The sequence below is a fragment of the Clostridioides sp. ZZV14-6150 genome (assembly GCF_020657875.1).
In the GTDB taxonomy this organism is placed as follows: Bacteria; Bacillota; Clostridia; order Peptostreptococcales; family Peptostreptococcaceae; genus Clostridioides.
In genome coordinates this window covers 403,701-519,043 of the sequence record NZ_JAGWDA010000002.1, presented here as the reverse complement: position 1 = coordinate 519,043, position 115,343 = coordinate 403,701, and the positions used below count along the sequence as shown (strand labels likewise).

General features: G+C 28.6%; 95 protein-coding genes and 1 pseudogene (2 of these 96 cut by a window edge). 74 read left to right on the top strand and 22 right to left on the bottom strand.

Going from position 1 to position 115,343, the window contains the following annotated elements:
* The 19 genes from KGF41_RS04815 to KGF41_RS04725 all read left to right on the top strand — a co-directional run.
* A protein-coding gene (locus tag KGF41_RS04815) for a zinc ribbon domain-containing protein (RefSeq protein WP_227828858.1) crosses the window boundary here: on the top strand, positions 1–27 show its end. It extends 465 nt beyond the left edge of the window; 27 of the gene's 492 nt are visible here — the last part of the coding sequence; the start codon falls outside the window, past its left edge; the stop codon is at positions 25–27.
* Between the two features lie 256 nt (positions 28–283).
* The gene (locus KGF41_RS04810) at positions 284–955 is read left to right on the top strand and encodes an N-acetylmannosamine-6-phosphate 2-epimerase (RefSeq protein ID WP_227828857.1); all 672 of its coding nucleotides are present in this window, start codon (positions 284–286) and stop codon (positions 953–955) included.
* A 69-nt stretch (positions 956–1,024) separates the two neighbouring features.
* Positions 1,025–1,906: an N-acetylneuraminate lyase gene (locus KGF41_RS04805; RefSeq protein ID WP_413840264.1), complete on the top strand. Its 882-nt coding sequence runs from the start codon at positions 1,025–1,027 to the stop codon at positions 1,904–1,906.
* Between the two features lie 33 nt (positions 1,907–1,939).
* The gene (locus KGF41_RS04800) at positions 1,940–3,442 is read left to right on the top strand and encodes a sodium:solute symporter (RefSeq protein WP_227828856.1); all 1,503 of its coding nucleotides are present in this window, start codon (positions 1,940–1,942) and stop codon (positions 3,440–3,442) included.
* A gap of 157 nt (positions 3,443–3,599) precedes the next feature.
* Positions 3,600–4,052 (top strand): YhcH/YjgK/YiaL family protein, encoded by a 453-nt coding sequence (locus KGF41_RS04795; protein WP_227828855.1) that lies wholly within the window; start codon positions 3,600–3,602, stop codon positions 4,050–4,052.
* A gap of 162 nt (positions 4,053–4,214) precedes the next feature.
* Positions 4,215–5,018 (top strand): sialate O-acetylesterase, encoded by an 804-nt coding sequence (locus KGF41_RS04790; RefSeq protein WP_227828854.1) that lies wholly within the window; start codon positions 4,215–4,217, stop codon positions 5,016–5,018.
* A gap of 56 nt (positions 5,019–5,074) precedes the next feature.
* On the top strand, positions 5,075–5,962 hold the full coding sequence (locus KGF41_RS04785; RefSeq protein ID WP_227828853.1) for an ROK family protein: 888 nt from the start codon (positions 5,075–5,077) through the stop codon (positions 5,960–5,962).
* An 18-nt stretch (positions 5,963–5,980) separates the two neighbouring features.
* Positions 5,981–6,829 (top strand): MurR/RpiR family transcriptional regulator, encoded by an 849-nt coding sequence (locus tag KGF41_RS04780; RefSeq protein WP_227482491.1) that lies wholly within the window; start codon positions 5,981–5,983, stop codon positions 6,827–6,829.
* A 62-nt stretch (positions 6,830–6,891) separates the two neighbouring features.
* Positions 6,892–7,581 carry a Crp/Fnr family transcriptional regulator gene (locus KGF41_RS04775; RefSeq protein WP_227842322.1) on the top strand — a complete coding sequence of 230 codons (690 nt, stop codon included), beginning with the start codon at positions 6,892–6,894 and terminating at the stop codon, positions 7,579–7,581.
* Between the two features lie 125 nt (positions 7,582–7,706).
* The gene (locus KGF41_RS04770; protein WP_227850078.1) at positions 7,707–10,406 is read left to right on the top strand and encodes a diguanylate cyclase; all 2,700 of its coding nucleotides are present in this window, start codon (positions 7,707–7,709) and stop codon (positions 10,404–10,406) included.
* Between the two features lie 108 nt (positions 10,407–10,514).
* On the top strand, positions 10,515–13,391 hold the full coding sequence (locus KGF41_RS04765) for an EAL domain-containing protein (protein ID WP_227856409.1): 2,877 nt from the start codon (positions 10,515–10,517) through the stop codon (positions 13,389–13,391).
* Positions 13,392–13,563: 172 nt separating this feature from the next.
* The gene (asrA, locus tag KGF41_RS04760; protein WP_227828849.1) at positions 13,564–14,571 is read left to right on the top strand and encodes an anaerobic sulfite reductase subunit AsrA; all 1,008 of its coding nucleotides are present in this window, start codon (positions 13,564–13,566) and stop codon (positions 14,569–14,571) included.
* A complete protein-coding gene (gene asrB, locus KGF41_RS04755) occupies positions 14,572–15,363 on the top strand; it encodes an anaerobic sulfite reductase subunit AsrB (protein ID WP_227828848.1) in 792 nt (263 codons plus the stop codon).
* Positions 15,364–15,375: 12 nt separating this feature from the next.
* Positions 15,376–16,347, top strand: a complete 972-nt coding sequence (asrC, locus tag KGF41_RS04750; RefSeq protein WP_227842326.1) for a sulfite reductase subunit C — start codon at positions 15,376–15,378, stop codon at positions 16,345–16,347.
* A gap of 56 nt (positions 16,348–16,403) precedes the next feature.
* Positions 16,404–17,189 carry a formate/nitrite transporter family protein gene (locus KGF41_RS04745; RefSeq protein WP_227842328.1) on the top strand — a complete coding sequence of 262 codons (786 nt, stop codon included), beginning with the start codon at positions 16,404–16,406 and terminating at the stop codon, positions 17,187–17,189.
* Positions 17,190–17,453: 264 nt separating this feature from the next.
* Positions 17,454–19,472: an FUSC family protein gene (locus KGF41_RS04740; protein ID WP_227856408.1), complete on the top strand. Its 2,019-nt coding sequence runs from the start codon at positions 17,454–17,456 to the stop codon at positions 19,470–19,472.
* A 225-nt stretch (positions 19,473–19,697) separates the two neighbouring features.
* Complete coding sequence (locus KGF41_RS04735; RefSeq protein ID WP_227828844.1) at positions 19,698–20,555, top strand: alpha/beta hydrolase; 858 nt, start codon at positions 19,698–19,700, stop codon at positions 20,553–20,555.
* Positions 20,556–20,652: 97 nt separating this feature from the next.
* Positions 20,653–21,522: a radical SAM protein gene (locus KGF41_RS04730; protein ID WP_227850073.1), complete on the top strand. Its 870-nt coding sequence runs from the start codon at positions 20,653–20,655 to the stop codon at positions 21,520–21,522.
* Positions 21,523–21,856: 334 nt separating this feature from the next.
* On the top strand, positions 21,857–23,857 hold the full coding sequence (locus tag KGF41_RS04725) for an FAD-dependent oxidoreductase (protein ID WP_227850072.1): 2,001 nt from the start codon (positions 21,857–21,859) through the stop codon (positions 23,855–23,857).
* Positions 23,858–24,082: 225 nt separating this feature from the next.
* Here KGF41_RS04725 and KGF41_RS04720 read toward each other — a convergent pair whose 3' ends face one another.
* Entirely contained in the window at positions 24,083–24,715 is a 633-nt protein-coding gene (locus tag KGF41_RS04720) for a CatB-related O-acetyltransferase (RefSeq protein WP_227850071.1), read from the bottom strand.
* A 412-nt stretch (positions 24,716–25,127) separates the two neighbouring features.
* On the opposite strand from KGF41_RS04720, the gene eis reads away from it, so the two are divergent.
* Complete coding sequence (eis, locus tag KGF41_RS04715) at positions 25,128–26,339, top strand: enhanced intracellular survival protein Eis (protein ID WP_227828840.1); 1,212 nt, start codon at positions 25,128–25,130, stop codon at positions 26,337–26,339.
* A 78-nt stretch (positions 26,340–26,417) separates the two neighbouring features.
* Here the strand turns inward: eis and KGF41_RS04710 are convergent, their stop codons facing one another.
* Positions 26,418–27,326, bottom strand: coding sequence for a LysR family transcriptional regulator (locus KGF41_RS04710; protein WP_227828839.1), 909 nt, complete (start codon positions 27,324–27,326; stop codon positions 26,418–26,420).
* Positions 27,327–27,822: 496 nt separating this feature from the next.
* On the opposite strand from KGF41_RS04710, the gene aroD reads away from it, so the two are divergent.
* From aroD to KGF41_RS04660, 10 genes are all read left to right on the top strand, one after another.
* Positions 27,823–28,590 (top strand): type I 3-dehydroquinate dehydratase, encoded by a 768-nt coding sequence (aroD, locus tag KGF41_RS04705; protein WP_227856407.1) that lies wholly within the window; start codon positions 27,823–27,825, stop codon positions 28,588–28,590.
* Positions 28,591–28,815: 225 nt separating this feature from the next.
* On the top strand, positions 28,816–29,382 hold the full coding sequence (locus KGF41_RS04700; RefSeq protein WP_227828837.1) for a beta-class carbonic anhydrase: 567 nt from the start codon (positions 28,816–28,818) through the stop codon (positions 29,380–29,382).
* Positions 29,383–29,691: 309 nt separating this feature from the next.
* Complete coding sequence (locus KGF41_RS04695) at positions 29,692–30,153, top strand: MarR family transcriptional regulator (protein WP_227828836.1); 462 nt, start codon at positions 29,692–29,694, stop codon at positions 30,151–30,153.
* A gap of 67 nt (positions 30,154–30,220) precedes the next feature.
* Positions 30,221–32,467, top strand: a complete 2,247-nt coding sequence (locus KGF41_RS04690; protein ID WP_227856406.1) for an ABC transporter ATP-binding protein — start codon at positions 30,221–30,223, stop codon at positions 32,465–32,467.
* The gene (locus tag KGF41_RS04685; RefSeq protein ID WP_227434881.1) at positions 32,460–34,292 is read left to right on the top strand and encodes an ABC transporter ATP-binding protein; all 1,833 of its coding nucleotides are present in this window, start codon (positions 32,460–32,462) and stop codon (positions 34,290–34,292) included. Before KGF41_RS04690 ends, KGF41_RS04685 begins: the two co-directional genes overlap by 8 nt.
* A 652-nt stretch (positions 34,293–34,944) precedes the next feature.
* On the top strand, positions 34,945–36,216 hold the full coding sequence (hflX, locus tag KGF41_RS04680; protein WP_413840276.1) for a GTPase HflX: 1,272 nt from the start codon (positions 34,945–34,947) through the stop codon (positions 36,214–36,216).
* A gap of 232 nt (positions 36,217–36,448) precedes the next feature.
* Positions 36,449–36,988: a flavodoxin domain-containing protein gene (locus KGF41_RS04675; protein ID WP_227842339.1), complete on the top strand. Its 540-nt coding sequence runs from the start codon at positions 36,449–36,451 to the stop codon at positions 36,986–36,988.
* Between the two features lie 209 nt (positions 36,989–37,197).
* Entirely contained in the window at positions 37,198–38,562 is a 1,365-nt protein-coding gene (locus tag KGF41_RS04670) for an aldehyde dehydrogenase (protein ID WP_227828832.1), read from the top strand.
* A 146-nt stretch (positions 38,563–38,708) separates the two neighbouring features.
* Positions 38,709–39,875, top strand: a complete 1,167-nt coding sequence (locus KGF41_RS04665; protein WP_227828831.1) for an AI-2E family transporter — start codon at positions 38,709–38,711, stop codon at positions 39,873–39,875.
* A 98-nt stretch (positions 39,876–39,973) separates the two neighbouring features.
* Positions 39,974–40,756: an alpha/beta hydrolase gene (locus tag KGF41_RS04660; RefSeq protein WP_227856405.1), complete on the top strand. Its 783-nt coding sequence runs from the start codon at positions 39,974–39,976 to the stop codon at positions 40,754–40,756.
* A 121-nt stretch (positions 40,757–40,877) separates the two neighbouring features.
* Here the strand turns inward: KGF41_RS04660 and KGF41_RS04655 are convergent, their stop codons facing one another.
* Together KGF41_RS04655 and KGF41_RS04650 are read right to left on the bottom strand one after the other, a co-directional pair.
* A complete protein-coding gene (locus KGF41_RS04655; RefSeq protein WP_227828829.1) occupies positions 40,878–41,531 on the bottom strand; it encodes a TetR/AcrR family transcriptional regulator in 654 nt (217 codons plus the stop codon).
* 23 nt (positions 41,532–41,554) lie between these two features.
* Entirely contained in the window at positions 41,555–42,919 is a 1,365-nt protein-coding gene (locus tag KGF41_RS04650; RefSeq protein WP_227828828.1) for a sodium:solute symporter family protein, read from the bottom strand.
* Between the two features lie 685 nt (positions 42,920–43,604).
* On the opposite strand from KGF41_RS04650, the gene KGF41_RS04645 reads away from it, so the two are divergent.
* The 7 genes from KGF41_RS04645 to KGF41_RS04615 all read left to right on the top strand — a co-directional run bounded on the left by KGF41_RS04645 (position 43,605) and on the right by KGF41_RS04615 (position 51,064).
* Positions 43,605–45,035 (top strand): MFS transporter, encoded by a 1,431-nt coding sequence (locus tag KGF41_RS04645; protein WP_227828827.1) that lies wholly within the window; start codon positions 43,605–43,607, stop codon positions 45,033–45,035.
* A 99-nt stretch (positions 45,036–45,134) separates the two neighbouring features.
* Positions 45,135–46,238 (top strand): histidinol-phosphate transaminase, encoded by a 1,104-nt coding sequence (hisC, locus tag KGF41_RS04640; RefSeq protein ID WP_227842343.1) that lies wholly within the window; start codon positions 45,135–45,137, stop codon positions 46,236–46,238.
* Between the two features lie 32 nt (positions 46,239–46,270).
* Positions 46,271–46,489, top strand: coding sequence for an indolepyruvate ferredoxin oxidoreductase subunit alpha (locus tag KGF41_RS04635; RefSeq protein WP_227828825.1), 219 nt, complete (start codon positions 46,271–46,273; stop codon positions 46,487–46,489).
* Between the two features lie 16 nt (positions 46,490–46,505).
* On the top strand, positions 46,506–47,555 hold the full coding sequence (gene vorB / locus KGF41_RS04630) for a 3-methyl-2-oxobutanoate dehydrogenase subunit VorB (RefSeq protein WP_227434866.1): 1,050 nt from the start codon (positions 46,506–46,508) through the stop codon (positions 47,553–47,555).
* Position 47,556: 1 nt separating this feature from the next.
* Positions 47,557–48,297, top strand: coding sequence for a thiamine pyrophosphate-dependent enzyme (locus KGF41_RS04625; protein ID WP_227842348.1), 741 nt, complete (start codon positions 47,557–47,559; stop codon positions 48,295–48,297).
* Between the two features lie 2 nt (positions 48,298–48,299).
* A complete protein-coding gene (locus KGF41_RS04620; protein ID WP_227828823.1) occupies positions 48,300–48,839 on the top strand; it encodes a 2-oxoacid:acceptor oxidoreductase family protein in 540 nt (179 codons plus the stop codon).
* Positions 48,840–48,964: 125 nt separating this feature from the next.
* The gene (locus KGF41_RS04615) at positions 48,965–51,064 is read left to right on the top strand and encodes an acetate--CoA ligase family protein (RefSeq protein ID WP_227856404.1); all 2,100 of its coding nucleotides are present in this window, start codon (positions 48,965–48,967) and stop codon (positions 51,062–51,064) included.
* 269 nt (positions 51,065–51,333) lie between these two features.
* Here KGF41_RS04615 and KGF41_RS04610 read toward each other — a convergent pair whose 3' ends face one another.
* Both KGF41_RS04610 and KGF41_RS04605 read right to left on the bottom strand, forming a co-directional pair.
* A complete protein-coding gene (locus tag KGF41_RS04610) occupies positions 51,334–51,849 on the bottom strand; it encodes a ferritin (protein WP_227840927.1) in 516 nt (171 codons plus the stop codon).
* A 99-nt stretch (positions 51,850–51,948) separates the two neighbouring features.
* On the bottom strand, positions 51,949–53,160 hold the full coding sequence (locus KGF41_RS04605; RefSeq protein ID WP_227840928.1) for an ROK family transcriptional regulator: 1,212 nt from the start codon (positions 53,158–53,160) through the stop codon (positions 51,949–51,951).
* Between the two features lie 965 nt (positions 53,161–54,125).
* On the opposite strand from KGF41_RS04605, the gene KGF41_RS04595 reads away from it, so the two are divergent.
* A complete protein-coding gene (locus tag KGF41_RS04595; RefSeq protein ID WP_227828819.1) occupies positions 54,126–55,568 on the top strand; it encodes a cell wall-binding repeat-containing protein in 1,443 nt (480 codons plus the stop codon).
* Between the two features lie 81 nt (positions 55,569–55,649).
* Entirely contained in the window at positions 55,650–56,003 is a 354-nt protein-coding gene (locus KGF41_RS04590) for a hypothetical protein (RefSeq protein WP_227854528.1), read from the top strand.
* Between the two features lie 314 nt (positions 56,004–56,317).
* On the opposite strand, the gene KGF41_RS04585 is transcribed toward KGF41_RS04590, so the two are convergent.
* The 4 genes from KGF41_RS04585 to KGF41_RS04570 form a co-directional block, all read right to left on the bottom strand.
* On the bottom strand, positions 56,318–58,981 hold the full coding sequence (locus KGF41_RS04585) for a DEAD/DEAH box helicase family protein (RefSeq protein WP_227854529.1): 2,664 nt from the start codon (positions 58,979–58,981) through the stop codon (positions 56,318–56,320).
* The gene (locus KGF41_RS04580; protein ID WP_227854530.1) at positions 58,974–60,740 is read right to left on the bottom strand and encodes a site-specific DNA-methyltransferase; all 1,767 of its coding nucleotides are present in this window, start codon (positions 60,738–60,740) and stop codon (positions 58,974–58,976) included. Before KGF41_RS04580 ends, KGF41_RS04585 begins: the two co-directional genes overlap by 8 nt.
* 326 nt (positions 60,741–61,066) lie before the next feature.
* The gene (locus KGF41_RS04575; RefSeq protein WP_227854531.1) at positions 61,067–62,260 is read right to left on the bottom strand and encodes a tyrosine-type recombinase/integrase; all 1,194 of its coding nucleotides are present in this window, start codon (positions 62,258–62,260) and stop codon (positions 61,067–61,069) included.
* Positions 62,261–62,331: 71 nt separating this feature from the next.
* A complete protein-coding gene (locus KGF41_RS04570; RefSeq protein ID WP_227854532.1) occupies positions 62,332–62,532 on the bottom strand; it encodes an excisionase in 201 nt (66 codons plus the stop codon).
* A 176-nt stretch (positions 62,533–62,708) separates the two neighbouring features.
* On the opposite strand from KGF41_RS04570, the gene KGF41_RS04565 reads away from it, so the two are divergent.
* The 6 genes from KGF41_RS04565 (at position 62,709) to KGF41_RS04540 (ending at position 68,865) form a co-directional block, all read left to right on the top strand.
* Positions 62,709–63,179 carry a hypothetical protein gene (locus KGF41_RS04565; protein ID WP_227856403.1) on the top strand — a complete coding sequence of 157 codons (471 nt, stop codon included), beginning with the start codon at positions 62,709–62,711 and terminating at the stop codon, positions 63,177–63,179.
* Positions 63,170–63,493, top strand: coding sequence for a hypothetical protein (locus KGF41_RS04560; protein ID WP_227856402.1), 324 nt, complete (start codon positions 63,170–63,172; stop codon positions 63,491–63,493). The genes KGF41_RS04565 and KGF41_RS04560 overlap by 10 nt, the downstream gene beginning before the upstream one ends.
* A gap of 868 nt (positions 63,494–64,361) precedes the next feature.
* Positions 64,362–64,619 (top strand): helix-turn-helix domain-containing protein, encoded by a 258-nt coding sequence (locus KGF41_RS04555; protein ID WP_227854534.1) that lies wholly within the window; start codon positions 64,362–64,364, stop codon positions 64,617–64,619.
* A gap of 158 nt (positions 64,620–64,777) precedes the next feature.
* Positions 64,778–66,481 (top strand): phage/plasmid primase, P4 family, encoded by a 1,704-nt coding sequence (locus KGF41_RS04550; protein WP_227854535.1) that lies wholly within the window; start codon positions 64,778–64,780, stop codon positions 66,479–66,481.
* Positions 66,482–66,830: 349 nt separating this feature from the next.
* Positions 66,831–67,370 (top strand): hypothetical protein, encoded by a 540-nt coding sequence (locus tag KGF41_RS04545; RefSeq protein ID WP_227854536.1) that lies wholly within the window; start codon positions 66,831–66,833, stop codon positions 67,368–67,370.
* A complete protein-coding gene (locus KGF41_RS04540; RefSeq protein WP_227856401.1) occupies positions 67,357–68,865 on the top strand; it encodes a relaxase/mobilization nuclease domain-containing protein in 1,509 nt (502 codons plus the stop codon). The genes KGF41_RS04545 and KGF41_RS04540 overlap by 14 nt, the downstream gene beginning before the upstream one ends.
* A gap of 41 nt (positions 68,866–68,906) precedes the next feature.
* On the opposite strand, the gene KGF41_RS04535 is transcribed toward KGF41_RS04540, so the two are convergent.
* The 5 genes from KGF41_RS04535 to KGF41_RS04515 form a co-directional block, all read right to left on the bottom strand.
* Positions 68,907–69,104, bottom strand: a complete 198-nt coding sequence (locus tag KGF41_RS04535) for a hypothetical protein (protein ID WP_227854538.1) — start codon at positions 69,102–69,104, stop codon at positions 68,907–68,909.
* Positions 69,105–69,194: 90 nt separating this feature from the next.
* Positions 69,195–69,476, bottom strand: coding sequence for a hypothetical protein (locus KGF41_RS04530; RefSeq protein ID WP_227856400.1), 282 nt, complete (start codon positions 69,474–69,476; stop codon positions 69,195–69,197).
* Positions 69,466–69,942 carry a JAB domain-containing protein gene (locus KGF41_RS04525; protein WP_227854540.1) on the bottom strand — a complete coding sequence of 159 codons (477 nt, stop codon included), beginning with the start codon at positions 69,940–69,942 and terminating at the stop codon, positions 69,466–69,468. Before KGF41_RS04525 ends, KGF41_RS04530 begins: the two co-directional genes overlap by 11 nt.
* Before the next feature lie 112 nt (positions 69,943–70,054).
* On the bottom strand, positions 70,055–71,245 hold the full coding sequence (locus KGF41_RS04520; protein ID WP_227854541.1) for a hypothetical protein: 1,191 nt from the start codon (positions 71,243–71,245) through the stop codon (positions 70,055–70,057).
* A complete protein-coding gene (locus tag KGF41_RS04515; protein WP_227856399.1) occupies positions 71,246–71,935 on the bottom strand; it encodes a hypothetical protein in 690 nt (229 codons plus the stop codon).
* Positions 71,936–72,305: 370 nt separating this feature from the next.
* On the opposite strand from KGF41_RS04515, the gene KGF41_RS04510 reads away from it, so the two are divergent.
* From KGF41_RS04510 to KGF41_RS04465, 10 genes are all read left to right on the top strand, one after another.
* On the top strand, positions 72,306–72,641 hold the full coding sequence (locus KGF41_RS04510; RefSeq protein WP_227854543.1) for a helix-turn-helix domain-containing protein: 336 nt from the start codon (positions 72,306–72,308) through the stop codon (positions 72,639–72,641).
* A gap of 371 nt (positions 72,642–73,012) precedes the next feature.
* Positions 73,013–73,834, top strand: a complete 822-nt coding sequence (locus tag KGF41_RS04505) for a histidinol-phosphatase HisJ family protein (RefSeq protein WP_227829562.1) — start codon at positions 73,013–73,015, stop codon at positions 73,832–73,834.
* Positions 73,835–74,106: 272 nt separating this feature from the next.
* Entirely contained in the window at positions 74,107–75,990 is a 1,884-nt protein-coding gene (locus KGF41_RS04500) for a glycoside hydrolase family 13 protein (protein WP_227841558.1), read from the top strand.
* A gap of 226 nt (positions 75,991–76,216) precedes the next feature.
* The gene (locus tag KGF41_RS04495) at positions 76,217–77,101 is read left to right on the top strand and encodes a hypothetical protein (protein ID WP_227841559.1); all 885 of its coding nucleotides are present in this window, start codon (positions 76,217–76,219) and stop codon (positions 77,099–77,101) included.
* A gap of 113 nt (positions 77,102–77,214) precedes the next feature.
* Entirely contained in the window at positions 77,215–77,895 is a 681-nt protein-coding gene (pgmB, locus tag KGF41_RS04490) for a beta-phosphoglucomutase (protein WP_227841560.1), read from the top strand.
* Positions 77,892–80,189 (top strand): glycoside hydrolase family 65 protein, encoded by a 2,298-nt coding sequence (locus KGF41_RS04485; RefSeq protein WP_227856398.1) that lies wholly within the window; start codon positions 77,892–77,894, stop codon positions 80,187–80,189. Before pgmB ends, KGF41_RS04485 begins: the two co-directional genes overlap by 4 nt.
* A 217-nt stretch (positions 80,190–80,406) precedes the next feature.
* The gene (locus KGF41_RS04480; protein ID WP_227856397.1) at positions 80,407–81,300 is read left to right on the top strand and encodes a glycoside hydrolase family 73 protein; all 894 of its coding nucleotides are present in this window, start codon (positions 80,407–80,409) and stop codon (positions 81,298–81,300) included.
* Between the two features lie 47 nt (positions 81,301–81,347).
* Positions 81,348–83,651 carry a glycoside hydrolase gene (locus tag KGF41_RS04475; protein WP_227829556.1) on the top strand — a complete coding sequence of 768 codons (2,304 nt, stop codon included), beginning with the start codon at positions 81,348–81,350 and terminating at the stop codon, positions 83,649–83,651.
* 381 nt (positions 83,652–84,032) lie between these two features.
* On the top strand, positions 84,033–84,761 hold the full coding sequence (locus tag KGF41_RS04470; protein ID WP_227856396.1) for an ATP-binding cassette domain-containing protein: 729 nt from the start codon (positions 84,033–84,035) through the stop codon (positions 84,759–84,761).
* Positions 84,754–85,458: an ABC transporter permease gene (locus tag KGF41_RS04465; protein WP_227829554.1), complete on the top strand. Its 705-nt coding sequence runs from the start codon at positions 84,754–84,756 to the stop codon at positions 85,456–85,458. The genes KGF41_RS04470 and KGF41_RS04465 overlap by 8 nt, the downstream gene beginning before the upstream one ends.
* Before the next feature lie 289 nt (positions 85,459–85,747).
* Here KGF41_RS04465 and KGF41_RS04460 read toward each other — a convergent pair whose 3' ends face one another.
* Positions 85,748–87,004 carry an MFS transporter gene (locus KGF41_RS04460; RefSeq protein ID WP_227829553.1) on the bottom strand — a complete coding sequence of 419 codons (1,257 nt, stop codon included), beginning with the start codon at positions 87,002–87,004 and terminating at the stop codon, positions 85,748–85,750.
* 258 nt (positions 87,005–87,262) lie between these two features.
* On the opposite strand from KGF41_RS04460, the gene KGF41_RS04455 reads away from it, so the two are divergent.
* From KGF41_RS04455 to KGF41_RS04430, 6 genes are all read left to right on the top strand, one after another.
* Positions 87,263–87,760: an SPOCS domain-containing protein gene (locus tag KGF41_RS04455; RefSeq protein ID WP_227829552.1), complete on the top strand. Its 498-nt coding sequence runs from the start codon at positions 87,263–87,265 to the stop codon at positions 87,758–87,760.
* A 27-nt stretch (positions 87,761–87,787) separates the two neighbouring features.
* Positions 87,788–88,801, top strand: a complete 1,014-nt coding sequence (locus tag KGF41_RS04450) for a DUF11 domain-containing protein (protein WP_227841564.1) — start codon at positions 87,788–87,790, stop codon at positions 88,799–88,801.
* 472 nt (positions 88,802–89,273) lie between these two features.
* Positions 89,274–89,816: an N-acetylmuramoyl-L-alanine amidase gene (locus KGF41_RS04445; protein ID WP_227829550.1), complete on the top strand. Its 543-nt coding sequence runs from the start codon at positions 89,274–89,276 to the stop codon at positions 89,814–89,816.
* A 350-nt stretch (positions 89,817–90,166) separates the two neighbouring features.
* Positions 90,167–91,660, top strand: coding sequence for a DEAD/DEAH box helicase (locus KGF41_RS04440; protein ID WP_227829549.1), 1,494 nt, complete (start codon positions 90,167–90,169; stop codon positions 91,658–91,660).
* A 42-nt stretch (positions 91,661–91,702) separates the two neighbouring features.
* Positions 91,703–92,398 carry a DinB family protein gene (locus KGF41_RS04435; protein ID WP_227850060.1) on the top strand — a complete coding sequence of 232 codons (696 nt, stop codon included), beginning with the start codon at positions 91,703–91,705 and terminating at the stop codon, positions 92,396–92,398.
* Positions 92,399–92,551: 153 nt separating this feature from the next.
* Complete coding sequence (locus KGF41_RS04430) at positions 92,552–93,316, top strand: alpha/beta fold hydrolase (RefSeq protein ID WP_227856395.1); 765 nt, start codon at positions 92,552–92,554, stop codon at positions 93,314–93,316.
* 130 nt (positions 93,317–93,446) lie between these two features.
* Here the strand turns inward: KGF41_RS04430 and KGF41_RS04425 are convergent, their stop codons facing one another.
* The gene (locus KGF41_RS04425; RefSeq protein WP_227850058.1) at positions 93,447–94,304 is read right to left on the bottom strand and encodes a LysR family transcriptional regulator; all 858 of its coding nucleotides are present in this window, start codon (positions 94,302–94,304) and stop codon (positions 93,447–93,449) included.
* A 113-nt stretch (positions 94,305–94,417) separates the two neighbouring features.
* Here KGF41_RS04425 and KGF41_RS04420 point away from each other — a divergent pair, with 113 nt between their 5' ends.
* Positions 94,418–94,990: a chromate transporter gene (locus tag KGF41_RS04420; protein WP_227829545.1), complete on the top strand. Its 573-nt coding sequence runs from the start codon at positions 94,418–94,420 to the stop codon at positions 94,988–94,990.
* On the top strand, positions 94,987–95,547 hold the full coding sequence (locus KGF41_RS04415; RefSeq protein WP_227829544.1) for a chromate transporter: 561 nt from the start codon (positions 94,987–94,989) through the stop codon (positions 95,545–95,547). Before KGF41_RS04420 ends, KGF41_RS04415 begins: the two co-directional genes overlap by 4 nt.
* Positions 95,548–95,690: 143 nt before the next feature.
* On the opposite strand, the gene KGF41_RS04410 is transcribed toward KGF41_RS04415, so the two are convergent.
* The gene (locus KGF41_RS04410) at positions 95,691–98,879 is read right to left on the bottom strand and encodes a DEAD/DEAH box helicase (protein WP_227856394.1); all 3,189 of its coding nucleotides are present in this window, start codon (positions 98,877–98,879) and stop codon (positions 95,691–95,693) included.
* Between the two features lie 281 nt (positions 98,880–99,160).
* Between KGF41_RS04410 and KGF41_RS04405 the strand changes: the two are divergent.
* Both KGF41_RS04405 and KGF41_RS04400 read left to right on the top strand, forming a co-directional pair.
* Positions 99,161–101,334: pseudogene (locus tag KGF41_RS04405) on the top strand (molybdopterin-containing oxidoreductase family protein).
* Positions 101,335–101,347: 13 nt separating this feature from the next.
* Positions 101,348–101,776, top strand: a complete 429-nt coding sequence (locus tag KGF41_RS04400; protein ID WP_227829542.1) for a 4Fe-4S dicluster domain-containing protein — start codon at positions 101,348–101,350, stop codon at positions 101,774–101,776.
* A 176-nt stretch (positions 101,777–101,952) separates the two neighbouring features.
* Here KGF41_RS04400 and KGF41_RS04395 read toward each other — a convergent pair whose 3' ends face one another.
* A complete protein-coding gene (locus KGF41_RS04395) occupies positions 101,953–102,705 on the bottom strand; it encodes an AAA family ATPase (protein WP_227829541.1) in 753 nt (250 codons plus the stop codon).
* A gap of 197 nt (positions 102,706–102,902) precedes the next feature.
* On the opposite strand from KGF41_RS04395, the gene KGF41_RS04390 reads away from it, so the two are divergent.
* The 4 genes from KGF41_RS04390 to KGF41_RS04375 all read left to right on the top strand — a co-directional run bounded on the left by KGF41_RS04390 (position 102,903) and on the right by KGF41_RS04375 (position 106,620).
* Positions 102,903–103,565, top strand: coding sequence for an amino acid ABC transporter permease (locus KGF41_RS04390; RefSeq protein ID WP_227856393.1), 663 nt, complete (start codon positions 102,903–102,905; stop codon positions 103,563–103,565).
* Between the two features lie 60 nt (positions 103,566–103,625).
* A complete protein-coding gene (locus tag KGF41_RS04385) occupies positions 103,626–104,423 on the top strand; it encodes an amino acid ABC transporter substrate-binding protein (RefSeq protein ID WP_227856392.1) in 798 nt (265 codons plus the stop codon).
* Positions 104,424–104,562: 139 nt separating this feature from the next.
* Positions 104,563–105,738 (top strand): M20 family metallopeptidase, encoded by a 1,176-nt coding sequence (locus KGF41_RS04380; RefSeq protein WP_227856391.1) that lies wholly within the window; start codon positions 104,563–104,565, stop codon positions 105,736–105,738.
* A 132-nt stretch (positions 105,739–105,870) separates the two neighbouring features.
* Complete coding sequence (locus KGF41_RS04375) at positions 105,871–106,620, top strand: amino acid ABC transporter ATP-binding protein (RefSeq protein WP_227829537.1); 750 nt, start codon at positions 105,871–105,873, stop codon at positions 106,618–106,620.
* A gap of 201 nt (positions 106,621–106,821) precedes the next feature.
* Here the strand turns inward: KGF41_RS04375 and KGF41_RS04370 are convergent, their stop codons facing one another.
* Positions 106,822–107,538: a Crp/Fnr family transcriptional regulator gene (locus KGF41_RS04370; RefSeq protein ID WP_227829536.1), complete on the bottom strand. Its 717-nt coding sequence runs from the start codon at positions 107,536–107,538 to the stop codon at positions 106,822–106,824.
* Between the two features lie 163 nt (positions 107,539–107,701).
* Here KGF41_RS04370 and KGF41_RS04365 point away from each other — a divergent pair, with 163 nt between their 5' ends.
* From KGF41_RS04365 to KGF41_RS04345, 5 genes are all read left to right on the top strand, one after another.
* Complete coding sequence (locus KGF41_RS04365; protein ID WP_227856390.1) at positions 107,702–108,430, top strand: ATP-binding protein; 729 nt, start codon at positions 107,702–107,704, stop codon at positions 108,428–108,430.
* A 63-nt stretch (positions 108,431–108,493) separates the two neighbouring features.
* Entirely contained in the window at positions 108,494–110,086 is a 1,593-nt protein-coding gene (gene hcp / locus KGF41_RS04360; RefSeq protein ID WP_227856389.1) for a hydroxylamine reductase, read from the top strand.
* Between the two features lie 372 nt (positions 110,087–110,458).
* Positions 110,459–111,370: a patatin-like phospholipase family protein gene (locus KGF41_RS04355; protein WP_227829533.1), complete on the top strand. Its 912-nt coding sequence runs from the start codon at positions 110,459–110,461 to the stop codon at positions 111,368–111,370.
* Between the two features lie 191 nt (positions 111,371–111,561).
* Positions 111,562–112,515, top strand: a complete 954-nt coding sequence (msrA, locus tag KGF41_RS04350) for a peptide-methionine (S)-S-oxide reductase MsrA (protein WP_227829532.1) — start codon at positions 111,562–111,564, stop codon at positions 112,513–112,515.
* 161 nt (positions 112,516–112,676) lie between these two features.
* Complete coding sequence (locus KGF41_RS04345) at positions 112,677–113,807, top strand: XRE family transcriptional regulator (RefSeq protein ID WP_227856388.1); 1,131 nt, start codon at positions 112,677–112,679, stop codon at positions 113,805–113,807.
* 159 nt (positions 113,808–113,966) lie between these two features.
* Here KGF41_RS04345 and KGF41_RS04340 read toward each other — a convergent pair whose 3' ends face one another.
* Both KGF41_RS04340 and KGF41_RS04335 read right to left on the bottom strand, forming a co-directional pair.
* A complete protein-coding gene (locus tag KGF41_RS04340) occupies positions 113,967–114,929 on the bottom strand; it encodes an L-lactate dehydrogenase (protein WP_413906968.1) in 963 nt (320 codons plus the stop codon).
* A gap of 100 nt (positions 114,930–115,029) precedes the next feature.
* Positions 115,030–115,343: the final stretch of an L-lactate dehydrogenase gene (locus KGF41_RS04335; RefSeq protein WP_227856386.1), read on the bottom strand. Its footprint extends 655 nt past the window's final position; 314 of the gene's 969 nt are visible here — the last part of the coding sequence; its start codon lies beyond the right edge, outside the window; it ends in the stop codon at positions 115,030–115,032.

The following is a 115,343-nucleotide window of genomic DNA, read 5'->3' as shown; positions in this document are numbered from 1 at the left end:
AGAAAAATTATTATGGATTTAGAATAATATTGGGAAACCTATGTATTGTATACATGGGTTTTTTTATTGAAATCATTTGTATCTATATAGGAATGAAAATAAAAACCAAAAAAATGAAATAAATTTTCTTAAAACTATGAAATACAAGGAAATACTTGGAATAAACCTATAAAAAATAGAATTGATAAAAAAATATGAAAAAATATTGCAAAGAAAAAGTTTTCATGTTATTATTAATACATAAATTAAGAAAATAAATTTCAGAAACGAGGTAATCAAAAAAATGCTAGATAAGGTAAAGGGAAGACTAATAGTATCATGCCAAGCTTTAGAAAATGAACCTCTTCATAGTTCTTTTATAATGGGTAGAATGGCTAGAGCTGCTCAGGAAGGTGGAGCAGTTGGAATTAGAGCTCAAGGAGTTGATGATATTATTGAAATAAAAAAAGTTACTGGACTTCCTGTCATAGGTATTATAAAGAGAAATTACGAAGATTCAGATATATATATAACACCAACTAAAAAAGAAGTAGATGAGCTTTTAACAACAGGATGTGAAATGATAGCACTGGATGCTACTAATAGAGTTAGACCAAACAACGAAGATTTGAAAGAAATTATAAATTATATAAAAGAAAATAATGTTTTAGTAATGGCTGACATTTCAAATTATGATGAAGCTGTTAAGGCACAAGAATACGGTGTAGATTGCGTTTCAACTACATTATCTGGGTATACTCCATATACAGAAACTTTAGATGGTCCAGATTTTGTACTGATGGAAAGACTGGTTAAAGATTTAAAAATACCTGTAATAGCAGAAGGAAAAGTAAATACTCCACAAGATTTAAAAAAAGTATTTGAACTTGGAGTTCATTCATCAGTTGTAGGTTCGGCAATAACAAGACCACAATTGATAACAGAAAAATTTGTTAAAGCAATCGAAATTAATTAAAAATTAATTTATAAATTAAAAATTTATTATATTTAACTATATTTGAAAATTAAAATTGGAGGTAAAGATATGAGAACAACAGATATGAAAGGAATTTATTCAGCATTATTAGTTTCATTTGATAAGGAAGGAAATATAAACGAAAAAGGGTTAAGACAAATAATTAGACATAATATAGATGTTTGTAAAATAGATGGTCTTTATGTAGGTGGAAGTACAGGAGAAAACTTCATGCTTTCAACTGATGAAAAGAAAAAAATATTTGAAATAGCTAAAGATGAAGTGAAAGAAGAAATAAAGTTAATAGCTCAAGTTGGTTCAGTTAATTTAAAAGAAGCTGTAGAACTTGCTAAATTTACAACTGATTTAGGATATGATGCTATAAGTGCTGTTACACCTTTTTACTATAAATTCGATTTTGAAGAAATAAAACATTATTACAATACAATAATAAATTCTGTAGATAATAGATTAATAATATACTCTATACCATTTTTAACTGGTGTTGATATGAGTTTAGATCAATTTGGAGAATTATTTGAAAATGAAAAAATAATAGGTGTTAAGTTTACAGCAGCAGATTTCTACTTATTAGAAAGAATGAGAAAAACATTCCCAAATAAATTAATATTTGCAGGTTTCGATGAAATGATGTTACCAGCTACAGTTTTAGGTGTAGATGGAGCAATTGGTTCTACATTCAATGTAAACGGTGTCAGAGCTAGACAAATATTTGAACTAACTAAGAATGAAAAAATATCAGAAGCACTTGAAGTACAACATGTGACAAATGATTTAATAACAGATATATTAGGAAATGGTCTATATCAAACAATTAAATTACTACTTGAAGAACAAGGTGTTGAAGCTGGATATTGCAGACAACCTATGAAAGAAGCAACTGATGAAATGAAATCAAGAGCGAAAGAAATATACAGAAAGTATTTTTAATAAAAATACTTTTAGTATGGGAGGATTAGTAAAATGGTAGGATTTACTTGGATAGATTTTGCAATACTAGTAGTTTACTTATTAGCAGTTTTATTTGCAGGATTGTTATTTTCAAAGAAGGAAATGAAAGGAAAAGAGTTCTTCAAAGGTGATGGAACTATTCCATGGTGGGTTACATCAGTGTCAATATTTGCCACATTATTAAGCCCAATATCATTTTTATCACTAGCAGGTAATTCTTATGGTGGAACATGGATTTTATGGTTTGCACAATTAGGTATGTTTATAGCTATACCTTTAACAATAAAATTCTTCTTGCCACTATATAGTAGGTTAGAAATAGACACTGCATATGAGTACTTAGAAATGAGATATGAAAGTAAAGGTCTTAGAGTGCTTGGAGCTTTAATGTTTATAATATACCAAATAGGACGTATGTCTATAATAATGTATCTACCATCAGTAGTTTTAGCAGGTCTTACAGGAATACCTGTAAATGTGTTAATAATAGTTATGGGTGTAATAGCAATAATTTATTCATATACAGGTGGATTAAAAGCTGTTTTATGGACTGACTTTATACAAGGTATGGTACTAATAGTAGGTGTTACAGGTACGCTATTCTATCTAATATCAAGTATAAATGGTGGATTTGGAACAGTGATGGATACTCTTACAAGTGGTCATAAATTCTTAGCAACAAATGAAGTTATGTTTGATAAAAATATACTATCTACAAGTGCATTTATAATATTTGTTGGAGCTGGTCTTAATACTTTTTCATCATATGTATCAAGTCAAGATATAGTTCAAAGATTTACTACAACAACTGATATAAAACAACTTAACAAAATGACATATGGAAATGGTGTTTTATCAATGGGACTTGCAACAGTATTTTATCTAATTGGAACTTGTTTATTTATATACTATACTCAAAACCCAGATTTAGCTCAAACAGTTCAACAAGACCAAGTATTTGCATCATATATAGCTTATGAATTACCAGTAGGTATAACAGGAATACTACTTGCAGCAATATATGCAGCATCTCAATCAACTTTATCAACAGGACTTAATTCAGTTGCTACAAGTTGGACTTTAGATATACAAACTATTATAACAAAAGATATGAGTATGGAAAGACAAACTAAGGTAGCACAATATATATCATTGGGAGTAGGTATACTTTCTATAGTTGTTGCAATAATCTTAGCAAATGGAGAGATAAAGTCAGCATATGAATGGTTCAATAGTTTTATGGGTCTAGTTTTAGGAGTTTTAGCAGGAATATTTGTACTTGGTGCGTTTTGTAAAAGAGCAACTAAAATGGGAGCATATGTTGGATTTGCAGTATCAGCAATTTTAGTTGTTTATCTAAAATACAGAGTACCAGAAGTAACTTCTTGGGCTTATTCTCTAATAACAATAACTACTTCTGTAGTAGTAGGAACAGTATTTAGTGCAATAGAATCTAAAGTTAAAGCAAAAGTATATTTACCAAAAGCTGAAACTACAGTTTATTATGAAAAATAATATAGAATTTAAATAAGAAATTATCTTATAGAGTGACTAGATTAGAGTGATTAGATATATAAATAATCTAGTTACTCTATAAGAATGTATAAAGAACTTTATATGTAAAAAATTTGAAAGTAGAATGTATTTAAAATTATATAGGGAGATAGTGCTTATGATATTTGGAAGTATAAATCATAGTAAGACATATTCAACATTACATGAAGATTTGCTTAAGTGTTTTGAATATGCTAAAGAAAATTCATTGATAGATTACGAAAAAGGGACTCATACAATAGATGGTGATGACATCTTTGTAAATATCGTTGAGTATAAAACTTGTGAAAAAGAAGAAAGATTCTGGGAAGCTCATAAGAAATATATAGATGTACACTTGATGCTAGATGGATGTGAAAGAATAGATTTGAATTTTATAGAAAATCTAGAGCAAAAGACATATGAGGAAGATGGTGACTTTCTACCTCTTGATGGACAAAATAATGGATATGTTGAACTTAGAAAAGGTGATTTCCTAGTATGTTATCCAGAAGATGCACATATGACAGCAATAAAAGTTTCAGAAAAAGAAAATATCAAAAAAGCTATTTTTAAGGTTTTGGTTAGATAATGAAAATTTATATAACCGCTAAGGCTGAAAATAGTGATTTAACTTTCAGCGATTAGTGAGATTTCGTAAATTTTAGTTAGATTACTATTTTCAGCCTTAGTTTTTTATAGGAAAGTTTAAATAGACATTAAAAAGTTTAGAATTGTATAGAGGAGTTAATTTATGGATAATATAGATGTATTTTTATTAATAGGACAAAGTAATGCTAGAGGTTTGGGAAATCCAAAAGACAGTGTTATTCCAAATGAGAATTGTTTTGAATACTTAAGTACTGACGAGATTATAAACATGAGATGTGAGTTAGAGACTTCTGAAGGGGATGGGACTATAGCACCTGCATTTTCAAATGAGTGGAATAGACTTACTGGTAATAAAGTTTGTTTTATACACAATGCAAAGGATGGGTCAAGAATAAAAAATTGGAATCATGATAATAACTGGTTTTTAGATGATACTATAGAAAAGTTTAATGCAGGGTGTAATACTTTAAGCAAGGATTATAAAATATCAAATAAATATGCTATTTGGATTCAAGGTGAAAGTGATGCAAAATATGGTAGTGATGTTTTATACTATAAAGAGAGTCTAAAAAAAATTGCATATAGACTTAAGGAAGAATGTATGATTGATAAAATGTTTGTTAGTTTAACTGGTTATTGGCTTGGAGAAGATGAATATTTTGTTAGAACAAGACGAATTGCAGCAGCGCAAGAATTTGCTTGTAATGAGTGTGACATATTAAGTATAGGAAGTAAAATTGCTATGAAATTTCATGATCAAGGTCTAACTATTGATGATGTACATTATAGTCAAGAAGGTCTTAATATGTTAGGAGAAGATTTATGTAAGAATATTTATAAATATCATATAACTGAGGAAAAAATTATATTAAAGGATACCATAGATTTATCAGAAGCGAGAAAATATATCTATGAGTTAGAAAAAATAAATAAAAAATTCATGTAATATAAAGTTTTAATTAGTAATATTGGTTATAAAAATAATTTGTATGGAGATATGTTATGAAAAATTACGTTTGTATAGATATTGGAGGTACTTCAATAAAATATGGATTTATTAGAGAAGATGGGTTAATAATCGATAAATCAAGTTTAGATACTGAAGCAAAAGAAAAAGGTGGACCAGGAATATTATCTAAAATAAAGAAAATAGTTAAAAAATATATGAAAGAAAATAATATTGATGGGATATGTATATCAACTGCAGGTATGGTTGACCCAATTGAAGGTAAGATAGTATTTGCGTTAGAAGAATTAATTCCAAACTATAAAGGTATGGAATTAAAGAAAGAGATAGAAAAAGAATTTAATATAAAATGTGAAGTTGAAAATGATGTTAATTGTGCTGGTCTTGGTGAAATGTGGCTTGGAGCAGGTAAGGAAGCAACTTCTTCTATCTGTATGACAATAGGTACTGGTATTGGTGGTTGTGTTATAATAAATAATAAGCTTATAAATGGATTTAGTAATAGTGCTGGTGAAGTAGGATATATGAATATGAATGGAAGTACTTTTCAAGAGTTGGCATCAACTAGTAGCTTGGTAAAAAAATTAGCAAAAATAAAAAATATGGATGAAAATGACCTAAATGGGAAAATAATTTTTGATTTAGCAAAGAATAATGACGAAGATTGTTTAAAAGAATTGGATAATATGATAAAATCATTAGCAATTGGTATTGCAAATATATGTTATGTAATAAATCCAGAAGTTGTAATTTTAGGTGGCGGAATAATGGCACAAGAAGAATTTCTAAAACCTAAAATAGATAGAGCGTTAAAGGAGATTCTTATAGAAAGAGTTTATAAAAATACTAATGTAGAATTTGCAAAGAGACAAAATGATGCAGGTATGCTTGGGGCATTATATAATTTTTTAAACAAAATATAGAGAATAGAAGGTTTTTTAATGAGTATTTTAGAACAATTAGAATCACCAACTTTTAAAGTCACAAAGTCAGATAAATTACTGATAGCTTATATAAAAGAAAATATAGAGGATGTATTTTATAAACCAATATCACAAATTGCTAAAGAGAGTAATATTGGTGAAGCAACTATAACTAGATTTGTTAAAAAAATGAAGTTTAATGGGTTGCAAGACTTTAAAGTTACTTTAGCACAAGAAATATCAAGTAGTAATAAAAAAAATATTATAAATAAGAATATACAAAATGATGAGCCAGCTTTAGATACAGCCAAGAAACTTTTAAACTCAAATATAACTACTTTAGAGAATACTGTTGAGATAATCAATAGTGTAGATGTTCATGATTGTGCAAGACTTATAATAAATGCTAAAAAAGTTTACTTTATAGGTATTGGATATTCAGGAATAATAGCACAAGATTCAAACTATAAGTTTATGAGAATTGGACTTAATTGTGTAAGTTTTGATAGTAGTCATACTATGATAATGATGTCTTCTATAATGGAAGAAGGAGATTTAATAGTTGCAATTTCTCATTCTGGCGAAACTGAAGAAATTATAAAAACTGTAAAACTTGCGAGAGCTAATAATGCTAAAATTATATCTATTACTGAAAATAAAAATTCTGAATTGAAGGATATTTCAGATGTGCACTTATCTTATGTATCAGGGGAAACTGTATTGGAAACAGGTTCAATATCTTCTAAATTAGCACAATTTTTTATTATTGATTTAGTATATACACAGGTAGTAAAAGAGCTTTCAAATGAAGCTATTGAAAGAAAAATCAAGACTACAAATGCTATAAAACTGTTTAAAAATGAATAAAATCAGATATTTGTAATACTTTATGTGGTTTTCTTAAAAATTTAGTAATGGGGAGATTTTACATGTCTAAATTAAAAGACTATGATATTAACAAAGTAATGCTTTTTAATAATTTATGTAGTGAAACTAAGAATCAACTTAAAGAAAAAGCTAAACTAAAAAGATTACAAAGAAAAGAAATTTTATTTTATGAAAAAGAACAATTAGACAGGGTATATGTACTTTTAGATGGGAAAGTATCTATTTTTAAGATAAGCGAAAATGGCGAGAGAAAGGTGATTTTTATATTAAATAATGGAGAAATTATAAATGACATTACCTTTGATTTTACTAAGAATTCTGCTGTTGGATGTGAGGCATTTGAAAATTCAATTGTGTTTTATTATAGTATTGAAGAATTTACAGAAATTATGAAAAATGATTTTCAGCTTACAAAAGATATTATTTCTTATATGGAGAGAAGGACAAGACGTTTATATAGACAGTTAAAAAATTCAATATCTATAAAAGTAGACAAGAAATTAGCAGCAAAATTATATAGATTAAGTAAAGAATTTGGAGTTTGTTGTGGAGAATGGACATTATTAAATGTAAATCTTACAGTTACATACTTAGCAGATATGCTTGGTTGTAAAAGAGAGACAGTTTCTAGAATGATAAAAGTATTGCAAAAAGAAGAACTTATAAAGATTGATAATAAAGGTTTTTATGTAAAAGAGAGCGAGCTATCAAAATACTTTAAAAATAATTAATTATAATTAAATAAAGGTATTATTAAGAGAATCTATGTATAGATTCTTTTTTATTTATCTAAAGTGGTAATATTTACCTTAAGTTTATTGAAACAGCTGAGTTCTGATAGTATAATTAATTTAATATGAACAGTAAATATACAGATGTTGACACAGCTTCTATGCGCAGAAAGGGATGTATCAAAATGAAAAATAAAAAATTCATAGGTTATGCTTTAGGTTTGATTTTTATATGTGTATTTGTGATGTTTTCTCTTTGGGATTTTACCTATAATGTTAATTCACTAGTAGAAAAAAGCAAAAAGATGCATTTAGAAGAGTTATCATTGCAAAGTTCAAATACTATAAATGTTAAGCTTAATTCACTAACAAAGTTTATAAATAGTATTTCTAAAGTTATTTCAGAGTCAGAGGGTATGAAGAAAGAAGATATAATGAAATTATTAAATGATGTATCAAAGGAATCTGATTTTGAAAAAATCTACATTGCATATCCAGATGGTACAGCCTATACAGGTGATGGAAAGGTCTATAATATATCGCAACATAGCTATTTTAAGAAGGCAATGAAAGGGGAAAGCAATATTTCAGAAATCATAAAATCATCTGTTAACAATGAAAATAGTTTTATAGTAGCGTCTCCTATGTACAAAAATGGTGAAGTGATTGGAGTTCTGTATGGTTCTTATTATACAAGTAAATTAAGTGAATTTATAGATGTGACTAGTTTTAATGGAGAAGGGAGTACATATATATTTGAAAAGTCAGGAAATCTTGTCTTAAAATCTACTCCAGGAAAAACTGATGATGCCATAGATAATGTTAGTGGTTTTTTTGATTTTATTTATATTGGAGAAAATTACAGTTATAAAAACTTTATTGAAGATATATCAAATGAGAAAAGTGGATTTTTAGAATATAAATTTGAAGGAAAAGAGGAATATGCCACGTATACTCCAGTTGGTATAAATGATTGGTATGTATTGTCTTTTATTCCAAAGACTTTAATAGTGAAAGAGATTTCTAAGATAAATAAACTTGCAATTATATTAACAACTAAAAACTTCATAGCACTTTCAGTTTTGATTTTAATTGTATTTTATAAAGAGAAAAAATCCAAAGGAAAGCTTGTAAAAGCAAATTTAGAGATATCTTCACTAACTAACAATATACCAGGTGGTGTTTTTAAATGTAGTGTAGGTGAAAAATATGAATTTGTGTTTTTAAGTGATGGATTTATTGACCTGTTTGAATATACTAAAGAAGAGATAAAATCTATGTTTAATAATAATTTTTATGATGTAATTTATAAAGTTGATGTAGATAGAGTGAAAAGGGAATTTGCACTTCAAATATTAGAATCAAAAGTAGTTGAAATAGAGTATCGAATGATTACTAAGAGTGGTAATTTTGTGTGGGTTGTAAATAAGTGTGAGCTAATAAAAGATTCTGATGGAAAAGAGTATTTCTACTGTGTGTTGGTTGATGTAACAGATTTAAAAAGAGCAGAAGAAGAACTTAAGATTAATGAAGAAAGGCTTAGAATAGCCTTATCCAAGACATCTAACATAGTATTTGACTATTATGTGCATACAAAATCTATACATATCTCTAGTGATATCTCTTTAATATATGGAGTACAAAAAAATATTGAAAATGGTATAGAATATTTTATAGATTCTGGGATAATACATCCTGACTTTGTTGATGTGTTTAAAGAATCTTTTAACAAAATAGAAAAAGGTGAAGAAAGTGTAGTATCTGTAATAAAAACAAAACTAGTCAATGGGAAATATATATGGAATAGAATGACTCTAACTAATCTATTTAATGGAGCAGAAATTCCAATTAGAGCGATAGGTCTATTAGAAGATATAAATGAGCAAAAAAAAGCTGAAATGCAATATAATCAAGAAGAACAATATAGAAAAGCTATGTTGTCTGAAGCAATTGCTATATATGAAATTAATTTTTCTCAAGATAAATTTATATCAAGCAATATAAAGCCTAATAATAATTTAGGTTTAAGAACTACTGGAAAATATTCTGAAGTAATGGAGGATATTGTTGATGATATAGTTTTTATTTCAGATAGGGAAAACTTTAAAAAAGTATTTTATTATGAAAATATCTTAGATTCATATAATAAGGGAGTAAATGAGTTAAAGTTAGAGTATCGAAGATATGACAATGATGGTAAGATTTTGTGGGAACTTTGTACAATGCATTTACTTAAAGACCCACAAAGTAATAAACTTAAAGGATTTGCGTACATTAAAGATATAGATAAACAGAAAAAAGAAGAGATTGAGCTTAAATTTAAAGCTGAACGTGATATATTAACAGGAATTTATAATAAAGGTACAACTGAAACTCTAATAAAGAGGTTTTTAAGTTTAGACAAGGCTAAAGAAAGTAGTCATGCATTTTTTATTATTGATTTAGATGATTTCAAAGCCATTAATGATAATTTAGGACATGTCTTTGGTGATAAAGTTTTAGTTGAAGTCTCAAAAAAATTGACTTCTATTTTTAGAGAAGATGATATAATTGGACGTATTGGTGGAGATGAATTTGTAGTTTTCATAAAAAATATGAAGAATATGAAATTTATTGAAAACAAAGCGATTGAGTTATGTAATGCATTTAGAAATTATTATACTGGAGTAAATAAGTCATATAAAGTTTCTTGTAGTATTGGAATATCTATTATGCCAAATCATGGAACAACTTTTATTGAATTATATGAAAAAGCAGATAAAGCTCTTTATTATTCAAAAAAACAAGGAAAAGATAGATTTATTATATTTAATGACTCTATTTAAAGTTTAAATGCAAATGGAGGGTTTAAATATTTAAATAGAAAGAATATTAAGTTAAATAAGAATACTTTAACTATCTTGATATGATTTAGTTATAAATGGAGGAATACTATGAATGGAAAATATAGATTTACTATTACTATGGTTATTTTTTTACTTATATTAAATACATCATTTGTTTTAGCCGCTTCTGAGAAAGAAAAAGTGAGAGTTGGATATTGGCCTAGTTATGGAATTTCTATTACAAAAGATGGTCAGTTATATGGATATACATATGATTATATGAATGAAATAGCTAAAATAAATAATTGGAAATTAGAATATATACCTTGTGGATGGGGTCAAGGTATAGAAATGCTTAAAGAGGGACAAATTGATATATTTGGAGCATTGCAAAAGGATGAAGAACGTGAAAAATACTATGATTATACGAATTTAAATTTTGGATATGAATATGGAGCATTGTATGTGAACTCCAAAAACAATACAATATCTTATAATAATCTAAAAGAGATTGATGGAAAAGTAGTAGGTACAGTTTCAGATAATCATTTTAAAAGTGTATTTGATGAATACTGTAAAAAAAATAAAATATCTGTAAAATATAAGTACATAGAAGGTGCAGAAGAACTTCAAAGAGAACTTGAAAAAGGAACCATTGATATGATACTTACAGGAAGCATTAGAGATATACCAAATACAAAGGTAGTATTACGTTTTTCATCAGAGCCTGTCTATTATGCAACAACTAAGGGAAACAAAAAAATACTAGATGGTTTGAATTATGCATTAAATGAGATTAAGCGAGAAGATATATATTATGATGGTAATTTATTTAATAAACATTATAAAGATACTGTAATAGCCACAGAAGTATTTACTTTGGAGGAAAAAGAATATATAAAGAAACATCCTATAATAAAAGTTGTATCAGGCCCTGATACATCACCACTATCTTTTTATGATAAAAATACAAATTCCTACAAAGGTATATCAATAGATATATTAAAATCAATTTCAAATAACTCAGGTTTAAAGTTTGAGTATATAAAGGTAGATAATTTTTCTGAAGGTTTAAAAATGGTTGAAAATGGTGAGGTAGATATCTGTGCAAATATGTTTATGTCACGGAGTACTGAGTTAGAGCATAATATTGTATTTACTGATGGATACCTTGAAACTACTATGTTAGGTTTGGCAAAAAATGATATTAGAATGAATGAAAAAACTAAGGTAGCAATGATTAAATGGACAGGTATAGAATCATTCGTAAAAGAATATTATCCAAATCAAGAAGTAAGTTTTTATCCAAATGCTAGTAAATGTATTGAAGCTGTCAAGAAAGAAGAATGTGATGTATTTATAGGAAGCAACTATATACTAAATAATATAATTAATACTGAAGAATTTGATGAGCTTATGTTTATGCCAATAAAAAATCAAGTCGTGGATATTGGAATAGGGGTTTCTGGAAAAGCAAATCCTGCATTGTTGTCAATACTCAACAAATCTATTAATAGAGTTACAGAAGAAGAGGTTGCAATTGCAATTACAGGTAGTACAAAGTACTTAGAACATAAGGTCACTCTATTAGATTTTATACAGCATAATATTATGGCATTTGTTTTAATAATATCATTTCTTATATTTATAGTTTTTGGAATATTTATTGTAAATTATAAGATACAAATGAATAAATTAAAAAAGATAGCATATGTTGATGAAGTAACAGGCATAAGGAGTTTACTAAAATTTAAAATTGATGCTAACAAGCTTTTTGAGAAATATGGAACAGATAACTTTGTTATATATTATATCAATATAGATAAATTTAAATATATAAATGATATGTTTGGTTTTGAATTTGGAGATAATATTTTAAAATACATAGCAAAAAAAATAGGTGAAAATGTTTTTAAGGATGAAATATATGCAAGGTTATCAGACGATAGATTTATTGTAATGACTAAAAAAAGTAATATAGAAAATTTAAGAAAAAGAGCAAATGATTTTTTTGAGATTGTCAATAATGATAAAAAAAATACATTTAAAATAGATATAATACTTAAATGTGGAGCATATTTAATTGATAAAGAAGATGTAAATATTGATGTAATGATTGATAGAGCTAAGATAGCTTGCCAAACAATAGAAACCAATTATAAAAGTAAAGTTGCTTTTTATGATGATAAAATAAGGATTTCTATACTTCATGAAAAAGAAATTGAAAATAATATGGATAATGCACTTTTAAATAAAGAATTTGTAGTTTATTTGCAACCTAAAATTAACCTTATAACAGAGGAGGTTGTAGGTGCAGAGGCTCTTGTTCGTTGGATTCATCCAATTAAAGGAACTATACCACCTAATGATTTTATTCCACTATTTGAGAAAAATGGATTTATAGAAAAACTTGATTTGTATGTTTGGGATAATATATTTAGTACAATGTCAAAATGGATAAAAAATGGAATAAAGCCACAACCAATTTCTATAAATGTATCAAGAATTCATTTAAATAATAGAAATATAGTAACTAGTTTAAAATCTTTAATAAATAAGCATAATATACCAGCACATCTAATAGAACTTGAGTTAACAGAAAGTTTATTTTTGTCAAATATAAGTATGATTTTAGATATTTTAAATGATTTACATGATATTGGATTTATCGTATCTATGGACGATTTTGGAAGTGGATATTCTTCGCTCAGTCTTTTGAAAAAATTGCCAATTGATGTATTGAAGATTGATAGAGAATTCTTAAATGAGACAATTACATCTGTACGTGGAGAAAAGGTTATAAAGAATATAATTACATTAGGTAAGGATTTAGATATGCTAATTGTAGCTGAAGGAATAGAAACTGAAGGTCAATTAAATTTATTAAAAAATGCAGGTTGTGATATTGGACAAGGATTTTACTTTGCAAGACCTATGGATATAGAATCTTTTGAAAAGCTTGTATTTAAAAGAATAGATTTTTAATTTAAAGTTATAAATAATAAAAAAATATTACTAGAGCTGAATAAGCTATAGTAATATTTTTTTTATTATTTTTAAAACTGTGATAATTATCACAGAAGTATCTAAAAGAAAGTGTTAAGATTTAAACAAGATAATAAGCAAGCAAAACTAAAATATAAGAAAGGTGATAAAAATGAAATTAAAATTAGATTCATCCAAATTCAATGAAGGTCTGAATTCCCTAAAAAAAGACTACAAAATATTTGCACCAGTCATAATGCCATTTAAAGGTACTTTTTCAGATACTGACATGATAAGATACAAGGAAGTAAGCACTTTTGAAGAAATGGAATTTGCTCAAAAATCAAACTTTTCACCAAAAGAAGTAGTGCTTCCTATCAATCAAGTCTTATTTTACTTTACTGAAAAAGAATTTAAGGAAAGCGATTTAGACAATAAAAAGATTTTAATTTTTCTAAGAGCTTGTGACATAAATGGAATAAAGAGACTCGATGAAATATATTTAAATAATGGAGAAGAAAAAGATTATTTTTATAAACATATTAGAGAAAAAATAAAATTTGCACTTGTAGGATGTAAAGAGAGTTTTAGAAATTGTTTTTGTGTAAGTATGGATTCTAATAAAACTGATAACTATTCACTTGGATTGAATATAGAAGGAGAAAAATTGTACTTAGATATAAAAGACAATGAATTTGAAGTGTTTAATGGAGAGCCAGCAGAATTTGATGTCAGTCATGTAACGGAAAATTTAATTTCTGTAGATGTACCAGAAAATATTGATTCTAATGAGATGATAGGAAATCCAATATGGGATGAATATGACACAAGATGTATTGGATGTGGAAGATGTAATTTTGTATGTCCGACATGCTCATGCTTTACAATGCAGGATATTTTTTATAAGGAAAATGAAAATGTAGGAGAAAGAAGAAGAGTTTGGGCTTCATGTCAAGTAGATGGATATACAGATATAGCAGGTGGAAATTCTTTCAGAAAAAAACAAGGAGAAAGAATGAGATTTAAAACTATGCATAAAATAAATGATTTCAAAAAAAGATTTGGATATAACATGTGTGTTGGGTGTGGAAGATGTGATGATGCCTGTCCACAATATATATCATTTTCAAAATGTATAGAAAAAATAAATGATTTAGTAACTAGTAAGGAGGAGATATAAATGAACTCATATATACCAGTAAGTGCAAAAATACTAGATATAGTTAAACATACTGATAAAGAATGGACATTTAAAGTGAATTGCAATACAAAAGGGGTACTGCCTGGAAAATTCTATGAAATATCTATACCTAAATATGGTGAAAGTCCAATATCAGTATCAGGATATGGAGAAGATTATATTGACTTTACAATAAGAAATGTAGGTAAAGTTACTAGTGAACTATTCAATTATAAAGAAGGGGATTCGTTTTTTATAAGAGGACCTTATGGAAATGGATTTGATGTATCTTTATATGAAGGAAGAGAAATCGTAGTAGTAGCAGGAGGGAGTGCATTAGCTCCTGTAAGAGGAATAGTTGAATATTTTTATAACAACAAAGATAAGTGTGAAAAGTTTAAATTAATAGTAGGATTCAAATCACCAAAAGATGTCCTATTTGCAGACGACTTAAAAAGATGGAATGAAAAACTAGATGTTTTAGTTACTGTGGATGGAGCGGATGATGGCTATAGTGGAAATGTAGGGTTAGTAACAAAGTATATCCCAGATTTAGATATAAAAGATATAAATAATACTTCTGCAATTGTAGTTGGTCCTCCAATGATGATGAAATTTACAGTAGGAGAGTTTTTAAAAAGAGATTTAGACGAAAAAAATATTTGGGTTTCTTATGAAAGAAAAATGTGTTGTGGAATAGGAAAATGTGGACACTGTAAGATGGATGATACTTATATATGTTTAGATGGACCAGTATTTGATTATTCATATGCTAAAAATCTTATTGATTAGGGGGTGGAGTTTGTGATAAGAGATTTAAATACTAAAAAAGTAATGAAAAATGCTTACAGAATTACAAAAACAAAATATAAAACTTCTTTAAGAGTTAGAGTACCAGGAGGTCTTATTGACCCTGAAAGTTTAATCACAGTTTCTAAGATTGCAAATGAATATGGTAATGGTCAGATACACATAACTACAAGACAGGGATTTGAAATCTTAGGAATAGATATGGAAGACATGGAAGAAATAAACAATATCATACAACCTGTTATTGAAAAGATGAATATAAATCAAAATGAGAAAAATGCAGGTTATCCAGCAGCAGGTACGAGAAATATAGCTGCCTGTATAGGTAATAAAGTCTGTCCAAAAGCGCAGTATAATACAACTGAATTTGCAAAAAAAATAGAAAAAGCAATCTTTCCAAATGACTTACATTTTAAAGTAGCCTTAACTGGATGTCCAAATGACTGTATAAAAGCTAGAATGAATGATTTTGGAATTATAGGAATGACATTGCCACTATATGAAAAAGATAGATGTGTGAATTGTGGAGCGTGTGTAAAAAAATGTTCAAAATTATCTGTTGGGGCGTTAAAAACAGAAAATAATAAAGTAGTAAGAGATGGAGATAAGTGCATAGGTTGTGGAGAATGTGTACTGAATTGCCCAACAAATGCATGGACTAGAGATGAAAAAAAATACTATAGATTAGCTATAATGGGTAGAACAGGGAAGAAAAATCCAAGACTAGCAGAAGATTTTCTTTTATGGGCAGATGAAGACAACATAATAAAAATAATACTTAATACTTACAAATATGTAGAAAAGTATATAGATAAAGACGCACCAGGAGGGAAAGAGCATATAGGATATATAATTGACAGGACTGGATTCATGGAATTTAAAAAATGGGCACTTGAAGGTGTACAATTTGAAGAAATAACTAAAGTACATGAAAATATATACTGGAGTGGAGTTAAATATCTATAATTAATAAAAACATATATTTAAATAAATTATAAATTTAATAGAAGGAAGAGGGAATTATGCATAAAGAAACTTTGGATAAATTAACTAATGCAGCTATAAATAAAATAAATTTATTAAATACAAGTAAGATAAAATATTTAGTGTCTTCTGCTTTTGCAGGACTTTATGTAGGTATTGGTATACTTTTGATATTTACTATTGGAGGAATTTTGATAGATGCAGGTTCTCCTATGACAAAGATAATGATGGGATTATCGTTTGCAGTAGCACTTAGTTTAGTTGTAATGACAGGAACAGAACTGTTTACTGGAAATAATATGGTAATGTCTGCAGGCATGCTAAATAAAGGGGTAAGTATAAAAGATACTTCTAAAATATGGATATACAGTTGGGTAGGAAATTTAATAGGAGCTTTGATTTTAGGTATAATGTTTGTAGGAACTGGTTTAGTAGATAAAGGTCCTGTAGCAGAATTTTTTGCAACTACAGCAGCAGCCAAAGTATCTATGCCGTTTATGTCTCTTTTCTTTAGAGGAGTTTTGTGTAATATTTTAGTTTGTGTCTCAGTTTTATGTTCATTTAGAACTAATAACGATAGTGCAAAAATAATTATGATATTCCTATGTTTATTTGCTTTCATAACAACAGGGTTTGAACATAGTGTGGCAAATATGACAATCTATAGTGTTTCATTATTTTCTCCAACAATTCAAACAGTTAGTATTGGAGGAGCTATTTATAATTTAGTAGCTGTAACACTTGGAAACATTGTTGGAGGAGCTTTATTTATGGGGCTTGGTACTTATATACTAGGTAAAGAAAAAATTAAACAAGTTTGCTAAAGAAATCTTACAACGCTCTCAATAAGTACAAATATCGTATTATTGAGAGCGTTGTTTTTAATTTCTAAAAAAATATTTGAAAGAAAAAAAGTATGATGGCATATGAATATATATGATGTATATGATTATAAAATTCGTTAAAATATGAATTAAAATTATCATTATAAACAAAAAAGTTAGAATCCTCACGTAGAAAAGACGATTTTGAATACGATAATAAGTGTGATAAAATTGACTTTGTTGAAATTTTGAAGGAGGTATTTGATGACAAAAAAATTAATAATATCAAAAACTAAATTGTTTATTTTTATAATAGCATTTATATCTGCATTTATAGCTTTATTTGGAAGTAAAAATACACTTATAGGTGTGGCTATAGTAACAGCTATGCTAATGCTTTTGGAAAGGGATTTAACTATTTCTCCAATTAAAAATTTACTAAAGTACTTGATAATAAATGTAACGTTAGGAGTATTATCGTTTTTTGCAGTACAAAATATGTATTTAGGAATTTTATTAAATTTTATAGCATTATTTATAATAGGATATTTATTTAGTTATGACTTGAAAAGGGCTGTATATGTACCTTTTGGTCTTATGTATATATTTATGATAAGTATACCTGTAGGATTAAGTGAATTTCCTATAAGATTATCCGCTTTAGCTAGTGGTTCACTTGTCATAATGATTGCTCAATTTGTTATGAATAGAAATAGAATGAAAAAAATTGGTGACAAAGAATTAATATCTATATGTGATGAATTGTTGGAAAAAATAAATCTTTTAAAAAATATTATGAACAATGATAATTCTGTAAGTAAGTCTAATATGAGAAAAATAGATAGTTGTAATTACACAATAAATTCTATATCAAAAGGTCTTAAAATGGTTATATTTGACAATAGAAAAGATGACTTTTTTATTAGTATTAAAGGAATGGATATAATAAATATCTTATTTTCATTAGAAAGAATAAGTTTAATCTTAGATAGATATAAAGCAGATACTAAGGAATTTGAGGATGAAGACATAAAAAATATTCTAGAAGAAAGTAGTACAAATGGTAAAGAAGATGTTTTAGTTGTAGTATCTAAAGAAGTAAATTATATCAAGATGTGCTTAGAAAATAAAGATAATATAACTGATAAAGAAATACTTGGATTTAGAGATTATGTTATCGCTCAAGATACTAAAAATATAAATTTGAAAGAAATTTACAGTGTTTTAGAAAATCTATACGAATTTTTATTAGAGTACAAAAAGGTAAAATCAAAAGAAGAAAAAAGAGTTGAAAGAAAAATAAAGATACCACATGAATTTAAAAGAATATCAATATATAAGCAACATTTTAATTTAAAATCTATAAGATTTTCTTATGCAATAAAAATCGCTTTGGCTACAGCAATATCAGGTTTTATTATGGATTATTTTCACTTAAAAGATGGAAGATGGATAATGTTAACTGTATTTTCATTAACACAACCTTATGCAGAGAATTGTTTGCAGAAATCCAGAAAAAGAATAGAAGGTACACTAGTAGGAGCGATAATATTTATTGTTTCATTTTCAATAATAAAAGATAACACATTAAGGTCATTAATAGTACTTTTAGCAGGATACATAAACTCATATGTAGTTGATTATAGAAAATTGATAGTGTGTGTAACTGTTTCAGCTCTTGGTTCCGCAGCAGTTATGGGAGACCCTAATGTTTTAACTATGAGTAGAATTTCATATGTGGTATTAGGTGCAATTATTGCATTAATAATAAATAAATTTGTTTTACCATATGATGCAAAAATGGGGTATCAGCATGTTATAGATGTGTATAAAGGTATAGTTAAAAATATAATTAATGAAGTTAATAAATCTATTGAAAACTCAACCAATGTTCATTATATAAAGAATCTATTATTAGTGCCATCACTTATTGAAGATAGACTTATGTTGATAAATACTATATACAAAGATGAATGTCAAGATGATTTCTTAGAAAATCAACAATTACTAATAAGTAATATGTACAATTTATATATAAATGTCAAAAAGAATAATATTAGAGATGAAGATGTAGAAAGAATATTGAGAGATACTAGTTATATTTCAAATTATGATGCTGATAAATATGATGAAGGAAGAAGTGTAATTTTAGATAGTATTGAAAATACAGTAAGCTTGGGCGATAAAATAATTTGTCTCAATTTACTTCAAACTTTAAATGGTGTAAAAGAGATGTATAGAATAAGTAATATCAGTAAAATGTTAGTGCAAGAAGTTGCATAATTTTCTAATCTAATTAAATTATATAATAAGTCATAGCTTTAAAGCAAAGTATATGACTTTTTCTTTTATACAATGTTAAAAGAAAATAGTATATTAAAAACAAAAAACATATAGTTATGAATTTTGTGTGAAAAAGGTTAAAATATTGATTTTTTTCATTAGTTGAAAAAACAATTTACTTAGGATAAACTATAATAGTATTCAAATATTATGGGGGTTAGATTTATGAGTAAAGATGTAAAGGTAAAGCGCGATAAGAAATATGATACATTTAGTATAACTATGGAACTTGAAAGACCTTTACTTTATGATGAGGTTGAAAACGAAGATGATAAAAATGATAATAGAAAATTTAATATAAAAAAGAAAATATTCATGGGAATAGGTATACTGTTTGTATTGATTCTGCTTAGTTTTTTCATATGGATAAACAAAACATATGAACCTCAAAAACTAGCAAAAGAAGCATTAGTTAGTAATAGTAAAGTCGAGGTAACCATAAATGAAAATATTTCATTTACACCTAAGGGTAGAAAAGTTTCTAAAGGTCTAATTTTTTATCCAGGAGCTAAAGTAGAAATTGAATCATATGCACCACTTGCAAGAAAAATAGCAGAAAGTGGATATGAAGTGGTAATTGTAAAAATGCCACTTAATCTAGCTATACTTGGAACTAATAAAGCACAGAAAGTTATGGATTCTTACAGTAACATAGAACATTGGGTAATAGGAGGGCACTCATTAGGCGGAGTTGTTGCATCTAATTTTGCACGTGACAATAAATTAATTGATGGAGTTGTGTTTTTATCTTCTTATCCAATGGGCAATGAACTAAGACAGTTAGGCAAAAAGGTTATATCTATATGGGGAAGTAAAGATGGAGTAGTTAACTTTAAAAACCTTATAGAAGCAAAAGAAAAACTTCCTGATGATACAACTTATGTTGAAATTGAAGGGGGAAATCATGCACAATTTGGAGATTATGGAAAACAAAAGGGCGACAATGATGCTATTATAAGTCAAGAAAAACAGCTTAAGATTACTGCAAATAGTATTATTAAATTTTTAAATAATATATCTTAAACAAAAGCTTGAAGTTTATAATATATATAAAGTATTATTTTAAGTAGATATTATTAATATAATAAAACTAAGATTGGATTACAAGGGGGATTTTAATATGGAATATGATATGCCACTTTATAGACCACCAAGTGAGGCTTATAGTCTTATAATACAAGTCACACTAGGATGTTCTCATAATAAATGTACATTTTGTAGTATGTACAAATCAAAGAAATTTAAAATAAAACCATTAGAAGTAATAAAAAATGAAATTGATATATTTAGAAGACATTATAAAAATGTAGACAGAATATTTTTAGCAGATGGAGATGCATTGATAATACCAATGGAAAAATTAAGAGATATAATATTATATATAAAAGAAGTTTTTCCAGAGTGTGAAAGAATTACTCTATATGGCTCTCCTAAGTCTATAGATAAAAAGACTGATGATGAACTTAAAGAGTTAAAAGAACTTGGTGTTAAGATGATTTATCTAGGGCTTGAAAGTGGAAATGATGAGGTATTAGAAGATATTAAAAAGGGATTTAATAGTGAACAACTGATAAAAGTTGGTAGAAAAGTTAAGAAAAATGGTATTAAATTATCAGCTACTGTAATAGCAGGTCTTGGAGGAACTAAAAAAACACATCAACATGGAGTTGATACAGGAAAAATGCTAGGAGCAATTTCCCCAGATTATGTAGGTGTATTGAGTTTAATGGTAGAACCTAATACTGAACTTTACGATTTACTTCAATCTGGTGAATTTAAAGTATTGGAAGATAAGGCTGTACTACAAGAAATTAAAGAAATGATAAAAAATATAGATACCAATGAAAAAGTTGTATTTAGAAGTAATCATGCCTCAAATTATGTTAACTTAAAAGGAATATTACCTGAGGATAAACAACGTCTAATTGATGAGATAGATTATTATCTAAGTAACTTAAAATTAAAAAGAGAAGAATATAGAAGACTGTAAAATTTAAATATCATTAATATATATGTGTAGATGTAAAATATTTAAATTATCTAGATTTTAAGTGGGGTGTCTCAGAATGAACTTTTTAGTTCATGAGGCACTCTTTTTTGTATGAAATCAAATATATTTTCATCATTTCAACAATGAAAAGGAGGCTTATCTCTATTTTGAGACAGCTCCTTTTTTGTTAAGGAATATAATTATGAAATCATAGAAAAAATCTATCAATAATGATAAAAATATGCACTGGATTAATAGATTTCCACGCATTATAATAGAGACATAAATTTAAATTACAAAAACTATAAACATAAAAACGTGTGGAGGAATAGAAATGAAAATATATCAAAATATCTTTGAACCATTAACTATAAAAAGGATGAATGTAAAAAATAGAATAGTTATGCCACCGATGGGAACAAACTTTGGTGGAGAAAGTGGAGAATTTAAAGATGAGCACATTAAATATTATGAACAAAGAGCTAAAGGTGGAACTGGACTTATAATTGTAGAAAATGCTTGTGTAGATTTTCCTTTAGGTTCTAATGGAACTACACAAATAAGAATAGACCATGACAGATACATACCTGCCTTATATAAGTTAACTGAGAATTTACATAAACATGGTGCATGTGTAGCTATACAAATTAATCATTCAGGTGCTTCAGCTATGCCAGAGAGAATAAATGGATTAACTCCAGTATCTTCTTCTAATATACCTTCAAAAAATGGAGGAACAATACCCAGAGAATTAAAGAAAGAAGAAATACTAAATATAGCTAAAAAATATGGTAAGGCAGCAAAAAGAGCTCAAATAGCTGGTTTTGACGCCGTAGAGATACACGCTGGGCACTCATATCTAATAAGTCAATTTTTATCCCCAATTTACAATAAGCGTACAGATGAATTTGGTGGAAGTCTTGAAAACAGAGCGAGATTTGCAAAACTAGTAATTGATAAAGTTAGAGACGAAGTGGGAGCATTATTTCCTATATCTTTAAGGGTAAGTGCTGATGAATTTATAGAAGGAGGAAATACTTTAAATGATACCTTAAAGCTTCTTGAATATTTAAATGAAGAAGTAGATATATATAATGTATCAGCAGCATTAAATGATTCTATACAATTTCAAATCGATACAATGACATTAGAAGATGGTTGGCGTTCATATATGTCTAAAGCAGTTAAAAAAAGATTTGGAAAAGCAACAATAATAACTGGAAATATAAGAAACCCAGAAATAGCATCAAAAATACTTAAAAATAATGAAGCGGATTTTATAGGTATGGGAAGAGGGCTTATAGCTGACCCTAATTGGGTTGAAAAAGTGCAAAATGGAAAAGAAGATTCAATAAGAAAGTGTATTTCATGCAATATAGGATGTGCAGGTAATAGAATTGGAGCAAATAGACCTATAAGATGTACAGTAAATCCAGACTTAATAAATGGAGAAGAATATAAACAGAGAAAAGTAAATAAGACAACAAATGTAGTTGTTGTAGGTGGAGGAACGGCTGGTCTTGAAGCAGCAGCCACAGCAGCAGAGGTGGGATGTAATGTATTTTTATTAGAAGAAAAAGCAGATATAGGAGGGCTTGCTGAGACAATATCAACTTTTCCAGATAAAAGTAGAATAAATGATTTTCCAAAGTATTTAAAACAGAGAGTTAAAAAATTAAAAAATTTAATTGTTTTTAAAAATACAAAAGCTGATATTAAATTTATAGAAAATTTAAAACCCGATATAATTATAAATGCTACAGGTTCAAAACCATTACTTCCACCAATAACTGGTTTGTTGGATAGGATAGACCAAGAAAATGGAAAGGTGAGTTCAATATTTAGGCTATTTAATGATATAGAAGATTTTCAAACAAAAGACTTAGAAAATAAGAAAGTAGTAGTTGTGGGTGGTGGAGCTGTTGGATTAGATGTTGTAGAATTTTTCTCGGAAAATAAGGCTAGAACTTCTATAGTTGAGATGTTACCAGTGGTAGGAAAAGATTTAGACCCTATAACAAAGGTTACAATGATGAAGATGTTAAAAGATTACAATGTTGATGTTTATACAAATACAGCATTATTGGAAGTTGAGGATGATAATTTTAAAGTTAAGAAGGATAAAGAAGAGTTATTGCTAGATTTTGATTATGGATTTATATGTTTAGGAATGAAATCTAATAATCCAATTTTGAATGATTTAAAGAAACATTTTGAAGCTAAAAATGTGGAAGTTATAAATATAGGAGATAGTAAAATAGCTAGAAGAATAATAGATGGAGTTAGAGAAGGAAGAAATATAATAACAACTTTAGAAAAGTTAAATCTTCTATGATAATAGATAAAAAAGACAATTTTAGAAAAGTCAAATCTTTTGTAGAGAATAAATAATAAAAATAAAGTAATCTTAGAAAAGTTAATTCATCTTTGTTTTATAACTTTAGTACTATTTTTAATTTTAACTATATCAAAGAGTACTATTGGTAATATAGTAGATTTAAGGGAATTCCTAAAAAGATTTCCCTTAAATCTCGTTTTAAGATAAATTAGTCATAAAATATTAAACTAATTTATCAATAGCTCCTGATTGAATATGTTGAATATTTGATTGGATTTTTTCATATGACCAATCCCACCACTTAATTTTTAATAATTTTGAAATTATATCATCGTTAAATCTTTTCTTTATAATTTTTGCAGGTATTCCACCAACAATAGAATATGGAGGGACATCATTAGTAACTACAGCTCCTGTTCCAATAATTGCACCATCACCAATTTTTACACCTGACATAATTACAGCATCATAGCCTATCCATACATCATTTCCAATTACAATATCACCCTTATTGTACCAAGCATCTGTTATATGATTTATGTCTAAACCCCAGTCTTCATAAAAGATTGGAAATGTATAAGTAGAGAGTGATTTCATTGTGTGGTTTCCACTAGTCATTAGAAACTTTGCTTTACATGCAATTGAACAAAATTTTCCGATTATTAATTTGTCATTGTTTATAGGATACTGATATAGTACATTATTTTTTTCAAAATCTCTTGGGTCATTATAAAAGTCGTTATATATTGTATAATCTCCAACTTTTATATTGTCTCTTGTAATCACATTTTTAAGATATACAGTTTGATAATCGTTACTTCTTGGATATATTTTATCTGAATTTGGAATAGTCATGTTTAAATCTCTCCTTTATATTATGTTATTTTCCTGACTATCCCATTATTACAATACATCTCTTCATAGAATCACTCCTTACATATTACTTATTTATAGTTTATTATTTTATTTTCAATAAAATATTTTTAACTAAGTCGTATTTTATGATAATTGTCTATTTATTTGATTATATCAAAGTGATAAAAAATTACAAGTATTTAAGATATACTAAATAGAAAGTATTTTTTATTAAGTTAAATAACGTTATTATTGAATTAAACTTTAATTTTCAATAGTGATTTGACTAGAATATATTGGGTATGATAGAATTATGCTTATATAAATATTTATGTAGTATTTATGTAAATTTATTATCTATATTATATAAATAGATAGTATTTATATGTATTTATTTTTAGGAGGTTTTATTATGAGTCGACTAGAGAGACTCGAAATGAAGAAAGTAGAAACTAAGCATTTACAACAATTCAATCAATTGTTACGTTATGTATTTCAAGTGACAAACCATGATTTACAACAAGTAGGTTGGGAGGAAAGAGAAATAACCCTTGCTAAACTACCTGTATTAAGACAAGCAGATGTATTTGGTTGGTTTGATGAGGATAAATTAGTATCTCAAATAGCTGTTTATCCATTTAAAATCAATATATTTGGTCAAGAATACGATATGGGTGGTCTTACTGGTGTTGGAACATATCCAGAATATTCTAATTTAGGTCTTATGGATAAATTGATGCGACAAGCATTAACAGATATGAGAGAAAGAAAACAATCTATATCTTATTTATTTCCATACTCAATTCCATATTATCGTCGTAAGGGATGGGAAATAATATCAGATAAGATATCTTTTGAAATTAAAGATACTCAGTTACCAAAACCTAAAGTGGTATCAGGAGAAGTTGAGCGTGTAAGTATAGAACACGAAGATGTCAGAAATGTTTATGAACGCTTTTCTAAAAAGAGCCATGCGTCTATGATTAGAAGTGAGTTAGCATGGGAAGAATACTGGCGTTGGGATTTAGATGACTTAACATGTGCAATTTATTATGATAAAAACCATGAAGCACAAGGTTATGTGTTATATTGGATTTCTGATGAAATATTCTATATTAAAGAAATGGTATTTGTAGAAGAAGAGGCACGTACAGGATTATGGAATTTTATAAGTGCTCACTTTTCAATGATAAATAAAGTGGTTGGGAATACATATACAGATGAACCATTGGCATTTTTACTTGAAGATGGAGATATAGAAGAAAATATAAAACCATACTTTATGGGTAGAATTGTTGATATAGAACAATTTATAAACCAGTATCCATTTAAAGAACAGGAAAATGAAGTAAAGTTAGTCTTTCAATTAGAAGACCCTTTATTAGATTGGAATACAGGAGTGTTTACATTAAATGTTTCTAAAGAGGGGAAAGGTATGTTAATTGATGGTGGTGATAAGTATGACTTGAAACTTGACATACAAACACTTACAACTATGTTGCTTAGTTACAAAAGACCAACTTATCTTCATAGAATAAAAAGAATTATTTGTGATAAAGAAGTAGCAGATTTATTAGAAAATCTTATTGAACGTGAAAATCCATATTTCTCAGATTATTTCTAATAAACTTTAATAAATTTTAAAATATATCTGGGATTGTACAGAGTATTTACTTTGAAACAATCCCTTTTTAACGTATTTTTATTCCATTTTATCAATTAGATTATTGTTTTTACTATAATTAATAATAAAGTTTTTAAAACTATTAACAGCAGGAGTTAAATATTTATTTTTCATTGTAGCTAAATATATGTATCTTTCATGTATAGGATTTGTTATTGATAAAACCTTTACATTAAAATATTTAAGAGCAAAAATATTGGGAACGACTGCTATACCGTAGTTAATAGAAACTAAACCTGCAACAGCTGTATCTTCTTCTGTTTCACATATAATTTGTGGCTTTACATCAACTTTTTCAAAGAGATTATCAATAATTGGTCTAACTCCACTATCTTCACTAAAGAATATAAAAGGGTAATCCTTTGTATCTTTTAAGTCTACACTATCATTTGAGGCCAGAGGGTGGCTATATGGTACTATTACAACCAATTCCTCCTGAAGTATAGATGTAAAATCTATGTTGGGTTCATTTGGAACAAAAGAGCAAAATGCTAAATCAAACTTTTCATCTTTTAAACCCTGGATAATCTTTTTAGTGGTACCTTGGCCAAATGAAAATGAAATATTTTTATTTAACTCTTTTTCTAAAAACTTACCAAGTATATCTGGAATGAAGTAAGCTCCCAATGTATAAATAAATCCTAAGTCTATAACACCTTTTGATATACTGGTATATTCTCTAAGCTTTTTTTCTCCTCTTTCTAATTCACCCAATGCTTTATCAACATAAGTTAAAAAAAACTTACCATATTTAGTCAAACGAACATTTCTACCTTGTTTTTCAAATAAAAAGGTTCCCAGCTCTTTTTCAAGAGCAGATATAGCATGACTTAAGCTTGGTTGAGTTATAGACAATTGTGTAGCTGCTTTTGTATAGTGTTCAACTTTGGCTAAAACTCTAAAGTAATGCAAATGATTTAGGTTCATTGATATTCAATCCCTTCATAAGTAATGAAATTCGAGTTATTTCTACATAATTATACCATATTATACCATAATTCATAGATTAATTCTATTAATATTAAGAATAATATGCATTATATTAATAATACTTAAATAATATAATGAAATTACAAGAAAGAGTGTAAAAAAATTAAATGTAAGTATATTTAACCTTTATGGTTATATAGATTATAAAAAAATATATAGTACTGAATTTTTTAAACACTTAAAAATTTAAATATATTAATGGATTTGAAATTACTATAAGTTGAGTAATACAAACTTTTAAAATATAGATATAGCAAAAATACATGTGATTAAATGATTTACATACTATAAGAATTGTTACTTTAAGGATAAAATGAAATATTACTGTAGAATTAGTATTGTTATGACTTATAGTATTTTTACGATATAATAATACTGTGAAATAAAATGAATATAAAATCTGATAAAACTTCTATATTTGTGGAGGAGAAATATGAAAAATATAGTACAAGTAAAAAATATTAGAATAGGAGAAGGTATACCTAAAATCTGTGTACCAATAGTTGGAAAAACTAAAGAAGAAATTATTGAAGAAGTTAATGACTTAAAGGGAATTTGTTTGGATGTTGTAGAATGGCGTGTTGATTTCTTTAAGAATGTAGAAAATATTCAACAAGTTAAAGAGGTTCTTAACGAATTAAGAAAATATATGCCAGATATACCTCTATTATTTACATTTAGAAGTATAAAAGAAGGTGGAAAAAAATTAATATCAAAAGATTATTATACTATTTTAAATAAGGAAATTTCTAATACAGGATTAATAGACTTAATAGATGTAGAGCTATTTATGGGAGATGAAATTGTAAATGAAATAGTCGAGTTTGCTCATAAAAAAGAAGTAAAAGTAGTCATGTCAAATCATGATTTTAATAAAACTCCCAAAAAAGAAGAAATTATATGTCGTTTATGCAAAATGCAAAAACTAGGAGCAGACTTACCTAAAATAGCTGTTATGCCACAAAATGAAAGAGATGTTCTAGTGTTGCTTACAGCTACAAATGAAATGGTTCAAGTTTATGCAGATAGACCAATAATAACTATGTCTATGGCAGGAATGGGAGTTATAAGTCGTTTGTGTGGAGAAATATTTGGCTCTTCATTGACTTTTGGAGCAGCTAAAAAGGTTTCTGCACCAGGGCAAATATCAGTTGAAGAACTAAATTCAATACTATACATATTACATAAAAGTATTAATTAATTTAAAAGTATTGATTATATATGATGAAGGTTTATGATGTACTATAAAATATGATTTTGTAGATTTAGTAGGTAATATTATTAATATAACTAATATGTGAAATTATGGAAAAATAATAATTTTATAAAAATAATTGATAAATATAAATTAAATTATATATGTATATATTGTAGTCCAATAGTGATATAATAATATAAAAAATTTTTATAGAGAGTGAGATTACATATGCGAAAACTTGAAGAGATATTAGAGTATAATAAATCATTTGTGGAAAATAAAGAATATGAACAGTATGCAACATCAAAACATCCAAATAAAAAAATAGTAGTCTTATCTTGTATGGATACAAGATTAACTGAACTTTTACCTAAAGCTATGAATCTTAAAAATGGAGATGTTAAACTAATAAAAAATGCAGGTGCTACTATAATGCATCCATTTGGAAGTATTATGAGAAGTATTTTAGTTGCAATTTATGAATTTGATGTGGATGAAGTTATGGTTGTAGGACACCATGGATGTGGTATGTGCAATGTGGATACGGATAAATTACTAAATAAAATCTTAGATAGAGGAATATCAAATGACGTAATACTTACACTTCGTAGTGCCGGAATTGATACAAAACAATGGTTACATGGATTTGATTCAGCAGAAGATTCTGTAAAAGATAGTATTAATTTAATAAAAAATCATCCTTTAATTCCAGAAGGAATTATTGTGCATGGTTTGATTATATCACCAGAAACTGGAAAAATAGATGTTGTTGTAAATGGATATGAGGATAAATAATATACTGTTATAATATATAAGTAATATATTATTAAATAAGAAGTTGTTTCAAAATTTATTTTATTTTGAGACAACTTTTTTTATTGATAAATTTATGAAAAGGTTTATCTTAAGGTTTTTAATGAAAAATATAAGTAGTTAGCTAATTAAAAAACTTACTATTATTTATTAAAATCATAATCAATTAATAAAAAAATATTTAATAAATGAAATTTATATGAATTTTTTATAAATATATTGAAAAAATGCATATGTTATAGTAAAATAATCATTAGCCGACTAAGTAATATAAAAATAAGGAGGGTAAGTATGAATAGTAATTCTGAAGAAAAATTAAATGATGTTTTTTTGCAATTGATGCGAATATATTTTATAAGAACTCATTTTTATTTTGATAAATTAGGTTTGTACCATGGTCAGCCACAAATACTATTTTCTCTTAAGATGAAAAATGGCCAAAGTCAAAAAGAATTAGCAGATAAAAGAAAAGTAAAAGCATCTACAACTACAGTTATGGTAAAGAGAATGGAAAAAGCTGGGTTTGTAGAAAGAAAACAAGATGAAAAGGACCAAAGAATTTCTAGGATTTTTTTAACAGATAAAGGTCTAGAAGTATGTAACAAAGTAGAGGAATTTAACAAAGAATTAGAAAGAGAATTCTTCTTAGGGTTTAGTGAAGAAGAAAAGATAGTACTTAGAAGACTCCTAATGCAAGTTAGAGACAATTTGAAAGCAGGATGTCATAAACATGAGCATGAAAAATATTTTTAAGGTTTAAAACAATGTTTTTCAATTTAATGCTATTAGACTAATTAATATTACAGAGGGGAAGAAGTGTATGTTTAAATTAATTAAATATTTAAAGAAGTCAGCCTTATCAATAGTAGTAATAGTATGCTTATTGGTGGTTCAAGCAGTATGTGACCTTTCTTTACCAAAATATACATCTAATATAGTAAATATAGGTATACAGCAAGGTGGAGTAGAAAACTCTGTTCCATCTATAATTAGAAAAAGTGAACTAGATAAGATTACTTTATTTATGGATAAAGATAATAAGGATAAAGTATTAGATAATTACACTTTACTGAATAAGGAAGATTACAGCAAGTATAAAGATAAGTATCCAAATTTAAAAGACGAATCTCTTTATGAGTTAAATACTAAAGACAAAGATACTATAGATGAGTTAAATAGTATTTTTGGTAAATCTATTTTAATTGTATCAGGTCTTGAAGGAGATAGTAAAGAAGTAAAAGCAATGAAATCTCAGATAATGAGTCAACTTCCTACACAAGGGACTCAAGGTGAAGAAGTTGATATATTTAAAGTGTTATCAATGATGCCAATAGAACAACTAGACAAATTAACTAAAGAGATGAGCAAAAGCTTTGAAAGTATGCCAGAAAGTATGATAACACAAAGTTCAGTATCATATGTAAAAGCAGAATATGAAAAAATAGGTATTGATACAGAAAATATGCAAAATAATTATATCTTACTTACTGGTGCAAAAATGCTTGGGATAGCTATGATTAGTATGGTAGCTACAATTACAGTTGGATTTTTAGCAGCAAGAGTAGCAGCAAGTGTAGGAAGAAATTTAAGAAGTGGAGTTTTTAGAAAAGTTATGTCATTTTCAAATAGTGAAATGAATGAGTTTTCTACAGCATCACTAATCACTCGTAGTACAAATGATATTCAACAGATACAAATGTTGATGGTTATGCTACTTAGAATAGTTTTTTATGCTCCAATAATGGCTATAGGAGGAATAATAAAAGTTTTAAATACTAATACTTCAATGGCTTGGATTATAGCAGTTGCAGTAGTAGCTATTTTATCTTTAATAATTGTATTATTCTCAGTTGTTATGCCTAAGTTTAAATTGGTTCAAAAGCTTGTTGATAAGTTAAACTTAGTAAGCCGTGAAATAATTACAGGTATTCCAGTTATCAGAGCTTTTAGTACTGAAAAACATGAAGAAAAAAGATTTGATGAAGCAAATAAAAATTTAACTAAAACAAATCTTTTTGTAAATAGAGTTATGACATGTATGATGCCTGCTATGATGCTTATAATGAACCTTATTACAGTTCTTATAGTTTGGAGAGGTGCATATAGTGTTGATTCTGGAGCAATGCAAGTTGGAGATATGATGGCATTTATACAATACACAATGCAGATAATAATGTCATTCTTGATGATATCAATGATATCTATTATGCTTCCAAGAGCGTCTGTTTCAGCTACACGTATAGATGAAGTATTGGTATCAGATATAAGTATCAAAGACCCAGAAAAATCAAAAGTACAAGAATTTAAAGAAGATAAAAAAGGTCTTGTTGAATTCAAAAATGTTTCATTCATGTATCCAGATGCAGAAGAAGCTATATTGACAGATATATCCTTTACAGCAAAACCAGGAGAAACAACTGCATTTATAGGAAGCACTGGTAGTGGGAAGTCTACTCTTATAAATTTAATTCCTCGTTTCTTTGATGTTACTGAGGGGGAAATATTATTTGGTGGAGTTAATATAAAAAATGTTTCTCAACATGATTTAAGAGAAAAAATTGGATATGTACCTCAAAAAGGAGTATTGTTCTCTGGTACTATAGAATCCAACTTGAAATATGGTAGAAAAGACGCAACAAATGAAGAAATGAGAGCTGCAGCTGAAATAGCTCAAGCTACAGAATTCATTGATTCTAAACCAGAAGCTTTTAAAACTGAAATTTCTCAAGGTGGAACAAATGTCTCTGGAGGTCAAAAACAAAGACTTTCTATTGCAAGAGCAATAGCAAAAAATCCAGAAGTTTATATATTTGATGATAGTTTTTCGGCTCTTGACTTAAAAACTGATGCAGCTCTTCGTAAAGCTTTAAAATCACAAACTGCTGAGAGTACAGTATTAATAGTTGCACAAAGAATTAGTACCATCTTGCATGCAGAACAAATAGTTGTTTTAAATGAAGGAAAAATAGTTGGAATAGGAACACATAAAGAGCTTCTAAAAAATTGCGAAGTTTATGAGCAAATAGCTTTATCACAACTTTCAAAGGAGGAGCTAGCTAATGAGTAGAATGGGAAAAGGTCCTATGGGAAAATCTATAGGAGCAGGACAAAAAGCAAATGACTTTAAAGGGACCATGCGAAAACTAATTGCATACTTATCTAAATTTAAAATATCAATAATTTTGGTAATTGTATTTGCTATTGGTAGTGCATCGTTTTCTATAGTAGGTCCAAAAATTTTAGGTAAGGCAACTACAAAGATATTTGAAGGATTAGTGAGCAAAGTTTCTGGAGGCAATGTAGGTATAGATTTTGATGCAATTGGAAAAATTTTAGCATTATTACTTTGCCTTTACTTGGTAAGTGCACTATTCTCTTTTATACAAGGATTCATAATGAGTGGAATTTCTCAAAAAGTATCCTATAATTTAAGACAAGAGATTTCAGTAAAACTAGATAGATTGCCAATGAAGTATTTTGACACTAAAACACATGGTGAAATACTATCAAGAATTACAAATGATATAGATACTCTAAATCAAAGTTTAAATCAAAGTATGACACAACTTATAACATCAGTAACAACTATGATAGGTGTTTTGATAATGATGCTATCTATAAGTGGTATTATGACATTAGTGGCAATTTTAATATTACCAATATCAATGTTTGTAATTTCAAGAATAGTAAAGAAATCACAAAAATACTTTAGATCTCAACAAGAATATTTAGGGAATGTAAATGGGCAAGTTGAGGAAACTTATAGTGGTCAAACAATAGTAAAAGCATTTAATCGTGAAGAAGAAGCAATTAATGAATTTGATAAATTAAATGATAGTTTGTATAATTCAGCATGGAAATCTCAATTTTTGTCAGGGATAATGCAACCACTTATGATGTTTATTGGAAACTTAGGGTATGTAATGGTATCAATCTTAGGAGGTTGGCTTGCAATCAAGAAGACAATTGAGGTTGGAGATATACAGTCATTTATACAATATGTAAGAAACTTTACACAACCAATGACTCAGATTGCACAGGTTGCTAACTTACTACAGTCAACAGCAGCAGCTTCTGAAAGAGTATTTGAGTTTTTAGAAGAGGAAGAAGAAGACCAAGTTGTTGAAAATGCAGTTTCAATAGATGGTTTAGAAGGTAAGATTGATTTTGAAAATGTCAATTTTGGATATAATTCAAATAAGACTATAATAAATGATTTCTCAGTAAATGTTAAACCTGGTCAAAAAGTTGCTATTGTTGGACCTACAGGAGCAGGTAAAACTACTATAGTTAAGCTTTTAATGAGATTTTATGATGTTAATAGTGGTTCAATACTAATTGATGGTCATAATATTAAAGATTTCAATCGTAGTGAGCTTAGAGAAATGTTTGGTATGGTTCTTCAAGATACATGGTTATTTAGTGGCTCGATTATGGAAAACATAAGATATGGTAAACTAAATGCTACAGATGAAGAAGTTATAGAAGCAGCTAAATCTGCACATGTTCATAGATTTATCAAAACATTGCCAGATGGATACAACATGAAATTAAATGAAGAAGCAAGTAATGTTTCTCAAGGTCAAAAACAATTATTGACTATAGCTCGTGCCATTTTAGCAGACCCTAAAATCTTAATATTGGATGAAGCTACAAGTTCTGTTGATACTAGAACAGAAGTATTAATTCAAAAAGCTATGGATAATCTTATGGAAGGTAGAACAAGCTTTGTTATAGCACATAGATTATCAACTATACGTGATGCTGATATGATTCTTGTTATGAATGAAGGAGATATAGTTGAACAAGGAAACCATGAGGAACTTCTAAAGAAAGGTGGATTCTATGCTAATCTTTACAATTCTCAATTTGAAGAAGACGAAGCAATGTAGTAAGAATTTACTTTAAAATATTAGTATCGTTATGAGATAAATATAGAATAAACTAGGTAGATAAGATTATATTTTGTAAGATATAATCTTATCTATTTTTTATGTATTTACAAAGTATGTATTTTGTTATAATATATAGTAAGGAAAATGTTGGAGGTGATTATCAAAATGTATATTTAATCGTATTCTTTAAATTTTATTAATAATAAAATTTAATTTTAATAGTTAACAATTATGTAAAGTTGTGTATTTTAGTTACTTTTATTAGTTGTGTAAAAAACTACTTAAATTTAAGAATTGGGTTAAATATAATATAATAATCACATATTAGTCAACTAGATTGGCATATTTTTAATATATATTTAGAATTTTAATCCTTCTTATAATGTAAGTAGCTTGTTTTGTATTACTTAGATTTATAAGGAGTTTTTTTATTCAAAAAACTACATAATATAATTGAGGAGAGGTGTTTTAAAGTGATTTTTTATATAAGATTAAGAAAATAACGCACGATTATGGTTATTATAATATTAAATTAGAAGTATAATTTAAGGATAAAATTAAACAAGCAAATTCTTAACGAATTTAATTATAGAGCCATAATCTCGTGCTATATATTAAATAAAAAATAGTATATAAGGAGAATATGGATATGGCAAAAAAAGGAATAATAGTAGGACTAAATATAAATAATAAATCTGAGGATTTTAATGAACTAGTGATTGAGCTTGAAAACTTATGTTTAGCATGTAATATTGATGTTGTAGGAAGTATAACTCAAAATGCAAAGCAGGTTAATAGAGCATATTATATTGGTACAGGTAAAGTTGAAGAATTATTAAATTTAATAGAGCAAGAAAAAGCGGATATAGTTGTATTTTATAATGAGCTTTCTACATCACAGCTTAAAAACCTTGAAGAAAAATTTAACTGTGAAATTATAGATAGAACAGCATTAATACTTGATATATTTGCACAAAGGGCAAAAACTAGAGAAGCCAAGCTTCAAGTGGAAGTAGCAAGCTTAAGATATATGTTACCAAGACTTATAGGCTCAAATGAAAATTTAGGGCGTCAAAGTGGTGGAGTAGGTACTAAAAATAGAGGTTCTGGTGAAAAGAAATTAGAGCTTGATCGTAGAAGAATAGAAGAAAAGATAACTTCTCTAAACAGGGAATTAGATGATTTAAAATTCCAACGAGAAACTCAAAGAAATATGAGAAAAAAATCGAATCTTCCAAATGTAGCTTTAGTTGGATATACAAATGCTGGAAAATCTTCAATAATGAATGAATTAGTTGATATATTTAAAAACTCTGAAGAAAAGAAAGTATTTGAAAAAAACATGCTATTTGCGACATTAGAAACTTCTATTAGAAACATAGTTCTTCCAGATAATAAAGAATTTTTATTGTCTGATACAGTTGGATTTGTAAGTAATCTACCACATGATTTAGTAAAAGCATTTAGGTCAACATTAGAAGAAGCATGCGAAGCAGATGTGTTATTACATGTTATTGATGTTTCAAATCCAAGCTATAAAAATCATATTAAAGTAACAGAAGATACTTTAAAGCAAATTGGTGCAAATGATATCCCTATAATAAATGTTTACAATAAAATTGATTTAGTTCAGGAAGAATTATTAAATGATATTGTAGATGATATAGGCAAGGAAGGGATATTTGTTTCAGCCAAAAAAAATATAAATATAGACAAAATGATAAAATGTATTTGTGATAGTATATTTAAAGATTATGTAAGATGTAAGCTTTTGATTCCGTACAGTGAAGGGCATGTAGCTTCTTATTTTAATAATAATACAAGTGTCATAAATACAGAATATATGGAAGAGGGAACTCTTTTAGATGTAGAATGTAGTAATATAGAATATAACAAGTATAAAAAGTATGTTTTAGAATAAACTTTGTAAAAGGTATTGTAATCTAGAATTTACTTAAAGCAGTTAATTTAGAGTTAAGTTGTAAAATTATTATAAATTATAATTTGTATAAAGCGGTATAGCTATCTAAGCTATACCGCTTTATTATATATAATAAAAAATAAGATTATTGACATAAAAGTAATTAATTAATATAATATAAGGTAACTAGTTACTGATTATAGCTACTATCAATATTAAGGAGATAATTGACATGAAAAATACAGTGATAATTTATAAAAGTAAGTATGGTTCAACAAAAAAATATGCTAAATGGCTTTCAGAATCATTAGCTTGTGATATTTTTGAAATTAAGGATATTAATCTAGAAAAGATTATAGATTACAATACAATTATTTTAGGAGGAGGTCTTTATGCTTGCAATATAGCAGGAATTTCTTTTTTTAAAAAGCATTATGAGAAATTAGCAGGTAAAAATCTAATTGTTTTTGGTGTAGGAGCATCTCCATATGATGATTCAGTGATAAGAAAATTGAAAGAAGTTAATTTTAAGGATAAGTTGAATAATATTCCTTGTTTTTATTGTCGTGGTGAATGGGATGAAACAAAAATGTCATGGCTTGATACTACTCTTTGTAGTTTTCTTAAAAAGTCAATAGCTAAAAAACAACATCAGGGTTTTAATCCAATAGAAGCTCCTTTATTATTGGGAGAAGATTTTGATTGGTGTGATAAAAAGTATCTAAATCCAATACTTGATTATGTGGATAAACTTCAAAACACAAATTTATAACTATATTGTAGTTTATAGAGTAGTTAATTCTTAAAAATACAATTTCTTTATTAGTTCTCCTGTATCTAAAAGGGGGGGCTTTTTTTATTTGTAAATTTATGTTATATTGATAAGAATTTATTATTGTATAAAAATGATATTAATAGAAATTTAAACAATTTGTTTTAAAAATAGAGTAGTCTAAATTCTTAAAGAGGGGGTTTTAAATAGTGGATATAAATAAGCTAGTAATGATGCAAAGGGAATACTATAATACAGGTAAAACAAGAGATGTATCATTTCGTTTAGAACAGTTAAAAAGGCTAAAGTCAGCTATATTACAAAATGAAGATAAAATACTTGTGGCATTAAAACAGGATTTAAATAAATCAAATTTTGAAGGATTTATGACAGAAGTAGGTATTTTATATAGTGAGTTGAATTTTGCTATAAAAAATATAAAAAAATGGAGCAAAACGAAAAGAGTTCGTTCAAGTATGGTCAATTTTCCATCTATATCTAAGATTATTCCTCAACCTTATGGTGTCACACTTATAATGTCACCTTGGAATTATCCATTTCAATTAGCTCTTATACCATTAGTTTGGTCATTAGCAGCAGGAAATTGTGCAATAATAAAACTTTCTGAGTACTCTGTATCAACTTCACATATAATTAAAGATATACTTGAAAGTATATTTTCAAAAGAATATATTGCAGTAGTTCAAGGTGACCAAGAAGAAAGCGAAAAAGTACTTTTAGAAAAATTCGATTATATATTTTTTACAGGAAGTACTGCTGTAGGTAAAGTAGTTATGAAAGCAGCATCAAAGCATTTAACTCCTATAACTTTAGAGCTAGGAGGAAAAAGCCCTTGTATTATATTAGAAGATGCAGATATAAATCTTACTGCAAAAAGATTGACATGGGGAAAACTAATAAATGCAGGACAAACTTGTGTAGCTCCAGATTATATTTTAGTACATGAGAATAAAAAAGATGAGTTAATAGAGAAAATAAAATATTATATTGAACAGTATTTTGGAGAGAATCCATGTGATAATGAACAATTTCCTAAAATCATAAATGAAAAACATTTTAAACGTATAATATCCCTTATTGATATGGAAAAGGTAGTATATGGTGGTAATTATAATAACCATACATTAAAAATAGACCCAACTATAATAGGTGATGTTAGTTGGGATGATGATATAATGAAGGAGGAAATATTTGGACCAGTATTTCCTGTTTTGACATATAAAAACTTAGAAGAAGCTATACAAGAAGTTATACAAAGACCAAATCCACTAGCTCTTTATATATTTACAAAAAATAAGTATCTGGAAAATAAAGTTTTAGAAATGATTCCAGCAGGAGGATGTTGTGTAAATGATACAGTTATCCATATAGCTACTAATTACTTACCATTTGGGGGTGTTGGTGAAAGTGGTATGGGCTCATATCATGGTAAAGCAGGATTTGATACATTTACTCATTATAAAAGTGTATTAAAAAAATTAAATTTAGATATTCCTATTAGATATGCACCATATAATGATAAATTAATTAAAATTCTTAAAAAAATGATGTAAACTATATTGTAGAAAAAATACAAATCAAATTAAAAATATATATTTTGATTATATTTTATCAAATTAAAAATTTTAATTTGGCATATTTGTTATAAAAGTAGTAATTTTGTGATAAAATTTAATTATATAGAAATAAGGAGGAACAAATGAAAATTAATTGGAATACAAAGTACACGACAATAGCAATTTATACGTTTATAATAGCTGCTTGTAGTATTATATTCTATCTTGTATCATCACAAATTGATGTATTCTCTAACAATTTAGATATTATGTTTACAACATTACAGCCATTTATAATAGGGTTTGCTATTGCATATCTTCTGAATTTTATTCTGAAATTTTATGAAGAAAGGCTTTTTATCAAAAGTGAAAAATTAAAAAAACTAAAACAAAAATCAAAAAGAGGATTGGGCCTTTTATTAACATATGCAACAGCTGCATTGATACTCTACTTATTTATGCAATTCGTATTACCTCAAGTAATTGAGAGTATTGTTGGATTAGCAAATGATATACCTATGTATGTAAACAACGCAACTAAGCTTCTTGATAAATTAATGACTGATTTAAATCTTGATGAACAATACTTTAATTTAGCAGTAGATAAATGGAATGAATTTGTCACATACATTATAAAATTTGTAACAGACTTAATACCAATATTAGGAAACATGTTGAAGAATATAGCTTCTAGCATATGGAATATTGTACTAGGATTGATTGTTTCAGTATATTTACTAATTGATAAAGAAAAATTCTATGGATTAAGTAAAAAAATAACTTATGCACTTTTTACAGAAACACAAGCTGCTAAAATTCTAGAATTAACTCACAGAAGTAACTATACATTTGGTAGATTTTTAGGTGGTAAGATATTAGATTCATTTATTATAGGTATTTTGACATTTGTAATACTTACAGTAGTAAAAATGCCATATGCATTATTAATATCAGTAATAATTGGTATTACAAATATTATTCCATTCTTTGGACCACTGTTTGGAGCAATACCATCTACAATAATAGTAATGTTTGTTTCTCCAATACAAGCACTATGGTTATTGTTAATTATATTAATAATACAACAAATAGATGGAAATATTATAGGACCTAAAATACTTGGAGACTCAATTGGGATATCTGCATTTTGGATTTTATTCTCATTGTTGGTTGCAGGTAAATTATTAGGCTTTGTTGGAATGGTAATAGGAGTTCCTCTATTTGCAGTAATTTATTCTATAATTAAAGATGTTATTGAGGGTAAATTAGATAAAAAGGGGTTACCAACAGATACTTCTGATTATATGTAGTTAAAAATATATAAATTAATAAAATATTTAAAGCACTGAGACAGCTAAAATCTTGGTGCTTTTTAGATAATAAATTCATTATAGAAGAGGTGTTTTTTGTGGCATTTATAGAATGTAAATTTAAATCAAAATATACAGGAGGAGAAACTGATATAATCGTAGTTTTACCTGTAGCAAATGGAAAAGAACTTTTTACTGGTAAAGAAATATATGATTTTGAAGGTAAGTTTAAAACTTTGTACTTATTTCATGGGCTGGAAGATGACCAAAGTTCATGGATTAGATACACTAATGTAGAACATTATGCCAAAAGTAAAAATATAGCTTTAGTAATACCAAGAGTAGAAACTAGTTTTTACACAGATATGGTGTATGGACATAAATATTTCACCTTTGTAAGTGAAGAGCTACCTAAATTTGTTAGAGCTATATTTCCTTTATCAGATAAGAGAGAAGATAATTTTGTAGCTGGGATGTCTATGGGAGGATATGGGGCTTTAAAATTAGCACTTTCAAAACCAAATGAATTTTCAGCTGTAGCAAGTTTTTCTGGTTCACCTGATATGATTCACGAGTTGGAAAATCAGCAAATAGAAACAAATGCTGATATTCTATTCCATGACTTTGGAAAACCAAAAGATGCTAGAAATAGTGAGAATGATTTACTTTACATACTTAAGAATCTTAAAGAGAGTAATAAAGATATTCCCAAAATTTATCAATTTTGTGGTGATAGGGATTTTTTATATAAGAATAACCAAACCTTTAAAAAATATGCAGAATCTTTAGATGTTGATATTGTATATGAAGAGTGTGTTGGTGGTCATGAATGGCGTCTATGGGATTTGTGGATAAAAAAATTTATAGATGTAATTGGATAAGTACTTTATTGTCATTAGGGCAAAACACTATAAAATATTTTTAAACGTAATAAAGACTGAAATATTAAAATGCAATTATGATTTCAAAATTTCAGTCTCTAAAAAGTTCAATAAAATTTTATTAAGTTCTTATGCGAGTTATTATTGGAGTAAAATTATCAACTATATCTATATAGTATTTACTTAATTCCTCTAAAATATCTTCGCATAAATCAGTGCTGTGACCAAGGTTAATTAGAAACTGTTTTGTAAAATATTTTATTACAGATTGAGAAGATATATCATATTTATGTGAAGTATAGACCCTAATTATCTCTGGTTTCATAGCGAGTATACCAATACAAGAAAGTATCAATTCGTCATGTTCTATAGATTCTTTTTCATTAACATATCTTTTCATGACCATTTCAGTTACACTTCGTTGATAGCTTAAAATAGCTTCCTCATAAGCTATATCTAAATAAAAGTTTCTATACGCTTCATTTTTTAAAAGAAAACAAAGGTCAGCATTCATAGCAAGAAAGAACATCATCATTGTACCTTCTTCATGATAATTATAGATTAAAGATTGCATTTCATTCCTTATATCTTCATATATTATAGCTCCGATTTCACTTTTACTTGAGAAATAATAACTTATTAAGCCTAAATTTATATTGGCTCTTTCTGCAATTTGCCTAGTTGTTGTCTTGTGATAACCTTGTTCAAAAAATAATTCTCTAGCAGCACTTATAATACTAGCTTTTGTTTCCTTACCTTTTTCTGATTTTGACATATTTACTGTGTATACCTTTCTTTTCAATCTTTTTTTGAAAATTTGCTAACTATAAGTATCGTAACCGAACCACCTATTATAGGTACTAGGATTCTGTCAAAGACAGTGAGGATGCCAATCATATTTAAAAATGCTAATATTGCACTTACTATAACAGCACAGATAGCTCCTTTTTTTGTAGCACCTTTCCAGGAAAGACCAATGACAAATGGTGCAAATATTACGCCTGTACATAATGGTGCTGGCCAAAACAATAGTTCTAATAAACTGTCAAACTTGAGTGCTATAACTGCTCCTATTATAGCTGTTAAAGCTGAGGCAATTTGAGAGTATTTAAGAGTATTTTTTAAATCATTAAACTCTATATTAGGATGCAATAATTTATTATAAATATCTCTCGATATTATGGCACTCATTGAGGTCATTAATGAGTCAGCTGTAGACATTATGGCAGCTAATATAGCAGCTAAGAATAATACCGAAATTAAAGGAGGTAGAGTTGTTGATATCATTTGAGGTAAAACCTGAACAGATGATATGTTTGGAAATAAACTACCACCAATAGCTCCAATTATGCCTATAGGGAAAGCAAGAAATAATAGTATAAATCCTGCAATAACACTGCTTTTAACTGCATTTTTAGCATTATCAGCACATTGGTATCTCAAAAAACTTTCATAAGAAAATATTGAGCCTAAAACCAATGGTAAAACTGTATACATAAAATCACTAAGCGACTTATTTCCTGGGAAGAATGGTTCTTTTACCATTGATTGTAACATAAGTAAAGGGTTGTCGCCAACTAATTTTAAGCTTATATAAGCCACTATTGGCAAAAATACTACACAAATAGCTAGTTGAATAAATGCTGATACTGCAACTCCCCACATTCCTGATGCATAAGTATATATAATGATTACTATGACTCCTACAATTACAGCTATATCATAAGGAATACCAAATGCAGTAGATACAGAACCAAAAGATATTAATTGACTGCCCATAATAGCTAATATTGATATTGGTGTTACAAGACATTGATAAGCTCTTAAGAATATACTATGACCATATCTAGTTTCAATATAGTCAGCAGGTGTTATATCACAGGATAAGCTTCTTAATTTTCCTGCAAAAAATGCATTTACAAAACAAGCTAAAGCCGCACCTATAGTAGAGTACATACCAACCCATAGTCCTCTTTCGGCTCCCCATTGAACTCCACCAACCAAACATCCTCCCCCAAAAGATGTAGCAGCAATAGTTGCAGCAAGTATGGGTAAAGGAAGATTTCTACCCGCAATTAGGAAATCGGATGCTGTTTTAACTTTTTTAGAAAAATAAAAACCAATCCATATGTACACTGCACACGTAGCAATTAAAAGTAACATAATTTTTTCTCCTTATATAATATTTTTTAAATAAAATTTATAAAATATATTTTAAATATATTTTAAATATATTTTATATAAAAGTAAGACAATATTGATTTTAACTGGCTTTGGATTAGTGTAGCTACAATAATTTAACATATGATGTTATGTAAAAGTTAGATAAAATAAGAAAATTGAAAATTCTGAAATTAAAGATTATAATAAACGTTTACTTGATATATTCTTTTTTTGTAATTGTAACATGCTTTTATTTTAAAATCAATAGTACATGTATAAAAATAAAAGGGATTTAAAAGGCGGAAAAATATTTTTAATATCTACTTGTAGTATATAAATATAGCATAAAAATTATTCTTGAATAAATTTATGATGATTTAAAATAACTAGAATTTTGATGAAATAATTTGAAATATATGTTTTAGTGCCACTTTAGATGCATATATTAATAAAAATATATATTTAAATTAAGTATAAATGCCTTTTTAGTTCATTTAAGTAACAAAAAAATAAATCCAAAAAGTGTTTGACAATTATGAATTTTGAGAATATAATTAAATTAAAATTATACACATATAAAAATTTGATTCGAATTATAGAAAGTATGGAGTAGGGTTTGAAATTCAAATTATTATACGTGAATAAAAATAAAATAAAGAATAAATTATGTTAAGGAGGGGTAGATGTGAGTAGTCAAGAAAGCAAACCAAAAGGAAATCTTATATCAAACTTTAGAGATGATATGAGAGACCCTAAAAAGAGAGCAGTATACACTTACTCAGGTTCTATAAATTTGGCATATAATTTTATAGGCTACTTTGTATCAACAGTAACAAACATATTTTTAACTGATGTAGCAAAGCTTGGTGTAATTATGGCAGGTGGTATGCAAATAATACAATCTTTCATAAAAATGGCTGTGGCTCCGATAACAGGGACTATATTTGACAAGCAACCATTTAAAAAAGGAAAATATTATCCTTGGCTTAGGTATGCACCTGCAGCATTAGCACTAACATATGGAGTATTTTTCATAGTTCCATTAATGAAAATAAGTCCAACATTACTTTTACCTTTAATGACAGCATTATTGTTAATAGCATCTTGTGCTCAACAAGTAGTTTTCACTATAATCTATGCTATTTACCCTGTGGTTACTAAAACACCTAGAGACAGAGTTATAGGTTCAACTACTACAAATATATTCAAAGAAGTTGGAAAATTTTTAGTAGGTTTTTCATATCCGTTATTATTAGTTTTATTTGCAGATGTACTAGGTGGAGAAGGAATGGGTTATTTAGGTACTTATCTATTCTTTGCAGTAGGATGTCTTCTAGTATTTTGGTTTTCTTCAACAGAAATAATAAAGTCTGGAGCAGAAGCTGAAGTACTTCAAAAAGAAGAAAAACCAAAAATTAAAGCAAGTGAAATGCTAAAAGCTTTATTTACTAATGTACCACTTATGATGGCATTCTGTTTAGAGTTTCTTATATGCATAAGATCTATAGGGCTAGGACCTTTAGCTCCTTATTACTTTAAGTATGTAATAGAAGATGAACGTGGCTTGGCAGTATTTTTAGCAATAATGCCTTTGGTAAGTGTAGGATTTATGTTTTTCGCACCAGTGTTTATAAGAATTTGTAAAGAACAAAAATTAGCTTCAATAATTTCTTTCTCTATATGTGCATTATGTCACTTGTTAGTTGCATGGACTCCTTGGGGGAGAACAACTTTAGGTGTAACTATGCTACTGGCAATTGGTGGAGGTTTCTCAAATGTAGTATCAATAATAAATCTTAACTTCTTTGCTGGTTCTTGTGATTATGGACATTGGAAATCAGGAAAAGATTTACCAGGTCTAAGTATGTCACTATATCCAGTTGCAATACAAGTAGGTGTACTACTTGCAACTACTATAAGAACAATTTTAATGAATTCAATGGGATATCAAGCTGATATGGTAGTTACAGCAGCAGTTAAAACAGGTTTTATAAATATGATTTCTTACTCTATGGCAATACCTTTAATAATAGCTATTGTTATAGCAATCTTATATCCAGTAAGTGATAAAAAATTAAATCAAATAAGAGAAGAATTAAATCAAAGAAATGCTTAATAAAAAATTTGAGTAAATGACTTAGTTTAGTTGTTAGAGTAAGTAGACGCAATAGCGTTTATATAAATGAAAATACATATACAGGGGGGGCTTTTAAAAATGATAGAAAAATTATTGAGAAATACAGTAAAAGAATTACATCAATATGTTCCAGGTGAACCAATAGAAAAAGTAAAAGAAAAATATGGTGTAAAAGAAATAATAAAACTAGCTTCAAATGAAAATCCTCTGGGACCATCACCAAAAGCAATGGAAGCTATGATTGAAATGTTAAAACAAGGTCAACTTTATCCAGAGCCAGAAGCTAATGAACTTAGAAGAAAATTGGCTGAAAAATTGGATTTAAAACCAGAAAATTTCATTGTTGCTAATGGTGCAGATAACGTTATCACACTAATAGGTGAAGCATTTATAAATAGAGGAGATGAAGTTATATACTGTGACCCAACATTCCCATCTTATAGAACAGCAACTGTTAAAAATGAAGGAATACCAGTAGAAGTACCTTTAACAGAGGATTATAAGTATGATTTACAAGGTATATTAGATAAGATTACAGATAAAACAAAATTAATATGTATATGTAATCCTAATAATCCAACAGGAACAATTGTAGATGATAAAGAATTGGAAGAATTTTTAAAGAAAGTCCCTGAAAATATTATAACTATATTAGATGAAGCATATATAGAATTTTTAACAGTGCCTAATTATGTGGATGGTCTTAAATATGTAAGAGAAAATTATAATGTTATAGTGACAAGAACTTTCTCTAAAATATATGGTCTTGCAGGACTTAGAGTAGGGTATGGTATTGCTAAAGATGAGATAATAAGAACTTTATTTACAGTAAAAGAACCTTTCTCTGCTAATCGTGTTGCGATAAGTGGAGCAACAGCCGCACTTGATGATGATGAATTTATAAAGGAAACATATGAGTTAAATAGAGCTGGAATGGCTTATTTCAAAGAAGAGTTCACAAAAATGGGATTTGATGTTGTAGATTCACAATCAAACTTCCTTTATGTAGATATGAAAACAGATATACCTAAGTTATTTGAAGACTTAAAACAAAGAGGTTTTGTAATAAGACCAAATGCTACACATGTGCGTGTAAGTATTGGAACTATGGAAGAAAACAAGAAATTTGTAGCAGTTTTAAAAGAAATATTAAATCTTAAAGAAGAACCAAGTATTAGCTAATAGATAGAAATATTACGAAATGGGGTGTAACTATGAGTTTAAAAATAAACGCAGAGAGATGTAAAAGCTGTGAATATTGCGTTATATCTTGTAAAAAAGGAGCATTAAAAATATCCGATAATATAAACACAGAAGGATATACTCATGTAGAAGTTGATGAAAGCAAATGCATACTTTGTGGAATTTGTTATCAAGTATGTCCAGATAATGTATTTGAAATAATTAAAGAAGAAGCAAGTCAAGAGGCTTAAAAGGAGTTGGGAGAATATGAAAAAAATGTGGAAGGGAAACCACGCCATTGCAGAAGCAGCTCTAAGAGGTGGTTGTGAATTTTATGCAGGATATCCAATCACACCACAAACCGAGGTAATGGAATTTTTATCACATAGAATGTCTGAACTTGGAAGAACTTTTATACAATCTGAAAATGAAATGGCTGCTATATACATGGTATATGGAGCATATGCAAGTGGAATGAGGTCTATGACAAGTTCTTCAGGGCCAGGAATATCTTTAAAACAAGAAGGAATCTCATATTTATGTGCAAACCATTATCCTTGTGTAATTGTAAATGTACAAAGATGGGGACCTGGTCTTGGTTCACTAGATTCAGCACAAACAGACTACCTAAGAGACACTAGAGGGGGAGGAAATGGAGATTATCATCTAATAGTTTATGCACCAAATAGTATTCAAGAAACTGTAGATTTAATGTATAACTCATTTGATGTAGCGGAGAAATATAGAGTGCCTGTTGAAATTTTGACAGAAGCAGCTTTAGGTCAAATGATGGAACCAGTAGAGTTTCCTGAATTTAAGAAAAGAGAAGAAGACTTAGGTTGGACTTATGATGGTAGTAATAGAGACCATGCAAAAGTTCCAGATAACCAAAAACCAGCTTTTTGTATGGAGAAGCGTATGAGAATAACTGAAAATGAACAACAATGGGAAGATTATCAAGTTGAAGATGCAGAATATGTGTTTGTAGCGTTCGGTATACCATCAAGAACAACTATGAATGCTGTTAGAAGACTTAGAGAACAAGGAGAAAAAGTTGGAATAATAAGACCAATAACAGTGTGGCCTTTCCCATATAAAGCATTTGAAAAGGTAAATAAAGATGTAAAAGGATTTATCTCAGTAGAGTCAACTGATACAGGTCAGTTAGTAGAGGATGTTGCATTAGCTTCAAAGAAAATATGCAAAGAAAATGTACCTGTTTATGGATTATTTAGTGGAAATCATATACCAAAAACATTACAAGTAATGGACACTTACAGCAAAATAAAATCTGGCGAAATTAAGGAGGTGTTCTAATATGGCTACAGATAGATTAACACCTAGCATTGTTTCAATACCAAACAAATTTTGCCCAGGTTGTGGTCATGGAATAGTAAACCGTATAATAGCAGAAGTGATAGAAGAAAATGGATATGAAAAAAATCATGTATTAACTTTAGGCGTTGGCTGTGTTTGTAATATGAATTTTAGCTGGAATGGTGATAAGATGCAAACTGCACATGGTAGAGCTTCATCTACAGCCATAGGAGTTAAAGTAGCACGAACAGATATGTTAGTTATGACTTATCAAGGTGATGGAGATGCATATGTTATAGGTCTTTCTGAAACATTAAATACTGCATATAGAAATCATAATATAACTGTATTTGTAATAAATAACAATAACTTTGCAATGACTGGTGGTCAAATGTCATGGACTACTATGCCAGGTCAAGTTACAACAACAAGTGTAAATGGAAGAGATATAAAAACTACTGGTAGTCCATTAAAAGTTCCTGAAATGGTGGCAAATTACTTTGATGTAGCCTATGTAGCAAGAGGTTCAGTTCATAGTCCAAAAGAAATAATTAATCTAAAAAAATATATAAAGAATGCTATAGAAGCTCAATTAAATGGAGAGGGATATTCATTGGTTGAAATATTAGCACCTTGCCCAACTAACTGGGGTGTATCATTAGAAAAATCTATCCAGTGGATGGAAGAAGAAATAGTGCCATATTATACTCTTGGCGAATTTAAGCAAAGGGATGGTGAATAGTTATGGAAAAAGAGTTAGTATTTGCAGGATTTGGTGGTCAAGGAGTTTTAACTTTAGGTTTAATTGTAGCTGAATCAGCACTTGAATTAGGAAAACAAGTTACTTGGATGCCAGCATATGGTCCAACTATGAGAGGTGGAAAAGCATATAGTGTGGTTAAGTTTTCTGATGAGAGTATAGGTGGACCTGATATGGAAGAAATAGATGTTTTAGTAGCGATGAATAAGCCATCCTTAGATTATATAAATTTAGTAAAAGAAGGAGGAACAGTAGTTATTAATACGTCTGCGATAGATGAAAATATAGCATTAAGAGAAGATGTAAATGTAGTTAAAATAAATTGTCAGGAATTAGCTCAAAAGGCAAACAATCCAAAAGCTGCAAATGTAGTAGTTCTTGGAGCATTGATTGCAAAAACAGGATTATTTGAGAAAGAATTAGCCATAAAAACTATGTGTGATTTCTTTGAGGAAAAAGGAAAAGGCAAATTTAATGTTCAAAATGAAGCAGCATTCATGGAAGGCTATAATAACGCCATTTAATAAATTACCCTTATCTTAAGTGGTTCATCTCAAGATTTAACAAATCTTAAGTGCCAAGAGAAGCTTTATCTTGAGATAGAATTCACTTAAAATCACAACTATAAAATATATAGGAGAGTGAATTTATGAGTTTGGAAAAACTTATTAGACCAAAGAGTATTGCTATAGTAGGAGTTACTGATAAACTTGGCTTTGGTAGAAGTGCAGCACTTAGCATAGTAAAAAGTAAAAATACAGACAGAGTATATTATGTAAATCCCAAAAGAGAAGAATTATTTGGGAGAAAGTGCTATAAGACAATACAAGAAGTTCCAGAAGTTGTAGACTGTGTGGTAGTATGTACACCTAGAAATGTAGTTCCATCTGTGTTAAAAGATTCTGGAGAATTAGGAACAAGGGCAGCAGTGGTATATGCTAGTGGATTTGCAGAAGAAGGAACAGAAGATGGAGTAGATTTAGAAAATCAACTTATAGAAATATCTAATACATATGATATGAAAATATTAGGTCCAAACTGTATGGGATTACTAAACTGCATAGATAAAGTTAATCTATGGGCTGGTGGTTCTAAGTGGGATTTGGATACTAAAAAACCAGGGATAGGAATTGTAGGGCAGAGTGGATTTATAACTGCAGAAATTGTTTCAAGTGATTATTTTAATATATCTTATGGTTTTTCAACAGGAAATGGAAATATAGTTACACTAGAAGATGCAGTAGACTTTCTTGTAGATGATAATTATGCATCAGTAATAGCTATTTATCTTGAGGGGCTAAAAAATCCTCAAAAATTTATAAATGCACTAAAAAAAGCAGCTCAAAAAAGAAAACCAGTAATAATCTTGAAGTCAGGAAGGTCAGAAAAAGGAGCTATATCAGCTGCTTCTCATACAGGAAACTTAGCTGGTTCAAGTAAAGCTTTTGAGAGTATTTTTGAAAAGTATGGAGTAATTTCTGTAGAGAATTTAGAACAATTTATGAGTTTAGCTCAGGCTTTTAGTGTTTTAGATGGTAATTTGCCTAAAAATTCTAATTTTGCAGCAATAAACTTCTCAGGGGGAGAAAATACTATTTGTGCAGATTTAGCAGAAGAAAATTGTGTAGAACTTGCAGAAATATCCACTGAAACTAAAGAAGAGATGAAAAAATATCTTCCAGGATTTGCAACACCTAAAAATCCATTGGATGCTACAACTGCATTATTTCATGAAAAAGATATGATAGTAGGTTTATTACATACATTTGATAAAGATGATAGTGTTGGATTTACTATGATAGGTGCAAATATAAGAGATGAAGAAAATGAAATGCATGAGACTCTTTGTCAAGCTGTAAGTGAAGCTAGAGAACAAGGATTGAAGAAGCCTGTATTTGCAGTTCCTACACTTGAAGGAAATAGATATCTAAATTATAGGGCTAGATTAGAAAATAGTCAAGTACCTATAATGTCATCAGTTGGAACTACATTTACTTGTTTCAATAAAATGGCTAAATTTGTAGATTATGATTATTCAAAGAGAACTTTAGAATTTGAAGCTGTTAAGAAAAGAGACTCAAACAATGTAGTAGCCTTATCAGAATTAGATAGTAAAATTGAAATGAAGAAATATGGAGTACCAGTGCCAGGTCAAGGTATTGCAAAAAGTATTGATGAATTAGATAAAATTTTGAAGTACATCAACTATCCTGTTGTATTAAAAATAAACTCTTCAGAGATATTACATAAATCTGATGTTGGAGGAGTCAAAGTAGGAATCAATAATAGAGAAGAGGCAGTAAGTGCATATAATGAGATTTTAATTAATGTAAAAGAAGCAAAACCAAATGCCAAGATTGATGGTATACTGGTTCAAGAAATGGTTGAAAGTGGAGTAGAAATAATTATTGGTATAACTAATGATGACCAATTTGGACCAATGCTATTAGTTGGTTTAGGTGGAGTATTTGTAGAAGTATTTAAAGATACTACTTTATATCCATTACCTATAAATCATGATGAAGCTATAATGATGCTTAAAAAATTAAAATCATTTAAGCTTTTAAATGGATACAGAGGCAGCGAACCTTGCGATGTTGATGCTCTTGCAGATATGATGGTTAAATTAGGGAAATATGCTTATGAAAACAAGGATGAGGTTAAGGAAATAGATTTAAATCCTGTATTTGTATATCCTAGGGGAAAAGGTGTATGTGCAGTAGACGCTTTAATAGTTAAATATAAATAGTTAACAAGTTTTGGTATTCAACCATAATCAAAGTACCGACTGAAAATTACACTAATTTATAGATTGTGATTTTCAGTCACCCCACATTTAATTATAGAATACTTTAAGTTAAAAATAGAGTTTTAAATATGATTGTAAAATAGCAATGTATAAAAAGTAAAATACTACATATAAGACAAATCATAAAGGGTGTTTTAATGAATAGAATCAATCTTGATTTTCATTAAAACACCCTATCTATTATACTAAAAATTTTAACGTTAATATTTTTATATTGTTACAGGTGGATTTGTTGGTGCTGAATATATGCGAGTAGCCAATTCTTGGTCTACAAAGAATAACCCACCTTCTCCAGCAAGTTTAACACGTTTTATATTGTCTTCGCAAGTTGTCTCTTCTTCTGCTTGTTCAGATATAAACCAAAGTAAGAATTGAGAAGTTCTAAAGTCTGCTTCAGAGTTTGCTACAGCAGCTAGATTGTTTATTAAAGCAGTAACCTTTTGTTCATGAGCTAATGTACGTTCAAGAATATCCATTGCAGAAGTGAAGTCTGCATCTGGCATTGGTATAGCATCAAGTTGAACCTTTCCTCCTACATTATGTAAGTATTTGTAAAAATACATAGCATGGTCTGTTTCTTCTTTATATTGAACATAAAACCAATTAGAAAATCCTTTAAGTCCTTCTGCTTCAAGGTAAGAAGACATAGAAAGGTAAAGATATGCAGAATATAATTCATGGTTAATCTGTTCATTAAGTAATTTTTCCATTTTAGCTGAAATCATTTTTATACCTCCAAATTTTAAACGCTCTTATAAGATATAATAATATTAAATGGAAAAATATTCAACAAAACTAATTAAATATTTTAATATTTTACATGTTTAATCAAAATTTATACTACCATTAAAAAAATTATAGCTTACTATGGCTACAGAGCCAATTAATGGTGCATTTGCTCCAAAATTTGAATGTCTTACATTTATTTTTTTATATTTAGAAAAACTTGCTGAAGCAGTCAATTTTTTTAATAATGTATTTTCTATAAATGTACCAGGGATATTAAAGTCATAACCTATTATTATAGAACTACAATCAATTAAGGTAAGTGTATTTACTAATGCATATGATATATATGTACAAAATTCATCAAGCAAAAACATCCCTAGATTATCCTTATTATTGGCTTCATCTATTAACTTGACTAGAGAAAAATCTTTACAATTAATTAGTGGAGAATCTGGATAAATATGACTTAATGATTCAATTCTTTTAATTAACTTACTCACACTTGTATAATAGTCTAGACATCCATTATTTCCACAACTACATACTGGACCACTAAAATTAATAGATGTATGTCCTATTTCACCACTTTGACCTAAATTACCAGTGTGAAGTTTATTTTCTAATACTAAACCAGCTCCAATTCCATTCATTATATGTAAATATATATAATTTTGAATATCTTTGCCTAGACCATACATTTTTTCAGCCAAAGCACCTGCATTAGCATCATTTATCAAAAATATAGGTAAATCAGATATTTCTCCTATAAAATTTACTATGTTTAGGTTTGATACATTTCCAAAGTCTGGAGGATTTAATATTATACCATTTATATTATCTACAGGACCTATTGAAGAAATGCCAATTCCAATTATATCTCTTTTGTTATTTTTCATTATTTTAGTAAACATTCTTTTTATTATATCTTTTAAAACATCATTTGACAGATATTTAGGGTAAGTCTCAAAAAGTTGTTTGACAATATTACCTTTTAAATCTGCAATGATTACCTTACAAATATTTCTTCTTATTAAAATGCCACAAACACAAGGAGATATATTAGAAATATCTAATAAAATAGGTTTACGACCTGATGAATGTGCATTTAAAGTTGATGATTCTATCTCTCTAATCATGTTTTCATTAATAAGCTCAGTGACTAGATTTGATAAAGTCATTTTAGTAAGACCTGTAGATTTAGCTAAATCAACTCTAGACATAGGAGTATTTGTAGAAAGTAGTTTCAGTATTATTAACTTATTTTTAATTTTTACATCTTTTATGTTAGAACCTTGTTTGTTGCTCATTGGAAATCTCCTTAAAAAAGTTAAGTATTTTTATGTATTTTCATATATATACTATGACCTTATAATAGAATAACATTTGATTAAGTTCGAAAATACCATTAACTAGAATATATCACATTATATATTAGAATAGCACTAAAAATATGTTATAATAGGATGAAAAATATTGAAGTAAATTAAGGTATATAATAATAAATTAGAATTTGAGGTGAAATACTATAGATAAATATACAAAAGAAGAATTAATAGAAGCACTACGACCTGTATCTTCAAGTATAAACAAATGTGAAAAAGCACAGTCAAAATTTGCAGAGGGTACTACTAATTACAAACGATTTAGAAATATAATAAAAGCAATGTATATTTCTAAATCATTAATAACAGACGAAATTAATAGAAGAAATTAAATTCCAGATTTTTAAGTTATTAGAAGCTTATTTTTTAGGTTATTTTGAAAAAATAATTATTTATATTTCTAAAATGAGAAAATCACTTTATATAATCAATTGGAATAATAGAAAGCCACTTAAATGCTAGATTTTGTGGCTCTTTTTGATTTATTATACTTAGAATTTCCTAATAAATTTGTCAAATTACTTATTTAAATTAAGTTTTAATTTTTATAATATATTTATTCAATAATAAAAGTATTATATAATTTATGATAAATTTTTATATGCAATAAATTTCATTATTGTATAATTTTAAAATAAATATAAGGTGTATTTATCAATTTTTATTACAAATTGTTACCGAATATGTATGTATTAGAACTGAAATATGGGAAATTGTAACTAAAATGTAAATTTTTTCTCTAATCTATCTAATATTATGGAAACTTTTTGTAATTTATGATATAATAAGAAACATATAATTATTAAATTATAATAAATGACTATAGCGTAGATGTATTACTATGTTATAGTCATTTTTGGATTAAGCTTGATATATCAAGGGGGAAGAATATGAGAACAATTAAAAGAGTTTTAGCATTAGGTTTAACATTAGCTATATTTCTAATGAATGCACCTAATGTAAGTGCATTAACATCAGATACCATTAAAGGTAAGAACATATATGAGACGGCTGGATTAATAGCAGATAAAACGAGCTATGATACAGCCATTGTGGTAAATATGGATAGTTCTATAGCAGATGGTCTTTCAGCAAGTGGTCTTGCTGGTGCTGTAGATGCTCCAATTTTGCTTGCTCAAAAAAGTAACATACCAAATGAAACAAAACAAAGATTAAAAAATGTAAAAAAGATATACATAATAGGTAAAGAGTTATCAATAAGTAAGTCAGTAGAAACTGAGCTGAAAAATACAGGAGCACAAGTAACTAGACTAGGTGGAGATGATAGAATAAAGACTAGTTATAGTGTTGCCAAAGAAGTAAGTACCATTAAAAAAGTTGATGAAGTTATATTAACTAATGCATATAAAGGAGAGGCTGATACTATAAGTGCTGCACCTGTCTCAGTAAGAGATGTAGCTCCTATAGTACTTACAGATGGAAAAAGTGTTCCTTTTTCAACAAGTAATGTAAAATCATATGCTGTAGGTGGAAGTATTTCTATGAGTACTAGTTTAGTTAACAAGACTAACTCTAAGAGACTTGGTGGTTCAGATAGATATGATACAAATAAAAAAGTTATAAAAGAATTTTATCCAGATTCATCAGAATTTTATTTAAGTGATGGATATGATTTAGTGAATGCTCTTACAGGTTCTACAATTGCTAAAGATAATCCAATTGTATTAGTATCAGAAGATAGTGATAAATCCATACTAGCAGGAGCAGATAAGATTACTAGATTAGGTTCAATAAGCGATAGTGTGTATAATAAATGTGTTTCTGCTGCACAGAATAATGGTGATTCATCTACAAAAGGGGATTCACCTATAAAAGATGAGACAAGTATATTAGGTGAACCAACAGCTAGTTTAGAAGCTTGTCTAAAATGGGCTAAATCTAAAAAAGCAAATGATTTATTTATAGAATTGATACCAATACTATATGATACAGCTGTTCAAGAAGGTGTAAATCCTGTTTTAGCAGTAGCTCAATCAGCAAAAGAAACTGGTTTCTGTAATTTTGGTGGAGTATTAGATGCATCATTTAAGAATCCTTGTGGACTTAAGACTTCTGTTGGTGGTTCTGATACTGACAAAAATGCACACTCAAGATTTGATACTTGGGAAGAGGGAATACTAGCTCAAATTCAACATTTATGTCTATATGCAGGACAAGAGGGCTATCCACTTTCAAATCCAGTAGACCCTAGACATGAAAAATCTTTATTTGGGAAAGCTAAAACAGTTGAAAGTCTTTCTAATAATTGGGCTGGTGGTCAATATGGACAAGACTTAGTTAGAATGATGGGAGAAATTGAGGCGACAAAGTAATTAAATTATTAATTTAACAGCTATATTTATTGGGTTTCATTTAAATAGCTAATTTAAAATTACAAATAAGGAAAATTTATCATGAAAAAAAGTAATGTTTTTAGTATTATATTTCCTACAATCATAATGTTATTAATGTTTTTAACTTTTGCTACAGATATATTTAATATACCAGATATTCCTGCCAAAGGGATTTTTGTAATAGGTATGGTTTTGATTTTTCCAATTGCTTTTTTAATTCAAGGGATAGTTTGTGTATTGAGTAAAACTAACTTGATTTTATCACTTGTAGTATCTTTAATAACTTATATAATATTAATGTATATATTTTTAAATGATTCAGCATATATCTATGTTTTACTTTATGCAGCCTTTTATATGATTGGATATATAACCACTAAGATTTGTCAAAAAATGAAAATTTTTAAAAGATAAATTAAATAAAATATATTAAACAAAATGTATTAATAAGGAAGTGTCTGAATTGATTTTATAAAATCAATTCAGACACTTCCTTTTTTGTATAAACATTAGCCATATTTTGGATTTATTTATTAAAACTTCTTAAACACCTACAACCCCTTGTATAAAGTGGAATGTAGGTGTTTAAATAATACCTTCTAACTTATGATTTGGTGTATAAAGGCTTAAAGCGTCTTCTTCTAAAGTAGTAAATTAAGTAGTAAAACTATTCGTTTCTCTACATATCACAAAATAAAAACCTCAACAAAATGTTAAAGTTTTTTACTTTACAATTCAACGAACTGTTTTGAAAGTTGTTTAAATGACGAATTCTCATGTATTTGCATTGATGGAATAAATAGATATTCCCATTGTTTATATCCGTTTGCCTTCCCCCAGTTTGAAACTACTTCACAGTACTTTATTGCACGCTTCTTTTTTGCAACGACATCTGGCTCATTCAATTTGTCTTCACCTTTGACTTCAACAAGGTAAACTTTAGTATCAGTCTCAACAACAAAATCTGGTTCATACTGTTTTCCATTATTGTAGGTTATGTTAAACTCTTTCTTTGCAGGTCTTAACCAATTCTTGACAAAATCATCACGTTCTAGAATTCTTGATAAAATTAGCTCAGGTTTACTATCAAATTTTGCACAGTCAAACACACCTTTTATTATTCCAGTGAATAAGATAGAGCGTATATTATCTGTGTAATTTTCATACAAATTCTTTTGCTCACTATAAGTATGAGCTTGTTGAATATTGACATTGTTCACATCTACCACTTCTTCTACAAGAAATCCATTTTCACAGTAAAAGTGCTGCATCATCTGTAAGTACATTTTGTTTGAGATATCTTTTCTATTCATCATGACTATATTATGCATACCATTTTCGCTATATTTGCTCTCGTAGTAGTTAACCACTTGTGAAATCAATTTAATTATTAGTTCAGTATTCTTTTCATAGTCAATTTCAGGTTTCTTCCTTAATTCTTCTAATATCACTTTCTTAGGATTGTATCCTTCAAAATCTATCATGTTTCCTTTAATACGTTCTCTATCAGATAGATTTTCTAAACTTTGTATTAACATATCATTTTCAATTGGAATATGATTAAAATCGTTTAAATCAATATCAAAATCAACAAAACAATATTCTTCTACACCATTATCAGTTATCTTTATTCTTGGGATAGGAATAAATTTATTTACGATAGCTCGATAAGTTTCTTCAGTTTCTTTTACAATCCATGCGCTAAAAATATCTTTATTATCATAATAAGTAGTTCCCAAATCAACATCTTCTTTTAGCTGGGCCTCAATTGAAGATACGATAGTTTTCTTACCTAAGTCATCTAATGACTCCTCTACACGTTTTGTGGTATGTACATGGTTACTTACAGCATCTTTAATTGCATTATTTGCTTTATTAAGTAGCATTTCATTTTCAGTTGTTCTATCCACATTTGTATGCTGAAATGCTCTTTCAAGTTGTTCATCCTTATTTGTATCTAATGCTAACTGAGTATATATAATTTTTTCATCTTCAATCTCTTCAACTTTAATAACATTCCCAGCCTTGAAAATAGAATCACCTTTTTGGGCTTCTGACAAAATTTCATTAAATTTGTCATGGGCAGTTAACATTACAGCATCTATTTCCTTATCACCTGTTCGCTCACCATAAGGAAGACGTAATCCTCTACCTACCATTTGCTCCCTCAGAATTTTTGATGTTGCAGTTCTTAATGGAACAATTGTAAATAAATTATTTACATCCCATCCTTCTTTAAGCATGTTAACATGAATTACAATTTCTATTGGATTATTAATATCTTCAACATCTAGAAGAAGTCTCATGTTTTGTTCACTCTCTGAACCACGCATTTTTGAATGAACTGTAATTGTTTTATATTTATACTCGCCATTCCTAAATTCATCTGATTTGATAAAATTCTCTACTACTGTTGCATGCTCTGTGTCTTTACAAACAACCAACATAAAGGGCTTAACTAATCTTTTATTGTTATTGTTGGCATAGACTTCAAGTTTGTTCTTAACATTTTCATGACAAGTTATACCATCCAGTAACATTAATTTATCAATTTGTTCATCCCCAAAATTATAAAAGTTGATATCTGACCTAGTGACTGCAAATGGCGTTCTTGTATACCCATCTTCAATTGCTTTAGAAAGTGGGTACTCATACACAACATTTTTAAATGGAACTTGTTTCGTTCCTTTTTTTGCAAGGGGTGTAGCCGTTAACTCTAAACCTAATATTGGTTTTAGTTTATTTAATGCTAAAGCTCCTTTTTCCGCACGGTAGTGGTGAGATTCATCCATTATCATTACTAAATCATTCAAGTTAGAAAGTTCATCATAAAAAGATTGCCCTAAGTACTCATTAAAACTTTTCATCTTAACATTTTCCTTATTAAACTTGTCAATATTGTAAATGAATATATTAATATCTGATTCAAACAATGAGAGATTTCTATTTCTATAATCTTCATCAGAAATAATTTTTGGCGGATTTATAAAACATCCCATACCTTTAAAAACATACTTTGGATGTGATGGGTCGCCTAAGTCCTTTTTTAATTTTTCATAGATAGTTGAACTTGGGGCAACAACAAAGAAATTTTTAATATCATGTTGCGTGTATAGATAACTAATAAAAGCTCCCATAAGTCTTGTCTTTCCAACACCAGTTGCTAATGCAAATGTCAACGAAATAAACTCTTTTTCAAAGTCAGTACAAGTAGGATATTTACTTTTTATATCTGACAACGATGTAACTAAATCACTATTCCTGTTGATTAGCTTAATGTCACTTGCAATATCATCTAGAATTTCCAATGATTTAGTTTGAGGTGTTCGAAGTGACATAACCCCACTTATATACTCTGGCGTGTATTGAGGAAATTTATCACTACTATTCATCAGCTTCATCCTCCTCAAAATCATCATACATAGGTGGATTAATAATATTCAAGTTATAGTTATCCTTATCAAATTCACAATCTGCTAGTAACATATTTGGAATTTTTTTGACTGTTATTTGCTTATATTCTTTTTCAAGACCTGCATCAAATGAACGACACGCTATAATAAGATATTCATTATCAGCCATTGCATCTTTAATTGAGTCAATGTATTGAGATGTTAAATGCCTTGTAGTTACGAACAAATATGAATTTTCATTCCCTACAGATTGTTTCCAAAAAACATCCTCAGATGGTTGATAATTAAATCCCTCGTGTAGGGCAACAGCCGAAGCAAGCATATCTGCACTGTACTCTTTATTAATAACGGGTTCATCAAAGATATCAATATTAATAAGTGATGGAGCAAGTTCATAGAACTTGTATCCACCTCCACCTTGCCAATTAACTGATTTAGTAATACCACCACTATCCTCACCAGATATTACCTTGTCAAGTCGTACTTTACAGTGAGTATATGCCTGCTGTCCCATTTCAATACCTATCCATCTTCTATTCATTTTGTGTGCAGTAGCAGATGTAGTACCACTACCTAAGAAGGAGTCAAGCACAATATCATTTTCATCAGTAGTCATGCCGATGATTTGTTTAATGATTTGCTCAGGCTTCTTCCCATTAGGGAATGTTACACTACCTTCTCTTGTAACATTTTTCATCCAAGCATTCATATCCCAATATGTACCCTGTAAATCTTTTTTGTATAAAACCCCATCAATGACTTCACTGGTATCTTTTAACCATACAAACAAATTACAAGCGTCATCTTTATAAAATTGCTCATATATACTGCCTTTGTTTTTTCCTGACCTAGGCACGTACTCAATTGAAAGAATGCTATCACTTATATTTTCTGTTTTCCTGAATTCAAGAATCCTCGCTCTTATTGATGATTGAGCATTTGTAGTTCTAAAAACTTTAGTTCCGTATTTTTTGTAGGCTTCTTTTTCACTTATACCATCTTTTTTTGCAACTTGTTTAATTGACATCATTATTGGATTTTTCCTCAAATAAATTTTGATTTCATTTCCATCACCATCAATAGTTGTGCCATAAAATACTTTTTCTCCGGGATTTATAAGGACTGTCGTATATTTCCAGCTTTTACCCTCATCTATATATTTTTGGATTAAGTCGGACATTTCTGTATAAGAATAAACTCCAGTGAATACAGGAAGTTTGTCATAATTCTTTGCATAGCCTAATATGTATTCACAATTCTTCTTCAGTCTTTTATCCTCTCCTCCACCTGATGCACCTGCAACATTTTTCATATTTACAGAAATCATATTAATAAAGTTTTTTCTTCCAAAAACCTCATCACATAAAACTTTAAGGTATGCCTGCTCTTCGTCGTCTATCTGAATCCATATTGAAGCTTCGTCTGACATTAGTCTTTTTAAAATTTCAAGCCTAGCTTTCATTAAATTCAACCAAATACTATGCTCAACATTATCATCATAATGTTCAAATGCTGCTCCAGTATTGTAAGGAGGGTCAATGTAAATGCATTTCACTTTTCCAGCATACTTACTCTCCAGTGCTTTTAGTGCCAACAAATTGTCCCCATGTATTAACATATTCTCTGTATCAGCATCAAACTCTGTATTTGATAATTCTTTATTTTCAATTAATAATCTTGGTTCTATTTTAAGTTTTTTTTCTTTTCCATACCAAGTTAGTTCTAACTTATTACTCACACCATATCCCCCAATTTAGATATTATTATTACTTTGTAATTAATCATTGCTTTTCCAAAATTTCTACACTAAATCTATGTAAGCTATTGCCAAGTATCTACATCAGTTTCCTTACCGTTAATAAATGTATGTTTAATTTTGAAATACTACATCAAATTCAAAGCCTATCCACAAATAATTTTATTTACTTTAGAATTTGATTTAACAACATTATTATACTCTGTTTTGGAGTTATTTTCAATTTGCAATTTTGTAATCTATGTATTAACAATTTCATTTAAAAAATATTGTGGACAAATAAAATGAAAATAAAAACATCATTTTCACTAGTGATTTTCAAAGAACTTATTCATTTCGTTTTGGGCTGAAAGATGTGAGCCGTGAGTGTAATAACCTAAAGTCATGGTAATGTTCTTATGCCCCATGACATACTGCAAGTTATTAGGGGTCATGCCCTTATTAGCCATATTGGTGCAAAAGGTATGTCTGAAAATATGCGGTGTAATATTAGGTAACGCATCTTCGCCATAATACTTACAATATTTTTTAACAAGGTTTTTAAACGTAGATGTATATAAGGTACTGTACATTGGATTCCCTTGTTTGTTCAGGAAAATAAAATCACTATAATTATCAATTGTAATTGGTTGTGCGTGACTACGGTTTTCTATGGCTTGTCGAAATGCTTGACATACTGTTTCACTCATTGGTATTTGCCGAAAGCCACTTTCACTTTTTGGTGGCTCAATATAATAACCATCTTTATCTTTTAGAAGTTGATGGTCAACATTGATAAACTTACTTTCAAAATCAATATCAGATACAGTCAGCCCACATAGTTCAGAAATACGTAGTCCAGTATTTAGAAGTATGACGATGGAATTGTAATGATACTTATATACATAGTCAATTTCAGCAAAGGCAAGTAGCTTTTCCTGCTGTTCTTCTGTTAATGCTTGTTTTGGCTTGGTGTCGTCTGCAATGACATCTTTTAAATTGAAATTGAATGGATTCTTTCTCACGTAGTCATCACTGATAGCAATGTGAAAGGATGCTGTAAGGGAACGCTTGAAATTATTGATTGAACTGTATGCGAACCCTTTTTCTTTCATGCGGATAGCCCATTCCTTGGCATCTGATGGCTTAATACAGTCAATAGCCCGACTTCCTAGCTTATCTTCTCGTAGGGCATCCATCAGGGCTTTTCTGCTGTTTATAGTGCTTTTTCTAACGTTTGCACGACTTCTGTTTTGTTTGGCGTAAAGTTCGCATAGAGTAATTTTCTTACCCAGTGTATCAATGCCATCAGCTAAATCTCGTTCGATAGCCTTTATTTGTTCTCTAAGCGGGATGCAATCACGCTTCCCTTTTGGTGGAGTGTCATTTGCAGTAAGTCTCCATGAGTAAATGAATTTAGGCTTTCCGTTTGCATCTATATATTTATAGGCATATCTGCCATCAGGTCTTTGACTTTCTCCATTAAAAAGACGTCTGCCTTTTTTATCAGCTCTTTTTTGCATCTGTAATATGCTCCTTTCTCTATGTAAAGAACCTTGATGTGTAATGAAACACACCAAGGTTCAGTGAATGATTATATGGTATCTATTTCGTCTAAGACACGCTCAAACATCTCACGCTTGATTAATAGACGTTTGCCGTTATAAAATAACCAGTTTGCTCCTTTTTGCTCATTCACAATTTGGCGTAGCTTGTTTTCGCCGATATGGAAATACTGGCTTGCTTCTTCAATGGAAAGCATATACTTCTCGTGAATAGGTACAACGTTCTTCATCTTTTTCACGCTCCTTTATGTAATTGTTATTTGGTGCATCGATGACCATGACCCTATTATGCAACATTTCATACGACATCAATAACGACAAATAGTGACCAAATAACGTATTTATGCTATAATCAAAACGACATTTACTCATTGAAACGTCAAATATAACAAAGGAGTTTGAAAACATGGCAGAAACAAAGGATTTTATTAGTGACGAGTACCCTTTGACAATCGCGGATATTTTAGAGCGTGTAAAAGAAGAATATAGCATTGTAATGGATTTTGATGATACGAATATCATCCGACATATTCAGCGATATATGAGCGTGAATAAAAAGCCCTATGTTTTAGTCAAGGACAAAGGGAAAGCACGTTACTATACTTGGGCAGATGTTGAGGATTATTTCAATGATGCCAAGGTAGAACGCTATTATAGGAAAGTTGCAGGAAAAGACTTAACCTATACAACAAATAAAGAAATTCAATTTGAACAAGAACAAGAATTTGAAGCATTTAGAGAAGAACGTCGCAAACTCCTAAAAAAAGCAGGACTTACAGAAGCTGACGGAAATTTTCTTGATGCTGATAGATTTGGATTGAAACAATATGTAACAGCAGATGAATTAGTGATTCTTAAAAAAAAGGGATGCATCTAAGGTCTGATTTATCTGATGAAGATAAAGAAACACTAAAGTTATATGAAACCTTTTTACGTCAAAGCGAAAGCGAAGAACGAGAAATCGAACGTCTTTTTCAACAAACCAAATTAGAGATTATGATTACAGCGTTATTCAATGAGCAGTTTTCTTTGAATGAAGAATTACTGATGAAAGATATTAAAAATTATGTCCGTGGTGGTGAATATACAGCGATAGATGCATATCAGGCAAAATCTCAGGAAATGGTTGTTCGGCGAAGTTATTTACGTCTGAAAAAGAAAAAAGGGTATGTTCAGAAAAAAAGGAAATAGCAAACAATGCTATAAGAGCATATATTCATACTGATACCCTTACTATCCCTCGGCAGGCTTTCATGCCTGCTTGCTTTTTTATTGCTGTATGCAGTACATTCACTGGAATGGTAGCTTTTCGCTAACGCTCAAAGCAGATAGTCAAAAGAGAATCACTGTACATAGAAAAAGTAGTAAACTGTTATTTCTTTTATTGGCTCACGTTTCAAGGTACAATTTCCCCTTGTATATCAGGGGAAAGAATACATCGTGGCTCATCTGGCTCATTTGCTATTTTTCAAAATGAGCCAAGAAATTTCTTGATACACAAGGGCATTAAGCGTATTGGCTCATTTGGCTCACCTATTTTCAACTTAACACTAAATAAAAGTGTTTTATGATTTGATATAACTCATAAAGAAAAGAAACTCGAAAAACCTGAGCCATGTGAGCCACTTACCCTGTACTCTTTGATAGTCAACAAAAAATATGACTCAACCTCGCTTTATGGTTTGAGCTAATATTTTTTGATTCTGCTTGTACCCCTTGATAGACAAGAAAAAAACTGGCTCTCATGAAATGAGCCAGATAACATCGGTTGTCTTGTATTGTACGTATGATTTACGTATTAAGCAAAAAAATGAAAAGGTACTTGTAAGATAGGAAAAGATATGGTAAAATTACTTCCATAAATTAAATATTCACATCCGAAAGCTCGTTGGAAGGTATCGTGCTATAGCGAATAAATCCTCCTGAATCCTCATATGCGAAGATAGAGCTGACGCTGGTTTAATAATCGTATGTAAAGCGGTGAATCTTAATGGACAAACAAAAGTCCATAGGTTTAGCGCTTTTTTTGCGTTTTCCTATGACTAGAAAGGAGGCAAAAATGAATAATTTGAAGCGAACAGCCCTTGGCTATGTTACCTATGAGGAATACAATCAACTCCTGTCTGCTTTATCACAAAAAGCCTTTCTAAACGTCAAAGAAACCAGTGTGTACTTTGGTGTTTCAGTTAGTAGAGTCTATGAAATGATAAAGCAAAATGGCGAGTTATTCACCGTTAAATTCTCTCATGGTGCAACAGCCGGCTATAAGATTGACAGTCAACGATTTCAAGATTACATTCGCAAAAACGGAATGTAGACAAAAAAATAGTCACCCAGTGCTACAAACACATATGGACGACATCTATTCTTTAGTTACATATATTTTACCATATCTCCTTATATTAATTCAAGGAAATCGCAAGATTGTTGTAACTAAATACATCAAAATCAAACAAAAAAAAGGAGATGCCTATCATGGAACAAACTTATAATTCACTTATTGAAACAACAACAGCAGATTATCTTGCTGATATTGATATGGACTCAGTACCATCACCAACAACTATTGAAGCAGAATTACTGAATATTGTTAATCGAGCTATTCGTGAGTACAATATGGGTCCAGAAGACCCCAACGTACCAGCGAATGCATCCTTAAATGATAAATACCCAAATCAGAAAGCCCCTGCCGAACGATATCGAATATTAAAGAAATTAGAAAACACACAGATTGCAATGATAATAACTAAGGTATATCGAGCCTGTCGTATATGTTGGTTAGGATTTCACGATGACGGAAATTATACTATTGGACTTTACCAAGAAGCAGGCGATAACCGTGGTATCTATGACACTAGAGAAGATGCACTAGAAGAAATAATTCGTAAATATAATTTTACGATAGATACGAAAGGTATTCAAGAAGTGACAAAGGCACTTGAGAATATTACACAAAAACGTACTCGTTGTAATAAAAAGCACCTTATACCAGTTAATAACGGCATCTTTGATTACAAAAATAAAATACTCATGGACTTTGACCCAGAATATGTATTCACAACAAAGTCTCATGTAGACTATATTCCGAATCCTACAAACCCTGTTATTATTATGCCAGATGGTGAGCCTTGGGATGTAGAATCATGGATGCAATCTCTTTCAGATGACCCTGAGGTGGTTGAACTTCTGTGGCAGGTGGTTGGCAGTATTATCCGCCCTACTATACGTTGGAATAAAGCAGTATTGCTGTACTCCGTAGTTGGGAATAATGGCAAAGGAACTTTGTGCGAGTTCATGCGTAACCTTTGCAGGTCAGGTGCGTTCACTTCTATTCCAATCAGAGATTTTGGTAAGGAGTTTATGCTAAAACCGCTCATGTATTCATCTGCCGTTATTGTTGATGAAAATGACACTGAGACTTTCCTTAGCTCAGCTGATGCATTCAAGGCAGCGATAATACATGATGTGATTCGTATCAACATTAAAATGAAAGAACCAAAGGATATTCGTTTTGAGGGTATGATGGTTCAATGTGTTAATGAAATCCCCAAATTTCAGGATAAATCAGAATCACTGTATCGTCGCTTATTGCCAATACCAATGAGTAAATCATTCAAAGGCATTGAGCGTAAATATATCAAAAAAGACTATCTTGGCAGAAATGACGTATTAGTATATGCATTACATAAAGTTCTGAATATGGACTATTATGAATTATCTGAGCCATCAGCTTGTACTGAATTATTAGATGAAGTAAAGCACTACAATGACCCTGTACGTCAATTCCTTGATGAAAGCCTTTCGGAATTTTCATGGGATTTAATTCCTTATGATTTTCTTTATATGTTCTATCTAGGGTGGTTTACATCAAGCGTACCATCAGGTAAAGCAATTGCAAAAACCGGATTTATCAAAGAAGTCAAACAATTACTTGAAGACGGGTATCCTGATTGGGATGTAACAATTAATCAAGTAAGCCCCAGAGGTAAAGTTGATTTCCCAGAGCCACTCATTTTGAAATTTAACGTAATTGCTCTCAGGGATTCTACATACAAAGGCTCAGACCCCAATAAAATTTGCACACCATCACAAGTTATGGATGGGAAAAAGTATCGTGGTATTCAGCGTACACCTACTGCAATCAAGTTACGTAAAGATGCAAATCTTATTAACAATTAAATAGATACAAAGCCCGTTGGAATTATCAATTCCTGAATGCCATATGCGGTAAAGAGCTTATCGTTGGCACGACCGTAAAAAAAGCGATTACCTTTAGCAATATAGGAACTAACTTAGTTCCATAAGCTAATAGTATATCGCTTTTTTTCTTTTATAAGTTATTTGATTTTCACCAAGTCGTTGGTGAAAAAATAGGCTATTGATGAAAAAGGGTTCAAAGGGATATTTCCCTTTGCAAGCGGGAGGAGAAGTGAAAATTGCGTGAATCGCAATTTATACGTACAACTCCCATGCTTGCGAAGTATCCCCTTTCGTCAAACAATGAAATTAAAATCAGGAGGAAGTAACAATGGAAGAAATTAATTATCAAAAACGAAGTACGAAAGCAACAAGACAGAAGTTAGATGCTATCCAAAAGAAACATCGTGTCGAAGTACGATTGAGTGACTTTGATATAGATGTATTAGATACGACTTGCGAAAAGTTACATATGACTCGCTCTCAGGTTTTACGAGGTGGGATTCATGATTTGAAAAATGTAACAATAACAGAAGTAAAAAACATTCATAATGCAAGTTTAGAAGAATTAGCATCTGAATGCAGAGTGTTAGGTGTTCATGTAAATCAGATTGCAAAGTCATTAATTACGAAACAGGTTAATTATAAATACATGGATAATGATGAATTTCTAAGCACATTTCAGGCTGTGAAGTGTGTGCCAGAAATCGTCAACAAGGTTTCGGAATTAATTCAAAAAGTTGAGGAATCTCGCAAAGATTTTGTTGTTGATGTGGATACCGAAGTTGATAAAGGAATTGATAACTATTTATACGGACTGCGAACAGTTGGCGATAGATATTTGGAGGAATACAATTATGGCGACGACTAATATTCAAGCACTTTCCAACATCAGAGGGCGAATGTCGTATACTGAATTAGGCAACGGTGATATGCGCAAGCATCACATAAAGCATGATACAAACCGTATCCTTGCAGAAATGGGCGATATGGGTTCAAGAGAAGCGATTACCAGTTATGCGGAAGCTGTGTTAAAACAACACACTAAACGCAAAATTGGTGGCTATGAAGTACGTGTATCGTTTGGTCTTGATGAGTTAAAGCCAGAGAATCCGCAAGATGTCCAGCAAGCGATGGGTGTTATTTATTTGATATGTAAACAGTTAGCACCACATTCTCCCTGTTGGGTAACCATGCATGGTGACGGTGAGGGTGGCTGTCTACATGGTCATGTAATGGTGGTCAATCAAGACGTAACGACAGATCATGCGGTATCGCATGGCCTGTCGCATCACCATGTAGCTTGTGTAGCCGATAAGATTTGCATTGAAAATGGTCTGTCAACGATAGGAAAGCCTGCTTTTGTGAAGAAGCCTATGCTATGGCAAGAAGTCAGAGATTCAGAGAGTTACTATAGCAGAACTTTAGGTGATACGATACTACGTATAAGAAATCAATCTCAATCCCTAGAAGAATTTGAGGAAAAACTGAATGCTGAGGGAATTACCCTGCAGGAAACGGTGAAAGCAGATAAACAATCAGGAGAAATCCATAAAGGCTGGACATATCATACGAAAAAGGGCTTTGCTGGTGAAAGACGTTCCAGACGTAGAGCAGGAAAAAAGCTGGCGGATGATTTGAAAAAAGGCAGTATTGAACAATATTTTACCGAAAAACAGGCAGAGCAAAAAGAAGTACATACAGAGATTGAACCTGTACTTAATAAAGAAATGGAGAAAAATACGATGAATCTAAATATGATAGATATAACTAAGAAAGCTAATCGAGATAACGATTCTTTCTTACAATCTTTTATTTTAAGTGACGATGATGTAATACCCATGCTTGATAGCTTAGAGGTGGCACATAGAAGCCATGGAAACCCGATAAATCGAAAACGTATTATGCAAATAAAGGATAACCCTAAAGACTACATAGCAATGCTTCAAAGTGACGTAGATGCCAGTAGAAAAGAATATATAGCATCAAAAGAATACAGAGATGTACTAAGAAAGCAAGAAACACCGTCATTTTATGCTTTACAACAAATATTCAAGCATTCGCAAAGTAAAGCAAAGAACCCTGTTGACCGCATGATAAATGATATGTTTGCTCAGATGTTTGCATTCCTTTTAATAGACGTAATGACTGAACACAAACAAGTTCAGTTAAACGATGCAGAAGAACAATTATACGAGAGTCGTAAAGCCATGTGGGATTCTGAAAAACGGCTGAAATCGGCTCAAAAAGCGATTCATAACAACACTATCATTTCACAAGGTAAAGGAAGAAATGTAAGTGCCGATATGGAATCTGTATATGAGGATTATAAGCAGACAATGGATAAAAACCTAGAAATTGATTGATTGAAAAAAATAACGACTCCCGCTTTGGAAGTCGTTATTTTTTATTCATGAAACAAGTCACTGATGTGTAATGGAATTAAATTTTTCACATTTATGAAGTTGCCTTGCCCTGTAGGCACTGCCGCCATTGCTGGTGTGCTTGCTGGCTTTCCACCTTGATTGTCTGCATTGTAGGCAAGAACCTTTGGCACAAGAAATATATTTCCTGTATGCTGTTCTATGGCAAGCATCCCTGCCATAATCTCATTTGGATTTAAGATTTTATCACTAGCAACTTTGATATGTTCTCTAGGCTTGTAGTAATTTTCTAATGACATGATATTTCCTTTCTATTCGTGAAATTCTGGTGGCGGAACGAGATACCAGCTTTTTCCGAAGTACTTAATTCCCCAGACGTAAAGGCAAAGTTCATCATCATAAAAGACCAATTCATTTGTGAATTTCAATAAAAATTCTGGATTGGAAATTATATAAAATTGAAACACAGTCTCCCCAACGCATATATCACCGTTAATAATTTGTAACTGACGTAACGTCATTTCATTAGCAAGTACCATAGAACCAACAAGTTCTGCTAGGTCAGCAAAGCTATTAATATGTTCAAATTTCATTAGTTAATTCCTCTCTTTCTCTGAAGCTGTAAGTATCATCGCCAACGATTATGAAATCGATTAAATCAATTCCAATAATGGATGATGCATGTTCAATACGCTTGCATATGTCAATATCATCTGCTGAAGGTAGCGTATTCCCACTAGGGTGATTATGGGCGACAATGATACCGTTAGCTCCACACATCAAGGCTCTAGTAAGTAATTCCTTTGGCAAAAAATAGCAGTCAGCTGAGCCACCATGTGCTAATTCAAATAATGCTACTGGATGTAGCCTTTTATTTACACCAATTACAACAACGTGTTCTTCTACCTTGTGTTTTAATCGGAAACAAGTTTCTAACATTTCCGCAATTACAGCAGGACTATTCAAAGCAGTTGCTTTCTCATAATCGTAAGAATCCTCACACACCATTGTAGGCAGCCTTTCGTCATTTAGCTCTAAAACATATTTTCTAATATTCATATAGAAATCCTCCTTTTGCTCGTACTCTCGAATGCCGATAGGCATTCTTTGAAAATGAAGTTGAATAAAAAAATACACTACCTAAGCGAAATGCTTAAGTAGTGTATGTGGGTTATTCCCAGTGACCTGGAACGTCAACGACCCATTTCTGACCAGTTACTTTGTTCTGGTAAGAACCTTGGTCTTCTTGTTTGGTAACGGCAGATGTAGTGACTGTCTTGTAGTGTTCCTGTTGCTGGTAGTTACCGTTTAATCCCTGTTGCATTAACGCTACAGCGTGTGCTTTACAGTCAGATGCGCTTGTGGTTGAGTAACCGTCTTCAGGGAAGTAATATGTCATGTAGTCAAATACTTGTTCAGTCTTTTCTGGTGTGACAACGACAGTAACGATGTTTGGTACCCAAACTTGTTCTACGATGTCTTCGTAGTGGCCTTTCTCGGGAACCCAAACAGGTTCTTTCTGAGCAGGTTTCTCGTTATTCGGTTTACCCGTATTTCCGGTGTTACCTGAGTTACCGGAATTGTCATTTTTGCCCGTATCACCCGTGTTACCAGGTTTTACAGTTTCCGTAGGTTTGGATTCAGTCTCAGACTGAGCGGATTCGGTTGTTTCTTTTGTTTCGTCACTGATGTGCTCGTTAGCATCTACGTTTTTGTTAACGGTTTCAAGAATTTTCTTTCCGTTATCGCCTTTAAGCGTTTCATCACCTTTAGCGATAGCAGTCTTGATGTTGCTAACGACTTCTTTCATCATGTCGTCAGTTACTTGGTCAGCAGGAATCTGCTTGATAGTAATTTCAACTTTAAGTTGTTCTTTTTCAGTCTTTGCGTTTGCGAAGTCAGCAGAATTGAATGCTAAGGCATCATTTTCGCCGTCTCCGTCAGTGTCTTTATTAGCGTTAGCTAAGACGTGGATAGAACCGTCCACATTGATAGGTGCAACGACAGTGATTTCGTATTCACCAGACACAAGAGATAGTTTTGGTTCTTCTTTGCCGTAAGAGATGGCGTGGTAGAAGTCTGTGGACTTCGTGTCTTTGTCAGTGCCTTTGATGTGAACGATAGCAGGGCTTGATTCAGTAGTCCATGCGTCGTCACCTGTGACGTTAAGCTTGATTTCGTCGATGATGGTTTCTTTGACAGTTTCAGATTCAGTTACAGATGTTTCGGATTTTGGTTCAGAATCTTTGCTGAAAGCACTTGTCGCACCAGCTATAGCAAAGATAATAATAAGTACGATAGCGACAGCTATTGCTATCGCTTGTTTGGTGTGGCTTTTTAGCCACTCTTTGATTTTATTCAATTAATCCACCTCAATTCCTTTAGCGTCCGGAGTATCTAATATAAATCCTGCGTGGTCTTCGCTAACAAGAGTTACTATAGTAGCAAATCCTCTAAAATTCATATCATACACAGTCTGAATTCCATAGTCAGGGAAAAGTTGAATTTCAGCAGTAGAACTATTTTCAATTTGTGTCATATTATCTGAATAATATGTAGCTCGATATTTTTTTTCAAATGAAAGAGTTTCTTCCTTTGTGTTATTCCCCGAAGTATCTGTTTCGATATGGATGGTATAAGGAACAGCATCTGGCTCTTTATATTTAAGATTAGAAACTTCTGCTAGCAAATTATCCAAATTATTCAAATCCACTTGTAAAAGGTCAATGTCTTCACTGTAGAATTCTTCAATTTCAGAGGATTTATCTGGTTCTAATTCCTTGACTTCGTTCATCTCATTTACGATAGCTCCCTTTGTTTCAGAGACATTTGTTATTTCTTTATCAATACTTGATTTAAGATTAGAAATATCGGACTCAAAAACATCCTTATCAAGTTTTTTGGCAAGCGATATTATTTCATCATTTGAAAGTTCTTTCAAATCAGAGAAAGTAAGAGTGCTACAATCATAATCTGTGACATTTCCTTTTCCGTCAAAAACTAAAATGGATGAAATATTTTCATCTTTACCAACCTTTCCGTCATTGCCCATATAAAACCATATCCCCTCTTGATTAAATGCTTCAGAAGCAGAAATTGGTTCTTTAGCAGTCTTTACGTCACCTTTACTACCCCCACAAGCAGTAAGGGATAAAGCCATAAGGCTTGTTGCGATTGTTAAGGCAAATACCTTAGACAGTTTTTTCATTTTCATTTCTCCTTTAGATTATATTTTGATTTTTATATAACTTAGACAAAACAAATTTAAAAAAGTTTTATCTACCCCAAAAATTATTGGATGTTCCTCGGGTTTTGATGTTATATAAACTAATTAGGCGATAAAAAGCCCATATAGTTTATTATAACATCTCGTAAATGCCTATACTATACATATATAGATAAATTGTATAGGCGGTGATGATGTGAATTATTATGAAATTGGACAAAGAATAAGAAAATACAGAAAAGCTTACGGTCTGTCACAAGAACAGCTTTCAGATATGGTTGGAATATCTGCAACTCACATGAGCCATATAGAAACAGGAAACACCAAGTTAAGCCTTGCTGTGCTGGTTAAAATTGCGGATGTTTTATCTGTTCAGACAGATGCACTTCTTTTTGATGCTCCACAAGTGAATAGAACAGCAATGACAGATGAAATTAGCAATATTCTCAGTTCTTGTAAGCCACAGGAGTTGAAAGTTATAACAGACGTAATAAAATCGCTTAAAATCTCATTAGATAAAAATAATGATTAGGAGTATTGATTTTTGATGTAGCAATATCCCTTTTAAGTATTTGACTTCCTTATTCCTCTCGGCAATCTGAAAGATTGCTATCTAAAATAATAGAACCCGACATTTAAGCTGTCGGGTTCTATTCATAAAGTCTGTTATTCATTAGTAGTAAATAGGTAGTAAATAGCTTGTATTATGAGCCAAAAACTATAATAAAAACTGTGTTTTACTGCGGTTATGGCAAAAACACTTTATTTTTATTATAAAAATAAGGTATTTCTTTAAAGAGGAAGTATTGTAAATAAAATTTAACTATTATCATTTTCTTTTAACAATTGTATACAATAAACCTGTAGTATAATTAAGGTAGATAAAATAAAGGGAGGGATAATATGAATTTAATTGATAATCATATTCATACTAATTTTTCAAGTGATGGAAAGGATTCAATGGAAGATACAATAAAAAAAGCTATAAGTATAGGTGTTAGATATTTAACTTTTACAGACCATTTAGAGCATGATGAAGGTAAGGGATTTTGTATAGATTATAACAACTATGTCCCAGTGTTTAATAAACTAAAAGAAAAGTATAAAAAGGATATAGAGTTATTATTAGGTGTTGAAGTAGGATATAGAAAACATTTAAAAAATGAAATAAAAGATGTAATAAATTCACATCCTTTTGATTTTATATTGTGCTCAACTCATACAATTGATAATGTACCTGTTCCATCGAAAAAATACTTTGAAGGACTTAGCAAAGAAGATGCATATTATAAATATTTTAATAGCATACTTGAAACTAATCATGAATTTAAAGATTATAATATATATGGACATTTAGATTATATATCTAGATATGGGATATATTCAGATAACAGAGTAATATATAATGATTTTAAAGATGTTATTGATGAAGTCTTAAAGTCAATAATTAATAATGGAAGTGGAATAGAGTTAAATACATCTGGTTATAGATATGGATTAAATGCCATACATCCAAATGAAGATATCTTAAAAAGATATAGAGAACTTGGAGGTTTTATAGTTACTGTAGGTTCTGACTCTCATAGAGTAGAAGATATATGTAAAGATTTTGATGTGGCTTATGATATGCTTAAATATCTTGATTTTAAATATGTATCATTATTTAAAGAGAGAGAAACTTATTTTTTAAACATAGAAAAAGTTAAATCTAATAATATAGCATAGAGAGCTAATATAGCATAGATAAGTCTTTTTAAATAATTTAAAAGTTAGTATAAAAATTAATAGTATGACATTGTATCCTCTAGGAAAATACTAGAGGTTTTTATTTTGCAAAAAAATAATAAAGATAAGATTTATTTTAATAAAAATGATTATTGTAGCTTAGAAAACTATTGTTATGATATTTAACTATTATATCTTTTTATTATGATATAATAGTTAAATATATTGACCTATCTTTAAATTATGTAAATTATTAGAAAGAAGGGATAAAGTTGTCTAATAAAAATAAAGAAAATATAACTTTAAACAATCAAATCACAGAATCAACTCAACAAACTTTAACAAAAGAAGCTATATTACATATACCAATGAGCAACTATGCTTATGGCTATGATAGAGAAACATTACATATAAGAATTAGAACTAAAAAAAATGAGGTAAAAAAAGTGACCTTAAGGATAGGAGACCAATATGTATGGGACAAAGGAGGTGCAGGAGGAGGGAATCTAAATGCATCTGGACTTGGTTGGTCTGGTGGAACAAATATAATGATGAACAAAGAAGTAGAAACAGAATTATTTGATTATTGGATAGCTGAGTGTAAGCCTTTAAATAAACGTTCAAGGTATGGATTTATAATAGAAGGTCAAGAAGAAAAAATTTTATTTACAGAAAAAAAGATAATAAAATTAGGAAACGAAAATGATGAGAAAGAGTTATGTGAAATAAGTAATTTTTTTGGATATCCATATTTGAATCATATAGATATACCTAAAGTCCCAAATTGGGTAAAGGATACTGTTTGGTATCAAATATTTCCTGATAGATTTGCAAATGGAAATCCATCTATAAATCCAGAAGGAGTAGATATATGGGGAGCTATTCCAACAAGAGATAATTTTACAGGTGGAGATTTACAAGGTGTAATAGACCACCTAGATTATTTGAGCGATTTAGGAGTAAATGGAATTTATTTTTGTCCTATTACAGTTGGAAAAACTAATCATAGATATGATACGATGGACTACATGGAAATAGACCCTACCTTAGGTGATAAAGCTACTTTGAAAAAACTGATAGAAGAAGCACATAAAAGAAATATAAAAATAATGTTGGATGCTGTATTTAATCATATAGGATATTATTCTAAACAGTGGCAAGATGTAGTTAAAAATAAGGATAATTCGAGATATAAAGATTGGTTTTATATAAAAGATATGAGTAAAGTTGATACTCCAATAGAAGAAATAGATGAAAAAAACATACCTTATGAAACTTTTGGGTGTGAAAAATACATGCCGAAACTTAACACAGAAAATTCAGAAGTAATAGAATACTTATTGAGTGTAGGGAGGTATTGGATACAGGAATTTGATATAGATGCATGGAGATTGGATGTATCAAATGAAGTAGATCATGCTTTCTGGCGAAAATTTAGACAAGAGATTAAAAGAATAAAACCTGATATATACATATTGGGAGAAATTTGGCATGGAAGTTTACCATGGTTGATGGGAGACCAATTTGATTCAGTTATGAATTATTTAATGTCAGAAGCTATGAAACAATTCTTTTGTACAAATGAGATAAATGCTGAAGAATTTAAATATATGATAAATGATGTAATAGTAAGCTATCCAATGCAAGTCAATGAAGTTATTTTTAATTTACTTGGAAGTCATGATACTACTAGAATATTGACTTATGCAAATGGTAATATAGGTAAATTTAAACTTGCGCATTTATTTATGTTTATACAATCAGGAAGTCCTTGTATATACTATGGTGATGAAATAGGAATGCAAGGAGAACTAAGTCCAGTATCTGAAGGACAAAGAAAATGTATGGAATGGAATGAGGAAAAATGGAATAAAGATATACTTGATTTTATGAAGAAGATTATTAGACTTCGTAAATCAAATAGAGAGCTTAGAACTGTATCAAATGAGTGGATACTATCAGATAAAAAAAATGGAACAATTATATTAAAAAAAGAATCTATTACAGTAATAATAAATAATTCATCCAAAGATTTAATCTTAAAGTTACCAGATTACTTGATGAATAGAAAAGTAAAAGATTTATATGAAGAAAAGATAATTGATTTAAAGGAAGAAATAACATTAAAAAAATACGAGTTTATTATTTTAAAATAATGTAACAATGTGCTTGATTTAAAATTAACTATAACTTTTTATATTATTTAAATAAAGTATCTTTAATTATAATAAATGAATTTAGTATAATTTTATATACAGGTGATTTGTAATAAAACTTGTTAAGAAAAGTTTTTATTTAGATGAAAATAAATATTGAAGTTTTTAATTATTTTGTAATTTAATAAAAAGGAGAATTACTGAATAAGTAGAGGGAAGGGAAAACATGAATGACTATAAAGAATATATATTTACAGTAAAGTCTAGTAGTGTAAATTTAATTTTAGGTTTGATATTTTTATCAATTGGGATTGTATTAAGTGTATTTTGTGTATATATTAAACAGTATTACATATTAGTAATTACTATTACACTTACAATATATGGATTAACTTCAATTCTCAAATATACAAGAAAGTATATTATTTTTGATTTATATAATATTAAAGTTCGTAAATTCATAGGGCGTGAAAAAGAGTATTCATATCGTGATATTACTAGAATTTCAATAAATAATAAGAAGCAGGAATGTCCAGTTAAAATATATGTAGATAATAATAAAATTGCAATTTTTTTTATATCTGATAAAAATTATCTGTCTGCTATAGCTGAAATGAAGCGAAGAGAATTACCATTTGATGATAAAAGTATAGATTATATATCAGATATGCCACTTTGGATTCCAATTCAATCTAATGAAATTAAAAAGTTTTGTAATGAAGCTTCACGAAAACTTGAAAAACAGGTTAAAGAGGATTTGTGTAAAATAGAAAAAGAGTTTGGAAAGGATATATCTTTTTCTTTTGGTATAGATATTGAAGAAAATCCGTTTGTATGTGTATTTTTAGTATGTATTATGAAGAATGAAAATTATACAAAAGTTATAAAAAAATACAGAGGGGAAAAAGCATGGGCTATGTTTCCTGTATATATAGTGGGACCACGACTATATAAGAAAGAAATTGAAGATGGGAAATTTATTTGCAATATAAATTATTTAAATGCTTTTTCTGGAAAGATGTGGTCAAATTTTTCTAGAGTGATAAAAAAATATGGTGTGCAAGAGAGTGAAATAGATGTGGGTTTTGAATTAAAGAGTGAATTAGATTGAATAGTTCTATAAAGAATATTTAAAATATAAAAGAATATCTAAAATATGAGATATAGACGCAAAATAAATTAATTATTAGTCTAAAAAATCCTTATAGAGAAAGAGGTATAGGAATGCTTGAAGCATTTATATTTGATTTAGATGGAGTGATTACAGATACAGCAGATTATCATTATTTAGCTTGGAAAAAACTAGCTGATGAGATTGGTATAGATATAGATAAGGAATTTAATGAGTCTTTAAAGGGTATAAGTAGAATGGAATCATTAAATAAAATACTAGAATATGGATATAAAAAAGATTCATTTTCGGAAGAAGAAAAAATGAAAATGGCTGAAGACAAAAATAACTATTATGTATCTTTAATAAACAAGATAACTTCAAATGATATTTTACCAGGTATAAAAAATTTACTTGATGATATAAAATCTAATAATATAAAGATAGGATTGTCTTCTGCAAGTAAGAATGCCACAAATGTATTAAAACATCTAGGCATAAGTGACCAATTTGATTTCATAGCGGATGCATCAAAATGTAAGAACAACAAACCATATCCAGATATATTTCTCATGTCAGCAAAGGGGCTTGGTGTAAATCCTAAAAATTGTATAGGTATAGAAGATGCAAGTGCAGGTATTGATGCTATAAACTCAGCCAATATGTTTTCTGTTGGAGTTGGAGATTATAAAAATCTAAAAAAAGCAAATTTACTTGTAAATTCAACAAGTCAGTTAAATTTTAAGTATATATTAAGTGAGTATAATAAGTATATAGTTAGGAGCGTTATATGAAATGTTTGTTTGATAATATAAATGAGTGGAAAATTATACAAGACAAGATTGAAATTAAAGAAAATAGATTAGCAGAGTCTATAATGAGTATAGGCAATGGTTATATGGGTATGAGAGGAAACTATGAGGAAAGATATAGCGGAGATAGTCATAGAGGTTCTTATATAGCTGGAGTATGGTTTCCAGATAAAACTCGTGTTGGATGGTGGAAAAATGGATATCCAGAATACTTTGGTAAAATTCCTAACTCAGTTAATTATATAGGGATAAGAATTTTCATAGATGGTGTAGAGTTAGACCTTGCAAAATGTAATGTTGAAAATTTTTATAGAGAATTAGACATGAAAAATGGTATTTTAAAGCGCAAATTTACTGTGAATATTAATGGCAAAAAATTTGAAGCTAATATAACAAGATTTTTAAGCATATCAGTTAAGGAATTAGCTGTAATAAAGTATGATATAAAAGCTTTGAATTCTAGCGCTAAAATAAAATTTATTCCATACTTAGATTCAAATATAAAAAATGAAGATTCAAATTATGAAGAAGAATTTTGGAATGCAGTTTCTTCAAGTTCCTCAGAATATAGAGGAAAGATACTTTCACGTACAAAAGAAAATACATTTAATACACCAATATTTACAGTAGGTGCAATGATGCATATTAAAACAAGAGGTAAAGTAGATGATATATCTTATTTAAGTACTGATAATTACTGTGAAAATTCAATAACAATGGATATTTTAGAAAATGAAACTATTGGAATAGAAAAATATGTAACAATAACTTCTACTAGAGATTATGGTGAAAATGAGTTATTAAAGAGATGTGAAGATATTTTAAATATAGAAATATTTAAAGATTACGAAGATATCTTAAATAAACATACAAAATTGTGGAATAAAAGATGGGAAAGTGCAGATATAAAGATAGAAGGGGATAAGAGTAGTCAACAAGGTATAAGATATAATCTATTTCAACTATTCTCGACTTATTATGGAGAAGATTCAAGATTAAATATAGGACCAAAAGGATTTACTGGTGAAAAATATGGAGGTGCTACTTATTGGGATACAGAAGCATTTTGTCTTCCAGTATATTTAGGTGTGGCAGATAAGAGTGTAGCAAGAAATCTTTTAGTATATAGATACAATCAGCTAAAGCAAGCAAAAGATAATGCAAAAAAACTTGGACTTAAGGGAGCCTTATACCCAATGGTTACTTTTGATGGAGTAGAATGTCATAATGAATGGGAGATAACATTTGAAGAGATTCATCGCAATGGAAGTATAGTATATGCAATATATAATTATACAAATTATACAGGTGATTTTGAATATATGAAAGAAAAGGGTATAGATGTAATAATAGAAGTAGCTAGATTTTGGGCTAGCAGAGTACATTTATCTACAAGAAAAGGTTTGTATATGATACATGGAGTTACAGGCCCAAATGAATACGAAAACAATATTAATAATAATTGGTATACTAATTATATAGCCAAGTGGTGTTTGGAATATGCTATAGAAAATGTCTTAAAGTTAGAAAAAGAGTACAGCGAATGTATTGAAAGAAATAATATAAGTAGAGAGGAAATTGAGGACTGGAAAATAATATCAAAGAAAATGTATTTGCCATATGATGAAGAATTACAAATAATAGTTCAGAATGATAATTTTTTAGATAAGGAATTTATAGAGGTAAAAGATTTGCCAAAAGAGAATCTTCCTCTTAATCAAAAATGGTCTTGGGATAAGATTCTTAGGTCTTGCTTTATAAAACAAGCGGATGTGTTACAAGGAATTTATTATTTTGGAAATAGGTTTACTAAAGAAGAGAAAAAGAGAAACTTTGATTTTTATGAGAGATATACTGTACATGAATCTTCTTTATCTTCTAGTGTTTATTCTATTATTGCTTCTGAAGTAGATAACCTAAAAAAAGCTTATGAATTATACTCAAGAACAGCTAGACTTGATTTAGATAATTATAATAATGATACTAATGATGGTCTTCATATAACCTCAATGTCTGGCTCATGGCTTTCCATTGTACATGGATTTGCAGGTATGAGAACATGGAATGAAACTCTATCTTTTGAGCCTAGGTTGCCTCAAGAATGGAAGAATTATTCTTTTAATATAAATTATAGAGATAATAATATCAATGTTGATGTATATAGTAATTTGATTAAGATAGAAAATTTAAAGGGAAAACCAATAAGAATTATTGTATATGGAAAAGAGTATATATTAGAAAAATCTATAGAGATTGATAGAAATAAATTAAAATAATGTTTTATTGTATAAATAGTTAAAATAAATTTATCTAATTTAAAATTTATTTTAACTATTTTTTATTTAATGCAAACCTATATATTATAACAATAATCGTGCTTTAAATTAAATATATTACATAAATCTTCATAAAATCTTCATAATTTCGTAAAGAATATGTAACAAAAGTAGGGTATATTGTATTCTGTAGAGAATATAAGGGAGGAAATAATTTATGAAGAATAAGAAGTTCATTGTAGCAATACTAATAATAGTAGTTGGAATAGGGGTATTAGTAAAAGAATATTCAATTAAAGAGATAAATAAGGATGATATAGATGTTAGTAAGTATATAGAATATGCTGATTTAGCAAGTGAAAATAATGCACAAGTTAATTGGAAGTATGTAGCTTCCATTATTGCTGTATTAAATAAAAATAAGTTAGAAAAAGTTAATGATTCACAAATAAAAGAAGTATCAGATTTATTTGTTAAAGATTTTTCTAAAAATAATAAAGTAGAAAAGTTAAGTAGTGTTTTAAATGAGTTAAAATTCAATAATAAACAAAAAAGATTGGTTAATGATTATATAGATGACCTTAAAGATTATGGCATAAAGCCAGAAAGATTAAAATCTGACACACAATACATGAAATTTATTAATGAGATTGAAACATCCGCTATACAAAACTATAAAAATTATAAAATACTGCCATCTATAACTATTGCACAAGCAATAATTGAATCTAGTTGGGGTAAATCAAGTTTAGCAAAAGAGTATAATAACTTATTTGGTATAAAGGCCGATGCCTATTGGAAAGGAAAATCAGTTACTTTAGAAACAAAAGAACATTTAGATACAATTATAGATGATAAATTTAGAATATATGATGCTAAAAGTGAATCTATAAAAGACCATGCAAAATTTTTAGCTACAAATAAAAGATATAAAGCCAATGGTGTATTTGATGCAAAAACATATATCTATCAAGCTAAAGCATTAGAAAAAGCAGGTTATAGCACTGCAAAAGATGAAAGTGGAAATAACATATATGCAAAACGTCTAATAGAATTAATTCAACAATATAATCTTCAATTAATAGATAGTGAAATTCAAAGTAAAATGTAACCTTGACGTAACATAATGATGATATATTTATCGAGGAGGTGGCTTTTATGAAAAAAATATTCTCGGTATTTACAAGTTGTATAATTATTGCAACTATTATCACTGGATGTAGTAGTAGTGAGGTGATTAATGACACATCATCTATGTATAATGTCAAAAATCTGGATTTTAATTTTGAAGTAAAACCAGAAACTTTTGAGGTATCAGTAGAATCTAATGGTTTAAAGGAAAAGATATCTGAACCATTAAAAGAAAGGAAAGTGTCAAATTTTAAAAAGACGAAGACAGAGACATCATGGACATATCCTGATGAAAACATAGACATAAATATAAAAAAGGAGAAAAGCTATTTAGATGTAGACATTAAATCTAATTCAGAAAAAGAAGCTAGTTTTAATTGGCCAAGAATTGAAGGCGAAAGTTATGTGTTACCACTTTATGAAGGCAAGTTTATACCAAGTAATGATAAGTACTGGAAAGAGCATTTAAATGAATCAGCTTACAATGTCATAGAATCCTTTTCAATGCAGTTTTTTGCAGTAAATAAGACAAAGTATTCTGTGCTTTATATTATTGAAAATGAGTTTAATAATGAGATTAAATTTAATTCTAAAGATAAAATTAATTTTACATTTACACATGAATATCCAAGTATAAATAAAAATAAAGAGTATGGATTTAAGATATATTTGACTGACAAAAATATTACAGATGTAGCCAAAACATATAAAAATTATATAGTTGATAAAGGGGGGTTTAAAACATTAGAAGAGAAATCTAAGGATAATGAAAACATTAAAAAGCTTTATGGAGCTCCACAGATTTATTTTGCAGACAAATCTATAATAACAGTAAGTGATATTAAATGGGACAAATTAAAGAAAAATTTATCAGACGATTTAATTAATTGGATGAAAGAACTCTTAAGTAAAAAACCTGATAATAGTGAATTTATAACTGTACTTGACCAGATAAGAAATCAAGATTATATAGATAAATATCAAAAAAATCAAATAGTTCAAGCGTTTAATCAAGTTATGCAACTAAATACTTTTTATAATAGTAAGGTTTTTGATAGTAATGATAAAGAAATAAAAAAAGTATTAGATAAAGGAATATCTAAATTAAATAGAGTAGAACTTATAGAGTTTAACAAGAAGCTATTAAAGTCAAAACTAGGGGATAGTGTGAATAAAATTGATACATGGGCAAGATATAATACAATTGATGTAATTAATGATATGAATAAATCTGGTATTGATAATGCTTGGATAGGGTTTGATGATATGGAAGATGGTTATGTATCACCAGAGATAGTCAAAAGAGCTAATGATTTAGGTTATCTTGTAGGACCATATGATTCATACCATTCTATACACAAGCCAGGGGAAGAAAAATGGAGTACGGCAGCATTTAAAGATAAGTCACTATATGAAAATGCTACTATAGAAAATAAAAAAGGTGAAAAAGAATCTGGATTTCAAGGAGAAGGAAGACAACTAAATCCTACATTGTCTTTACCAAGTGTAAAAGAGAGAGTAAAAAGTATATTGGATGAAGGGTATAAATTTAATTCTTGGTTTATAGACTGTGATGCTACAGGAGAAATTTTTGATGATTATTCTCCAAATCATATAACAACACAGTCACAAGATTTAAAAGCCAGACTCGAAAGAATGTCGTATATAAGAGATAATGCTAATATGGTTATAGGTTCAGAAGGAGGAAATGACTTTGCAAGTGGTACTATAGCATTTGCACATGGGCTTGAGACACCAGCATTTGCTTGGGTAGATAAAGATATGAGCAAGAACAAAGAAAGTGAATATTATGTTGGCAGATACTATTCTCCAACAGGAGGAGTACCAGAAGTCTTTTCGAAACAGATACCTGTAAAAGAAAAATACAAAAAAATATTTATAGACCCAACTTATTCTTTACCTTTATTTAGATTAGTTTATAATGATTCTGTTGTATCTTCTCATCAATGGTTATGGGGAACTTTTAAAATTAAGGATGAAGTTGGAAGTAGAATGATGAAAGAAGTATTATATAATACACCACCTATGTATTATATAGATAGAACTGAATGGGAAAAACATAAAGGTGAAATAATTTCTCATGATAAAGTATGGTCAGAGTTTAATAAAAAGGCTATTAAAAGAGAAATGACAGACTTTGAGTTTATTTCTGATGATAGATTAGTTCAAATGACTAAATATGGAGAGGATTTAAAAGTAGTAGCTAATTTTTCTGGAAAAGATGTTAAATATGAAAATGAAATTGTAAAGTCAAATTCTTTGGTAATATATGATAATAATAAGAAAGTTATTTATAAACCAGAACAATAGATTTAATGAAAATAAATTCTATTAAACTCACATATAAAATAAAATGATATTTAATTAGACTATACAAAATAGTGACTATCTTAATTATTAAAATTAAGATAGTCACTATTTTTATATCATTTTTAATATTGAAAACCTTGCCCAAGTAATATTAAATATCTGAACTATTCCAACATATACCCTACCCATTGTACCTTTTAATAAATATAAATTTTATTTTAGACAATATATTGACTTTTTGAATTAAAGATAGTATTCTTAAATAAGACATCATATTGTCTATTTGAAGTGATATTATTTTATGAAAGAATCAAATTTGAAATGTTTAATAAACACTAAAAACAAAGACTGATTCATAGAGAAAGGAAAATATTAACGAAAATGAATACAATCATTAAAGTTCAAGATTTGGTAAAAGTATTTGATAATCAAGAGGTTATCAAACATTGTAACATAAATGTAGAGAAAGGAAGTATTTATGGATTTTTGGGTGCAAATGGAGCTGGAAAAACTACAGTACTAAAATTGATAGCTGGTTTATTAAAACCAACCGCTGGGAATATAATGATTTCTGATATGAATATATCAGAAAATCGTAATAATATTTTAAGAAAAATTGGATGTATTATAGAAACACCTATTTTTTATGAACATTTATCAGTGGAGGAAAATTTAAAGATACATAACGCTTACATGAATTTTTCTGGTGCAGATATAAATGCTGTTTTGCAAAAAGTAGGACTCGAAAATACTGGAAAGCTACAGGTATGTAAGTTCTCTTTGGGTATGAAGCAAAGGTTGGGGATTGCTCGTGCAATCATACATAATCCAGATATTCTTTTACTTGATGAACCTATCAATGGTCTTGACCCTATGGGAATAAAACAAATGCGTGATTTATTCAAAACACTTGCAAAAGAATATGATATGACACTTATTATTTCAAGTCATATATTAAGTGAAATAGAGTATATAGCTGATACAATAGGTATTATTTCAAATGGAAGTATTTTAAAAGAAATTCCTATGTCTACAGTAAAACAAGAATTTCCCAATGGTGTGGAAGAGTATTTTTTTGAAATAATGAATGGAGGAAACAACTGTGTATAAACTTATAAAATTAGAACTAAAAAAAAATAAAATTCGCCCTTATCTTAATGCCATGGGTATTATTACTTTATGTGTATTAGGATTTTTATATACATTTGCTATGATTGCTTATTTAGGAGGAGACACAGATTCTGCTGAGTTTTCTAATTACCATAATATTTGGGTAATCACTAACGTTTTACAAATGGTAGCTTATGCCATTTTATCATCTGCATTGTTTTCCACATTTGTTATAAAAGAATATTCTGGGAAAAATGCAATTTTAATTTTTACTTATCCAATAAATCGAAAGACTTTATTGAACTCAAAGATTGTATTAATAGCTACATTATGTTTGAGCTTTATGTTGATTGGAACGATTATTTCCCTACTTATATTTACGATGACAGAAGCTATTTTTCCTATGATTTCTGATAATTTTACTCTTGGATTGTTTTTTAAGATTATCATTGAAACAATTTTGTGTGCTGTATTCTCTTTATTTATAGGTGTAATTTCTGCTAGCATTGGATTTCGAAAATATTCCATTCAAACAACGATTATAGCCTCTGTTATTCTTGCCTCATGCACTGCTAACATTGTAACAACTATGATTCACACATATATTCCTTTTATTATTGTCTGGATAGTAGCAGCAGTATTAGCTGTACTTTCGTACTTATGGCTTATCTCAAAAGTCGAAGACATAGAAGTATAATTGTATATTTAATTAAAGATAGTTCTAATGAATAAAGCAACAGATAATAATAAGGTGTCATACTTTATTTATCTGTTGCTTTTTACCGTTTTGTAGATGATTAAAGTATGTTTTCCAATCAGTTTGTATATTTAAAAATAATTATAAATAGTATGTTTATTTTACTTTAATTACTTGATTTAGCATTTTTGTTATCTCAATATTAATAAATAAATTTAAAACTTTAAATATGCCCTTTTACTATAGGCTTTTTATAAAAGAATTAAATCCTTTTTAATTATTTTATATTTTATGCCTTTGATTCATTCTTATACAGATATTTAGCAAGGATTGAAATTGATAGCATAATTATGAACATACATACTATAGGTATATAAACTCTAGAACTGAAAACTTCAAATAATTTTCCATGCATAATTTGACCAACTGGAGCAACACACTGTGATACAGCTGTAATAGTAGCCATTACTTTCCCCAATAATTCATTAGGAGTTTGTTTTTGAACAATAGTTAAAACGAATATAGTAATAATTGTCATAGACATGGCTATAGGTATAACACAAATAAATAGTAATATAAAAGATGGATAGTATCCTAGTTTAAGCATTGAAGGTGAAACAGAAATGGCCATTGGTATCATCAAAATACTAATTAACATTAACCAGCGATATAATGTATTCATTTTCATTTTTTTAGCAAACATACCTATTGAAAGTGCACCTAAAACACTACTAAATTCAATAATTCCTATCCCTATGCCATACATATTATTACTACTATGCATTGTTATACGTAAAATATATTGTATTCCTACAAGTAAGAATGGAGTCAAAAATAAATTTAAAGAAGCTGCTAGAATCATGGCTTTACTAATATAAGATTGTTTTATAACATAAGAAAATCCTTCTTTCATATCACTGACTATTGTTGATACTATGCTTCCATTAACTTCTCTTTTATTAAAAGGTATATGAATAAACATTTCCATTACTGCGGATAGAAAAAATGCAATACAACTTGTAATAAGAAGCATCTTAATTCCAATAAGACCATACAACAAACCTCCAAGAACAGGAGCAAACATACTTGAAAGAGAGCCAATTCCATTTACAATTCCATTTGCTTGTTCTAAATCTTTTTCATTTACTATTAAAGGTATGCTTGCCTGCACAGTAGGTTGATACATAGAACTAATAATTGACAATAGTACCATAATAACCCCAATTAATATAATTGAATTGTTTAAAGAGGAAAGAAGACAAATAAACGTAAAAATAATAATCGAACTCATAAAATCAAAGATGACCATTAAATTTTTACGATTAAATCTATCCGCTATTGCACCACCAATTGGAGAAAATAAAAGAGGTATGTTTGATATTGCATATAAAGCTGCAAATATGTCTGCACGTCCTGTCGTATCTAAAATATAAGTGGAAAGTCCAAATCTTAACAACGATGAACCAAGTATAGAGATAATTTGACCAAGTACTATTAGATTAAAATTCTTATTAAAACAACTATTCATTTTATTTAAATCTTGCATTTTTAGAACACCTCACTTTTAAAGACTGACCGTCGGTCTATAAAGATTATAATCAATTATAAATAAGAAGTCAATAGATATACTTAATTTATAATTTTAAAATTATATTTTTAGTTTAAATAAAAGGTATTATATCTATTAAAAATATATAGTATCTTATGAATAGCGATATTTCTTTGATACTAAATTAAAAATAGTAATTTGAAATAGTTATAATGAATAGTATTAATATATAGATATAGGGAGATTGATGAAATCATGTATGAAAAAGATAAGGTTATATATAATCTGGAAGAATGTGAAAGTCTAGAAAATACATTTTACTTTTCTCAATTTAATACATATAAAAATTTTAAGCTAGCTTCTAAAAAATCTGGAGTAAGTTTATTAGACACATCTGTTTGTGGCATGAATATCCACGATATAAAATTGATTGATACAATAGAATGTATGTCATTAGAGGATGAGCAGATGACGGGTAAAAAGTTAATTTTAGTTGGTGATATAAATGCTAATATAAGGTTAGAAAACATAAGTAATGCTAAAAGAAATAGGAATCCTACAAAGAAAAATATACTTGAATTAAAAATACCTTTTAGTACATTTATACAAATGCCTAGAGGAATTAAAAATAACGATAAAATTAATTTAAAGTATATTATACAAGATATAACATCATCTATTTTAGATGAAAATAATTTATTTATAAGTGTAACTACAATTATAAGTTATGACAATAATTTTAAAATAAGATAATGTTTAAATTATAGAAAGGTGGGTGCAATGAGAGGTATCAATGAATATGGGGAAAATTTTAGTTATAAGTTATTATCTAGAAGCCCTATAATAACAAAAACTACTTTTAGTAATATTATTTCAAATGATATCAGTGGAAATATTTTAAAGGTAGAAAAATATGTTGATAAAGAATATGCATCTGTATTTGATATTTTAACATATACTATTGTTGTTACAAATATAAGTAATCGCAAAACTGGGAATATATTTTTTAAAGATTATATTTCTAAATACATAAAGTTTATAAATAATACTGTAGAAGTTAATGGTATCAAAAAAGGTGAATTAAATCCACAACAAGGTTTTTACATAGGTAAGATAAATGGAAATTGTAAAAAAAAAATATCTTTTAAAAGTATAGTATTAGCAAATTCAGCATGCAGGGTTATAGAAAACCACGCTAATATATATTATTATTATAAGTATGATATGGAAAAATTTCCAATGAAAATATCAATAGAAAGTAATTGTGTTTATACAAGTATTAAAAAAGCTGTATTTAAACAATTAAATATAAGTAATACTTTAAAAGCACCTAAAAATCTAAAAGATATATTAAAAGTGAATACAAATAGCAAAATACTCGATGTAAAACTTATAAAAAATCCTATAAATAAAGAAAAAAATTTAAAACTATGTAATTTAATAATTGTTGGAAGTATAGAGTTTGAAATGGATTATAGTTGTAGAAATCATAGTAGATTTAAATCAGTAAATAAATCAGATAATATTGATGACACTCAAGAAGATAAGGACTATAGAAGTAATATAAAAATGGCTAATGAAAATATAAAAAATTACAAAAATCAAATTAATATTAATACTAACAAAATTAAAAAAGTAACTAAAACTTTTGGTTTCTCTTGCTCTATTTGTTCACCTGTTGGAATAGTTTATGAAGATGTAAAAAGTATAAATATAAAAACTGAACATGTATCAATAAATGAACTGAATAATGGTGAATTATTTATAAATACATCACTTCTATTATACTATTAATTAGTTGTACATAAAATTTAAAATTACTAAAGTAACTATATAGTTTAATGTATACAAATATTATTATAGATTAGATATAAGGTGATAATTGTGTTAAAACGGTGTCAATTATAAAAAATCAATTATCAAGTATTTATGACTTATAAATCGATTATAAATCCTTAATAATCACCTCTTACCAAACAATTTATTCTAATATTATAATGACAAGTATATAGTTTAAGAATAAAAGTGTTAGCAAAGTTAGAGATAAGAAATTTGTGATTCTTGAGGAACTTTTAGCTTACAATATATCTGTAATAAATAAAATTAAGCATCTAGATTTACGCTAAAATAAGACAAATATGTTAAAAAAATGATAAGTTATGAGAACTTTTGCCATCTTCAATTAATATATTATTACTAGTAATAACTTTAAAATCATATTACTATTATATAAATTTTAGCTTTAAAAGAAGGTGACAAAAAGTAAATGAAAATATGCATAACAGTAGGTCATAGTATACTAAAAGGTGGAAAAAGTACAGGTGTAAATGCAATAGTTGATGAGTATAGTTATAATAAAAAATTAGCTCCTATGCTAGCAGAGATGCTTATAAGTCAAGGTAATGCAGTAGATGTAATAATTTGTCCAGAAAGACATTTTGTAGCAGAAAAGGAAGAGTTTTTTTATAGAGTTCCAAAAATAAATAGTGGCAAATATGATTTACTAGTAGAGCTACATTTAAATAAAAGTGATGGAAAAAGCTTTGGTGCAGAAGTACTTTATTATGGTAATGAAGGATTAGAATATGCTAAAAGAGTATCTAATAAACTTGGGGAACTATTTGAAAATAGAGGAGCTAAAAAAAGAGAAAATTTATATATATTGAGAAACACCAATCCAGTTGCAATACAAATTGAAAGTTTTTTCTGTGATAATATGGATGATTGTAATAAAGCCAATGAAGCAGGTTATGACTATATAGCACGATTAATAACAGAAGGTATTTTGAATAAAGATATAGGTATGTGAGATTATGGTAATTTAGGTATTGATTAATACCTTTTAATCTTAGATATAAATTGAAACAATGTCTAGAAATATAAATTAAACCTAAAAAGTATACTAATTCAGTCTATTTAAGTCGATTAAATTATCTAAAAAAATACCCCTTGAAAATATTGATTTATCAATGTTAATAAGGGGTATTTTTTTGTAAGATTTTATTTTGATTTAAGGACTAGTTTATAATTTTTTGTTGCGAAAATCTATATATGTAGGATAATAAAAACTATAAAAATATTGACATCTTACATTATAATAATAGAATGGAGAAAAATATAATTGATAAGATGAAAATAAATATAGTAAGGTGGTAACATATGAAATATACATTCGAAAGTTTTAAATTAGATAAAAAGATACTTAAGTCATTAAAAAATTTAGAATATAATGTGCCTTCTAAGGTACAAATAGAGGTTATTCCAGAATTGTTAAATAATAAAAATATAGCAGTAAAATCAAAAACAGGAAGTGGGAAAACAGCAAGTTTTGCAATACCTATATGTGAAAATATTGATATAGAGTATAATAATATTCAAGCACTTATAGTAGTACCAACGAGAGAATTAGCACTACAGGTAAAAGATGAAATATCAGATATAGGAAGGTTAAAGAAGGTGAGATGTAGTGCTATATTTGGTAGACAATCTATAAAAGAACAAATAGCTGAGTTAAAACAAAGGGTTCATATCGTTGTAGCTACTCCAGGTAGAATAATTGACCATATAAATAGAGGTACTATTAATTTAGAAAAAATGAAGTATTTAATAATAGATGAAGCTGATAAAATGTTTAACAAAGGTTTTCTTGAACAAATGGAAACAATATTAACCAATATACCGAAAGAGAGAACGTTAGGTCTTTTTTCAGCTACGATAGGTGAAGAGATAGAATATATATGTGAAAAATATATGCCAGATTATAGTATTATAAATGTAGAAGGAAATGAAAGTAATACTAATGAAGGATTAAGACAAATAGATGACAAAATAATCAAGTCAAAGGAAAGAAATAAGTATATAGTTTTAAAAGAATTAATATACAGTGAAAATCCAAGAAGTGTAATAATATTTTGTAATACTAAAGAAAAAGTATCTAAATTATATAACAAAATGAGTAAGGAAGGTTTTTTGGTAAGAGAGTTACATGCAGATTTATCCCAAGAAAAAAGAATATTTGTGATTAAGGATTTTAAAAATATAAAGTTTAATGTATTAGTTAGTAGTGATGTAGCATCTAGAGGAATACATATTGATGATATTTCTTTAGTGATAAATTATGATGTACCACAAGATAAGGAAAACTATATACATAGAATAGGTAGGACTGGGAGAAAAGGAAATAGTGGAAAAGCTATTACTATAGTAGATGAAAAGGATGAAAAATATATAGAGAATATAGAAACATATGTAGGATATAAAATAAATGAGTTAACTAATATAGAACAAAGTAGTATTATACAGGGTAAAGTTTTATTTGAAGAATATTCAAAAGAAATTTTGAAAGAAGTATCGAAAAGAAAAAAAATGGATAAAAATCCACACAAAAGTAAATGTATAAAACCAAATCTAGAAAATGAAGTTGTTAGATTATATTTAAATGCTGGTAAAAAGAAGAAAATAAGGGTCTTAGATATAGTTGGAGCATTTAGCAATATAAAAGGTATTACTAATGATGATATAGGTGTAATCGAAGTTAAAGATTTATGTTCATATATAGATATATTAAATCACAAGGGAGATTTAATATTAAAAAAATATAAGGAGATACCTATAAAGAAAAAAATGGTTAAGGTGAAAAGAGATATACGATAATTCAGTGTAATAGAAAAAAGAATTTGATTAAGAGGTATTATTATGAAATATTTTGGAAATGGGTTAAGTGAAGTACACAAAGAATTAAATAAAATCATACGTAAAGAAGAAAAAATAGAACAGGCGAAAGCACTATTTTTGGAAATTCATTCAAAATTACATCTCTCAGAAATATCAAATACAGAAAAAAATGAAGTGGACAAGCTTATTTATGACTTAAACAGAAATGAATATGCTATTATGCCAACAAGTAAGGACGAAACTATTGCGTGGGTTTTGTGGCATATTGCAAGGATTGAAGATTTAACAGTAAATGTACTGGTTGCCCAAAAAGAACAAATTTTTAATGAACAATGGAAAGAGAGATTGAATGTTTTCATTACAGATACAGGAAATACTCTCTCTGATAATGAAATTATGAATTTAAGTAAAAGTATCAATATTGATGAATTGCTTTGCTATCGAAATGAAGTTGCAAAAAACACAAGAGAGGTTATTAAGAAGTTGAAATCTGAAGATATGAAGCGAAAGGTTTCTCCAATTGATTTAGAAAGGATTTTGGTAACTGGTGGAGTAACAAAGCATGGAGATTCTATTTGGTTGCTGGACTTTTGGGGGAATAAAGATATTGCTGGCATTTTGCTTATGCCTCCTACTCGCCATGTTATACTTCACTTGAATGATTGTTGCAAATGGAAAGAACATTTTCGTACAAAAAAGAAACTTTACAGAAGTTAAATTACAATAAATTAAGTAAATAACAAATCAACTAAAGGTATTATTGATTTTAGCTATACTCTAAGCTATACTATTTTTAAGTGTTTATGACAATAGTTATTTTAAATGTAAGTTGTAAATATATATTTATAGAAATATTAAAGGGGGAAATATATGGCATATTTTAACTATAATAACAAACAGTGCTACTATAATGAAATTGGAGATGGTACGCCATTACTTTTTTTACATGGAAATACAGCTTCTTCTAAGATGTTTGAGAATATAATAGATTTTTATAAAGATGAATATAAAGTAATATTAATTGATTTTGTGGGTCATGGCAAATCTCAAATGGTTGATAAGTTTTCTGTCGATTTATGGTTTGATGAAGCTATGCAAGTTATATGTTTTTTAGAAAAGATGAACTATAAAAAAGTAAACATAATTGGTAGTAGTGGAGGAGCTATTGTTGCATTAAATGTTGCACTTGAAAGACCTGATTTAGTGAATAAGGTAATTGCAGATAGTTTTGAAGGAGAGGTTCCTCTAGAGTCATTTGTGCAAAATGTAAAATTAGAGCGTGAAGCATCAAAGCAAGATGATGATGCAAAAGCTTTTTATATTTACAATCAAGGCGAAAATTGGGAGCAAGTAGTAGATAATGATACAGAAGCTATTTTTGAACATTATAAAACTATAGGTAAATTTTTTCATAAGCCCCTAGAAACTATGCAACCAGATGTGCTTTTAACAGGAAGTAAAGAAGATGAATTTGTATCTTTAGTGTCTTTTGATTTTTATGAAAATACATTTTCTTCACTTCTTAAAAAGATTAAAAATGGGAAAATACATGTGTTTAATAAAGGTGGACATCCTGCAATTTTATCAAATGGTCTTGATTTCTCAAAAATAGCTAAAGAATTTTTAAAGAAGTAATTTAAAAATCTTTGTACATAAGAATGTGTAACAAACATTGGAAAAGAGACTTATAAAAAGTAATAAATATTGCCTATAAAAAGGATACTTGATTATTTCATAGAGAATTTATCAAGTATCCTTTTAAATGCTAAATCAATTGACATAGCTTTTCTAATGAGGCAGATTTATACTTATTTTTATTTATTACTACAGTAATATCATTAAAAAGTTTAAAATCAGGAATGAATATCTGCATGAGGTTTCCTTTTTCTATTTCTTGCTCAACTAGAATTTTAGGAAGAATTGAAACACCTAAACTATTTTTAGTAGCTTCTATTAGGGATTGTGAATCTACACTTTCCCAGCTTGCATGTACTTTGTAACCTTGCAAGGTTACAGCTGATTCAAAAGTTTCGCGTACAGCACTTCCTCTTTCTCGTAATAGTAAATCCATACCCAATAGTTGAGATAAACTTAATTCGGCAGTACTACAATAACTTGGTGAAGATACAATGCATAATTCATAAGAAGAAAATTTCCTTATTTCTAATGAGCCTTGTATGATTTTCCCTTCAATAAAAGCTATATCAACCTTTCCTTGTTTCAATAATTTTAATGCTTTTAATGCACTATGGACTTCAACGTTAATCTTAGTATTTGGAGATATTTCCTGAAATTTCCTTATTAACTGAGGAAGCCATATTTGAGCAAACGTAATACAAGAAGCAATATGTATGGGAGTTTCATACTCTAAGTTTTTAATTCTTGATTCAACATTTTCTAAATTTTCAAGTATTGGTAAAATTTCTTGTAAAAGAAGTTCTCCAGTTTTTGTTAATTTAACACTTTTATGTAATCGCTCAAATAATTTGGTTTCAGCTTCATTCTCAAGTTCTCTTATTGCATGAGAAACTGCTGATTGTGTAATAAATAAATTATTTGCAGCTTTAGTAAAATTTTCTACTTTTGCAACTTCTCTAAAAATAATGCAATGTTTAAAATTCATAATCAGACTCCTTTACTCATGAATTAAATTCATGTCTGCAACAATATTTTATCATTTTACAAATAGCAGTACAACATTTATAATATGTCCATGTGCACATAGAAAGGAATATTATGAGAAAAAATATTAAATTGTATTTATGGCTTTGCTATATAAATTTATTTATAAGTGCCTTTACTTTTGGTGGAGGATATGTTGTTGTTCCCATGATAAAAAAGTACTATGTTATGGATAAAAAAATATTTAGTGAATCAGAGCTTATGGAAATGGCTACGATTGCTCAATCTTCACCTGGAGCAATTGCAATTAACTTAAGCATTTTAGCAGGTAAAAGAACAGCTGGATTTATAGGAGTAATTATCAGTTGTATTTGTTCAATTATACCTCCTATAGTAATTTTAGGTCTTGTTTCAAGGTGGTATGTTGCGTTTTCTTCAAATATTTATATAATTGCAATCTTAAAAGGTATGCAAGCATGTGTTGCTGCATTGATTGTAGATTTGACTATAGATATGTATAAAATGATTCTTAATGAGAAATCAATGCTATTAAATCTATTAGTACCATTTTCATTTATTGCTTGTACTTTCCTTAAAATTAATGTAATACTCGTATTACTTTTAAGTTGTTTGATTTCTTTGTTTGCTATATATATTCAACTTCGAAAAAAGGAGGGGAGTATATGATTATAAATTTATTCTTTACATTTTTGAAAATAGGAATGTTTAGTATAGGTGGTGGTTATGCTATTATTCCACTTATACAGGAACAGGTAGTTTTTAAGCAAGGATGGATAACAGAAAAGGTCTTTACTGATATTATTACAATTTCTCAAATGACTCCTGGACCATTAGCGGTTAATACTTCTACCTTTGTTGGTATGCAAGTGGCAGGAATTGAGGGTGCTATATCAGCAACAGTTGGATGTATAATATCAGGAATAATTATTTCTATATTTTTATATGAATTTTTTAAGAAATATAGGAATTCGAAATTTGTTTTTGAAATTTTAAATGGACTAAAAGCATCATCTTTAGGATTAATCATCTCAGCAGGATTTACAATTATATTGTTGACATTTTTTGGTTCTTCAAATTATTATACTACCAATATTTTCAAAAATATAGATATTGTAGCTGTTATTTTATTTTGTTGTTCACTGTATTGTTTACGAAAATATAAGATTGGACCTATACTTATGATGGTATTATCTGGATTGTTTGGATTAATTGTATATTTGTAAAGAAGGTCAATATATAGGTAAAGAAAGGTTTACATATAATGTGAAAAGTTTAAGATATTATGGAGTCTCCTATATTTTAGGAAACTCCTGTTTATCAATTATAAATAACATAGTAGTATTTTTATTTGCCATATATCTCACTTTCAATTAAACAAGTCCATTATCTCATTATCAGATAAATTTCTTAATACACCTTCATTAGAAAGTTCTCCATTTATAAATTGATTTATAAGCTCTTTTTTACTTTCTTGTAATTTTATTATCTTTTCTTCTATGGTGCCTTTAGCAATTAACTTTATAACTTGTACTACATTTTTTTGACCAAATCTATGAGCTCTGTCACTAGCTTGATTTTCTACTGATGGATTCCACCATGGGTCAAAGTGGATTACAATATCAGCAGTTGTAAGATTTAATCCTGTCCCACCTGCCTTTAAAGATATTAAAAAAACTTTTTTGTCAGTACTCTTATTAAATTCATCTACAAGTTCAAGCCTTTCTTTAGCACTAGTTTTACCATCTATATAGTGATATGCAATTTTACACTTATCAAGTTCCTTGCCTATGTTTTTAAGGACAGATGTAAATTGCGAAAATAATAATATCTTGTGATTTTCATTTATACTATCTCTAAGTATTTCTAGACACGTTTCTATTTTTGAACTTTTTTTATTATAATCTTTTACCACTATACTTGGGTCCAAACAAAGTTGTCTTAGTTTAGTTAAATAAGAGAAAATAACTATTTTATCTTTCTTAAGATTCTTATCTTTCATTTTATCTTGTATATCTTTTGCATATACACTATATATTTTTTTCTGCTCCTTATTTAATTCAACAAAAAAGTTTTTCTCAATCTTATCTGGCAGTTCTTTCATTACTTCTTTTTTACTTCTTCTAAGAATAAAAGGTTTTATAAGTCTTTTTAAATTTTCAACATTATCTTCTTTATTTATAAATAACTCTTGAAATTTTCCTCTACTATATAAATATCCAGGCATTATAAAATCAAATATAGACCATAACTCTAATAAATTGTTTTCCATAGGTGTACCAGTAAGTGCAAACTTATTTTTGGCATTTATATTTTTTACAGCTTCTGTTACTAAAGCCACTGGATTTTTAATGTTTTGAGCCTCATCTATTACACAATAATCAAAAATTATTTCACTATATCTTTCTAAGTCATTTCTGAGAGTACCATATGTTGTAAGGACTACATTAAAATTGTTTATTTCTCTAAAACACTTTTCTCTATCTTTTTTATTTCCATGTATCAATAGAACTTTTATATCTGGAGCAAATTTTTCAAATTCATTTTTCCAATTATAAATAAGTGATGTTGGCGTAACAATAATACTTTTTTTATTGGATACAGATAATAAAAATGTAATAGTTTGTATTGTTTTTCCAAGTCCCATTTCATCAGCTAATATACCACCAAATTTATAAAAATCTAAAACTTTAAACCAATTAAAACCATTTATTTGGTAGTCACGTAGATTTGCTTTTAAATTACTTGGAATTTCTGGACTTATAACATTAAAATTTCTAAATTTTTCACATGTATTCTCTAATTCTTTTTCACCATTTATAAATTTTAAGTTTTTACCTTTTATCATTTCATTTATATACAGAGCTTTATTATTATGAATTTTATTATCTTTTGATTTATCAATTACATCCAAATTTTCAACCAGTTCAAAAAAGTCTTTAGTTTCTTTTTCTGATAAGTCTATAAAACTTCCATCTTTTAGTTTATAAAAAGTACGTTTTTCTTGGAGAGCTTTTAGAATATCTTTGTACTCTTTTGGATTTATATCAGATATATTAAAATTAAATTCTAGATAATTTTGATTAGTTTGATTAATTGAAGCTTGAATTGATGAAGAATTATATATTTTCTTCAATTTAAACTTCTCAGAATAATAGATATCTCCAAATTCCTTTAAAGGTTCTAACTGTAAATCTAAAAATGTAAATAGGTCATAGTCAGTTCCTTTAAATGTATATCTGTTATTTTCTTTTACAAATTGTGAAGAAAGCATTTTATTTTCAATTTTAGCCTCTTTTTGTATGTTGGGAAGTATAAATTTTTTACCATCTTCATCATCATAGATATACTTTATGTCGCAACATACATTGCCATCAATTATATCAAAGTAAAACTCTGTTTCAAAATCGTTTGCGATATTATTTTTTATGTTTTCATCCAAATAAACTTCTTTGGATATTGACTTTAATTTAGGAACTAATAGACCTAAAACATCTTTAGAGTCTTCTTTATCAAATTTTAATTCCTTAGATTTTGATAATACTTGATAGATTTTTGAATAATCGTTAGCCTTTTTATGAGACAATAAGTAGATATTATTGTCATATAAAAGTACATCATTCTTTCTAGTAAGTGGAACAGGTAGTAAGTCTTTGGAAGATAAGACAATTTTATCCTCTATATTTTTAAAATTAAATTTTATTGGCAAAATATCGCTTAATACTTTTGGATGATATTCTTCTTTAGAAAAAATAAGAGTAAAATCCTTGTATTTAAGAGCATTTAAAAATTGTTTCAGAGAACTCATATTTATTTCCATGAACTTTTTTGAATATGACGAAGAAAAATTATATGAAAGATTTGTTCCATATTCTTCTATCATATCTATCAACTGCTCATCCTCATCAGCAAAATAATGGATATTAGGATTATAAATAAATTTTTTTCCAAATTCCAATTCATATCCATTAAGTTTTGAATATGCAAATTCAGTAATATTTTTTAAAACATACATTTTATTGATTCCAATTTTAAACTCAGCAATTGCTTTATTTGAATCAATGCTTAATAATACATCTAAATTGACTCTTTCTTTTTTAGTATCATTAAAAAAAGAAAGTAGTTGTTTACTTAAATCCAAGCTGACTTTAGAATCAGTCTTAGAAAGTTTATCTTTATCCTCATCTAATATGTCTATTAGAACAGGAGGAATGTCATTTTTACTTTTTATTTGCTTTAGGCTTTTTATCACGATAGCAACTAAATGTTTACATATAAAGATGCTTCGATTTGTAATATTTGATTGACAATCAACACAGCTACAGTCACTTTCAATTATTTTAAAGTGTTTTATATCTATTGTTATTAAATTAAAATAAAAGCTATAATTATCCTCAGAATTGACTCCACCACGAAATGTTAGCAAGTTATTTTGTAAGTCATCAATATCAATGTCTATATAATCAACTAATTGATTATTATAGTATTTTATACCTCTTGACCACCTTGATGGTTCTGTATTTCTTTTGATTAATTTATATATCATATCTATTTTCATCTTATTCACCTTACCTCACTGTATATATTATAATCTAAATCTATTCAATTTACACTCTAAATACAGTGTTTAAATTAAAGCATATATAAATAGTTTTTATCTATTGCAAAATATATATAAATAACAATTTACTATTAGATTTTTATTGTAATATCCTGTAAACTAGGAGTGAAAAATAATGATTTAAGTAGTTTATTAACGTATATATAATTTAATTATTAAAAGTATATTTTAAATTTATAATATATAAAATTAAAAATGTGATATATAAAATTAAAAGAATGTATAATAATTATAGTGCTTTATATTTATCATTGGGAAAGGAAAATATTGATATGGATAGTTATAAATTGATTAAGGCTAAGATACCATGCAAAGAAACAGGAATAGAAATAAAGAGGACTTTATGTGATATTTGTTCTCCAGGAATTCATTGTGGAATTGATGCATAGTCAAAGATGGTAAAGTAATAAAAATAGAAGGTACAAAAGAGCATCCAATGAACAGAGGGTTGTTGTGTACAAAGGGTCTTTGTAATAGAGAATATATGTATAGAGAAGATAGAATAAAAACACCACTGAAGAGGATTGGAAAAAGAGGTGAAGGAAAGTTTAAGCCAATATCATGGGAAGAAGCTTATAGTGAAATAGGGGAAAAATTAAATAAAATAAAAGTCGAATATGGAGCAAAACATGTAGCATTTTTTACGGGGTATGGAAAGTGGTATAGACCGTTTTTACAAAGGTTTGCATCTTCATTTGGTTCTCCTAATTATGGTACAGAATCAAGCTCATGTTCAACATCAGCACAAATGGCTGGAAATGTTGCAACTGGAAGAAATTTTACAATGCAGGATATGGAAAATGCAAAGACTTATTTAGGTTGGGGATTTAATCCATACTACTCTAAATTTTTAAATAGTGTAAATCTAAGTAAACTAAAGGAAAAAGGTTTAAAATTTATAATTGTAGACCCTAGGATAACACCAACAACTCAAAAAATAGCAGATTTGCATTTGAGAGTTAAGCCTGGTACTGATGGAGCTTTAGCCCTTGGAATGGCTAATTTATTTATAGAAAAAGATTTGATAGATAAAGAATACATAGAAAAACATGTACATGGATTTGATGAATACAAGGAATACGTAAAATTATTTGATTTAGATACTGTCAGCAAAGTTACAGGAGTTTCTAAAGGTGATATAGTAAAAGCTGTAGAGATGTTATCGCAAGGTCCATTCTGTATAAATGAAAGTGCTGCTCCAGTAGTTCATCACCAAAATGGATTTCAAAATTATAGGGCAATGATGTCTCTATCTGCTATAACAGGTAATTATGATAAAATTGGAGGTAACATACCAAAACAAGATTATTTTGCTGGTAAAGTAGGAGGATTTCAAACATTAGAAAAAGAGTTTGTAAAAGAAGCTCTACCTAAAAATATAAATGAAAGAATTGGTGGGGAAAGATTTCCTCTTTGGAATGAAATGGTAACTCAATTTCAAGCTATGGATTTAACTCGACAAATAGAAGAAAAGACACCTTATGAAATAAAAGCATTGTTTTGTCATGGTATAAATGCTAGAATGTTTCCTAATTCAGGTAGGCTTTTTAACGCACTAAACACTGTAGATTTCTTTGTCAATATAGATTTATTTATGACAGATGCATCAAAATATGCAGATATACTTTTACCTGCATGCACATCTTTTGAAAGAGAAGAATGTAAGAGTTATCCAGGTGGGTATATTACATATACGAAAAAAGTAATTGATACATTATATGATTCAAAATCAGATGTAGAAATACTTTCTGACTTAGCAAATGTTATGGGAATAGAGGATGATTTGTTAAAAGCAGGCTATGAAGCAAGTATAAGATACATGTTTAAAGGAACTTGTGTAGATGTAGATGAGCTTAAAGAAAGTGATTTGCCATTGAAATGTAAAGATTTTAAACCATATGAAGTAGGTTCATATACAAGAGAAGGATATGACACTAGTACATCTAAGTTTGAATTAAAATCTACAATTATTGAGAAATATAAAGATTTTGGATTAGACGCATTACCAACATACAAAGAATTTAATGATGATATAGATGAGTATACTTACCTATTAACATCAGGGGCAAGAATTCCAAATGCATTACACTCAAGACTTCATGATGTTAAGCTTTCAAGAATATTAAAAAATGAGGCTAGTTGTGACATTTCTAGTTTAGATGCAAAAGACTTAGGTATTAATAATGGAGATTATGTAAAAATAACTACTAAAATAGGAAGTTTGAATGTAAAGGTCAATGTTACTGATAGAGTTTTATATAAAAACATACATATGTATCATGGATATAGAGAAGCTGATGTAAATAGTATCATCTGTGATAATTTTGACCCTTATAGTGGATTCCCTGCATATAGAAGTTGTAAGTGTAAGATTGAAAAAGTGAATAAATAATTGGAGGGATATAATGAAAAGTTTATTTGAATTTAATAAAGAGTTATGTACAGCATGTGGGGCTTGTTTACTTGCTTGTATAGACCAAAATGATAATGACATAGATAAGGGTGAACTTTTTAGACATGTATTTACAGTGGAAGAAAAAGAAAAGGTAGAATATTTCTCATTATCATGTGTTCATTGTGATGAAGCAAAATGTGTAGATGTATGTCCTAAAGATTGTTTTAAAAAAGAACATAAATTTGTCATATTAGATAATCAAGATTGTATCGGATGTAAACTTTGTGAAAAAGCTTGTGAATATGGAGCTTTGATTTATGGAAATGATGGTAAGGCAAACAAGTGTAATGGTTGTGTTGAACGAAATGAGTGTGGTATGGATGCACCTTGTGTAATGGTATGTCCTACAGGAGCATTAAAGTTTAATATGGAAGTGTAGATTAAGTATAAATTATAATTTATACTAAGATGTAAAATGAACTTTGTAAAAGACTACATTAAATTTGTATTATAACGAGTTTAATGTAGTCTTTTTTATGTATATACTTATAAAATAAAAAATTGAGATAGTTAGAAGTTTAAATTTTTATTTCAAAAAGTTTGTCTTATAAATTACTAATCAATTAATATGTTTAAGAATTTTTCTTTATGATTTAAAAAATCTTGAGTAAGTTGATAATTTTCGCTGTCTTCGCATTTAACTTTATTAATGCCATTCTCATTTACTTCATAGATGATTGAATTAGGATAACAAATTAATATGGGTGAGTGTGTTGCTATGATGAATTGGCAATTTTGGGTTACTAATTCGTGTAATCTTGTTATAAAAGCCATCTGTCTAGCAGGTGAAAGTGCTGCCTCTGGTTCATCTAATATATATATTCCTTCTTTAGAAAATTTATGAATAAATAATGAGAAGAAGGATTCACCATGAGATTGTTCATGCAATGATACTCCTCCATAATAGTTTATAGTTTTTACTCCTGACGAAAACATAGAAGCTTTATCTATTGCAGTAGCTACATTATAAAAAGATTCAGCTCTCAAGAAAAAATTTTGCTTAGGTTTTTTAGGTCCTTTTGTGATTGTTATATATTTATGAAGTTCAGAGTGGCTATTATAAGTACTAAAGCCAAAGTTTTTTGTCCCACCTTCAGGGTTGAATCCATATTCAATAGCTATTGCTTCTAATAATGTTGATTTTCCACTTCCATTTTCACCAATTATAAAAGTTACGTTTTTATGAAACTCAAGTTGATATAAGTTTTTTACTATTGGTAGATTAAATGGATATTCATTTATACTATGTATACCTTTTCTGTTTAGTTTAACTGACCTAATATATTGATTTATTTTTTCAGCATTCAAATTTAAAACTCCCTTTTATTGATTTTAATATACTTATTATAACTTAAAATTAGTGACTAAATTTGATATTAAAAATGGCTATATAAGTGGGTAAGGAAATAGTTTTTTTCTATTGGAAAAATAAAGAAAATTCTATTATAATTGAACATGTGACAAAAGTTTGCAAAAAACAACATTAAGTGAGGGGGACTTATTTTATGATTTTTAGCATGAAATATTTTTTGGAATTATTTCCAATAATAATGAAATCATTCAATGTAACTGTGATTTTAGCAATAAGTTCACTGGTATTTTCATTAATTATAGGAACGATAGTAGCGTTATCATCTTATTATAAAGTCAAAGTATTAAATCAAATATGCAAAGTATATGTATCAATATTTAGAGGTACACCTCTTATGCCACAGTTGTTCTTTTTATATTTTGGTTTGGCCTATATGAGTGATTTTGTAAAAAATATGGATCCAGTATTTGCAACATCTATAGTACTTAGTTTGAATATGGGAGCTTATATGTCAGAAACGATAAGAGCATCTATAATTTCAATTGATAAGGGGCAGATAGAAGCAGCATATGCAATGGGATTAACAAATTTACAAACAATGAAAAGAATTGTTGTACCACAGGCAATAAGAGTTGCATTGCCATCATTATTCAATAATTTTATAGATTTAATTAAAGGTTCTTCTGTAGCTTTTGTTGTTGGAGTAAATGATATAATGGGTGCTGCCAAATCACAAGGAGCATTAAGTTTTAAGTTCTTTGAGGTATATGGAGCAGTTATGGTAATTTATTGGTGTATAATAACTCTTTTAAGTTGGGGGCAAAAAAAATTAGAAAAGAAAATCAGCAATTATTAGGTCATAAAAAAAATACATAGAAAAGTATTTTATATAAAAAATAATGTGAGGAGAAGAGACATGATAAAAAGAAATATTATAAAATGTTTGGTAGCAGTTTTGTCATTAACAGTTTTAGTCACGGGTTGTACAAAAAAGGAAGAAGCAAAGGATGAAAAAATTATAACTGTAGCTTCATCTAACTCAGCAGACCCATATTCTTATGTTGATAATGGAGAACATAAAGGGTTTGAAGTTGACATGTGGAAAGAAATAGGTAAAAGAAGTGGATATAAAATAAAAATGGAACCAACAGGTTTTAGTTCTATATTTGGAATGTTAGATTCAGGTAAAGTTGATGTAGCAGCCAACTTTTTTGGAATGTCTAAAGAGAGATTAGAAAAATATGATGCTTCTGTTCCTTATGGCTCTGATTCTGTATGTATAGCTGTAAAAGATGGAAACAATGAAATAAACAAGCTTGAAGATTTAAAAGGAAAAGTAGTAGCAGTATCAGAAGGTTCTCAAGGTCAACAAGTTGCAGCAACTGTTAATAAAGATAATTTATTTGAAGAAAAGGTTTATGGTGATGGAACTAATGGTCTTCAAGATTTAGATTTAGGAAGAGTTAGTGCATGGATTGATGCAGAACTTACTGTTGTAGGAGATTCTAAAAAAGCTAATATGAAAGTAAGAGTGTTAGACGAAAAATTATCAGTTACTAATATAGCTTATTTCTTTAAGAAAAATGATGAAAAATCAAAAGTTATAAAAGAAGATGTAAACAAGGCAATTGAAGAAATGCTTGCAGATGGAACAGTGAAAAAAATATCCGAGAAATGGTTTGGAATGGATGTAAGTGCTGATATACAAAAATAAATATTTTAAAGATAAAATATAAAATTGTGATAACTATAGATAAAATTATGAAAATGTAAATTTATCTATAGTTATCTGTGTATTATAATGTATTTAGATTAGCCCTTATAAATTAAAATAAGTTATGGAGGTCTTATAAATGATTGAAGATAAAATAAAATCTATTGCACTAAAAAATAATGAAAAGGTTATAAAAATAAGACGACAAATACATAGCAATCCAGAATTAGCATTTAAAGAATTTGAAACATCAAAACTTATAAAAAAAGAACTAGATAAGCTTAATATTGAATACATAGATGTTGCAGGTACAGGAGTATTAGCAACTATAAAAGGAAACAATAATGGCAAAAAAACAATGCTACTTAGAGCCGATATGGATGGGCTTCCAATAAAAGAAGAAAATGATTTAGAATTTAAATCTACAAATGATAATATGCATGCTTGTGGGCATGATGCACATGTTTCATGGTTACTAGGGGCAGCAATGATTTTAAATGACATAAAAGAAGAACTGCATGGAAATGTAAAATTACTATTTCAACCAGGTGAAGAAAAAGGTGGTTCTGATATTGTAATCAAGGAAAATGTACTTGAAGGTGTGGACGTATTAGCAACAGGCCATTGTTGGCCAACTATTGAATCAGGGAAAATTGGAATTGCTAGAAATTGTGCTATGGCAGCAACGAATACTTTTGAAATAACAATAATTGGTAAAGGTGGTCATGGAGCAGAACCTCACAATTGTATAGACCCAATTGCGGTTGGAAATGCAGTATATACATCCATCCAGCAGATAGTTTCAAGAAAAATTGACCCAGTTGTACCAGTAGTGGTGTCTATTTGTTCTTTTAATTCTGGTATCTCTAAAAATATAATACCAGATATATGTATACTTCAAGGAACTATTAGAGCTGTAAGTCAGGAAAAAGTACTTGAAATAAGTGAAGTACTAGAGCATATGGTAAGAAATATATGTAAAGCTCATGGAGCAGATTGCAAGTTTGAAAAGAGTGCAGGAGGAGATGCTGTCGTAAATGATAAAAATATGATAGAACTAGGAAGAAAAAGTGCTTTAAAAATACTTGGAGATGAAAATATTGAAATGATTGATTTCCCAGCAATGACAGGTGAAGATTTTGCTATTTATATGAAGGAAAGACCTGGTTTATTTATGTATATAGGGGTAGGTAATAAAGAAAAAAATATAAATTACAGACTTCATAATAACAAGTTTAATATAGATGAAAAATGTCTAAGTACAGCATCTTCATTATTTGCACAACTTGCAGTAGATTATCTTTGTCAATTTTAGGCTATAGTTATAAGAATATATTTTATTTAAAAATAAAATGACTAAGTTATTTTTAGATTTGAAATTAACATATTAATTTTAGTTTCAAGTATGTGATTAGTCTATTATATTTATTAAAAAGGGTGGATAATAATGATAAAAGTAGAGAATTTGCATAAAAGTTTTAAAGGTACAGAAGTTCTTAAAGGTATAAATTTAGAAATAAATCAAAGCGAAGTAGTAGCCATACTTGGTCCATCTGGAACAGGTAAATCTACGTTACTTAGATGTTTAAATTATTTAGTTGAGCCTACAAAAGGAAAAATAATGATTGGAGATGTAAAAGTAGATGTAGAAAAAGCAACAAAAAAGGATATAGCAAATTTAAGAAAACATACATCTATGGTATTCCAAAACTATAACCTATTTAAAAATAAAACAGCATTAGAAAATGTAATGGAAGCATTGATAGTAGTACATAAAAAGAGTAAACAAGAAGCTAGAGAAATTTCGCTAAAATTAATAGAAAAAGTTGGGATGTTGGATAGAAAAGATTTTTATCCATCAAAGTTATCTGGTGGTCAGCAACAAAGAATAGGTATAGCTAGAGCAATGGCAGTAAATCCAAATGTAATATTATTTGATGAACCAACATCTGCACTTGACCCAGAACTTGTTGGAGAAGTTTTAAGTGTTATAAAATCGCTTGCAAAAGAGGGAATAACAATGCTTATTGTGACTCACGAAATAAATTTTGCAAAAGAAGTTGCTGATAAAATTATATTTATGGATAATGGGGTGATAGCTGAAGAAGGAACTCCTGATGAAATATTTAATAATCCAAAAAATGAAAGAACAGCAAAATTTTTAAATATTATTAGGAAAGAAGAAGTATTTAATTAAAAACATATAATTGAAGTATGTCTTAAAATATATGAGATACTTTCATAAAAGTAAGCTAATTAACATACAAAATTAATAGATATCTTAATTATATAAATCAAGATATCTATTAATTTTTTGAGTAAAAATATAAATTCTAGATTTAAACGTAATATCTATAATTTGAATTAATTAAAATCATGTGTATTTAATTGTATAAATTTAAATATCAAACTTATTTTGGAAACAAAAGATTTCAAACTTATTTTTGTTAAAGGATAATAAACCTTCATCTCTCATTTTTCCAAGTTCTCTTGACATAGAACTTCTATCAACACATAAAAAGTCAGCCATTTCATTTCTTGAAAAAGGAATTGTAAACTTATAGTTACCCGTTCTCTCTATTTGATTTGAAAGGTACATGAGTAATTTTTCACGAGTTGTTTTACAAGAAAGTAACTCTATTTTGTTATGAAGTAAAATATTTTTTTCAGCTATTAATTGTAACATATTTTCAATAAGTCTATTGTGAAATTCACATGTAGACGAACAAATACCAGTTACACTTTTAAACTTTATAAATAGAACCTCACATGAAGATGTTGTCACTACTGTTACAGTACTTTTATGTAGTCTAGTACAAGCAAACACCTCTCCAAATAAATCACCAGGTAAAAGCTCAGCTACAATATTTCTATTACCTTCAATGTCTTCTTTTATTATGTGTGCACTTCCATTAAGCATAATTCCAATAGAAGTCACTTCATTTCCTACAGAAAATATTATGTTGTCTTTTGGATAAGTCTTATCAATAACACCCAAACATTCTAACATTGCTTCAAGTTCATCATCTTTAATTCCTTCAAACAGAGAAATTTTTCTTAATAGATTTATATGTTTTTCTAAAAATTTTTTCAAATAATCACTTCCTTGTTGCATATGCAACCGATAATTTGTTTTTATTGTACTATACTAAATTTATAAAATCAAGGAGATATAAAAATCCTGATACAAAAACTTAAAACAAAAAGATCTATGTCTTAAAAATAAATATCTAGTAAAGTAGTATTTTAAACAAAAAAATTTTTATGAGGTGATATAAATGATTAGAAAAATAATTAAAATTGATGAAGAAAAATGTAATGGTTGTGGATTATGTGTTGAAGCTTGTCATGAAGAAGCTATAGGTATGGTAAATGGAAAAGCAAAACTTTTAAGAGATGATTATTGCGATGGTTTAGGGGATTGTTTACCAACTTGTCCAACGAATGCAATTTCATTTGAAAATAGAGAGGCTGCAGAATATGATGAAGAAGCAGTAAAAGCAAACATGGAGGCAAAGAGAGCACAAAAAGAAAATTTAGCATGTGGATGTCCAGGTTCTAAGTCTAAGTCTATAAAAAGACAAGATTTAGATACTATATCTACAAATAACGATATAGTAATGGAGGCACAAGGGTCTCAGCTTAATCAGTGGCCAGTGCAAATAAAACTAGTACCTGCTAATGCATCATACTTAAAGAATGCAAGTCTTTTAATAGCAGCAGACTGTACAGCATATGCATATGGAAATTTCCATAATAAATTTATGAAAAATAAGGTTACATTAATTGGTTGCCCTAAACTTGATGAAGTTGATTATGCTGAAAAACTTACAGAAATTTTAAAATTAAATGATATTAAAAATATAGTGGTAACACGTATGGAGGTACCTTGTTGTGGTGGTATCGTAAATTCAGTTAAAACAGCTCTACAAAGTAGTGGAAAGATGATACCATGGCAAGTAATTACTATATCTGTAGATGGGAAAATAGTAGATGGAGAAATCTAATTAAGTAAATCGTAGACAATTTAATAAATTTTAATAAATAAAATGAAATGGGAGGAATAAAAAATGGAGAATATGTTTTGTTTTCAATGTGAACAGACAGTTGGTGGTAAAGGATGTACTATAAACGGAGCTTGTGGTAAAAAAGGGGGAACAGCCAATTTACAAGATGAACTTACAGGAGTATTAATTGGACTTTCAAGAGCAACTGTTGGAAATAAAAATAGACCAACAAGAGAAACAGATAAAGTTATGATAGAAGGATTGTTTACTACTGTAACAAATGTAAGTTTTGATGATGAAGCTATAAAAAGACAAATTGAAAAAACTGAACTAGCAAAAAGTGAACTTGTACCTAGATGTTCAGATTGCTCGACAACTTGTAGTAGAAATGACAACTACGATATGAAGAATTTATGGAATGATAATGAAGATATACGTTCATTAAAATCGTTGATTTTATTTGGATTAAGAGGTATGGCTGCTTATGCTTATCATGCAATGGTACTTGGATATACAGATAAAGAAGTGAATGACTTTTTCTATGAAGGGTTAGTAGCAGTTGGAGAAGACTTATCTAGTGAGGAACTTTTAGGATTTGTAATGAAAACTGGAGAAATAAACTTAAAATGTATGGAATTACTTGATAGAGCAAATACCGAAACTTATGGAACACCAGAACCAACTCAAGTACCTATGAAAATTGAAAAAGGTCCATTTATTGTAGTTACAGGGCATGACCTTTATGATTTACACAAATTGCTAGAGCAAACAAAAGATAAGGGAATAAACATATACACTCATGGAGAATTATTACCAGCACATGCATATCCAAAATTAAAAGAATATAAGCATTTAAAAGGAAATTTTGGTACAGCATGGCAAAATCAACAAAAAGAATTTGACAATATACCTGCTCCAATATTATTTACGACAAACTGTTTAATGCCTGTTAAGGATAGTTATAGAGATAGAGTATTTACTACAGAAGTGGTTGCTTATCCTGGTATGATTCATATTGGAGAAGATAAAGATTTTTCTAGTGTCATAGAAAAAGCACTTGAACTTGGAGGATATAAAGAAGATATGCATATGACTGGAATAAATGGAGGTGATATGCTAACTACTGGTTTTGCAAGAGGAACAGTTTCATCTGTACAAGATACAGTAGTAGAAGCTGTAAAAAATGGAGCTATAAGACACTTTTTATTAGTTGGTGGTTGTGATGGTGCAAAACCTGGAAGAAATTATTATACTGAATTTGTAAAACAAGCTCCTGATGACACTGTTATATTGACTCTTGCATGTGGAAAATATAGATTTAATGATTTAAATCTTGGAGAAATAGGTGGTTTACCACGTTTAATGGATATGGGACAATGCAATGATACTTACAGTGCAATTCAAGTGGCTGTTCTATTGGCAAATGCTTTTGAATGTGATGTAAATGAATTACCTCTTAGCATAGTGCTATCATGGTATGAACAAAAAGCTGTTTGTGTACTTCTTACATTGCTTTACTTAGGTATAAAAAATATCTATATAGGACCTTCTTTACCAGCATTTTTATCTCAAAATGTATTAAATATATTGGTTGAAAAATTTGCTTTAACTCCTATATCTACTCCAGAAGAAGATATGAAAAAAATATTAGGATAAAGAGTATACGCTTAATTAATAAGGTATAAATTTTATAATCGAAGTATTATTAAGCTTAATTATAATTAATATAAATAAGGGGGTGGCTTTGTATAAAGTCAACCCTTATTTATGTTTTTATGGTCTATTACAAAGTAGATACTATTTTAATCAACTGTTTACAATAAATCATACTTTTAAACTTATAATACTTAAAATATGTGTATAGTATAAACAAATAAAAAGTATAGTTTTAATAGTGCAGGATACTGAATTTAATTATAGAAAGAGGAACTTTGTAATATAGAATTTGCATAATATATATATACTATAGTGTAATTATTTTAACTAAAATTTAAAAGATATAAGGCTTTTATATGGGGGTATGTGTATATGAAAAATTCGAATTTTAATATATTAACGTTCGATGGTGGTGGATTAAAAGGAGCATTAAGTATATCCATACTTGAGAGACTAGTAGAGGAGTATCCAAGTTTATTAAATAATATAAATATGTTTGGAGGAACATCTACAGGTAGTTTGATTGCATTAGGGCTTGCATATGGTGTAAGCCCTAAAGAGATAAAGACACTTTATTCAATTGAAAATTCAAAGTATATTTTCAACAAGAGTTATGCAGAAATGCTTAGACCAAAGTATGAAAATAAAAATCTAAAGGAAATTTTGCTAAGTATATTTCCAGAGGATTTAGAATTGAAAGATTTAAATAAACTAGTCATGGTGCCAAGCTTTTATATAGGCAATGAAGAACATTCATGGAAGCCTGTATTTTATAATAATATGCCAAATTCTCTTACTAAAACTAGTAAAGTTGTAGACGTAGCAATGGCAAGTAGTGCTGCACCAGTATTTTTCCCAACCTATAATTGTCATGTTGATGGTGGAATAATAGCAACTGATCCAAGTCTAGCATGTATAGTTTATTCAATTGACAGTGGACTTAAGTTAAATTATAAAAATACAAGACTTTTTTCTATAGGGACTGGATATGTATATAATAGTATAAAGACAGATACAACTGAATGGGGAGCTATTGACTGGATAATCAATAAGAAGCCAGACTTACCAATTATATCTGTTACACTAGAAGGGAATTCTCAAATGAGTCAATTATTTTCTCAAAAACTTCTTGGAGATAATTACTATAGGTTAAATCCTAGAATGGAAAGAGAGGTAGCTATGGATGATTGTGATTCACTAGAATACTTAATATCTTTAGGTGAAAACTGTGATATAAAAGATGCATTTGAATGGATAAATAGAAAAAGTTTTTATAAAAATTAAGTATAGTTTTTAATTATATTTATAAGTAGAGAATTTCTATAGTTTATAATTTTGATAAAAAATTTTGCAATTTTAGATACATTAATATCATATAGTATTTTCTAAATAAAGTAAAAAATAATAAAATACAAGATTATTAAGTTACTTCTTAGGGAATAAATAAAATATAATTTTTTTAAGGAGTGATGAAAATGATAAAACTTGCTACTTTTGCAGGTGGGTGTTTTTGGTGTATGGTAAAACCTTTTGATAAATATGATGGGGTTATAAAAGTAGTTTCTGGATATACAGCTGGTCATGTTGAAAATCCTACATACCAAGAAGTATGTTCAGGAACAACTGGCCATGTTGAAGCTATTCAAATAACTTATGATGATAACATAATAAGTTATGATGAACTTTTAAATATATTTTGGAAGCAAATTAATCCTACAGATGATGGTGGACAATTTGGTGATAGAGGAACTCAATATAAAACCGCTATATTTTATCATGATGAAGAGCAAAAAAATACAGCTTTGGAGTCAAAAGAAAGCTTAGAAAATAGTAAAATATTTGATAGTAAGATAGTTACTGAAATAATTCCAGCAACTAAGTTTTATGAAGCAGAAGAAAATCATCAAGATTATTATAAAAAAAGACCATTGAATTATAATATGTATTACAAAGGTTCAGGAAGATATAATTTTGTAAAAAGTTATTGGGATGGAAATAATGTAGATAGGGAAGCGTTAAAAAAGACTTTAACTCCTATTCAATTTGAAGTTACTCAAAATGATATGACAGAAGTACCTTTCGAAAATGAATATTACGATAATAATGAAGAAGGCATCTATGTAGATATAGTAAGTGGAGAGGTTTTATTTTCTTCAAAGGACAAATTTGATGCAGGATGTGGATGGCCTAGCTTTGCAAAGCCAGTTATAGATAAGTCTGTAATTGAAAGAAGCGATTTTTCACAAGGCATGTATAGGGTTGAAGTAAGAAGTGCTAAAGGAAATTCTCATCTAGGTCATGTTTTTGATGATGGGCCAAAGGAACTTGGAGGTTTAAGGTATTGTATAAATTCTGCTTCTCTTAAGTTTATACCTAAAAAAGATATGGAAGAACTAGGATATGGAGAATATTTAAAACTTTTTAAATAATTAAAACTAGTTAATATCATATATTAAGATTAGAGATGGAAATATAAATTTATGTTTTCATCTTTTGTTTTTTTGTCAATAATGTGATAAATTATTAATTGTAATGTTATAATTTATATTTGTATGATTAAAGAATTTAATTTTTGAAAGAGAGAAAACAAATGAATTTAAAAGACTTTAATGGAAAAAGATTAAAATCAGCTAGAGTTTTTAGAGCTAAAACTCTAGAACAGTTATCTAAAGAAACTAAAATAAATAAAAAAGATTTACAAGCTTTTGAAGAAAATAAGTATGTTCCAAATATTGAAAATGCATTAAAATTATCAAATATATTAAACTTCCCCAAAGAGTATTTTTATAAAAATGAAAGTATAAATGTTATTGTAGAAGATAGTCATTTTAATCCTCATTCTAAACTTCCTAGAGTAGAGGAAATTTCTTATAGAGAAAAAATAATAATTATACATAAAATATACTCGTTTATGGAAAGTTATATAAAATTTCCAAAAGAAAACTTACCAAATAGAAAACTAATTAAGGATGTTAATGTAAATGATATAGAAAGTCTTGCTAATAAGACTAGAGAACTTTGGAGTTTAAACAACAATCCAATATTAAATATGGTAAGTTTATTAGAGGCTAATGGGATTATAATATCAGGAATGAATGTAGATAGAAAAGGAGCAACAGTATTTACTCAAAAACAGAGAATTGGTAAAGAAACTAAATATCTAATATCTCTTGGGAATGATAAAAAATCAGCATCAATTAGAAACTATGATTTAGCATATGAGCTTGGATATATAATATCAAGTCAATTAGGAATACCAAATAAGCAATTCTTAGCAGATGAATATGCTTGTGCATTTTTGCTTCCAAGAGAGACTTTTTTAGAAGACTTGGTTTATCCAGAAGACATAGATTATTATGTAGAACTAAAGCAAAAATGGATTGTGCCTATATCTGTTATGATTTTTAGAGCATATAATTTAGGTGAGATAAGCTACAAAAAGTATCATTATCTTATGAGTGAAATGGATAAACGAGGATGGTTAATAGAAGAACCATTAGATAAAATGAAGGGTGTAAGTCCAGTATATTTAAAAAAAGCAGTCGAATTATTGATAGAAAACAAAATAATGAATACAGATAATATAGTATCAAATTTAGGGGATATAGGAATAAGTCTTTATCCAGAAGACCTAGAATTGTTGATGGGATTAAAAAATGGATTTCTATCTCAAAATACAAAGAAAAAAAGCAAAGTTATAAAGTTTGATGGGAAAAGATAAATTAATAATTTAATATTGAAAGATAAAAGCAGGTATTTATATTTAAGCTTTGTTGATATGGTTTTTTATCATAAGCAATTTACCTGCTTTCAATATTAAATTTAAGATATATTTAAAATATGCTATTAATTTAAATATGTATTCTAATATGATATTAATCTAAATATCCTTAGCAATTTGAATGTATTCTTTTAAAATAGTACATGATTTATTGAATTTTTTTTGTTCATCATCAGTTAAATTAATTTCTACTATAGACTCAACTCCATTTATGCCAATTATAGCAGGCACACCAGCAAATACATCTTTTTGTCCATATTGTCCATTTAATAGGGTAGAAACAGGAAGGATTTTTCTTTCATTATGAAAAATTGCCTTTACTATTTCTGTTAAAGCAGTACCAATACCAAATTCAGTAGAACCTTTGCCATAAAGTACATCCCAACCAGCTCTTGCTATTTTTTCAGTTAATTCATCTAAGTTTAATTTTCCATAAGTGCTAGGATTTTCTTTCATAATATCAAACAATGGCTTACCACCAATTGAAACATGAGACCAAGGAACCATCTGAGAATCTCCATGTTCACCCATAGAGTAAGCTTGTATTGATTGTTGAGGAAGATTTGTTTCCTCAGATAAAAGTCTTCTAAGTCTCGAAGAATCAAGTGCAGTGCCTGTGCCTAAAACTTTATTTTTAGAAAATCCAGAAACTTTCCAAATATAATCAGTAATTATATCTACTGGATTTGAAATTACAATAAATATACCATCAAATCCAGACTCGACAATAGGTTTTACAATTGTTTTTACAACGTTGATTGTAGACTCAAGTGTATCTAATCTAGTCTGATTTTTTTCAGGTAATGGACCCGCACTTATTACTATAATATCAGAATCTTTACAATCATCAAGATTTCCACTTTTTATTTTTGTAGCATGTTTAAGATAAGAAACTGCATCTGATAAATCTAAAGCTTGAGCCTTAGCTTTACTTTCATCTATATCAATCATTAGTAACTCATCACAAACTCCTTGAGTTACTAAACTAAATCCACAATGTGAACCAACATGACCAGTTCCTATTATTGATACTTTTCTTGGTTTTATTGACAAATTTAACATCTCCTTACATTTTGTTTTATGTATACATATGAGAATGCTCTATAATAATTATAGAGCATCTAAATAAGTTAATTAAAGAATAAATAGCATAGATTTAAAACTAAATAGTCTTTGAAAGTGCAATATGGTCTCTTAAAACAGAACAAGATTTACTAAATCCAGCTTGCTCATCATTAGTTAAATTGATTTCAACAATTCCCTCAATCCCATTTTTACCTATAATACAAGGAACACCTGCAAATACATTTTCTTCATTGTATTGACCTTCTAATAATGTAGAAACTGGTAAAATCTTTTTCTCATTATGTAGTATAGCTTTTACAATTTCTACTAAAGCAGTTCCTATTCCAAACTCTGTGCAATCTTTGCCATTTATTATACCTATACCTGTTTTCTTGTTTTTTTCAACTATTG

Excerpts from the sequence above, each read along its gene's own strand:
- KGF41_RS04625 (WP_227842348.1), top strand. The coding sequence starts at position 47,557 with ATGGCTACAGATAGATTAACACCTAGCATTGTTTCAATACCAAACAAA.
- KGF41_RS04540 (WP_227856401.1), top strand. The coding sequence starts at position 67,357 with ATGGCGACGACTAATATTCAAGCACTTTCCAACATCAGAGGGCGAATG.
- KGF41_RS04585 (WP_227854529.1), bottom strand. The coding sequence starts at position 58,981 with ATGAATAGTAGTGATAAATTTCCTCAATACACGCCAGAGTATATAAGT.
- KGF41_RS04420 (WP_227829545.1), top strand. The coding sequence starts at position 94,418 with ATGAGAAAAAATATTAAATTGTATTTATGGCTTTGCTATATAAATTTA.
- KGF41_RS04550 (WP_227854535.1), top strand. The coding sequence starts at position 64,778 with ATGGAACAAACTTATAATTCACTTATTGAAACAACAACAGCAGATTAT.
- KGF41_RS04745 (WP_227842328.1), top strand. The coding sequence starts at position 16,404 with ATGCATAAAGAAACTTTGGATAAATTAACTAATGCAGCTATAAATAAA.
- KGF41_RS04795 (WP_227828855.1), top strand. The coding sequence starts at position 3,600 with ATGATATTTGGAAGTATAAATCATAGTAAGACATATTCAACATTACAT.
- KGF41_RS04650 (WP_227828828.1), bottom strand. The coding sequence starts at position 42,919 with ATGTTACTTTTAATTGCTACGTGTGCAGTGTACATATGGATTGGTTTT.
- KGF41_RS04605 (WP_227840928.1), bottom strand. The coding sequence starts at position 53,160 with ATGAGCAACAAACAAGGTTCTAACATAAAAGATGTAAAAATTAAAAAT.
- KGF41_RS04685 (WP_227434881.1), top strand. The coding sequence starts at position 32,460 with ATGAGTAGAATGGGAAAAGGTCCTATGGGAAAATCTATAGGAGCAGGA.
- KGF41_RS04450 (WP_227841564.1), top strand. The coding sequence starts at position 87,788 with ATGAGAGGTATCAATGAATATGGGGAAAATTTTAGTTATAAGTTATTA.
- KGF41_RS04570 (WP_227854532.1), bottom strand. The coding sequence starts at position 62,532 with ATGAAGAACGTTGTACCTATTCACGAGAAGTATATGCTTTCCATTGAA.
- asrB (WP_227828848.1), top strand. The coding sequence starts at position 14,572 with ATGAACTCATATATACCAGTAAGTGCAAAAATACTAGATATAGTTAAA.
- KGF41_RS04530 (WP_227856400.1), bottom strand. The coding sequence starts at position 69,476 with ATGAAATTTGAACATATTAATAGCTTTGCTGACCTAGCAGAACTTGTT.
- KGF41_RS04590 (WP_227854528.1), top strand. The coding sequence starts at position 55,650 with ATGAAAAAAAGTAATGTTTTTAGTATTATATTTCCTACAATCATAATG.
- KGF41_RS04355 (WP_227829533.1), top strand. The coding sequence starts at position 110,459 with ATGAAAAATTCGAATTTTAATATATTAACGTTCGATGGTGGTGGATTA.
- KGF41_RS04440 (WP_227829549.1), top strand. The coding sequence starts at position 90,167 with ATGAAATATACATTCGAAAGTTTTAAATTAGATAAAAAGATACTTAAG.
- KGF41_RS04810 (WP_227828857.1), top strand. The coding sequence starts at position 284 with ATGCTAGATAAGGTAAAGGGAAGACTAATAGTATCATGCCAAGCTTTA.
- KGF41_RS04400 (WP_227829542.1), top strand. The coding sequence starts at position 101,348 with ATGAAAAGTTTATTTGAATTTAATAAAGAGTTATGTACAGCATGTGGG.
- KGF41_RS04790 (WP_227828854.1), top strand. The coding sequence starts at position 4,215 with ATGGATAATATAGATGTATTTTTATTAATAGGACAAAGTAATGCTAGA.
- KGF41_RS04445 (WP_227829550.1), top strand. The coding sequence starts at position 89,274 with ATGAAAATATGCATAACAGTAGGTCATAGTATACTAAAAGGTGGAAAA.
- KGF41_RS04595 (WP_227828819.1), top strand. The coding sequence starts at position 54,126 with ATGAGAACAATTAAAAGAGTTTTAGCATTAGGTTTAACATTAGCTATA.
- KGF41_RS04785 (WP_227828853.1), top strand. The coding sequence starts at position 5,075 with ATGAAAAATTACGTTTGTATAGATATTGGAGGTACTTCAATAAAATAT.
- KGF41_RS04390 (WP_227856393.1), top strand. The coding sequence starts at position 102,903 with ATGATTTTTAGCATGAAATATTTTTTGGAATTATTTCCAATAATAATG.
- KGF41_RS04560 (WP_227856402.1), top strand. The coding sequence starts at position 63,170 with ATGCATCTAAGGTCTGATTTATCTGATGAAGATAAAGAAACACTAAAG.
- KGF41_RS04455 (WP_227829552.1), top strand. The coding sequence starts at position 87,263 with ATGTATGAAAAAGATAAGGTTATATATAATCTGGAAGAATGTGAAAGT.
- KGF41_RS04735 (WP_227828844.1), top strand. The coding sequence starts at position 19,698 with ATGAGTAAAGATGTAAAGGTAAAGCGCGATAAGAAATATGATACATTT.
- KGF41_RS04370 (WP_227829536.1), bottom strand. The coding sequence starts at position 107,538 with ATGCAACAAGGAAGTGATTATTTGAAAAAATTTTTAGAAAAACATATA.
- KGF41_RS04665 (WP_227828831.1), top strand. The coding sequence starts at position 38,709 with ATGAAAATTAATTGGAATACAAAGTACACGACAATAGCAATTTATACG.
- KGF41_RS04765 (WP_227856409.1), top strand. The coding sequence starts at position 10,515 with ATGAATGGAAAATATAGATTTACTATTACTATGGTTATTTTTTTACTT.
- KGF41_RS04460 (WP_227829553.1), bottom strand. The coding sequence starts at position 87,004 with ATGCAAGATTTAAATAAAATGAATAGTTGTTTTAATAAGAATTTTAAT.
- KGF41_RS04710 (WP_227828839.1), bottom strand. The coding sequence starts at position 27,326 with ATGAACCTAAATCATTTGCATTACTTTAGAGTTTTAGCCAAAGTTGAA.
- KGF41_RS04620 (WP_227828823.1), top strand. The coding sequence starts at position 48,300 with ATGGAAAAAGAGTTAGTATTTGCAGGATTTGGTGGTCAAGGAGTTTTA.
- KGF41_RS04675 (WP_227842339.1), top strand. The coding sequence starts at position 36,449 with ATGAAAAATACAGTGATAATTTATAAAAGTAAGTATGGTTCAACAAAA.
- KGF41_RS04425 (WP_227850058.1), bottom strand. The coding sequence starts at position 94,304 with ATGAATTTTAAACATTGCATTATTTTTAGAGAAGTTGCAAAAGTAGAA.
- vorB (WP_227434866.1), top strand. The coding sequence starts at position 46,506 with ATGAAAAAAATGTGGAAGGGAAACCACGCCATTGCAGAAGCAGCTCTA.
- KGF41_RS04555 (WP_227854534.1), top strand. The coding sequence starts at position 64,362 with ATGAATAATTTGAAGCGAACAGCCCTTGGCTATGTTACCTATGAGGAA.
- hflX (WP_413840276.1), top strand. The coding sequence starts at position 34,945 with ATGGCAAAAAAAGGAATAATAGTAGGACTAAATATAAATAATAAATCT.
- KGF41_RS04365 (WP_227856390.1), top strand. The coding sequence starts at position 107,702 with ATGATTAGAAAAATAATTAAAATTGATGAAGAAAAATGTAATGGTTGT.
- msrA (WP_227829532.1), top strand. The coding sequence starts at position 111,562 with ATGATAAAACTTGCTACTTTTGCAGGTGGGTGTTTTTGGTGTATGGTA.
- KGF41_RS04635 (WP_227828825.1), top strand. The coding sequence starts at position 46,271 with ATGAGTTTAAAAATAAACGCAGAGAGATGTAAAAGCTGTGAATATTGC.
- aroD (WP_227856407.1), top strand. The coding sequence starts at position 27,823 with ATGAAAAATATAGTACAAGTAAAAAATATTAGAATAGGAGAAGGTATA.
- KGF41_RS04775 (WP_227842322.1), top strand. The coding sequence starts at position 6,892 with ATGTCTAAATTAAAAGACTATGATATTAACAAAGTAATGCTTTTTAAT.
- KGF41_RS04725 (WP_227850072.1), top strand. The coding sequence starts at position 21,857 with ATGAAAATATATCAAAATATCTTTGAACCATTAACTATAAAAAGGATG.
- KGF41_RS04375 (WP_227829537.1), top strand. The coding sequence starts at position 105,871 with ATGATAAAAGTAGAGAATTTGCATAAAAGTTTTAAAGGTACAGAAGTT.
- KGF41_RS04340 (WP_413906968.1), bottom strand. The coding sequence starts at position 114,929 with ATGTTAAATTTGTCAATAAAACCAAGAAAAGTATCAATAATAGGAACT.
- KGF41_RS04415 (WP_227829544.1), top strand. The coding sequence starts at position 94,987 with ATGATTATAAATTTATTCTTTACATTTTTGAAAATAGGAATGTTTAGT.
- KGF41_RS04545 (WP_227854536.1), top strand. The coding sequence starts at position 66,831 with ATGGAAGAAATTAATTATCAAAAACGAAGTACGAAAGCAACAAGACAG.
- KGF41_RS04380 (WP_227856391.1), top strand. The coding sequence starts at position 104,563 with ATGATTGAAGATAAAATAAAATCTATTGCACTAAAAAATAATGAAAAG.
- KGF41_RS04730 (WP_227850073.1), top strand. The coding sequence starts at position 20,653 with ATGGAATATGATATGCCACTTTATAGACCACCAAGTGAGGCTTATAGT.
- hcp (WP_227856389.1), top strand. The coding sequence starts at position 108,494 with ATGGAGAATATGTTTTGTTTTCAATGTGAACAGACAGTTGGTGGTAAA.
- KGF41_RS04385 (WP_227856392.1), top strand. The coding sequence starts at position 103,626 with ATGATAAAAAGAAATATTATAAAATGTTTGGTAGCAGTTTTGTCATTA.
- KGF41_RS04655 (WP_227828829.1), bottom strand. The coding sequence starts at position 41,531 with ATGTCAAAATCAGAAAAAGGTAAGGAAACAAAAGCTAGTATTATAAGT.
- eis (WP_227828840.1), top strand. The coding sequence starts at position 25,128 with ATGAGTCGACTAGAGAGACTCGAAATGAAGAAAGTAGAAACTAAGCAT.
- KGF41_RS04345 (WP_227856388.1), top strand. The coding sequence starts at position 112,677 with ATGAATTTAAAAGACTTTAATGGAAAAAGATTAAAATCAGCTAGAGTT.
- KGF41_RS04690 (WP_227856406.1), top strand. The coding sequence starts at position 30,221 with ATGTTTAAATTAATTAAATATTTAAAGAAGTCAGCCTTATCAATAGTA.
- KGF41_RS04410 (WP_227856394.1), bottom strand. The coding sequence starts at position 98,879 with ATGAAAATAGATATGATATATAAATTAATCAAAAGAAATACAGAACCA.
- KGF41_RS04430 (WP_227856395.1), top strand. The coding sequence starts at position 92,552 with ATGGCATATTTTAACTATAATAACAAACAGTGCTACTATAATGAAATT.
- KGF41_RS04565 (WP_227856403.1), top strand. The coding sequence starts at position 62,709 with ATGGCAGAAACAAAGGATTTTATTAGTGACGAGTACCCTTTGACAATC.
- KGF41_RS04610 (WP_227840927.1), bottom strand. The coding sequence starts at position 51,849 with ATGATTTCAGCTAAAATGGAAAAATTACTTAATGAACAGATTAACCAT.
- KGF41_RS04780 (WP_227482491.1), top strand. The coding sequence starts at position 5,981 with ATGAGTATTTTAGAACAATTAGAATCACCAACTTTTAAAGTCACAAAG.
- KGF41_RS04535 (WP_227854538.1), bottom strand. The coding sequence starts at position 69,104 with ATGGCAGGGATGCTTGCCATAGAACAGCATACAGGAAATATATTTCTT.
- KGF41_RS04435 (WP_227850060.1), top strand. The coding sequence starts at position 91,703 with ATGAAATATTTTGGAAATGGGTTAAGTGAAGTACACAAAGAATTAAAT.
- KGF41_RS04470 (WP_227856396.1), top strand. The coding sequence starts at position 84,033 with ATGAATACAATCATTAAAGTTCAAGATTTGGTAAAAGTATTTGATAAT.
- KGF41_RS04495 (WP_227841559.1), top strand. The coding sequence starts at position 76,217 with ATGAATGACTATAAAGAATATATATTTACAGTAAAGTCTAGTAGTGTA.
- KGF41_RS04515 (WP_227856399.1), bottom strand. The coding sequence starts at position 71,935 with ATGGGCAATGACGGAAAGGTTGGTAAAGATGAAAATATTTCATCCATT.
- KGF41_RS04505 (WP_227829562.1), top strand. The coding sequence starts at position 73,013 with ATGAATTTAATTGATAATCATATTCATACTAATTTTTCAAGTGATGGA.
- asrA (WP_227828849.1), top strand. The coding sequence starts at position 13,564 with ATGAAATTAAAATTAGATTCATCCAAATTCAATGAAGGTCTGAATTCC.
- pgmB (WP_227841560.1), top strand. The coding sequence starts at position 77,215 with ATGCTTGAAGCATTTATATTTGATTTAGATGGAGTGATTACAGATACA.
- KGF41_RS04805 (WP_413840264.1), top strand. The coding sequence starts at position 1,025 with ATGAGAACAACAGATATGAAAGGAATTTATTCAGCATTATTAGTTTCA.
- KGF41_RS04720 (WP_227850071.1), bottom strand. The coding sequence starts at position 24,715 with ATGACTATTCCAAATTCAGATAAAATATATCCAAGAAGTAACGATTAT.
- hisC (WP_227842343.1), top strand. The coding sequence starts at position 45,135 with ATGATAGAAAAATTATTGAGAAATACAGTAAAAGAATTACATCAATAT.
- KGF41_RS04740 (WP_227856408.1), top strand. The coding sequence starts at position 17,454 with ATGACAAAAAAATTAATAATATCAAAAACTAAATTGTTTATTTTTATA.
- KGF41_RS04695 (WP_227828836.1), top strand. The coding sequence starts at position 29,692 with ATGAATAGTAATTCTGAAGAAAAATTAAATGATGTTTTTTTGCAATTG.
- KGF41_RS04475 (WP_227829556.1), top strand. The coding sequence starts at position 81,348 with ATGAAAAAAATATTCTCGGTATTTACAAGTTGTATAATTATTGCAACT.
- KGF41_RS04480 (WP_227856397.1), top strand. The coding sequence starts at position 80,407 with ATGAAGAATAAGAAGTTCATTGTAGCAATACTAATAATAGTAGTTGGA.
- KGF41_RS04575 (WP_227854531.1), bottom strand. The coding sequence starts at position 62,260 with ATGCAAAAAAGAGCTGATAAAAAAGGCAGACGTCTTTTTAATGGAGAA.
- KGF41_RS04615 (WP_227856404.1), top strand. The coding sequence starts at position 48,965 with ATGAGTTTGGAAAAACTTATTAGACCAAAGAGTATTGCTATAGTAGGA.
- KGF41_RS04525 (WP_227854540.1), bottom strand. The coding sequence starts at position 69,942 with ATGAATATTAGAAAATATGTTTTAGAGCTAAATGACGAAAGGCTGCCT.
- KGF41_RS04770 (WP_227850078.1), top strand. The coding sequence starts at position 7,707 with ATGAACAGTAAATATACAGATGTTGACACAGCTTCTATGCGCAGAAAG.
- KGF41_RS04800 (WP_227828856.1), top strand. The coding sequence starts at position 1,940 with ATGGTAGGATTTACTTGGATAGATTTTGCAATACTAGTAGTTTACTTA.
- KGF41_RS04700 (WP_227828837.1), top strand. The coding sequence starts at position 28,816 with ATGCGAAAACTTGAAGAGATATTAGAGTATAATAAATCATTTGTGGAA.
- KGF41_RS04485 (WP_227856398.1), top strand. The coding sequence starts at position 77,892 with ATGAAATGTTTGTTTGATAATATAAATGAGTGGAAAATTATACAAGAC.